Source organism: Spirosoma montaniterrae, assembly GCF_001988955.1.
GTDB classification, from domain to species: Bacteria; Bacteroidota; Bacteroidia; order Cytophagales; family Spirosomataceae; genus Spirosoma; species Spirosoma montaniterrae.
On sequence record NZ_CP014263.1, the window covers coordinates 4,449,888 to 4,565,230 of the forward strand.

The 115,343-nt window shown below is 51.4% G+C and carries 99 protein-coding genes and 1 tRNA gene (1 of these 100 only partly in view); 54 read left to right on the top strand and 46 right to left on the bottom strand.

Going from position 1 to position 115,343, the window contains the following annotated elements:
- Positions 1-194 precede the first annotated feature (194 nt).
- The 4 genes from AWR27_RS19145 (at position 195) to AWR27_RS19160 (ending at position 3,980) form a co-directional block, all read left to right on the top strand.
- Entirely contained in the window at positions 195-1,514 is a 1,320-nt protein-coding gene (locus AWR27_RS19145; protein WP_198045034.1) for a hypothetical protein, read from the top strand.
- 24 nt (positions 1,515-1,538) lie between these two features.
- Positions 1,539-2,150, top strand: a complete 612-nt coding sequence (locus tag AWR27_RS19150) for an SGNH/GDSL hydrolase family protein (RefSeq protein ID WP_077134084.1) — start codon at positions 1,539-1,541, stop codon at positions 2,148-2,150.
- A gap of 60 nt (positions 2,151-2,210) precedes the next feature.
- Positions 2,211-3,122, top strand: a complete 912-nt coding sequence (locus tag AWR27_RS19155) for a helix-turn-helix domain-containing protein (protein WP_077132679.1) — start codon at positions 2,211-2,213, stop codon at positions 3,120-3,122.
- Between the two features lie 96 nt (positions 3,123-3,218).
- Positions 3,219-3,980 (top strand): SDR family NAD(P)-dependent oxidoreductase, encoded by a 762-nt coding sequence (locus AWR27_RS19160; protein ID WP_077132680.1) that lies wholly within the window; start codon positions 3,219-3,221, stop codon positions 3,978-3,980.
- 83 nt (positions 3,981-4,063) lie between these two features.
- Here the strand turns inward: AWR27_RS19160 and malQ are convergent, their stop codons facing one another.
- The 5 genes from malQ to AWR27_RS19180 form a co-directional block, all read right to left on the bottom strand.
- Positions 4,064-5,647 carry a 4-alpha-glucanotransferase gene (gene malQ / locus AWR27_RS19165; protein WP_077132681.1) on the bottom strand — a complete coding sequence of 528 codons (1,584 nt, stop codon included), beginning with the start codon at positions 5,645-5,647 and terminating at the stop codon, positions 4,064-4,066.
- Between the two features lie 91 nt (positions 5,648-5,738).
- Complete coding sequence (locus AWR27_RS25570) at positions 5,739-6,167, bottom strand: RNA-guided endonuclease InsQ/TnpB family protein (RefSeq protein WP_198045154.1); 429 nt, start codon at positions 6,165-6,167, stop codon at positions 5,739-5,741.
- The gene (locus AWR27_RS19170) at positions 6,104-6,871 is read right to left on the bottom strand and encodes a transposase (protein ID WP_198045035.1); all 768 of its coding nucleotides are present in this window, start codon (positions 6,869-6,871) and stop codon (positions 6,104-6,106) included. Before AWR27_RS19170 ends, AWR27_RS25570 begins: the two co-directional genes overlap by 64 nt.
- 41 nt (positions 6,872-6,912) lie before the next feature.
- The gene (locus AWR27_RS19175) at positions 6,913-7,413 is read right to left on the bottom strand and encodes a putative toxin-antitoxin system toxin component, PIN family (RefSeq protein ID WP_077132682.1); all 501 of its coding nucleotides are present in this window, start codon (positions 7,411-7,413) and stop codon (positions 6,913-6,915) included.
- A 99-nt stretch (positions 7,414-7,512) separates the two neighbouring features.
- Positions 7,513-7,743 (bottom strand): hypothetical protein, encoded by a 231-nt coding sequence (locus AWR27_RS19180; protein ID WP_077132683.1) that lies wholly within the window; start codon positions 7,741-7,743, stop codon positions 7,513-7,515.
- Between the two features lie 252 nt (positions 7,744-7,995).
- On the opposite strand from AWR27_RS19180, the gene atpD reads away from it, so the two are divergent.
- The 3 genes from atpD to atpC all read left to right on the top strand — a co-directional run bounded on the left by atpD (position 7,996) and on the right by atpC (position 10,544).
- Positions 7,996-9,522 (top strand): F0F1 ATP synthase subunit beta, encoded by a 1,527-nt coding sequence (gene atpD / locus AWR27_RS19185; protein WP_077132684.1) that lies wholly within the window; start codon positions 7,996-7,998, stop codon positions 9,520-9,522.
- A gap of 82 nt (positions 9,523-9,604) precedes the next feature.
- A complete protein-coding gene (locus AWR27_RS19190; protein WP_198045036.1) occupies positions 9,605-10,297 on the top strand; it encodes a hypothetical protein in 693 nt (230 codons plus the stop codon).
- A gap of 1 nt (position 10,298) precedes the next feature.
- Positions 10,299-10,544, top strand: a complete 246-nt coding sequence (atpC, locus tag AWR27_RS19195; RefSeq protein WP_077132685.1) for an ATP synthase F1 subunit epsilon — start codon at positions 10,299-10,301, stop codon at positions 10,542-10,544.
- A 78-nt stretch (positions 10,545-10,622) separates the two neighbouring features.
- Here atpC and AWR27_RS19200 read toward each other — a convergent pair whose 3' ends face one another.
- Positions 10,623-12,794: an alpha-amylase family glycosyl hydrolase gene (locus AWR27_RS19200; RefSeq protein ID WP_077132686.1), complete on the bottom strand. Its 2,172-nt coding sequence runs from the start codon at positions 12,792-12,794 to the stop codon at positions 10,623-10,625.
- A gap of 100 nt (positions 12,795-12,894) precedes the next feature.
- On the opposite strand from AWR27_RS19200, the gene udk reads away from it, so the two are divergent.
- From udk to AWR27_RS19290, 18 genes are all read left to right on the top strand, one after another.
- Entirely contained in the window at positions 12,895-13,518 is a 624-nt protein-coding gene (gene udk / locus AWR27_RS19205; RefSeq protein ID WP_077132687.1) for a uridine kinase, read from the top strand.
- 73 nt (positions 13,519-13,591) lie between these two features.
- A complete protein-coding gene (gene nadA / locus AWR27_RS19210) occupies positions 13,592-14,587 on the top strand; it encodes a quinolinate synthase NadA (protein WP_077132688.1) in 996 nt (331 codons plus the stop codon).
- Between the two features lie 13 nt (positions 14,588-14,600).
- Entirely contained in the window at positions 14,601-14,828 is a 228-nt protein-coding gene (locus AWR27_RS19215) for a hypothetical protein (RefSeq protein WP_077132689.1), read from the top strand.
- Positions 14,829-14,914: 86 nt separating this feature from the next.
- The gene (locus tag AWR27_RS19220; RefSeq protein WP_083732910.1) at positions 14,915-16,219 is read left to right on the top strand and encodes an AAA family ATPase; all 1,305 of its coding nucleotides are present in this window, start codon (positions 14,915-14,917) and stop codon (positions 16,217-16,219) included.
- The gene (locus tag AWR27_RS19225) at positions 16,216-16,968 is read left to right on the top strand and encodes an HNH endonuclease family protein (protein WP_077132690.1); all 753 of its coding nucleotides are present in this window, start codon (positions 16,216-16,218) and stop codon (positions 16,966-16,968) included. The genes AWR27_RS19220 and AWR27_RS19225 overlap by 4 nt, the downstream gene beginning before the upstream one ends.
- Positions 16,969-16,970: 2 nt before the next feature.
- A complete protein-coding gene (gene nadB, locus AWR27_RS19230) occupies positions 16,971-18,566 on the top strand; it encodes an L-aspartate oxidase (protein WP_077132691.1) in 1,596 nt (531 codons plus the stop codon).
- A 45-nt stretch (positions 18,567-18,611) separates the two neighbouring features.
- A complete protein-coding gene (locus AWR27_RS19235) occupies positions 18,612-19,208 on the top strand; it encodes a TIGR04255 family protein (protein ID WP_077132692.1) in 597 nt (198 codons plus the stop codon).
- Between the two features lie 208 nt (positions 19,209-19,416).
- On the top strand, positions 19,417-19,866 hold the full coding sequence (locus AWR27_RS25390; protein ID WP_157579269.1) for a hypothetical protein: 450 nt from the start codon (positions 19,417-19,419) through the stop codon (positions 19,864-19,866).
- Position 19,867: 1 nt separating this feature from the next.
- Positions 19,868-20,398, top strand: coding sequence for a hypothetical protein (locus AWR27_RS19240; RefSeq protein ID WP_157579270.1), 531 nt, complete (start codon positions 19,868-19,870; stop codon positions 20,396-20,398).
- Positions 20,399-20,412: 14 nt separating this feature from the next.
- Positions 20,413-21,771, top strand: a complete 1,359-nt coding sequence (locus AWR27_RS19245; RefSeq protein WP_077132694.1) for a glutamine synthetase family protein — start codon at positions 20,413-20,415, stop codon at positions 21,769-21,771.
- Between the two features lie 31 nt (positions 21,772-21,802).
- Positions 21,803-22,843, top strand: a complete 1,041-nt coding sequence (locus tag AWR27_RS19250) for an aminoglycoside phosphotransferase/kinase family protein (protein WP_077132695.1) — start codon at positions 21,803-21,805, stop codon at positions 22,841-22,843.
- A 116-nt stretch (positions 22,844-22,959) separates the two neighbouring features.
- Positions 22,960-24,315, top strand: coding sequence for an FAD-binding protein (locus AWR27_RS19255; RefSeq protein ID WP_077132696.1), 1,356 nt, complete (start codon positions 22,960-22,962; stop codon positions 24,313-24,315).
- A 23-nt stretch (positions 24,316-24,338) separates the two neighbouring features.
- Entirely contained in the window at positions 24,339-25,187 is an 849-nt protein-coding gene (locus AWR27_RS19260; protein WP_077132697.1) for a TIGR01459 family HAD-type hydrolase, read from the top strand.
- 223 nt (positions 25,188-25,410) lie between these two features.
- On the top strand, positions 25,411-25,650 hold the full coding sequence (locus AWR27_RS19265) for an acyl carrier protein (protein WP_077132698.1): 240 nt from the start codon (positions 25,411-25,413) through the stop codon (positions 25,648-25,650).
- A 166-nt stretch (positions 25,651-25,816) separates the two neighbouring features.
- Positions 25,817-27,067, top strand: coding sequence for a beta-ketoacyl-ACP synthase II (fabF, locus tag AWR27_RS19270; protein ID WP_077132699.1), 1,251 nt, complete (start codon positions 25,817-25,819; stop codon positions 27,065-27,067).
- Positions 27,068-27,070: 3 nt separating this feature from the next.
- The gene (rnc, locus tag AWR27_RS19275; RefSeq protein WP_083732911.1) at positions 27,071-27,835 is read left to right on the top strand and encodes a ribonuclease III; all 765 of its coding nucleotides are present in this window, start codon (positions 27,071-27,073) and stop codon (positions 27,833-27,835) included.
- Positions 27,836-28,038: 203 nt separating this feature from the next.
- Entirely contained in the window at positions 28,039-28,482 is a 444-nt protein-coding gene (locus tag AWR27_RS19280; RefSeq protein WP_077132700.1) for an Hsp20/alpha crystallin family protein, read from the top strand.
- Positions 28,483-28,729: 247 nt separating this feature from the next.
- Positions 28,730-30,250, top strand: a complete 1,521-nt coding sequence (locus tag AWR27_RS19290; protein WP_077132702.1) for a Do family serine endopeptidase — start codon at positions 28,730-28,732, stop codon at positions 30,248-30,250.
- An 83-nt stretch (positions 30,251-30,333) separates the two neighbouring features.
- Here the strand turns inward: AWR27_RS19290 and gmd are convergent, their stop codons facing one another.
- Positions 30,334-31,446 (bottom strand): GDP-mannose 4,6-dehydratase, encoded by a 1,113-nt coding sequence (gmd, locus tag AWR27_RS19295; RefSeq protein WP_077132703.1) that lies wholly within the window; start codon positions 31,444-31,446, stop codon positions 30,334-30,336.
- Positions 31,447-31,526: 80 nt separating this feature from the next.
- Entirely contained in the window at positions 31,527-32,120 is a 594-nt protein-coding gene (locus AWR27_RS19300) for an SPOR domain-containing protein (protein WP_232325874.1), read from the bottom strand.
- A gap of 62 nt (positions 32,121-32,182) precedes the next feature.
- Between AWR27_RS19300 and murB the strand changes: the two genes are divergently transcribed.
- Entirely contained in the window at positions 32,183-33,211 is a 1,029-nt protein-coding gene (murB, locus tag AWR27_RS19305) for a UDP-N-acetylmuramate dehydrogenase (RefSeq protein WP_077132704.1), read from the top strand.
- Positions 33,212-33,252: 41 nt separating this feature from the next.
- On the top strand, positions 33,253-34,878 hold the full coding sequence (locus tag AWR27_RS19310; protein ID WP_157579271.1) for a carboxylesterase/lipase family protein: 1,626 nt from the start codon (positions 33,253-33,255) through the stop codon (positions 34,876-34,878).
- A 116-nt stretch (positions 34,879-34,994) separates the two neighbouring features.
- Here AWR27_RS19310 and AWR27_RS19315 read toward each other — a convergent pair whose 3' ends face one another.
- Positions 34,995-35,909, bottom strand: coding sequence for an ROK family protein (locus AWR27_RS19315; RefSeq protein ID WP_077132706.1), 915 nt, complete (start codon positions 35,907-35,909; stop codon positions 34,995-34,997).
- A 187-nt stretch (positions 35,910-36,096) separates the two neighbouring features.
- On the bottom strand, positions 36,097-36,771 hold the full coding sequence (locus tag AWR27_RS19320; protein WP_077132707.1) for an SDR family oxidoreductase: 675 nt from the start codon (positions 36,769-36,771) through the stop codon (positions 36,097-36,099).
- Positions 36,772-36,850: 79 nt separating this feature from the next.
- On the opposite strand from AWR27_RS19320, the gene AWR27_RS19325 reads away from it, so the two are divergent.
- Together AWR27_RS19325 and AWR27_RS19330 are read left to right on the top strand one after the other, a co-directional pair.
- Positions 36,851-37,582, top strand: coding sequence for an MlaE family ABC transporter permease (locus AWR27_RS19325; RefSeq protein WP_077134089.1), 732 nt, complete (start codon positions 36,851-36,853; stop codon positions 37,580-37,582).
- A gap of 84 nt (positions 37,583-37,666) precedes the next feature.
- A complete protein-coding gene (locus AWR27_RS19330; protein ID WP_077132708.1) occupies positions 37,667-38,413 on the top strand; it encodes an ABC transporter ATP-binding protein in 747 nt (248 codons plus the stop codon).
- A 26-nt stretch (positions 38,414-38,439) separates the two neighbouring features.
- Here AWR27_RS19330 and AWR27_RS19335 read toward each other — a convergent pair whose 3' ends face one another.
- Both AWR27_RS19335 and mce read right to left on the bottom strand, forming a co-directional pair.
- Positions 38,440-40,116 (bottom strand): M1 family metallopeptidase, encoded by a 1,677-nt coding sequence (locus AWR27_RS19335; protein WP_077132709.1) that lies wholly within the window; start codon positions 40,114-40,116, stop codon positions 38,440-38,442.
- Between the two features lie 10 nt (positions 40,117-40,126).
- On the bottom strand, positions 40,127-40,534 hold the full coding sequence (gene mce, locus AWR27_RS19340; RefSeq protein WP_077132710.1) for a methylmalonyl-CoA epimerase: 408 nt from the start codon (positions 40,532-40,534) through the stop codon (positions 40,127-40,129).
- A 78-nt stretch (positions 40,535-40,612) separates the two neighbouring features.
- Here mce and AWR27_RS19345 point away from each other — a divergent pair, with 78 nt between their 5' ends.
- Both AWR27_RS19345 and AWR27_RS19350 read left to right on the top strand, forming a co-directional pair.
- Complete coding sequence (locus AWR27_RS19345; protein WP_077132711.1) at positions 40,613-40,939, top strand: HesB/IscA family protein; 327 nt, start codon at positions 40,613-40,615, stop codon at positions 40,937-40,939.
- A 160-nt stretch (positions 40,940-41,099) separates the two neighbouring features.
- Complete coding sequence (locus tag AWR27_RS19350; protein ID WP_077132712.1) at positions 41,100-41,684, top strand: acyl-CoA thioesterase; 585 nt, start codon at positions 41,100-41,102, stop codon at positions 41,682-41,684.
- A 93-nt stretch (positions 41,685-41,777) separates the two neighbouring features.
- On the opposite strand, the gene AWR27_RS19355 is transcribed toward AWR27_RS19350, so the two are convergent.
- The 9 genes from AWR27_RS19355 to rsmH all read right to left on the bottom strand — a co-directional run bounded on the left by AWR27_RS19355 (position 41,778) and on the right by rsmH (position 49,835).
- On the bottom strand, positions 41,778-42,806 hold the full coding sequence (locus AWR27_RS19355; protein ID WP_077132713.1) for a hypothetical protein: 1,029 nt from the start codon (positions 42,804-42,806) through the stop codon (positions 41,778-41,780).
- 7 nt (positions 42,807-42,813) lie between these two features.
- Positions 42,814-43,182, bottom strand: coding sequence for a nuclear transport factor 2 family protein (locus tag AWR27_RS19360; RefSeq protein ID WP_077132714.1), 369 nt, complete (start codon positions 43,180-43,182; stop codon positions 42,814-42,816).
- 51 nt (positions 43,183-43,233) lie between these two features.
- Positions 43,234-44,196: a phytanoyl-CoA dioxygenase family protein gene (locus AWR27_RS19365; RefSeq protein ID WP_077132715.1), complete on the bottom strand. Its 963-nt coding sequence runs from the start codon at positions 44,194-44,196 to the stop codon at positions 43,234-43,236.
- A 35-nt stretch (positions 44,197-44,231) separates the two neighbouring features.
- The gene (locus tag AWR27_RS19370) at positions 44,232-45,659 is read right to left on the bottom strand and encodes a Gfo/Idh/MocA family protein (RefSeq protein ID WP_077132716.1); all 1,428 of its coding nucleotides are present in this window, start codon (positions 45,657-45,659) and stop codon (positions 44,232-44,234) included.
- Between the two features lie 130 nt (positions 45,660-45,789).
- Entirely contained in the window at positions 45,790-46,296 is a 507-nt protein-coding gene (locus tag AWR27_RS19375) for a GNAT family N-acetyltransferase (RefSeq protein WP_077132717.1), read from the bottom strand.
- Positions 46,293-47,087: a sugar isomerase domain-containing protein gene (locus AWR27_RS19380; RefSeq protein WP_077132718.1), complete on the bottom strand. Its 795-nt coding sequence runs from the start codon at positions 47,085-47,087 to the stop codon at positions 46,293-46,295. The genes AWR27_RS19375 and AWR27_RS19380 overlap by 4 nt, the downstream gene beginning before the upstream one ends.
- A gap of 149 nt (positions 47,088-47,236) precedes the next feature.
- Positions 47,237-48,118: an ROK family protein gene (locus tag AWR27_RS19385; protein ID WP_077132719.1), complete on the bottom strand. Its 882-nt coding sequence runs from the start codon at positions 48,116-48,118 to the stop codon at positions 47,237-47,239.
- A complete protein-coding gene (locus AWR27_RS19390; protein ID WP_077132720.1) occupies positions 48,115-48,897 on the bottom strand; it encodes an SDR family NAD(P)-dependent oxidoreductase in 783 nt (260 codons plus the stop codon). The genes AWR27_RS19385 and AWR27_RS19390 overlap by 4 nt, the downstream gene beginning before the upstream one ends.
- 5 nt (positions 48,898-48,902) lie before the next feature.
- A complete protein-coding gene (gene rsmH / locus AWR27_RS19395) occupies positions 48,903-49,835 on the bottom strand; it encodes a 16S rRNA (cytosine(1402)-N(4))-methyltransferase RsmH (RefSeq protein ID WP_077132721.1) in 933 nt (310 codons plus the stop codon).
- A gap of 55 nt (positions 49,836-49,890) precedes the next feature.
- Between rsmH and AWR27_RS19400 the strand changes: the two genes are divergently transcribed.
- The 5 genes from AWR27_RS19400 (at position 49,891) to AWR27_RS19420 (ending at position 56,270) form a co-directional block, all read left to right on the top strand.
- Complete coding sequence (locus AWR27_RS19400; RefSeq protein ID WP_077132722.1) at positions 49,891-51,180, top strand: peroxiredoxin family protein; 1,290 nt, start codon at positions 49,891-49,893, stop codon at positions 51,178-51,180.
- A 56-nt stretch (positions 51,181-51,236) separates the two neighbouring features.
- Positions 51,237-52,508, top strand: a complete 1,272-nt coding sequence (locus AWR27_RS19405) for an MFS transporter (protein ID WP_077132723.1) — start codon at positions 51,237-51,239, stop codon at positions 52,506-52,508.
- A gap of 153 nt (positions 52,509-52,661) precedes the next feature.
- Complete coding sequence (locus AWR27_RS19410) at positions 52,662-53,132, top strand: MarR family winged helix-turn-helix transcriptional regulator (RefSeq protein ID WP_077132724.1); 471 nt, start codon at positions 52,662-52,664, stop codon at positions 53,130-53,132.
- 13 nt (positions 53,133-53,145) lie between these two features.
- Positions 53,146-53,754, top strand: coding sequence for a DUF6036 family nucleotidyltransferase (locus tag AWR27_RS19415; RefSeq protein ID WP_232325875.1), 609 nt, complete (start codon positions 53,146-53,148; stop codon positions 53,752-53,754).
- Between the two features lie 65 nt (positions 53,755-53,819).
- Positions 53,820-56,270: a 3-hydroxyacyl-CoA dehydrogenase/enoyl-CoA hydratase family protein gene (locus tag AWR27_RS19420; protein ID WP_077132725.1), complete on the top strand. Its 2,451-nt coding sequence runs from the start codon at positions 53,820-53,822 to the stop codon at positions 56,268-56,270.
- Positions 56,271-56,387: 117 nt separating this feature from the next.
- Here AWR27_RS19420 and AWR27_RS19425 read toward each other — a convergent pair whose 3' ends face one another.
- Positions 56,388-57,746: a Gfo/Idh/MocA family protein gene (locus AWR27_RS19425; RefSeq protein ID WP_077132726.1), complete on the bottom strand. Its 1,359-nt coding sequence runs from the start codon at positions 57,744-57,746 to the stop codon at positions 56,388-56,390.
- Between the two features lie 340 nt (positions 57,747-58,086).
- Here AWR27_RS19425 and AWR27_RS19430 point away from each other — a divergent pair, with 340 nt between their 5' ends.
- Entirely contained in the window at positions 58,087-61,110 is a 3,024-nt protein-coding gene (locus tag AWR27_RS19430; protein ID WP_077132727.1) for a TonB-dependent receptor, read from the top strand.
- On the opposite strand, the gene AWR27_RS19435 is transcribed toward AWR27_RS19430, so the two are convergent.
- The gene (locus tag AWR27_RS19435) at positions 61,107-61,721 is read right to left on the bottom strand and encodes a hypothetical protein (RefSeq protein WP_157579272.1); all 615 of its coding nucleotides are present in this window, start codon (positions 61,719-61,721) and stop codon (positions 61,107-61,109) included. The two genes, AWR27_RS19430 and AWR27_RS19435, sit on opposite strands and share 4 nt — an antisense overlap.
- A 176-nt stretch (positions 61,722-61,897) precedes the next feature.
- Here AWR27_RS19435 and AWR27_RS19440 point away from each other — a divergent pair, with 176 nt between their 5' ends.
- Positions 61,898-63,271, top strand: a complete 1,374-nt coding sequence (locus tag AWR27_RS19440; RefSeq protein WP_077132729.1) for an APC family permease — start codon at positions 61,898-61,900, stop codon at positions 63,269-63,271.
- 62 nt (positions 63,272-63,333) lie between these two features.
- Here AWR27_RS19440 and AWR27_RS19445 read toward each other — a convergent pair whose 3' ends face one another.
- A complete protein-coding gene (locus AWR27_RS19445) occupies positions 63,334-66,300 on the bottom strand; it encodes an FAD-binding and (Fe-S)-binding domain-containing protein (protein ID WP_077132730.1) in 2,967 nt (988 codons plus the stop codon).
- Between the two features lie 457 nt (positions 66,301-66,757).
- Here AWR27_RS19445 and AWR27_RS19450 point away from each other — a divergent pair, with 457 nt between their 5' ends.
- The 6 genes from AWR27_RS19450 to AWR27_RS19475 all read left to right on the top strand — a co-directional run bounded on the left by AWR27_RS19450 (position 66,758) and on the right by AWR27_RS19475 (position 82,282).
- Positions 66,758-69,970 (top strand): SusC/RagA family TonB-linked outer membrane protein, encoded by a 3,213-nt coding sequence (locus AWR27_RS19450; RefSeq protein WP_077132731.1) that lies wholly within the window; start codon positions 66,758-66,760, stop codon positions 69,968-69,970.
- Between the two features lie 131 nt (positions 69,971-70,101).
- Positions 70,102-71,583 carry a RagB/SusD family nutrient uptake outer membrane protein gene (locus AWR27_RS19455; RefSeq protein WP_077132732.1) on the top strand — a complete coding sequence of 494 codons (1,482 nt, stop codon included), beginning with the start codon at positions 70,102-70,104 and terminating at the stop codon, positions 71,581-71,583.
- A gap of 219 nt (positions 71,584-71,802) precedes the next feature.
- Positions 71,803-75,189 (top strand): VCBS repeat-containing protein, encoded by a 3,387-nt coding sequence (locus tag AWR27_RS19460; RefSeq protein WP_077132733.1) that lies wholly within the window; start codon positions 71,803-71,805, stop codon positions 75,187-75,189.
- Positions 75,186-78,533 (top strand): VCBS repeat-containing protein, encoded by a 3,348-nt coding sequence (locus AWR27_RS19465; protein ID WP_077132734.1) that lies wholly within the window; start codon positions 75,186-75,188, stop codon positions 78,531-78,533. The genes AWR27_RS19460 and AWR27_RS19465 overlap by 4 nt, the downstream gene beginning before the upstream one ends.
- A gap of 124 nt (positions 78,534-78,657) precedes the next feature.
- Complete coding sequence (locus AWR27_RS19470) at positions 78,658-80,013, top strand: vanadium-dependent haloperoxidase (protein ID WP_083732912.1); 1,356 nt, start codon at positions 78,658-78,660, stop codon at positions 80,011-80,013.
- A gap of 229 nt (positions 80,014-80,242) precedes the next feature.
- The gene (locus tag AWR27_RS19475) at positions 80,243-82,282 is read left to right on the top strand and encodes a glycoside hydrolase family 65 protein (RefSeq protein WP_077132735.1); all 2,040 of its coding nucleotides are present in this window, start codon (positions 80,243-80,245) and stop codon (positions 82,280-82,282) included.
- A gap of 78 nt (positions 82,283-82,360) precedes the next feature.
- Here the strand turns inward: AWR27_RS19475 and AWR27_RS19480 are convergent, their stop codons facing one another.
- The 3 genes from AWR27_RS19480 to fabD form a co-directional block, all read right to left on the bottom strand.
- Positions 82,361-83,053: a TetR/AcrR family transcriptional regulator gene (locus AWR27_RS19480; RefSeq protein ID WP_077132736.1), complete on the bottom strand. Its 693-nt coding sequence runs from the start codon at positions 83,051-83,053 to the stop codon at positions 82,361-82,363.
- Between the two features lie 353 nt (positions 83,054-83,406).
- Positions 83,407-83,480 (bottom strand) — tRNA-Gln (locus tag AWR27_RS19485).
- A 125-nt stretch (positions 83,481-83,605) separates the two neighbouring features.
- Positions 83,606-84,481 (bottom strand): ACP S-malonyltransferase, encoded by an 876-nt coding sequence (gene fabD / locus AWR27_RS19490; protein WP_077134092.1) that lies wholly within the window; start codon positions 84,479-84,481, stop codon positions 83,606-83,608.
- Between the two features lie 252 nt (positions 84,482-84,733).
- Between fabD and AWR27_RS19495 the strand changes: the two genes are divergently transcribed.
- The 3 genes from AWR27_RS19495 (at position 84,734) to AWR27_RS19505 (ending at position 88,314) form a co-directional block, all read left to right on the top strand.
- A complete protein-coding gene (locus AWR27_RS19495) occupies positions 84,734-85,429 on the top strand; it encodes a succinate dehydrogenase cytochrome b subunit (RefSeq protein ID WP_077132737.1) in 696 nt (231 codons plus the stop codon).
- A 101-nt stretch (positions 85,430-85,530) separates the two neighbouring features.
- A complete protein-coding gene (locus AWR27_RS19500; RefSeq protein WP_077132738.1) occupies positions 85,531-87,468 on the top strand; it encodes a fumarate reductase/succinate dehydrogenase flavoprotein subunit in 1,938 nt (645 codons plus the stop codon).
- Between the two features lie 93 nt (positions 87,469-87,561).
- Positions 87,562-88,314 (top strand): succinate dehydrogenase/fumarate reductase iron-sulfur subunit, encoded by a 753-nt coding sequence (locus AWR27_RS19505; RefSeq protein ID WP_077132739.1) that lies wholly within the window; start codon positions 87,562-87,564, stop codon positions 88,312-88,314.
- Between the two features lie 101 nt (positions 88,315-88,415).
- Here AWR27_RS19505 and AWR27_RS19510 read toward each other — a convergent pair whose 3' ends face one another.
- Positions 88,416-89,063, bottom strand: a complete 648-nt coding sequence (locus tag AWR27_RS19510) for a DedA family protein (protein WP_077132740.1) — start codon at positions 89,061-89,063, stop codon at positions 88,416-88,418.
- A 71-nt stretch (positions 89,064-89,134) separates the two neighbouring features.
- Positions 89,135-91,027: an ABC-F family ATP-binding cassette domain-containing protein gene (locus AWR27_RS19515; RefSeq protein WP_077132741.1), complete on the bottom strand. Its 1,893-nt coding sequence runs from the start codon at positions 91,025-91,027 to the stop codon at positions 89,135-89,137.
- A gap of 119 nt (positions 91,028-91,146) precedes the next feature.
- On the opposite strand from AWR27_RS19515, the gene AWR27_RS19520 reads away from it, so the two are divergent.
- The gene (locus AWR27_RS19520) at positions 91,147-92,148 is read left to right on the top strand and encodes a formylglycine-generating enzyme family protein (RefSeq protein ID WP_077132742.1); all 1,002 of its coding nucleotides are present in this window, start codon (positions 91,147-91,149) and stop codon (positions 92,146-92,148) included.
- Positions 92,149-92,266: 118 nt separating this feature from the next.
- On the top strand, positions 92,267-92,749 hold the full coding sequence (folK, locus tag AWR27_RS19525) for a 2-amino-4-hydroxy-6-hydroxymethyldihydropteridine diphosphokinase (protein WP_077132743.1): 483 nt from the start codon (positions 92,267-92,269) through the stop codon (positions 92,747-92,749).
- Between the two features lies 1 nt (position 92,750).
- Here folK and AWR27_RS19530 read toward each other — a convergent pair whose 3' ends face one another.
- Together AWR27_RS19530 and AWR27_RS19535 are read right to left on the bottom strand one after the other, a co-directional pair.
- Positions 92,751-93,107: a helix-turn-helix domain-containing protein gene (locus AWR27_RS19530; protein ID WP_077132744.1), complete on the bottom strand. Its 357-nt coding sequence runs from the start codon at positions 93,105-93,107 to the stop codon at positions 92,751-92,753.
- On the bottom strand, positions 93,104-93,415 hold the full coding sequence (locus tag AWR27_RS19535) for a type II toxin-antitoxin system HigB family toxin (protein ID WP_077132745.1): 312 nt from the start codon (positions 93,413-93,415) through the stop codon (positions 93,104-93,106). The genes AWR27_RS19530 and AWR27_RS19535 overlap by 4 nt, the downstream gene beginning before the upstream one ends.
- Positions 93,416-93,553: 138 nt before the next feature.
- Here AWR27_RS19535 and AWR27_RS19540 point away from each other — a divergent pair, with 138 nt between their 5' ends.
- A complete protein-coding gene (locus AWR27_RS19540) occupies positions 93,554-94,771 on the top strand; it encodes a pyridoxal phosphate-dependent aminotransferase (protein WP_077132746.1) in 1,218 nt (405 codons plus the stop codon).
- 93 nt (positions 94,772-94,864) lie between these two features.
- On the opposite strand, the gene AWR27_RS19545 is transcribed toward AWR27_RS19540, so the two are convergent.
- Complete coding sequence (locus AWR27_RS19545) at positions 94,865-97,279, bottom strand: TonB-dependent receptor (protein ID WP_077132747.1); 2,415 nt, start codon at positions 97,277-97,279, stop codon at positions 94,865-94,867.
- A 33-nt stretch (positions 97,280-97,312) separates the two neighbouring features.
- Positions 97,313-97,684, bottom strand: a complete 372-nt coding sequence (locus tag AWR27_RS19550; RefSeq protein WP_077132748.1) for a hypothetical protein — start codon at positions 97,682-97,684, stop codon at positions 97,313-97,315.
- Positions 97,685-98,017: 333 nt separating this feature from the next.
- Between AWR27_RS19550 and AWR27_RS25395 the strand changes: the two genes are divergently transcribed.
- Positions 98,018-98,194: a hypothetical protein gene (locus tag AWR27_RS25395; RefSeq protein WP_157579273.1), complete on the top strand. Its 177-nt coding sequence runs from the start codon at positions 98,018-98,020 to the stop codon at positions 98,192-98,194.
- Between the two features lie 89 nt (positions 98,195-98,283).
- Here AWR27_RS25395 and AWR27_RS19555 read toward each other — a convergent pair whose 3' ends face one another.
- The 5 genes from AWR27_RS19555 to AWR27_RS19575 form a co-directional block, all read right to left on the bottom strand.
- Positions 98,284-99,030, bottom strand: coding sequence for an RluA family pseudouridine synthase (locus tag AWR27_RS19555; protein ID WP_077132749.1), 747 nt, complete (start codon positions 99,028-99,030; stop codon positions 98,284-98,286).
- Between the two features lie 12 nt (positions 99,031-99,042).
- Positions 99,043-99,861 (bottom strand): 3-methyl-2-oxobutanoate hydroxymethyltransferase, encoded by an 819-nt coding sequence (gene panB, locus AWR27_RS19560; RefSeq protein WP_077132750.1) that lies wholly within the window; start codon positions 99,859-99,861, stop codon positions 99,043-99,045.
- A 106-nt stretch (positions 99,862-99,967) separates the two neighbouring features.
- Positions 99,968-101,380, bottom strand: a complete 1,413-nt coding sequence (locus tag AWR27_RS19565) for a murein hydrolase activator EnvC family protein (RefSeq protein WP_077134093.1) — start codon at positions 101,378-101,380, stop codon at positions 99,968-99,970.
- A 23-nt stretch (positions 101,381-101,403) separates the two neighbouring features.
- Positions 101,404-102,279, bottom strand: a complete 876-nt coding sequence (gene lolB1 / locus AWR27_RS19570; protein WP_077132751.1) for a lipoprotein insertase outer membrane protein LolB1 — start codon at positions 102,277-102,279, stop codon at positions 101,404-101,406.
- Complete coding sequence (locus AWR27_RS19575) at positions 102,280-104,046, bottom strand: tetratricopeptide repeat protein (protein ID WP_077132752.1); 1,767 nt, start codon at positions 104,044-104,046, stop codon at positions 102,280-102,282.
- 232 nt (positions 104,047-104,278) lie between these two features.
- Here AWR27_RS19575 and AWR27_RS19580 point away from each other — a divergent pair, with 232 nt between their 5' ends.
- On the top strand, positions 104,279-104,692 hold the full coding sequence (locus AWR27_RS19580; RefSeq protein ID WP_077132753.1) for an Ohr family peroxiredoxin: 414 nt from the start codon (positions 104,279-104,281) through the stop codon (positions 104,690-104,692).
- A gap of 54 nt (positions 104,693-104,746) precedes the next feature.
- On the opposite strand, the gene AWR27_RS19585 is transcribed toward AWR27_RS19580, so the two are convergent.
- The 3 genes from AWR27_RS19585 to AWR27_RS19595 form a co-directional block, all read right to left on the bottom strand.
- Positions 104,747-105,469, bottom strand: coding sequence for an RluA family pseudouridine synthase (locus AWR27_RS19585; protein WP_077132754.1), 723 nt, complete (start codon positions 105,467-105,469; stop codon positions 104,747-104,749).
- Between the two features lie 61 nt (positions 105,470-105,530).
- A complete protein-coding gene (rpmB, locus tag AWR27_RS19590) occupies positions 105,531-105,770 on the bottom strand; it encodes a 50S ribosomal protein L28 (RefSeq protein ID WP_077132755.1) in 240 nt (79 codons plus the stop codon).
- A gap of 45 nt (positions 105,771-105,815) precedes the next feature.
- The gene (locus AWR27_RS19595; protein ID WP_077132756.1) at positions 105,816-106,004 is read right to left on the bottom strand and encodes a DUF5522 domain-containing protein; all 189 of its coding nucleotides are present in this window, start codon (positions 106,002-106,004) and stop codon (positions 105,816-105,818) included.
- A 122-nt stretch (positions 106,005-106,126) separates the two neighbouring features.
- On the opposite strand from AWR27_RS19595, the gene rocD reads away from it, so the two are divergent.
- Positions 106,127-107,374, top strand: coding sequence for an ornithine--oxo-acid transaminase (rocD, locus tag AWR27_RS19600; RefSeq protein ID WP_077132757.1), 1,248 nt, complete (start codon positions 106,127-106,129; stop codon positions 107,372-107,374).
- Between the two features lie 11 nt (positions 107,375-107,385).
- On the opposite strand, the gene AWR27_RS19605 is transcribed toward rocD, so the two are convergent.
- From AWR27_RS19605 to AWR27_RS19615, 3 genes are read right to left on the bottom strand one after another with little or no spacing between them, the layout of a single operon-like run.
- Complete coding sequence (locus AWR27_RS19605; RefSeq protein ID WP_232325876.1) at positions 107,386-108,462, bottom strand: M48 family metalloprotease; 1,077 nt, start codon at positions 108,460-108,462, stop codon at positions 107,386-107,388.
- Between the two features lie 59 nt (positions 108,463-108,521).
- Positions 108,522-109,541, bottom strand: a complete 1,020-nt coding sequence (locus tag AWR27_RS19610) for a WD40/YVTN/BNR-like repeat-containing protein (RefSeq protein ID WP_077132759.1) — start codon at positions 109,539-109,541, stop codon at positions 108,522-108,524.
- Between the two features lie 20 nt (positions 109,542-109,561).
- A complete protein-coding gene (locus AWR27_RS19615) occupies positions 109,562-110,362 on the bottom strand; it encodes a Rossmann-like and DUF2520 domain-containing protein (protein WP_077132760.1) in 801 nt (266 codons plus the stop codon).
- A 125-nt stretch (positions 110,363-110,487) separates the two neighbouring features.
- Here AWR27_RS19615 and AWR27_RS19620 point away from each other — a divergent pair, with 125 nt between their 5' ends.
- Positions 110,488-111,972, top strand: a complete 1,485-nt coding sequence (locus AWR27_RS19620; RefSeq protein ID WP_077132761.1) for a cellulose synthase family protein — start codon at positions 110,488-110,490, stop codon at positions 111,970-111,972.
- Here AWR27_RS19620 and AWR27_RS19625 read toward each other — a convergent pair whose 3' ends face one another.
- Both AWR27_RS19625 and AWR27_RS19630 read right to left on the bottom strand, forming a co-directional pair.
- Entirely contained in the window at positions 111,973-113,634 is a 1,662-nt protein-coding gene (locus tag AWR27_RS19625) for a complex I subunit 4 family protein (RefSeq protein ID WP_077132762.1), read from the bottom strand.
- Positions 113,635-113,691: 57 nt separating this feature from the next.
- Positions 113,692-115,343: the 3' portion of an NADH-quinone oxidoreductase subunit 5 family protein gene (locus AWR27_RS19630; RefSeq protein WP_232325877.1), read on the bottom strand. The gene runs 226 nt beyond the window's last position; the window shows 1,652 of its 1,878 coding nt (coding positions 227-1,878); the start codon falls outside the window, past its right edge; it ends in the stop codon at positions 113,692-113,694.

Below are 115,343 nucleotides of genomic sequence, written 5' to 3' on the forward strand. Positions count from 1 at the left end.
GAAAACGCAATTACGATTCGGTTAGTGCCTAAGCACCGGTTTTGACAAACGTCGTTAGCCTGTCCGAATCGACAGAATACTAATGGGAACATCGAAAAAAAAATTTGCAAAAGCGTCTGTATCGCCAAATAAACACTTGAACAAATCGACTTATAATCGTATTTTCGCTGTAAATTTTAGTATTCTCCCCTAACATGACTGTACCCCCGCCATCCGGCCTGGCAAAGCCGAATCAGATGGACTGTGCCCTCTTTTTTCCTACCTGTTACCCAACATTACAAGCTGAATACGCTAACCAACAGTTCGACAATGCTGTCAGGCAATACCTGCGTTGTTGGGTTATTGAACACCCTGCTCTGGGTGCTGAATATGGTTCAGCCAGCGAAAACGCGTTGACGGCCTTTATTGAGCAGGATGCGCTGCGTCATTTTTTTGGACAGTATCCCGACGCCCTCGAACGGCTCCTTGAGCAGGACGACCTCTCCCGACACCTGCTGCGGCCCAGCCATGAGGTTTACTTTCAGCCCGATGCCTACGAACCGCTGCTGGCAACGTTCGAAAAACGGATTTATAACCTGTCGGCGCACCACAAACACCATGCCATCTCGTTTCGCTATAGCCCCGTCAGTCGGCAAAATGCCTGTGGCGACTCGATTGCGCTGGCCGATATGCCCGCCGGTCAGGCCAGAGAAGACATTGGCGTGTATTTTGGCACCCGCCGATCCGACGAAACAGCCCTGAACCTGTTGGGGCGTCAACTTCGGCGCGAAGCCCTCTTTTCGCCAGTGCTGCCAATTCATGTAGTCACGGAAGGGTACATGGTCGATTCACTGCGGACTGTTCGGAAAATCACCGAGCAACTAACCAACGAAGCGGGTCAGCCGCTGCATTGCTTTGTCATTCAACGACGGCACGCTGCCGACGACCGCCACCTCGGCGCGGCCCTGCTGCTAATGAACCTTCGGCAACCCAACCAGCCTCGGCGGATTATTTTTTGCGATACGCTGAACCCGCATGGCACGCCCCCCTGGTGGAATAAATTTAAACAGTATGTCGATGAGGTATTTCCGCAACCGACCGGCCACGCGCCTGTTTCGGAGCGACTCGAAGACGGGGGCGTAAATCTTCAGCGGCTCCACGATGGCGTACCGATCCGGCATCAGGATATCGACTGTGCGTTTTACTCGGCGTCGATGGCCCGCGCTTTGATTCAGCTTGCCAAACTTTCGCCCGACCTGCTAATCAACGGCTCTATCCATGCACTGGTTAGTGCCATGACCGAACGAATGCCGGAGTATTTCGCGGAGCCCAATAAACCTAAAAATCCTGAGTGGGTGCGGGAAGTCAATATTCTGCGCCGATGGGAGACAGGGCAGGCTGTTTTAGCAGACCTCCGGTCGGCCCGTATGCTGGAGTTGACCGCCACACCGGCAACTTTGTCTGACCTAAGCAGTTTACATTGGAATGGGACCGACTCAGCCGACCCGTGCAGCGATTTATCGGTAGCGGCCTGAGTGGCTGTTTTTTGCTTTTTGCAGATGGAATTGATTGACAACGAAATTAAGCAGTTAGTGCAGCGTGTACGTGTGGAGCCACCCGGCAGCATCGTTTTTTACGGAAGTTCAACCATCCGGCTCTGGGAAACGCTCGAACAGGATTTTTCACAGTTGCACCTGCTAAACCTCGGCTTTGGGGGTTCGACACTGGCAGCCTGTGCCTGGCATTTTGAACGGCTTGTTGTGCCTGCTCAACCGCGCGCCGTTATTCTGTACGCTGGCGACAACGACCTCGGCGAAAACCGACAGCCCGAAGAAGTATACCTGTTTTTTTGTGCACTGGCCGAGAAAATGCAGCGGTATCTGCCCGGTGTGCCGGTGTGGTTCATTAGTATCAAACCCAGCCCGGCCCGCTGGTCTATAATCGAACATATACAAAAAGCCAACACACTCATAGCCAGTGAAATTGCCCGATTACCAAACGCGGAGTTTCTTGATTTGTCGGCGATGATGCTGACCGGGCAGGGCCAGCCACGAACAGAGTTGTATCAACCCGACGGTCTCCACCTGAACGCCAATGGATATGCTCTCTGGCGCGATCAACTAATGCAACGCTGCGATGCGCTGAGAACCATTCAGGTAGAAATGGCATAACAGGTGTGAACACGTTGCCCGTTATGCGTACATTTGATTTTTACAAATCAACTGTCTTTTATGGGGCCTGTATCACTAACCGAATTCTACCAGGAAACTGCCTTGCTGATTCCCGAAGGCATCAATAAAGAGATTGGTCATTTCAACGTGTTTGAGATTAGCGAGGTGCGGGCGAATCTGAAACGTCGGCCCGGCGGTATGCCCTATAACCGGCGGGCATATTATAAAATCAGCCTGATCAATGGCCGCAATCGGGCCGAATATGCCGATAAAGTTATCGACATCGAGAAGAACGCGCTGCTATTCGCCACGCCCCACGTGCCCTATCACTATCTGCCGCAGGACGATGACCAATCGGGCTACTTCTGCATTTTCACCGCCGATTTTCTGGCTCAGGCTAAAACGGGCGTTGTAGTCGATGAACTGCCGCTTTTCCGACCGGGGGGTTATCCTATCTTTCAGCTTGACGATCAACAGGTTAATGAACTGGCGTATATCTATCGGAAAATGCAGCAGGAACTCAATTCGAGTTATGCCTACAAATATGATTTGTTGCGAACGTATGTACTGGAGCTGATTCACTACGGTCAGAAACTACAACCTGCCACGGCTTTATACCCCTCGCATACGGCCTCGGCGCGGGTGTCTTCCCTGTTTATCGAACTGCTCGAACGGCAATTCCCGATTGAGTCGCCCCAGCAGACGCTGAAACTACGCACGGCCAACCACTACGCCGACCGCCTGGCCGTCCATGTCAATCATCTGAACAAAGTTTTGAAAGAAAGCACTGGCAAAACCACCACCGAACTCATCAGCAGCCGGGTGGTACAGGAAGCCAAAGTATTGCTTAAACAAACCGACTGGAGCATTTCGGATGTGGCCTATAGTTTAGGGTTTGATGAAGTAGCGCATTTTTCCAACTTCTTCAAGAAGCAGACGACGCTGGCTCCGGTTGCGTTCCGGGCGGGATAGCTCCATTTGAATTTTGCAACAAACAGATTGATGTTTGCAACCGCCCGACCCGACTGCCCCGCTACTTTTGTGCTGTACATTTAATCATCAAAACCAATGAACAACAGCAAGATCGCCCTCGTAACGGGCGGAAGTCGGGGGCTGGGCCGCGATATGGCCCTTAGTTTGGCCCGCAAAGGCATGGACGTGATTGTGACCTACCGCAGTCAGCAACAGGAAGCCGAAGAGGTTGTTAATGCTATTCAGGAAATTGGACAAAAGGCCGTTGCCCTGCCCTTAGATATGAACAACCTCGCCAGCTACGACACCTTCGTAGAGGCCGTTTCTGAGCAACTAAGCAGCCAGTGGAACGTGACAGGCTTCGATTTTCTCGTTAACAACGCCGGTATGGGCGGCACAGTGCCTTTTGTGGATGTCACAGAAGCGTTTTTCGATGAATTCCTGAACGTGCATTACAAGGGTATTTTTTTTCTGACGCAAAAGTTATTACCATATATGAACGAAGGCGGTGGCATCGTCAATATCAGCACCGGCACCACGCGATTCGTGAATCCGGGCTACTCGGTTTATGCGTCGATGAAAGGGGCAATGGAAGTGCTGACCCGCTACTGGGCTAAAGAACTCGGCGCCAAAGGCATTCGCTGCAACATTGTAGCACCCGGCCCCGTCGAAACCGACTTCAATAATGCAGCCATCCGCAGCAATCCGCAACTGAAAGAACGGCTGGCATCGCTGTCGCCCCTGAATCGCGTTGGCAATGCCGACGACATCGGCGGGGTGGTCGCCTTCCTATGCACCGACGAAGCCCGCTGGATCAACGCCCAGCGAATTGAAGTGTCGGGCGGGATTAATGCCTGACCCCAACCTCATTGGGAGATTATGAAACCCGGATGATTTAGTCCCTCCCCTGAAAAGCAGGGGAGGGGTTGGGGTGGGGTGAATCACCCCCGCCCGGTCAGCCTTGTCAGCTTCAGCAGCCGCTCGGCTACTTCGACGGTCAGTTGGTCGGGCTGAAGCCGCCATTGCCAGCTACGACCACCGGCACCGGGCGTATTCATGCGGTGCGTTTCGTCTAAGTCCAGCACGTCCTGAATGGGCAGAATTGCCAGCCGCGCCACCGACCGCATCGTGAGCCGAATCATCTGATCGACTACGTTTTCTTCCGTGACCGTAAAGCCAAGGTAGTCGTTCAGCCGCTCGCGGAGATCGGCGTCGGCTTCGCGGAACCAGCCGAGGGTCGTGTTATTGTCGTGCGTACCCGAGTACACTACCATGTTTTCGGTATGATTGTGCGGGGCGTAGCTCGACGTTGGCTGGTCATCGCCAAAACCGAACTGCACCACGCGCATACCCGGAATAGCATAATGGCGGAGTTGCGGCTGAATATCGGCGGCTTTGGCACCCAGGTCTTCGGCAATGATCGGCAACTGAACAAACTGCCGATACATCGCCCGCATAAACGACTCGAAAGGAGCCTTTACCCACTCGCCTATTTTGGCCGTTGGCTCACTCGCTGGAATCTCCCAGTATTCGTAAAAGCCCAGAAAATGGTCGAGCCGGGTTAGGCCGTAGAGTGATTGCTGGTGCCGAATCCGGCGCAGCCACCACGAAAAGCCCGTGCGCTCGTGTTCGGCCCAATCGTAAATCGGGTTGCCCCAGCGTTGGCCGTATTCGCTGAAATAGTCGGGCGGGGCACCTGCCACGTAGAGCGGCTGAAAATTTTCGTCCAGCTTAAATAGTGTCGGATTCGACCACACGTCGGCACTGTTCAGTTGAACGTAAATCGGGATATCGCCGATGAGATGAATGCGTTTGTTATAGCAATACGCAATCAGTTCGTTCCACTGCCGCAGGAAGAAATACTGCTGCACTTTAATCACCTCCAGATCGTGCCGTAATAGTTCGGTCTGCTGAGCCAGCACAGCCGGGTCGCGTCGCATCAGTTCATCGGGCCAGCGGAGCCAGAACGGTTCGCCCGTCGAATCCTGCAAGGCTGTAAACAGGGCGTATTCGTCTAACCAGTGCGACTGCCACGCACAAAACCGCTCGTAATCATTGCGTTGGGCGGCTGAGGCATCGCGCAGAAAGGTTTCGGCAGCCTGTTTCAGCAAAGGCCGTTTTTTTATCCAGGCTGCGTGCAGTGTTGAGGGTGCCAGCGTCAGCGGGCCAGCCAGCACAGCCGGTTCTGACTCGCCGGTATTCGATGGCAGCTCCGTTATAGTTACATCCTGCACGGGCTGTTCGTTAAAAACGGCCAGATCGTCGGCGGTCAGCAGCCCCTCTTCAGCGAGTTTCTCCAAACTGATTAGCAGCACATTTCCCGCAAACGCCGACGGACTACTGTAGGGTGAAAACCCCGAACCGGGGTCGAGCGGTGTAAGCGGCAGAATCTGCCAGAACGTTTGCCCGGCGGCTTCGAGGAAATCGGCAAACTGGTAGGCTTCAGGGCCGAGGTCGCCCACGCCATGCGCTGAGGGTAATGAGGTTATATGGAGCAGCAAGCCGCTCGAACGAGTTTGAAGCATTTTCGGAGACGTTGAGTTGTCAATGCTTCTAACTGCAAAGCCAAAGCGGGTGTTTGGATTGAAGCTTGTTAATCACGTCAGCTACCCCCGGCTAAAGCGCGGGGGCTTGTGCCTGAGTGGTTAGACTACGCGTCCCGGACTCGACACCATAGGCTATCTGACCAAGCCCACTGTTTTTAATGTTTTGCGACGCATTGTAATCCGCATTAGCCGAATGACCACACGACCGACATACAAACTCCGATTGCGACTTTCGGTTTGCCTTCTCGCAGTGTCCGCACTGGCTACACATGCGGGACGTGTTGCGCGGGTCAATCAGCAGTACGGCCACACCCGACAAGGTAGCCTTATAGCCAATGAAGCGACGAAGCTGGTAGAAAGCCCAATTGGCATGTTTAGCCCGTTGCCATTGGCGCAACCGTTTCTCATCCTTTCTAACGTTTTTGGAAATCCCTGTCAGGTCTTCCAGAACGATAGCCCGGTTAGATGCCTTAGCCTTCGATACAAGGGACTTGGAAATGCAATGATTCGTGTCGGACTGAAACCGACGTTGTTTCCTGGAGAGTTTTTAAGTCTACATTTAGCCGACTTAGTACCGACGCTTTGCAGGGTAGCGCGTCGTTTGGCGTACCATTGGCGGGTAGCTTCTACATTGGCCCCGCTAAAGGTTTGCCCGTCCGAATCCGTAGCCAGCGTTACGATGCCCAAATCAACGCCGAGTGCATCAACGATTTCGCCCCCTTCTTCATCGGGTACGTCACAGGTTGCCAACAGATACCACTTTCCCTTTATGAAAGCAAGGTCAGATTCGCCCTGTTGATAGTGCAAGAGTTTTTCGTGGTGCTGACCAACGGTGTAGGTAATGGTTTTGCGCCCTTCGACCGTCCAGATCGACACCGTTTTGCGGTCGGTACGGTAAGACAGAATCCGACTATCGAACGCAATGGCTCCCGTTGGGCGGTAAGTACGCTGAATCTTTTTGTCCAACTTGTAGGAGTCAGCTACCTTGCGGATACAGTGCAAAGCAAACTGAGCCGACAAACCAAACTTGCTCCTTATCCACTTATAGTATCGGGGTTGGAGTTTAGCCGACGCAAAGACTTTATTTTCAAACGCATAACGGCTCAGTTCGTTACAGGCTTCATTGCCCCGTTCCAGCGTCAGCCGCAAAGCAGTGGCTTGTTCAGGGGTGGGTAAAAGCCGTATCTGTGCCGTTAGTTTCATCACCCAAATATACAAAACTTCTCACACTTGTGAAAGATAATTCAGGTTTTTTTTGCGTCAACATACTTTGCCCTGCCGGGCGGTTCAATTCCTCCCCGGCCTAAAGGCAACGGGGATTCCTTGAACCTCTTTCTTGAAGAAGGCGTATCTAAAAACTCTTGCAAACGAACGACTTGTATGCCTTTATAAGGATTCAGAGCTAATAAATCAACTTTATTTCCGGTGATTAAATAGTCAGCTTGCGCATCAATCGCTAATGCCAGCAAGTAATTGTCATCAGGGTCTGGACTGTCTGAAATAATTGACGTGGTTTTGATAATTGTCAAACGTGCTTTGATAACGTCCAGAAATAAATCAACTTCTTCGATTGAAACGTATTTACGAAATTTCTCACGGTGGGCTACTTCTGTCAGCTCATTTAAGAGAGTATCGTCGCCAAACAATTCAATAGCTGGGTTAGCCAATACCACTCCCAGTTTTTCACGATGTTTTTTGCCAATCAATGCGCTGATAAAATCTGTTGTATCGATGACTATTTTCATTTCTACGAATGGCTTTCTCCTTCCTTCTTTGTTGTTTTGGTGGTCTGATTTGGGTAAAGACCCACAATTGGGGTGATAATTGTCAAGAAGCTATACTACTTACAAGCCCATATGTCGCGCCCGTTTCTCAGCCCGATACGCTTTGATTTCATCTAAAATATCCTGTTCGCTCATATCCGGTTCTGTTTGGGGGAGTTGTTTGTCTAATTTATCCCACAAATCGCCCCAGGCAGGCTGTTCCGTTCGTAAGGAAATGATTCCCAGGTCTACCAAATCATCAATTAGTTTTCGGGCTTTAGGTGAATTTAGTTCAATGAGCAGCGTTTCCATAAATTCATATAAATAACGGTTCGTTTGCTAAACTTAATCGTTCTGTTGTTCAGTTCCTACAAAACTCAGGACGTTCTTTATGATTCCTTTACTACCTCACGCTTGCTTATCAGATTAATCCAATTGGCTGCAAACGGATAAACTGATTAACAGCAACATTACAAACCCACACCTTTACTTTGCGCGGTTTTTCTGCTACTTTTGCAGTCCCAAACAACGGGCAACTTTTCAATCAGCTTTTTTCATATACAAATGATTACGGAAACGGCAGTCAATACGGGTAAGATTACGCAGATAATCGGGCCGGTCGTGGACGTGAGTTTCGAGGGCGAAGGCTCGCGGATTCCCGCCATCTTGGACGCCCTCAAAGTAACCAAAGCCAACGGGCAGGCGGTCATTCTCGAAGTGCAGCAGCACCTCGGCGAAGATCGGGTTCGGGCTATCGCTATGGACTCGACCGACGGGCTATATCGCGGTCTCGCCGTACAAGACCTGGGCCACCAAATCACCATGCCAACCGGCGAAGGCATTCGCGGGCGGCTCTTTAACGTGGTAGGCGAAGCCATCGATGGCATTCCTCAGCCTAAAACTACCGGCACGGGCCTTCCCATTCACCGCTCGGCACCTCGCTTTGAAGACCTGGCTACTTCAACCGAAGTACTTTTTACCGGCATTAAAGTTATTGACCTGCTCGAACCGTATGCAAAAGGTGGTAAAATCGGTCTCTTCGGCGGTGCGGGCGTAGGTAAAACCGTACTGATTCAGGAACTGATCAACAATATCGCAAAGGCTTATGCCGGTCTGTCGGTATTTGCTGGTGTGGGCGAACGTACCCGCGAAGGAAACGACCTGCTCCGCGAAATGATCGAAGCCGGTATCATCAAATACGGCGACGATTTTAAGCATTCGATGGAAGAAGGTGGCTGGGACCTGACCAAAGTCGACATGAACGAGATGGTTAAAAGTCAGGCAACGTTCGTGTTTGGTCAGATGAACGAACCGCCGGGAGCACGCGCCCGCGTAGCCCTGTCGGGTCTGACCATTGCCGAACACTTTCGCGATGGCGACGGCGAAGGTGCCGGACGCGACATTCTGTTCTTCGTTGACAATATTTTCCGCTTTACGCAGGCGGGTTCTGAGGTATCGGCACTGTTGGGCCGGATGCCATCGGCGGTAGGATATCAGCCTACGCTGGCAACCGAAATGGGCGTGATGCAGGAGCGCATTACCTCAACCAAGCGCGGTTCGATTACATCGGTACAGGCCGTTTACGTACCTGCCGATGACTTGACCGACCCCGCTCCGGCAACCACTTTTGCCCACTTGGATGCAACCACCGTATTGAGCCGGAAAATTGCCGAATTGGGTATCTACCCTGCCGTTGACCCATTAGATTCGACCTCGCGGATTCTGAGTGCCGAAGTTCTGGGTGACGAACACTATAACACGGCACAGCGCGTGAAGCAGATTCTGCAACGCTATAAAGAATTGCAGGATATCATTGCTATTCTGGGTCTGGAAGAACTCTCGGAGGAAGATAAACTCGTGGTAAGCCGCGCTCGTCGCGTACAACGCTTCCTGTCGCAGCCGTTCTTTGTGGCCGAGCAGTTCACGGGTCTGAAAGGTGTACTGGTTCCGATTGAAGACACCATCAAGGGTTTCAACGAAATTATCGACGGTAAATACGATCACCTGCCCGAAGCTGCTTTTAACCTCGTTGGCACCATTGAAGACGCCGTAGCGAAGGGCGAGCGTATGCTGAAAGAAGCAGGTCAGTAGTTGCTATTTTTGTTATCCCGGCTGGAATGACAAAAGCCGCTCAATTCCGTCTTATGAATCGTACTAAAAACAAACTGTTTTTATGAAGACAATTCGAGTTGAGTGGAACGCGTTGCTGTTAGCTTCGGCCCTGCTGACAAGCGTGGCTGTTCAGGCACAAACCGAAACCCCGGCGAGTACGCCAACTGTGCCCAGAGTAATCGGCACGATCAACGATACGCCAGCGACAACCGTCGGTTCGCAAACCGGAGCAACGGCATCAGCCGACAGTCTGCCCGACGCACAGTTGGACCGGGCGGTTGCAGCACTCGAAAAGGGTGATAAAGCCGCATCGGCACAGGCGTTGCAATCGGGAATAGCGGCTGTTGAGGCCGAAGCGAAGGCTAAACCAAGCTCGTTCAAAGATAAAATTCTGGGGCAGGTTGGTAAGTTGAAAACGCTGCTGCCGCTTATTACGGGCGGTGGTCTTGGGTCTGGCGTGCTGGGCAATGCCGTTGGTCTGACCAAACTCGCATCGGGAGCCGGACGATTGGAAAACCTGATGTCGGCGGGTTCGCTGATTGGCAAAGCCAGTCAGTTGACAAGTGGCCTCAACGGGCTGAGTAGTGCTATGTCGGTGCTGGGTGGCGGAGCTTCAGCGGGTCAATCGCTGGTGTCGACGGCACTGGCGGGCGTAGGTAAGCTCAATCAGGGCGGTATGGTTGCCAAAGCTGCCGAACCCGCCGTGAAAAACCAGATTGGCAGCGTATTGAATTTTGTTAAAGGAGCTTTATAAAATGACGTTAGACATTATCACTCCAGACCGAAAGGTTTTCTCAGGCGAAGTCAGCGCGGTTACGTTTCCGGGTAGTCAGGGTCAGTTTCAGGTGCTGAACGATCACGCAGCATTAGTAAGTACGCTTGCCAAAGGTCCGATTGTGGTGCAGAGTGCCGCCGGTCAGCAAACGTTTACCGTAGATGGTGGCGTGGTAGAAGTACTGCAAAACAAAGTGCTGGTACTGGCCGAAGCCGTTGTTGCTTAAGCACAGGTTATATAGTTTGAAGCCCGGCCAACGCGCGTTGGCCGGGCTTTTTTGTGTGGGTTGCCTACCATCATTGGTCTACAACCGTCCGACTAAAACCTGAAACGGTTTCAGAGTCAGAGAAAAATGGCCCTCCGTATCGGGAGTAAGTTTAACGCTCTGCCCCGAATGTACGTCCGTCAAAACACCCGCTTTAATCGCCTGTCCATCTATCGAAATCGTGGTCGTTTCAGACTTGTCGCCAAACGAAACCAGCACCAGCGACGCTTGTCCATTTAGCTTTCGGATGCCACTAAACACCTGTGGATTCGTGCTTTGGACTTCGTTCAGCAACACCGCCCCCCGCGTGAGTTCGGGCCACCGTTGACGCGTTGTGAACAGACGCCTGTAGTGTGCATAGGTTTGCGGATCATCATCGGGGTTGAACGGGTGGTCGGGGTCGCCGGCGAAGGCTTCGGGAATACCGAAGAAGGCATGAACGGCCTCGAATGCCATAAATCGGGGGGTGTAGCCGTCGAATTTGTCAAACCAACTGGTGTCGTGATTACGGGCATAGAACACGCGGTTTGCTCCCTTAGGCATGGCTCCGAAAACGGAAGCAAGGTGTTTTTTGTAATCGTCGGCGGTATACGTTCCGGACTGCATCCGGCGCAGTAGCAATGGAACAGCCTCAGTTTGATTATCGTGAACGAAATTACAGACATTATAAAATACTGGCCCAAACACCTCGCTCAACAGCACGGCATCGGGTTTGTTTTTGCGCAGGGCAGTCAGCATAGCCCGCATTAGTTCGGGAGCCGCCGAACCATCGCGGTAGGCCGGATAGGGCACGTTCGGATTCCAGCCCGCACCTTTATAGGTAGCCGCATCGACCCGGTAGCCGTCGTTGTCGTATTCCCGCTGATCGTGCAGCACCAGATCGACCATATACTGCTGATACCCCGCATTGGCCCAATCGGGCGTAATACTGCCCCAGGTCGGGTGATTCGCCAATTTGCCTGTCTCGTTGCGCACGAACAGATCGGGCCGTTGCTGCGGCACCAGCGACGTTTGGTGGAAGCCATGAATTACCATATCGAAAATGACCTTTAGGCCCAACCCGTGCGCCGTTTTGATGAGTGTTTTCAGGTCGGCCTTCGTACCAAATTTCGGGTCGAGTTCATAGAGATCGATGGGGCTGTAGCCACCAGTCCAGTGCGGCATCAGATAAATCATGGTGAATCCGATGCTCTTGTAGAAGGGCAGTTTGGCCGTAATATCTTTCAGGCCACCTTTAAAGTATTTGGGATAAACTTCCAGAATCACCTGATTACGCACCCAAGCAGGCGTTGTTGCATCGAGCGGCATCGTAGCTGTCACCTCCTTCTGATACGCCAGCAGGGCTTCGGCCCGGCTCGGAGTTAAAACCAGATGCTGCACGTCTGACTCAACGGCCTGACCGGGCGCGAGGTAGTACGCCCGTTTGTCGTCGTGCCGGAGGGTAATGGTTTGGCCGTTGCCGTCGATAGCCGTGTAATAAGCCACTTCCCCGCCCGTACTCATGAAACTTGCCAGCGTTGTTTTTCTGGTCTTATTTTCGAGCAGCAGTAAGCCAAATCCAGCATCGGGTGCGCTGTGAAACCGAATCGTTTTTGCCTTCAGCGAATCATAGGGCGTTTCGGGCCGCACGAACGTATTCGTAAAAAAAGGCCCCGGCACGGTCAGAACACAGTCGGTCGGTTTGCCAACGACCGCACCCGGCACCTGAAACCGGAAGCCGTCGACATGTTCACGGTCTCCGGGCCTGGTACGTAGTAAGCGGGCAGATCGTTCGAGCCGTTTTTCGAGAGGAAACAGCGTATAAATAGTCGTTAACTCATACTGATACACAGTTTGCCCATCCGTTTTTTTGTCCGGCAAAATACCGACTGTAACGGCGAGCGATGCGCCCCGCCGGTTTTTGTCGATGTGGTAGTCGTGTCGCAACACGGTTGCCCCATGCTTAGCAATCATGTACTCGCCATTGATACTAAAATCGAGCGCGGGTTGCTTGGCCGTAACCGTTACCAAATTCTCTTTAACGCCTTGGGCCGTCCATGACTGCCACTCGCCGGTTTGCTTGTTGATTTTCAATTCTGTGCGCTGATTTCCAAACACCCACTGATCGGTGGTATCGGTCAGGTAGACGTCGTTGAAAATTGGCGTTGCAGCCGGGACGAAAGCGAGCAGCGCGGATACGGTTATACAGAGGTAAGCAGGTAGGCGAGACATACAGACGGAGCGTTTCTTTCAAAGGCAGAAAGGAAAAAAATCGCTGATTTTCACCGCCCGAGCATTAACTCGCACCAATTAGCCTGCTTATCTTTGCCGAATGACCACTAAACCATTTATCGTCGGCATCACCGGCGGGAGTGCTTCGGGCAAAACATCGTTTCTAAAAGGGGTTCTGAGTGCGTTCACGGACGAGCAAATCTGCCTCATATCGCAGGACAACTACTATAGAAAACGCAATGAGATTCCGGTCGATGATCAGGGTATTCACAACTTCGACCTGCCCGAAACCATCGACCATCACCTATACGCACAGCATATCGAACAGCTCAGGGATGGTCGTGCTGTGCATCAGATGGAGTATACCTTCAACAACCCGAACGTGGTGCCGCGTTTGCTGACGTTTCAGCCCGCACCTATCATCATTGTGGAAGGTATTTTCGTGTTTCATTTCCGCGAACTGGCCGATCAGATGGATTTAAAAATTTTCATCGACGCCAAGAACAGTATCAAACTCGAACGGCGCGTAAAACGCGATGCTGAAGAACGCGGCTACGACCTCGACGATGTAATGTACCGGTGGAAATATCACGTCAAACCCACTTACAAGCAGTTTATTAAACCCTACCGCGCCGAGGCCGATATTGTGATTCCGAATAACGTGCAGTATCAAAAAGGGTTAGATGTGGTCATCGCATTTCTGAAAACGAAAGTGAGCGAGTGAGGGGAGGTGCTTCAGATCAGACAAACGATTCATTCATTGCCATTGTTATACCCTCAAACCGCCATCCAACCACATGGAAGCACTGCTCGAAGAAGTACAGCGCGTGGGTTACGTAAATAAGCCCGTTGCCGAAGACATAGATTTAGTGGCCGAAATCAAGCGGCTCAAAAAAGAGAAGAATGCCGTTATTCTGGCTCACTACTATGTCGATGGAGCTATTCAGGATTTGGCCGATTACATTGGCGATAGCCTGGGTTTGAGTCAGCAGGCAGCCGCCACACCCGCCGATATGATTGTATTCTGCGGAGTGCATTTTATGGGCGAAACAGCTAAAATTCTCTCGCCCGAAAAGAAAGTCGTGATTCCCGACCTCAACGCGGGCTGCTCACTGGCCGATTCGGCCCCTGCCGATAAGTTTGCGGCTTTTAAGGCACAGTACCCCGATCACATGGTGCTGTCGTATATCAACTGCTCGGCAGAAATCAAGGCACTGTCCGACATCATTGTGACGTCCTCGAACGCGCTGAAAATTGTGCAGAGCCTACCCGCCGATCAGAAAATCATCTTCGCGCCCGACGCCAACTTGGGTCGTTACGTAGCGAAGAAAACGGGCCGCGACATGGTGCTGTGGGACGGTGCCTGCATCGTTCACATCGACATTTCGCTTGAGAAGCTGCAAAAACTCCGCGCCGAACATCCCGACGCCAAATTCATTGCCCACCCCGAATGCCAGGAACATATTCTGATGCATGCCGACTATATCGGCTCCACCACGGCATTGCTGAAATACGTAGTCGATAGCCCGGAACAGACGTTCATCGTGGGCACGGAAGCGGGCATTTTGCACAAGATGCGGCAGTCGGCTCCGCACAAGAAAATCATTCCGGCCCCGGCCAGTCAAAATAACACCTGTGCCTGCTCGGAGTGCCCGTACATGAAGATGAATACGCTCGAAAAGCTCTATAACTGCATGTTGTACGAGCAACCCGAAATCATCGTACCCGAAGACGTGCGCGTAAAGGCCGAAGCGTCGGTGTTGCGGATGCTGGAATTGAGTAAGAACCTATAAGACGTAAGGTATTATGCAGAACATTCTGATACAGCCGCGTAATCAGGAGGAGTTGCAATTAGTAACTCAACTGATGAAACGAATGAAGATAAAAGCCGAGGTTGTTGAGCCAAAGATGGCGAAAGTCAAGCGCAAAGAGGAAATTTTGGACAGTATTGAACGGGGAGCCAGAGAGGTTGCTGCCGCCCTGCGTGGTGAAGTTCAGTTAAAATCAGCTCGGCAATTGCTCGATGAACTTTAACGTTGAGGTAGCTTTAGAAGCCGAATCGGAAGCGTCGGTGCTGTGAGTGTTGAAAATGAGTGAGAGCTTATAATTTTCGTCTCAGAATGAAAGATTATAAAGAGACTTTTGCCTTAGAAAGTATTTGTTTACAGAATGTAAAATGCTTTAAGGGGAAGCATCAAATTGACTTTGTTGATCAGGAAGGTAAACCTGCCTTGTGGACGGTCATTTTAGGTAACAACAATACCGGAAAGACTACTTTATTAAGGTTATTGGCGAAAAAGAATATTCTGTTGATCTCTGATAAACCAAGGGATGATTCAACTTTATGGGAAGATCATGCTGAGATAGAAGAGCTCATGAAAGTTGCGGGTGATAACCACAATATATCATGTTTTGCATTGAATGGCTTTAAAGGAGAGGTGGGTAGCATAGAATCTTTCGTGCCAATTGGACTTATTACATTCTATATGTCCAGCTCTAATTTTATTGATAAATACACAAGCCCAAGAAGCGATGAAGATAACAATGTTAATTCCAATCAAATAACTAAAAGATATATAGATGCTTACGGAGTTAGTCGATTAACTTCTGAAACTACATTGTCAGATTATTCTAAATATGACGACACGACTAAAACACTTTTTTTCAATAATCAAGAGTTGACGAATGTTGAAGAGTGGCTCTTGCAATTAGATTATGCAAAAAAAAGTGAAGTGATAGGTGCTGATAAAAGACTTGAGCAATTGGTTAATACGCTAACCAGTAAAATTTTACCCGACATAGAGTCAGTTAAGTTCGAGACTTCGAAGGATTTTAAATCTTTTGCATTATTCAAGACACCATACGGATGGATTCCATTAGAAGGTTTAAGTCATGGGTATCGGACAACTATGACTTGGGTGGTTGACCTCGCTAAGCGTATGTTCGACCGTTACCCGGAACTTGACAATCCGCTTCACGGCCCGGCTATTGTTCTGGTGGATGAAATTGATTTGCATCTTCACCCGGAGTGGCAACGTAAGATTATTAAGTACCTCAGCGATCTGTTTCCTAACACGCAGTTTATCGTTACTGCACATAGTCCGTTGATTGTGCAGTCAGCAGAGAATGTGAACTTGATTATGCTGGAGAAGGATGATGAGACAGGCAGTATTAACGTCCGCCAGCAGTTTGGGTCATTTCAGGGCTGGACGGTTGAAGAGATTCTGCGCGAGTTAATGGATATGGGCGAGAAAACGCGCTCAGACCGCTTCCTGAAACTTTTAGAACAGTTTGAGCAGGGGCTAAATGAAGAGAATTATGAGAAAGCTAAAGCCGCGTATGATGAGTTAGACAGCATTCTACACCCAGCAAGCAGCCAACGTAAGTTGTTGAGTATTCAACTATCTTCTTTAGTACCCGCATGATTAAACTTCAGCCCGCTCCCATCCCGGCTGAATTAACGAAAGAAGTTATTCAAGCCCTTACTGATGAGTACAAGCGAACTGATAAAGCTGTCTGGCAGAAGGAGTACATCGGTAAAGCATTACTCAACTCTTCATACAATAAATGCTGTTTTTCAGAATGCAAACTAAACGAAGAAGGGAAGTATGACGAAATAGAGCATTATCACCCAAAGAGCTTGTACCCCGATGAAGTGGTTTCCTGGAGCAATCTTTTGCCAATAAATAAAGCTTGTAATACAGCTAAGGGGAACCATGACACAAAACTTGAGCCAATCATCAATCCCTATCTTGATGACCCCAAAGATCATTTTTACTTCAAGGGCTATCGTTTCTACGGTAAAACTGACGTAGGGCGACGCACAATCGATGTTGTAAATCTGAATGACTGGGAGACTTGGGTAGTCCCTCGTTTTGAAGTTGGTAAAGGAGTTCACGAAATATTAGAGGCTGTTTTAGAATTAGCCCGTAACTATGACACTGGACGTAGTAACTCTACCAGATCACGTAATAATTTGCTTTCTCGTCTGCGAGGTATTATGATTGAGGGCACGGAGAAGTATGTTTACAGTGCTACGGTTGCTACGTTACTACTCAACGAAGAAATGTACCAGGAAATAAAAATAATCTTGATAAGAAACGGCCTTTGGAATGAGAACTTTTCATCTATTGAGAAGCAAATGCGTTATTGCGCTTTAGACACCAAACCCTGAACATGCCCCACCAATATGATTTTCTGGTAATTGGCTCCGGTATTGCCGGGCTTAGCTATGCCACCAAGCTCGCTTTACATTACGAACAGGCCCAAATACCGGTCCGCATCGCTGTGATTACGAAAGTGCAGGCCGACGAAACCAATACAAAATACGCGCAGGGGGGAATTGCTGCCGTGTGGTCAGAAGATGATTCCTTCGAGAAGCACATCGAAGACACAATGGTAGCGGGCGATTTTCTGAGCGACCGCGACGTGGTTGAAATCGTAGTGCGCGAGGCACCTGGACGTATTCAGGAACTGATCGACTACGGCACTCGCTTCGACCGCGAACACGGCGGCACCGATTACGATCTTGCCAAAGAAGGCGGTCATTCAGATTACCGAATACTGCACTTTAAAGACATTACAGGGGCCGAAATTGAACGGGCACTGCTCGAAAAAGCGCACTCGCTACCCAGTATCGAGGTGTTTACGCATTTCTATGCCGTTGAACTCATCACACGCCACCATCTTGGCGAAACCGTGCATCGGTATGATACTGATAACGTGTGCTACGGTGCCTACGTGCTGAATACCCGAACGGGGCAGGTCGAGAAGTTTTTGGCGAAAACCACACTATTGGCAACGGGCGGCATTGGCAATGTGTATCAGAACACCACTAACCCGAAAATTGCCACCGGCGATGGCATTGCGATGGCTTATCGAGCCAAAGCGATTGCTAAAGACATGGAGTTTATCCAGTTTCATCCAACAGCCCTCTACGAGCCGGATAAGAAACCGAATTTCCTCATTTCGGAGGCCGTGCGCGGCTTTGGCGGCATTCTGAAAAATATGAAGGGCGAAACCTTCATGGAACACTACGATTCGCGCCTGTCGCTGGCCCCGCGCGACATTGTGGCCCGTGCTATCGACTCCGAAATGAAGAAATCGGGTGATCCGCACGTGTATATCGATGTAACGCACGTAGATTTTGACCGCTTCGTGGAACACTTTCCGAACATTACGGCCTATTGCCGCGAACATTACGGGCTGGATTTGCGAAAAGATTACATCCCGGTGGTGCCAGCGCAGCATTATATGTGTGGGGGCGTTCGGGTGAACGAGTGGGGGCAAACCAACATCAACTACCTTTACGCTGTGGGCGAATGCGCTTGTACCGGCCTGCACGGAGCCAACCGGCTCGCCAGCAATTCGCTGCTCGAGGCCGTTGTCTTCGGTCACCGGGCGTACCTGAAATCCGTTGACCTCTTCGACCGGGCTGCCCTGCCCGATAACCTGCCCGACTGGAACGACGCAGGAACCACACACCCTGAAGAGCAGATATTGGTAACCGAAATTCAGCGCGAACTCGAAGGCATTATGTCGAACTACGTCGGCATTGTGCGCTCAAATCGGCGACTGAAACGGGCTATGGACCGACTCGAATTGCTGTATCTGGAGCATGAAGAACTCTACCGGCAGTCGAAAGTATCGGTCAACATCTGCGAACTACGCAATATGATTGAGGTAGCATACTTAGTAATCAAAGCCGCCATGAGCCGACGCGACAACCGGGGGCTGCATTATAATCTGGATAATTTACTCAAAAATATTTAAGCTATGTATGAACTACGTAGTTTTGTTGATAGAAAACTAAATTAAATGGATGCGGTAGATATTAGCCATTTGCGCCCTGTAGGTAAGAATCACTCTATAAAAGAAGTGGTATTGACGCTATTTGTTCAGCAAAGTCTGCAAGAATTAGATAAATTCAATAATTTATGCGATTCAGAACTTGGCTTCCATGAATATGAATGGCTTGTGAAGAAAATCGTAGAGTTTAGAGAGCCAGATATTGACTCTACAGATGTTACAGTGAAAACAGAACAGCCTGGTCGCCGAGTAATACGCTATCAAAAGGGTATTCCTGCCGAGATAATACAAGCAGTCAATGAGGATGATCGCTACTTCATTTCATATCACTCTCTGGCTTACAGTAGATGGAAACCTTTCAAAGAGAGATTTTTTGAAGTAATGCGGTATGTTACGCAAATTGAGCCAAAAGCAGATGTGGTGGCATTAAGTTTGCACTATGTCGATGAGTTTGAGTGGAGGTCTGATCTTCCAGTGCCTTTAGAAGCTGTGTTCTTAACTAATGGCCTACTAAACAACGATTTTTTTAAGAGTCAGAACTCTGATTTCTCATTAGCATTAGAGAAAAAAATAGACGAACTTTCTTTTTTGATCGTGTTAATGTAAAAATCAGTAAAAATCGGGTTGGCAGATCTATTAGGATTAGTCACAATCTAACTGCTCCGCTTGAGAAGGCAGTCCAATTAGAGCGATTAGTGGGCAATGAGTCTACCGCTTACGAACAAATGTTGCAGGTAATTCACGATTATAATAAGTTGACACTTAAAAAAATGCTCACGGAGAAAGTGTTGAATTTAATCAAGTTAACCTGACCATGATATATTCACCAGAAATGGAGCATTCGTTCCGAGTACCGACAATAGACACGTTCAGTCGCTATACAAAGCCTGTTAGCGTTAGTTTTGATGAAGAGGTGACAGCGACTATCTGGAATCTGCGTCAGTTGACATCCAATTGGGACGGTTATGGAGCTGATGTCATTAAATCGCAGGTTATTGATAATACTGTCAGTATCTTCGAAGCATTATCATACAGTCATCGCTACTCCATAGATAAAGAAGATATTATACCTTCGTCACACGGCACAATTTCATTAGAGTGGTCTAATGATCGGGGAGATACTTTTGCGGTTGAAGTTGGTAAAACAACAGTATCTTACTTCTCTCCAGCTTACCCTGAATTATCATCTAATCCGCTGCCTATCACATCTATGTGGCAAAGAATTGATGAAATTAATAGTGCTCTTGACTTGCTCTTTGCATAGGATGGCTGAACAAATTGCCAGGGTTATAGATGACACTGAATCAATCATACGTTTCGTCTATTCACCTTTTCACGTCAAGAAGGATAAGCTAAGGCGCGAAGCCTTTTTACCTCCAAAGTTTCGTACAGACGTTTCAGTCCAGCGACTGCGTTACAGTGATGAAGATATTTGCCGTCAGATTGGAATGAGTCAGCAGCGTTATGAAATCCCTACAAAAGAGTGGAAAGGCATGGCTGGCTTTAAGGCTGATACAGTTCTCGCTAAGGCAAAAAATAATGAGCCTATACAATTAGTGAGCTCACCAATAGATTCGGCTGGGGAGTATCGTAAAATTGAAGAGATTATTTTTAGCGACGATCCTGGCTTACCTGCTCACGCCGACATACTGTATGATTACCACCCTGTTGAAGGTGAAGCCTTGCCAGTGTTTGTTAAAGAGTACGCTCAATATATCTGCGAGAAGTCGCGTTATTTCGCTGATCCAAATCCCTCCTCAGCCAAATGGGAGGGAAATCCAGTGGTGTTGATTTAATTAACGCGACAACCATGACACCGCAAGCCCTGACCGACTTCTTCGATAAACACCACATCAAAAAAATCAAATATGCCTTCGCCGACATCGACGGGGTGCTGCGCGGCAAAGTAATTAGCCGCAACAAATTCATGGCGGGCATAAACGACGGCTATGGCTTTTGCGACGTGGTCTGGGGCTGGGACATGACCGACGCGCCCTACGACAACGGCCAAACCACTGGCTGGCATTCGGGCTACCCCGACGCGCCCGTGCGCATCGATCTCGATTCGTTCCGGCGGATTCCGTGGGAAGATGACCTCCCATTTTTTCTGGCCGATTTTGGTCGGACTGATGGCAACGATCTGCCTGCCTGCCCACGTAGCCTGCTCAAACGAATAGCCGCGCAGTGCTACGATATGGGCTTCGTGGCCCGAATGGCGCAGGAATTCGAGTGGTTTAACTTTCGCGAAACACCCCAATCATTGCAACAAAAGGGGTTTCAAAAGCCCGAACCGCTTACGCCAGGTATGTTTGGGTATTCTATTCTGCGTCCTTCGCTCGAAAGCGATTTCTACCACGACCTGTTCGATCTGCTTACGCGCTTCGACGTGCCTATCGAGGGTATCCACACCGAAACCGGGCCGGGCGTGTATGAAGCGGCCATTCACCACGACGAAGCGGTGCGGGCAGCCGACAAAGCCGTGCTATTCAAAACCGCCGTTAAAGAAATTGCGTACCGGCACGGGCTGATGGCTACGTTTATGGCGAAATGGAACGCAGACCTGCCCGGTTGTAGCGGCCATATTCACCAGAGTCTCTGGAACATCGACCAAACGCAAAATCTATTTTTCGACGCCGACAAACCCGACCGTATGAGCGATCTGATGCGGCAGTTCGTGGCCGGGCAGTTGCATTGCCTGCCCCACATCACGCCCATGTTTGCGCCAACCGTGAACAGTTATAAACGCCTGGTCGAAGGCGCGTGGGCACCTACTACCGTAACGTGGTCAATTGACAATCGCACAACGGCCTTGCGGGTATTGAACCACAAAGAAGCCTACTGCCGCGTCGAACATCGGGTTTCGGGAGCAGATACAAACCCGTATCTGGCTTTAGCGGCTGCGCTGGCGTCGGGGCTATATGGCATCCGACACGGTCTTTCGCTCGACATACCGGCCACAACGGGGAACGGCTATGCCGACAAACAGCACGGCGTTCTGCCCGCCAGTCTCGCCGATGCCACCCGCCACATGGCCGACTCGCCCATTGCCACCGAACTCTTCGGAGCCGGGTTTGTCGATCATTTCTGCCGCACCCGCGACTGGGAAGCCCGCCAATATGCCCGTCATGTCAGCGACTGGGAGCTGAAACGGTATTTCGAGATTGTGTAGCGTGTACCTTTGCGGCCACGACAAAACTCCGATGCGCTTAATTGATTACCCAACCATAATCCGAAGGGCCTGGGCGGCTTTCGACCCGTCGCAGACGGTGCAGTCTATTGAGGACATCAGTGCCCGCGTTTCAACCAACCACGTCTTTAGGCTTACGCTCGACTCGGGCGACCGAGTCATCGCCAAACTGTCGTATTTCGGCAAGTTCGATCACTTTCGCGACGACCACCGCATTATTCATACGCTGGCGAACAACTTACTTTATCCGTTCGAGAATGTGCTGGCGAAGTCGCTCATGAAAAATGGGCAGGTGTTCACCTATCGGCATCAGGAAGGTTTGGTTGATGCATGGGTCGTGTTCTACAACCCAATTCGGGCAAAGAACCGCCTGCCCCGTCGGCTCGATGAGTGGCACATCCGGCGGCTTGGGGGCGAGATTGCCCGCTTTCATCTGGCCTGCAACCGGGCGAGTGGCGTATTGCCCAAATATGCCAAAACACTGCGGTCCGACATTCAGGGACTGCTCGATTTGCTCGATACCGATGCCGGACAATACGAACATCGGCAAAACGAAAACGCCATCCGGCAACAGTGTAATCTGTTTCTGGAAAACCGCCAAAAGCTTGTGGCTAAGGTAGTGGAAACCATGCCCGTGTTTGTAGACTGGAACATCGGCAACTTTTCCGTAACCGAAGGGCTGCACCTCTATTCGCGCTGGGATTACGACTGGTTCCGCATCAGTTACCGGGTCATGGATTTTTACTTTTTCAGCCGCGTTTGCTCCGATGTAGGCGACCGTACCGTATTCAGCTACGTCATTGGCCCGCTCATGGAAGAGCGTTTTGGCTGGTTCTTAGACGAGTACCACAAAGTGTATCCGCTCACTGAGCGTGAAATTCGGTTCCTGCCCGAAGCGTACCGATTTTTTATTCTCAACTACGTCATCAAATACGGACGCTATTTCTTTCATCGAACCTACGCCAGCAAGTTGCAACGCGAAGCCTTCGAGACCTATTTCCCATCTATCGAAACCTTCGACGCCGATAAGATTTTACGTCGGCTGGACATTTGATTTTTCACTGTACGGTCAACCGTCTGGCTTCATTTCACGGTACAAATGGTGCCGGTTTAGGCAACAAAAACCCGCATATTTCGCTAAGTTGCATCTAATCAGCCCGTAGCCGAATCATGGATAAGCGCACCTTTCTGAAAACATCGTCGGTTTTGCTCAGTAGTAGTTTGCTACCACGCCTGACGGCCTGCCAATCGCAAGCCGAACCACGCACGAACTGGGCGGGCAACCTAACCTACAGCACCGATAACCTATACACCCCCAAAACGGTAGCTGAGGTGCAGGAAGTGGTGAAGAAATGCGATAAGTTGCGTCCACTTGGCACCCGGCATTCGTTTAATCAGATTGCCGATAGCGTTGATAATCAGCTATCCCTACAAAATCTAAATAAAATAGTATCACTCGACCGCCAGGCTAATACGGTAACGGTAGAGGGCGGAATGCGCTACGGCGAACTCTGCCAGTATCTGCATCAGAATGGCTATGCCTTGCACAATCTGGCCTCATTGCCGCACATCTCGGTAGCAGGAGCCTGCGCCACGGCTACGCACGGGTCGGGCCTTACAAACGGCAACTTAGCCACTGCCGTTACGGCCATTGAGTTTGTAGATGCGGCTGGCAACACAGTCAATCTGTCGCAGCAGAAAGACGGCGACACTTTTCGGGGCGCAGTAGTCGGGCTGGGCAGTCTGGGCGTTGTTACAAAGGTGACGCTGCGGCTGCAACCGACGTTCATGGCAAAACAGGCCGTGTACCGCAACATGCCCATGAGCGCGCTGGCCGATAGCTTCGAGACGATTATGGGCAGCGGCTACAGCGTTAGTTTGTTTACAACGTGGCAAAACGACATTATTAATCAGGTCTGGATAAAAAGCGTAGTAGAAGATTCGCAAAAACCCGGAACCCTGGCTCCTGAGTTCTACGGAGCCAAACTTGCCGACCGAAACATGCACCCGCTTGACGACCACTCGGCAGAAAACTGCACCGAGCAGATGGGCGTACCCGGCCCGTGGTTCGAGCGATTGCCCCACTTTAAAATGGGTTTTACGCCCAGCAGCGGTAAAGAACTTCAGTCAGAGTATTTCGTGCCGGTCGAGAATGCCTACAAAGCCCTGCTGGCAATCAACAGTCTGGGCGCGAAAATAACACCCCTGCTGTTCGTATCCGAAGTGCGGACCATTGCCGCCGATACACTCTGGATGAGTCCGTGTTATGGGCAAACCTGCGTGGCGTTTCATTTTACCTGGAAGCCCGACTGGGCCTCGGTACAAAAGGTGTTGCCACAGATTGAAGCACAATTGGCCCCATTCAACGCCCGGCCCCACTGGGGTAAATTATTCACCATGCCGCCATCTGTATTGCAGGGGCGCATTCAGAAATTAGTTGAGTTCAAACGCATGATGCGGCAGTATGATCCCGACGAAAAATTTCGGAATGCATTCATTAACAATGCGTTATTTAGCAACACATAACACCCGTTGATTCCAACCGTCTAATGCAACTACACGATTTCAAAACCCTTGCCGACTCGTATACTGTTTTCTTTTTCGACGCCTTCGGGGTTTTGAAAAATTATAAAGGTTTAATCGATGGCGTGGTCGACACGTTTGCGTATCTGCGCGACCGGCAGAAACCCGTCTACATTCTGACCAATGATGCCAGCCGAAGCCCGCAGCAGTTGGCCGAATCGTACTGGCGGCTCGGCCTGACCGACATTACGCCCGACATGATTATTTCGTCGGGGATGCTGGCCCGCGAGTATCTGCAACTAAAAGTCGACCACGGTACGGTAGCTTATCTGGGCACTGAAAGCTCAGCGCATTATATTGAATCGGCAGACTTGCACACAATTTCAATCGGCGAACTTACCCTGGAAAACATCAGTGAAGTAAACGCCCTCGTACTGCTCGACGACGAAGGCTTCGACTGGAACACCGACATCAACAAGGCGGTGAATTTACTTCGTCGGCGCAATATTCCCGTCATTGTAGCCAACACCGATGTTACGTACCCTGTTTCGAAAAACCGGCTGGCTATTGCCATCGGTAGTATTGCCGACATGCTCGAATCTATCGTTGGCAAGCAATTCATTCGTTTTGGTAAACCTGATGCTCAACTGTTTATGTTTGCCTACGAACGCGTTCAGGAAGTGTTGCCCGGCATTAGCAAACGCAACATTCTGATGGTCGGTGATACGCTCCGTTCTGACATTGCAGGTGGCAACAAATTCGGTTTAGATACGGCTTTAGTACTAACCGGTAACACAGCGGCCCACGAGGCAGAACTCCGTATTCAGGCCACCGGTATTATTCCAACTTACGTTTGTGAATCGATTCAGTTGTAGATTTAGGGCTAAATTGGAACAAATTACGTGATTAGCTTATCTCTAAAGCTACGGCTTACCAGCTTGCTGGAGCCAAGCCTTTCACAGGTAACTATCTGATTTACAAGGAATACGTTTCTTTTTCAGGGATGACTGGAACGTTTCCTACTCTAAAAAATTGTTTGATAATCCAAAGGTAAATCCCTTTATTTGCGCAGATTTTTAACCCCAACGGACTACGGAAATGTCAGAAATTGCAGAAAAGGTTAAGAGTATTATCGTTGAGAAATTAGGTGTTGAAGAGTCTGAGGTGACGCCCGAAGCAAGTTTCACCAATGACCTCGGTGCTGACTCGCTCGACACGGTTGAGCTGATTATGGAATTTGAGAAGGAATTTAACCTGCCCATCCCCGACGACGAGGCTGAGAAAATCGCCACGGTTGGTCTGGCTATTGAATACCTCGAAAAACATATCGGTAAGTAAACCGTAATCCCAACGGGCTACTCCTAAACCCTCATCTTCATGCTCATTGGGGTTTGGTCGGCCAGTTTATTACGGCCCACACCAAAACCTGCAATGCCATCATGTATTTGGAAGTCAACGCCATTTTGGCGTTGCTTCTGTTTTTTTTATCACGCAGTAAGCCTGTATGACATTCAAGCGAGTAGTAGTAACTGGTCTGGGGGCCCTGACGCCAATTGGTAATGACGTATCTACGTACTGGGACAATTTGGCCACTGGCAAAAGCGGAGCAGGACCGATTACCAAGTTTGACGCAGAAAAATTTCGTACGCGCTTTGCCTGTGAGGTGAAGGGTCTCGACGTTACGCAATTTATTCCCCGGCAGGAGGCTCGTAAAATGGACGCCTTCACGCACTACGCACTTATCGCTACCGACGAAGCCATTCGTGATTCGGGCGTTGACGTAGAAAAAATTGACCGCAACAAGGTCGGAGTTATCTGGGGTTCGGGTATTGGTGGGCTAAAGTCGTTCGAAGACGAAATGATCGACTATGCCAAAGGTGACGGTACTCCACGCATCAACCCATTTTTTATCGTTCGCATGATCGCCGACAGCGCGTCGGGGCAGATTTCTATGCGTTACGGATTTCGTGGTACCAACTACGTTACGGTGTCTGCCTGTGCATCGACCAACAATGCCATTATCGACGCCCTGAATTACATCCGGCTCGGTCGGCTGTCGATGTGCGTGGTAGGTGGTTCAGAAGCGGCAGTTACGAAAGCTGGCATTGGTGGTTTCAATGCCAATCGAGCCCTGTCGGAGCGGAACGATTCGCCCGAAACGGCGTCGCGGCCTTATGATAAAGACCGGGATGGGTTTGTGATGGGCGAAGGGTCGGGCGCACTGATTCTGGAAGAACTGGAACATGCGCAGGCACGCGGAGCTAAAATCTACGCTGAACTGATTGGTGGTGGCATGTCGTCGGATGCTTACCATATTACAGCCCCCCACCCCGACGGATTAGGTGCTTTCCTCGGTATGCAGGACGCCCTGAACGACGCTGGCATTGCTCCCGAAGATGTCGATTATATCAACACACACGGCACCTCGACGCCCATTGGCGACCCGCAGGAACTGAAGGCAATTTATCAGCTTTTTGGCGACCATGCCTTCAAGATGAATATCAGTTCTACCAAATCGATGACGGGTCATTTGCTCGGTGCGGCTGGTGCTGTAGAGGCTATTGCCTGCGTGAAAGCTATTGAGAAACAGATTGTTCCGCCTACAATCAATCTGTATACTGTTGACAACGAGATCGATTCCCGTTTTAATCTGACCCCGTTAACGGCGCAGGCCCGACCGCTTACCACGGTTATGAGCAATGCTTTTGGCTTCGGAGGTCACAATGCGATTATCATTTTCCGTAAACTAAGCTGAGTCGTGCAACTCGCGCTGCCCCGTAGTTGGTATAACCCGTTTGACTGGTTCAGGTCTCGCCCGACCGATCCGCGCAATAATCTGCGCCAGTCTATCGCGCACATTATTGGCCGCTCTCCGTCAAATCTCGGGTTATATCAACTGGCACTGCGCCATACATCGGCCTCGAAAGCAACGGCTATTGAAGGGTTTCGGGAATCGAACGAGCGGTTGGAGTACCTCGGCGATGCGGTATTGGGCATGGTGATTGCTGAGTTTTTATTCAAAAAATATCCGTATAAAGATGAGGGATTTCTGACCGAAATCCGTTCGCGAATCGTGAACCGGGAAACGCTGAATGGCATTGCCCGAAAAATCGGTCTCGATCAGTTGATTGAGTACGATGGCAGTCGTACCCGCAGTTTGCCCGCCCGCACGTCGATGTACGGCGATGCGCTCGAGGCCCTGGTGGGGGCCATTTATTTAGACAAAGGGTTTGGCTTCACACGCCGGTTTATCCTAAAAAGTCTGCTCTCGCATTATGATATTGAGTCAGTAGTACAGAATAATGTTAATTTTAAAAGCCGCCTGATCGAGTGGGCACAGCGGGAAGGCAAAGAGCTGCGTTTTGACATTATTTCCGAAAAAGGCAATAGCCATTTTCGCGAATTCATTGCGCAGGTACTGGTTAGCGACGAGCCGTTTGCAACCGGTAGTGGCTACTCCAAGAAAAAAGCTGAACAGGCTGCCGCCGAAAAAGCACTCGACTTGCTAACTGAAAAACAGTAGCCCATTCTCCACCTTTCCGGTAATATAGATTCCCGTTTCCTGAGTGTCTCTGTACGACAAAATGTCGTGAAATACCAAAAAACACACAGTTTATTTACGTCAATTCGTCCGATTTTCTGTCTGTTTTCAGACTGGTACAAGATTTGAAAATGGTCTGTCAGAATTTGATTAGTCATCTTCTAACGTTAAAACAACAGACTGTTATGAACCCGTTAATGCGCACTGGCAATAATTTGCCCTCGCTGATTGAGAACTTTTTCGGTCGTGACATGAACGACTTTTTCAACTCAAACATGCCTGCTTTAAGCAATGTACCGGCAGTGAATGTGGTTGAACATCAGGATGGTTTTCGCATTGAAGTGGCGGCCCCTGGCTTGAAGAAAGAAGATTTCAAGCTTAACCTAAATCACAACAACCTCACAATTTCAGCCTACCAGGAATCGAAAAAGGAGGAAACAGATCAGGCAGGTGAGAAATACACACGCCGGGAGTTCAGCTACTCATCGTTTCAACGGACATTTACGCTTCCAACGTCGGTAGATGCCGAGAACATTCAGGCTTCCTATACCGACGGTGTGTTGAAAATTGAGCTGCCCAAGCGTGAAGAAGCGAAGGTGAAGCCACCTCGTCAGATCGAAATCGGCTAATCTGGGATGGAACACGGATAGAACGGATTAGACGGGTTTACAGGGATTTTATGTCAACTATTTATCCGCGTAAGCCCGTCTAATCCGTTCTATCCGTGTTCCATCATTTCCCACAAACAACCCCTTGTTAAATTTTGTTAAGCCCTTAGTAGGCTGGATTTTTCGGGCGTGACTTTCCGTTATCTTAACAAACGCACAAAGGTGTGCTTTTACACAAAAAGGCAGCAATTCGATTTCCCATTTAACCATGAAAAGCAACTGGAAAGTTTTAGCGTTGATAGCCATTCTGTCGAGTGCTGTTACGCTGGCCGCTTATAACCTGCTGGGGTTCAATAAGCGGGATGTAGTATTCAACGAGTCGTCATCGATTCCGGCCATTACGGGCCGGTTGGCGTCGCTGAACGGTCCCACAGCCGCGCCGGGTGATTTCTCGACGGCTGCCGAAGCAGTTACCCCCACCGTTGTACACATTCGTACAACTATCTCGCGCACGGTTCGTCAGCAACAGGTTCCCGACATTTTCCGGGAGTTCTTTGGCGATGAATTTGGTGGTGGCGGTCGTCCCCGTCGTCAGCAGGGCCAAGCCTCAGGTTCAGGGGTAATTATCAGTAAAGACGGCTATATCGTGACCAACAATCACGTGGTGCAGGATGCCGACGTTGTTGAGGTTATCATGACTGATAAGCGTAGCTTCAAGGCGAAAGTTATTGGTACCGACCCGCTAACCGACCTTGCCGTTATTAAAGTAGACGCTACTAATCTACCTGCCATTACACTGGGCGACTCTGACGCGCTGAAGCTGGGCGAATGGGTATTGGCCGTTGGCTACCCGCTTGACCTTGAATCGACCGTAACGGCGGGTATTGTGAGCGCGAAAGGCCGGGGTATCGGTATCCTGAGCCGTCAGCAACAAGGCGAACAACCCGATCCTAAAGCTGATACGCCCATCGAATCGTTTATTCAGACTGATGCTGCCATTAATCCTGGTAACTCAGGTGGTGCGCTCGTAAACCTGCGTGGTGAATTAGTTGGCATCAACTCAGCTATTGCATCGGCAACGGGCTATTACAGTGGCTATGGCTTCGCTGTTCCGGTGTCGCTCGTTCGGAAAGTATCGGCTGATTTACTCAAATATGGTAATGTACAGCGCGGTTATCTCGGTATCATGCCTATCGAACTGAACAGCACGATTGCCAAGGAGAAAAACGCGAAAGTAGGTCGCGGCATCTATGTCGAAAAAGTTGTGGAGAACGGTGCGGCTCAGGCTGCCGGTTTGAAACAGGGCGACGTAATCGTGAAAATGGAAGGTCAGCCACTGGACTCCGACGCTCAGATGCGCGAAATCATTGGCCGTCGTCGTCCGGGCGATGCTGTTACGGTAACGATTAATCGGGATGGTTCGGAACGTGATGTGAAGATCGAGTTGCGCAATCGGAACGGTGGCCGCGATATCATCAAGAAGTCGGAGGTAACGGCAGCAAACACCGCTCTGAGTTCGCTGGGAGCTGAATTAACCGAGCTATCGGCGCAGGAGGCTCGTCAGTTGGGTGTGAGTGGCGGTGTTCGGGTAAAGTCGATCCGCGATGGCAAACTGGCCGAAACCGACATTGAAGAAGGTTTTATTATCGTGAAAGCCAACGGTAAAAACGTGAAAACCGTAAAAGACCTTCAGGCTATTATGAACACCGTTCAGGAAGGCGAAGGATTGATGCTCATTGGCATGTACCCCAACAGTTCGCGTATGTATTACTACGCGGTGCCTGTTTAAGGGGTAAGGCGTAAGGTATAAATGTAATAAGGGGCTGACGCAGGATAAATCCTGTCAGCCCCTTATTACATTTATGCGAACTGTTACTCGAAATAATTGAGAACGGCGTGACCGCTTTGTGCCAGGAATTGGTCGCGACGGAACAGTTCGATGTCAGCAGTCATCATGTCTTTTACCAGCGCAGGCAAGTCGTACTTGGGTTTCCAGCCCAGCTTAGTCATAGCTTTGGTTGGGTCGCCAAGAAGCAGGTCAACTTCGGTCGGGCGGAAGTAGCGCGGGTCGATGCACAGCACTTCTTTACCTACCGGTACCGGGAAATCAGGATTCGATGCGCTTACAACAACGGCGGTTTCATTCACGCCTTCGCCTTTGAATTCCAGTTCAACGCCAATTTCGGAGAAGGACATTCTCACGAAGTCGCGAACGCTGGTTGTTACACCGGTAGCAATTACGAAATCTTCGGCTTTGTCCTGTTGCAGAATCAGCCACATAGCCTCAACATAGTCTTTGGCATGGCCCCAGTCGCGTAGTGAGTCGAGGTTGCCGAGATAAACTTTATCCTGCAAACCCAGTCCGATACGGGATACGGCGCGGGTAATTTTGCGCGTCACGAAGGTTTCTCCCCGCAATGGCGACTCATGGTTGAACAGAATTCCGTTGCAGGCATACATGTTGTACGCTTCGCGGTAATTGACTGTAATCCAGTAACCGTAGAGCTTAGCTACAGCATAAGGCGAACGCGGATAGAACGGTGTTGTTTCCGATTGAGCATGGCCCTGAACGCCCCCATATAGTTCTGAGGTCGATGCCTGATAGATGCGGGTTGTTTCGGTCAGGCCGAGCAGCCGAACAGCTTCCAGAATCCGGAGCGTACCAATCCCGTCGACCTGAGCGGTATATTCCGGCTCATCGAAACTTACGCGCACGTGCGACATAGCGCCGAGGTTATAAATCTCGTCGGGTTGTACTTCCTGAATAATGCGCGTGATATTGGCCGTATCCGACAAATCGCCATAGTGCATCTTGAAGCGCACATTTCGCTCGTGCGGGTCTTCGTAGATATGGTCGATCCGTTGGGTATTAAACAGCGAACTCCGCCGTTTGATACCGTGAACTTCATACCCCTTATCAAGAAGTAACTCGGCCAGATAGGCCCCATCCTGACCGGTGATACCGGTAACTAATGCTTTTTTCATACTGTGCAAGTCAACGTGAGTCGTCGCTCAAATTGTACAAAACTCATCAAAGGTACTGCTTTACAGCAAAAACGTAGTATTTATTTTATTGAAAGGCTGCGCCGAACATCTACCTTATCGGGTTGAAGCTGCGCTGACGTAACCAACCGTTTTATAGACGAAAAATAACGCTCCGCATCTATTCGACGCATGAAATCGCCTACTTTTAGTTTATACGTTGGCTGATTATAGGTCAAATATGGGCTTAATTCCGGAAAATTCTGATAAATAAGTAATTTTATCGATTCAACTTCCTGTCGCTGGTTACCGACATAGACCTGAACCCGGAAACCCGGTGCGTATCGAACCGACCGGTTTTGAGTTGCAATGGTATCCATTACATAATCGAGCTGGCGGTTAATGTGCAATGCTTCAACGGGTGCATTTGGTTTATTCGCATCAGGCTTACGAGTTGTAGTGGCAGGTGTGGGCGTAGCTGTGTTTGTTGGACTCACCGGCTTGTTTGTTGCCGGTGAAGCCGATGCCGTTGGCTTGTATACGGGCCGAACTGTCGATAAGTCTTCGTTATAACTACCATAGTCTACCGATGAACGGCCACTGGTTGCCCGGCTACTGGCGCAGCCCATTGCCAGTACGAGGAGATAGAAAATCAATAACAGTGAACCGTAGCGCATAAGGTAAGCCTGAATCTAACCGTAAAAGTAGCTATTTTTGAGCATCGAATGCTACCAACCGAATGGTGAACATACAAAGTCACGTGTGCCTGAAGCCGTATAATACGTTCGGGATTGACGTACGCGCCCGGTATTGGGTCGAAGTAAACCATGAAGACGACCTGCCCGCTCTGCTGCATCTTACAGAATTTCTCGACACACCCAAGTTGATTTTAGGTGGGGGCAGTAATGTGCTGCTCTGCCACGATTTCGACGGGTTAGTGGTAAAAATGAGTATTCAGGGTATCGATGTTGTTCGTGAAGATGATGAACATATCTACCTCAAAGCGGGCGCGGGCATAGTCTGGCATGAATTGGTCATGTATTGCGTTGAGCGGGGCTATGCCGGTATGGAGAACCTGTCGCTCATACCCGGCACGGTGGGAGCTGCACCTATGCAGAACATCGGGGCCTACGGCGTTGAACTGGAGCAAATTTTTGACTCACTGACTGCCGTTCACATCAAAACGGGCGACATACAGACGTTCAATCATGCCGACTGTGCATTTGGCTACCGGGAGAGCGTTTTCAAGCATAACCTGAAGGGGCAGTACATAATTACCAGCGTAACGTTCCGGTTAGCTAAACAGCCCACGTTTCATACCCGGTACGGAGCCATCCGCGAAACGCTGGCCGATATGGGCGTGTCTGATGAGAACCTCACGATTCGGGCCATTAGCGATGCGGTCATGCATATCCGGCGCAGCAAACTGCCCGACCCCGCCGACATTGGCAACGCAGGTAGTTTTTTCAAGAATCCTGAAATTCCGCAAACGCAGTTCGAAGCCCTGAAAGCGCAACACGACGACCTGCCCGGCTACCCGCTCGCCGACACAGACCGGGTAAAAGTTCCGGCGGGCTGGCTCATCGAACGGGCGGGCTGGAAAGGTTATCGGTCGGGCGATGCGGGCGTTCACGCCAAACAGGCCCTCGTTCTGGTTAACTACGGAAAAGCCACAGGCGACGAAATTCTGAACCTCGCCAGACAAGTGCAATCGTCTGTGCAGGAAAGGTTTGGCATTTCGATTTCGCCGGAGGTGAATGTTATTTAGCCGCAACAAGTAAGAAGGTCGGCATGGTGCGTTTTACCGCTATGAAAACGTACCTAACCTCTATTCTGTTAGCTTTGGGCTTTTCGTCTGTAACACTTGCCCAAACAACACCAACCCGTGTTCAGGTTGCCAACGGCACACTCGAAGGCCGGGTCGAAGCTACTGGCATCCGCTCATTTAAGGGTATTCCATTTGCCCAGCCGCCCGTTGGCGACCTGCGCTGGCGTGAGCCACAACCGCCTAAAAACTGGCAGGGTGTGCGCCAGGCCGACAAGTTTGGTCCCCGCGCCATGCAGCGTCCTATTTTTGGCGATATGAACTTTCGCTCGAACGGCGTCAGCGAAGATTGCCTGTATCTGAACGTCTGGACACCCGCCAAATCAGGCAATGAAAAACTGCCCGTACTTGTCTATTTCTATGGTGGCGGTTTTATGGCAGGCGATGGCTCCGAACCGCGTTACGATGGCGAAAGCATGGCGAAACGCGGCATCGTGGCCCTGACCGTTAATTACCGGCTCAACGTTTTCGGCTTCATGGCACATCCTGAACTCACTAAAGAATCGCCAAACAAGGCATCGGGCAACTACGGCCTGCTCGATCAAAGTGCGGCTTTGCGGTGGGTGCAACAAAACATTGCGGCCTTTGGTGGCGACCCCAAACGCGTGACCATTGCGGGCGAATCGGCGGGGTCGGCATCGGTAAGCGCACAGATGGTGTCGCCATTATCGAAAAATCTGATTGCCGGGGCTATTGGCGAGAGCGGCTCCATCATGGGTACACTAACACCAGTATCGCTGGCCGAAGCCGAAAAAGCTGGCGTTGCCTTTGCCGAAAGTTTAGGAGCTACCTCGCTGGCAGCTCTGCGGGCTTTGTCTGCCGAGCAGGTTCTGGAAGCAACGGCCAAGCCTAACGTGGGGCGGTTTGGTCTGGTTGTCGATGGGTATTTTTTGCCCAAACCAGCGCACGAAATTATGGCGGCTGGCGAACAGGCCCGCGTACCGTTGCTGGCGGGCTGGAACTCCGAAGAAATGAATTACCGCTTTATGCTGGGAGCCGAGCCGATAACGCCGGAGAGCTATAAAAAAGCAGTGGAAAAAGCCTACGGCCCACAAGCCAATGAGGTGCTAAAACTTTACCCTGGGGCGACCGCAGAAGAAGCCATGCAGTCGGCCACCGACCTGTCGGGCGACCGGTTTATTGGCTTCAGCACCTGGAAATGGACCGACATGCACGCCCGAACTGGTGGTGGCAAACCAGTATATCGCTACTACTACGCCCGTCCGCGCCCGGCCATGACCGCCGAAATGGGTAATGCAACGCCCGGCCTGGCTGGTGGCGTTATCCGCAACACCGACACATCGGCCCCGAAAGCACCACCGGCCAAAGGTGCCGTTCACTCCGCCGAAATCGAATATGCGATGGGTAACTTAGCCACTAACAAAGTTTACGCCTGGACACCCGACGACCATAAAGTATCGGAAACGATGCAGGCGTATTTCGCCAATTTCATCAAAACCGGCAATCCCAACGGTTCTGGTCTACCAAAGTGGTCGGCAGTGAAACCGGCTGGCCCCGCCGAAATAATGGTGATCGATGTAAACACCCGCCCAGAAACCGAGAAAAATCGCGAAAGGTATTTGTTTTTAGACAGGTTTATGGTGAGGTAGAGACGCAAGATTTTGCGTCTCTGTGCAGTAAATGCATCGCTGTGCGTGTAAATGCGTCTCTGTGCGTGTAAATGCATCTCGGTGCGTGTAAAACAGAGACGCAAAATCTTGCGTCTCTACTCAAAACACAGCGAAGCCGCGCCGAGTAGTCCAGCGTCGTTGCCGAGCGTGGCTTTTTTGATCGACAGGCCGTTTTTGTAGTACGGATTGAGCCAATAGTCGAGCATTCGGTTTACGGCGGGCATGATGTAGTCGAACGAAGCCGATAGCCCGCCACCGATAAGCACCTGCTTAATATCCAGCACTTTAATTAGTGAAGCCAATGCTTCACCAAGCATTTCGCCCACTTCATCCCAGATTTGCTGCGCCAGTTCGTCGCCTTCAGCGGCTGCGGCTACCAGCCCGGTGGTCGAAATGTCGCCATCGCCCGGTAGCTGGGTTTCGCCTTTAAACTCCTGCCGACGCTGATTTGCCAATTGCAGTAGTTCTACTTTACCGATGTTGCGCTCCAGCACGCGACCATTGCGCGACGGAATATGGCCCGGTTCCATAGCATTACCATCGCCACCCGTAAAAATTTTCTTGTTGATAATGGCTGCTCCGCCCACGCCCGTGCCGAGCGTAATAAAAATATAATTCTCCGTAATTTTTTCCTCAGCGAAGTAGTACTCCCCCAATGCTGCCGCGTTGGCATCATTTGCCAGAAAAAACTGAACTCCCGCAAACCGCCTGGTCAGAATATCAACGATGGGCGTATTGTTGATTTCGGGAATGGCCGTAATCTCAATAGCTACGGTCCGGTCGGCACTGAGCATACCGGGCAGACCGATACCCACGCGTTTCACATCTTTGTTCGCCAGCAGTTGCAGGGCAACGGCATCGCCGAAGCGGTCCATAAAATGGCCTGATTTACGCCAGCTAATGGTATCGTGGCTGTAGAAGTTTGAGATTTTGCCCGTGTCGGCTTCAACGATTCCCATTTTGACGTTTGTGCCGCCAACGTCGATACCTAAGTATTCAGCAGAAGACATATTTTAATTGACAATGTTTGATTCACAATATGTAATTCCAGGGCGGATGAAGTGGAGCGCAATTTACGGTATTACAGCGAACAGCCAACAGGGAGCAACTAACAGCGAACAACCAACAGCCAACAGTGTTGCCAATTTCTTGTATCTGGTTATTCACTGTTGGCTGTTGGTTGTTCGCAGTTGGCTGTCAAATGTCGCCCAACTGCGGTCTGATCAAAATCTCTTCGACAACGGCACTTTTCGATAGCGTGTAGGCAGCCCACGTGCTGTCGGCTACGTCGTCGGGCTTCATGAAGCGGTCTTCGGGCAGGTCGGTGCCTTCCCAACTGGTCGTAAGGGTTGCACCGGGCAGAATGGCCGTTACTTTTACGCCATGCGGTTTCAGTTCTTCGCGCAGTACGCGGCTCATACCCAGCAGCGCAAATTTAGAAATGCAGTATGACCCCCCATTGGTGTAGGCCGTGATGCTGGCCGTTGAACACATCATGAAGATATGCCCCTGACGCCGGGCCATCATCTCGCCTACCAGCCCGCGCGTGAGGTGATACGCACTGGCCACGTTGGTATTCATCAATTGCTCGAACGTACCCTCGGCTTCGTTATGAATCTGACCAGGCTGAAATGTACCCGTATTGTTCACCAGCACGTCGACCGGACGCCCCAGCGATTTTACATAATTAACCAGTTGATTGACGCCCTCGCGGGTCGAGAGGTCGGCAGCAAACGGCAGCATATTCGGCCCGGCCACGCCATCTACTGAGCGGGCGCAAACGATAGCATCGAAACCGTTGGCCGTAAATTTATCGACAATGGCGCGGCCAATGCCTTTGGTGCCGCCCGTTACTACAATGAGTGGATTCATAGCGCAAGTTACGTCAGAAACCATTCTACCTTTGCGGGGGTTCTGACCAATGAGCGATTTGCTCCTTCCTTTTGCTCCCATGTCACGATTAGGTAGCTATTTCATTTTCTTAGGCACACTCTTCCGAAACCGCGAGAAACTCCGGGTATATCTGGGCCTTATTCTCAACGAATGCGTCTCCATCGGCGTCGGGTCAATTTTTATCGTTGCCCTTGTCAATACGTTTATCGGGGCCGTCACCTGCGTGCAAACGGCCTACAACCTGACTAATCCGTTCGTTCCCAAGAACATTATCGCGCTTATCGTGCGCGACAGTACCATTCTCGAACTGGCCCCTACCCTGTCGTGCATTGTACTGGCTGGTAAAGTCGGCTCTAATATTGCAGGCGAATTGGGTACAATGCGCATTACCGAGCAGATCGACGCCCTTGAGGTAATGGGCATTAACTCAAGTTCGTACTTGGTTTTGCCGAAGGTAATTGCCTCTATATTGATGTTTCCGCTGCTGGTGATTATGGCAGCTTTTCTCTCGATTCTGGGCGGTTACATTGCCGGAACGCTGGCAGGCGTGATTTCGCCCGAAGATTACGTGTCGGGGCTGCGGTTCGAGTATAAGCCGTTTGGCGTTACGTTTGCGCTGATCAAAACGGTAGTGTTCGCCTTTCTAATTTCAACGATTTCGGCATATCAGGGCTACAACGTGCGTGGAGGTGCACTCGAAGTGGGCAGCGCATCAACCTCCGCCGTTACCAATAGTTGTATCGCCGTGGTAGCCGCCGACTTTATCCTGACGCAACTCCTGTTGACTTAACGACTGATTGACTGGTTGAGTGACTGAATGGAGCGCAATGGTCTCAATTCAATCAATCAACCACTCAATTAGTCAATCATTCTGATGATTGAGATCAAAAATATAACCAAAACCTTCGGCGACCGGCAGGTGCTGGCTGGTATCGATGGCACATTTCGGCCCGGCGACACAAGCCTGATTATCGGCGGTAGTGGTACGGGTAAAAGTGTGTTGCTCAAGTGCATGATCGGGCTGATAAAACCCGACTCCGGCGAGGTGCTGTATGATGGGCGTAACTTTCTGACCAGCAACATCGACGAGCAGAAAGCCATCCGGCGCGAAATGGGCGTACTATTTCAAGGCTCAGCACTGTTCGACTCGAAGACGGTGCTCGAAAACGTTCGGTTTCCGCTCGATATGCTGACCGAGAAACCCGAAGATGAAAAAGTAGCCCGCGCACACGAATGCCTTCAACGCGTTGGGCTGGAAGGTGCTGCCGACCGGATGCCGTCGGAAATTAGCGGTGGCATGAAAAAGCGCGTCGGCATTGCCCGCTCTATTGTGCTGAATCCCAAGTATTTATTCTGCGACGAACCTAACTCCGGCCTCGATCCGCTTACCTCGATTAAGATTGACCAGCTTATCAAGGAGATCACCGACGAATACAAAATCACGACCATCGTGATTACGCACGATATGAACTCGATGATGGAGATTGGCGAAAAAATTATGTTTCTCTACCAGGGCAACAAGCTTTGGGAAGGCGACAGCGACACCATCACGCACTCGACCGTACCCGAACTGAATGAGTTCATCTATGCCAATAAGTTGCTGCGCGAAATTGAAAAGTGAAATCCGCGTTCATCCGCGCAATCCGTTCAATCGGTATTCCCCTGCATGGCCCGCATCAGCACGGTGTTTTCCGGGTCGATCACAACGGAAGCGGGTTTCGTATTCAGTGGCACAGTAAACGTTTGGGTGGGCTGATCCATGACAAGCCGGGCCGTCCGCTGAATTTCGCGACCATTCGCGTCCCGAATGCTGAACGTAAGCGGCACTGTAAAATACGCCCCCGACCGCTGTGCCTGCCGCACGTCGACTGTTAACGCTCGTTTTTTGTCATCGTATTTAGTATTCCAGACCAATTCAGGGTAGCCCGGCTGCGTAAGCCATTGTCGGAAAAACCAGGCTAATTTCTTTCCCGAAACCTGCTCCATAACAGCTTGAAAATCGGCGGTTTGCGCGTTGGCATTGCGATAGCGGGCGTAATATTCACGGATGCCACGCCAGAATGTATCGGTGCCGAGTTCGTGCCGAAGCATGTGTAGCACCCAGCCACCTTTCTGGTATGAATTAGGATTCAACAGATCATTTAAATTGGTGGCCGTTGAGTCGATGATTGTACCTTTGGGCTTAAGGGCGGCAAATCGAAAAATCTGGCCTTTATTCTGGTTCAAGACCGCGTTGAGCGTATCACGTCCGTAGGCATGTTCGAGATACAGGGCCGAGAAATACGTTGCAAAACCCTCGCTCAGCCAAAACTGCGACCAATCGGCTTCGGTAGCCGAATTGCCAAACCACTGATGTGCAATTTCGTGGGCCAGCAAAGCTTCCATGTCCGAATCCTTTCGACCGATGATGGCTTTCTCGTTATAGAAGATACAACTGGCATTCTCCATCCCGCCAAACACTGTGGTTGACTGCACGTTAGCAAGTTTTTCGTAAGAATACGGCCCTACGCGGTCGATGAAAAATTGCAGGATGGCAGCCGCCGGGCGATAGTCAATAAATCCTTTCTGACTGTCATTGGGGTAGAGCCAGCTTTGCACCGGCACCCCGCTTACCGCGCCTACTTCCTCAACTGCAAACCGGGCCGCGCCAATCACCATCACTTTGGTTGGAATGGGCGTATTTTCCTGCCAGCGCGTTCGTTTGCGGGGCGTTGGGCCGGGCAGCGGTTCTTCGGCCAAAAATTTACCGTTGGCAATAACGCGGTATGTCGCGGGCGCATTTACCGTAAAGGCGCAGGTGGCTTTGTCGGACGGATGATCGACTACGGGCAGCCAATGACGGGCGTTGTTGGGCCAGTTATCGCCGAAAAATGTACGTTCGCCAAACTTATTCTGGCTGATAATCAGGCCCTGCGCGGGTGTTCCGTCGTAGCGAATTACAATGTCGGTAGATTGACCCGGTGCGGCAGGAAGATTAACGAATACCCGGTCGTTGCGATGACTGAACGGCAGCGGTTTACCATCGGCGGTCGTTACGCCCCGAACGCGCATTCCGGTAGCATTCGTTTGAGCGGTGTCGGCTTTTATCAAATCGAACCAAACGCTTTGGCGGTCGTCGGCGCGGGTAAACCGAATAGCGGCTTCTCCCTGAATTTGATTGGTTGAGTCGCTGATTGTCAGCGAGAAACTATAATTCAGTACATCAACGCCGGGCTGTGTGTAGCGGGCTGCGTAACCAAGCGGTGGCTGCGCCTGAACACTATTGCAGAACAGTATTAAACTTAAAAAAACGTTGAGCCAGTGTGTGTTTTTTCTTTTCTTCATGCTGTTTTCTTCACTCGTTTATTTCCTGACACAGCTCTATCAGTACGCCGTTGGTGCCTTTCGGATGCAGGAAACACACCAATTTATTATCGGCCCCGCGCTTAGGTATCTCGTTCAGTAACGTAAATCCTTCATCTTTTAGCCGCGCCATCTCCGTCACGATATTATCGACCTCAAACGCCAGATGGTGAATGCCTTCGCCTTTTTTCTCGATGAATTTAGCAATCGGACTATCGGGGCTTGTGGCTTCGAGCAGTTCTATTTTTGTCTGATTCACCCGAAAAAATGACGTTGAAACGCCCTCCGATTCAACCTTCTCTGTTTTGTAGGGCAAAGCGTTCAGCAGCTTACCGAACAGTTCGTTCGACGCGGCTATGTCTCGAACGGCAATACCAATGTGTTCAACGTTAGTGAGCATGGAGTACAGAACTTTTCTGTTTTGCCGAAAGTTAGTAGGTTAGCATGGAAATGCGTCAACATTGACTTTCTTACAACTATGGTTACGGTATCGGAAATCGCCAAAAATAAAATCAACGAACTGCGGCAGAAAGATGGCCTGAACGACAATTACGCCATTCGCGTAGGCGTGCAGGGCGGTGGTTGTTCGGGGTTGATGTACGATTTGCAGTTTGATGCCCAGCAACAACCCACCGACCATGTCGTTGAAGACAAAGGCGTTAAAATTCTGGTCGACCGCAAAAGTCTGCTTTATCTGGCCGGTACGGAACTTGATTTCTCCGATGGTCTGAATGGTAAAGGCTTCCAGTTCAAAAATCCCAATGCCAGCCGTACCTGCGGCTGCGGTGAAAGTTTTGCCGTTTAGTCTGAACCAGGACGCTGGCCCGGCAGGATTAGCCGGGATTTTCCAGATTAAAACAAGATTTAAGGCCGCAATTGCGGCCTTTTTTGTCTTTGAGCCGGTATTTTCCAGATTAAGCAGGATTTTTGCAGCGTCAGCATCAATCTTGTTTAATCCTAAAATCATGGCTAATCCTGGTTCAGACGATTCAGACGGTTCAGACCCCAAACCTGTCAGCTATTCGCGTACTACGCTCACCGAACTGATGATTCCGTCGTATGCCAATTTTGGCGGGCGCGTACACGGCGGTATTCTGCTTTCGCTCATGGACAAGGTTGCCTACGCCTGCGCGGCCAAGCACGCGGGTACGTATTGCGTCACGGTGTCGGTCGATGGCGTCAACTTTCGGCAACCGGTTGAGGTGGGCGAATTGGTGTCGCTGATGGCATCGGTCAATTATGTGGGCCGAACGTCGCTTGTAGTAGGCATTAAGGTGATTGCCGAAAACGTAAAAACGGGCGTGGTGAAGCACACCAACACCAGTTATTTTACGATGGTTGCCAAAGACGATAACGAAAACCCGACCGAAGTGCCGCCCCTCCTGCTCGAAACTCCTGAAGATGCCCGACGTTTTCTCGAAACCATGAAACGCAGAGAACTGCGTGCCAGCTACGCCGAACATTTCGACAATGCCAAAACGCGGATGCTCCTAAGCGAAAACCTAAGCCTGCTGGCAGGCGAGCGGTGTGTTGTTCTGAACCAGGATTAGCCAGGATTTCCAAGATTAAAACAAGATTCTACGCTGCGCTTAGCCGGTATTATCAATCTTGCAGTAATCTTGGAAATCCTGGTTAATCCTGGTTCAAAGTTCTTCCCGCACCTTCTTTGCGCCTGCTACCATGTTTGCCAATTTTTGTTTGGCGGCCCAGCGGGCGGTTTGGCTCAAACCACAGTCGGGAGCCACGGCCAATTTTTCGGCGGGTACGTAGGGCAGGCATTTACGGATACGCTCGGCCACGTCGTCGGGGGTTTCAATGTAGTAGCTTTTTACGTCGATAACGCCCACCGCCACATCGAACTTCTCGGCGAAGCGTTCGAGCAGGTTTACTTCCGAAAAATTCAGAATCGTCATTTCTGAATGCAATTCATCGACGGTCATGTCTAAGAAATCGGGGAGCATGGGCGCAATAGTCTTTTTCCCTACCGACCGGCCTTTGTAATTACCAAAACACAGATGCATCGACAGCCGGGTTTTGCCCACGCCGGGAGCCACCGTCCGGTTAAAAATATCGACAAATCGCTTCGTGTCTTCGCGGTAGGCGTAACAACTCATCGATGGTTCATCGACACAGATTTCAGGCACGCCCAACGCTACCAGGTCCTCAATTTCTTTCCGAACCAGCGGCAACAGAGCTTCGGTTACTTCCCAGCGATCTTTATAGAATGCGCCGGGCAACAGCCGACCACTGAGCGTGTAGGGGCCGGGAATCGACACTTTCAGGCCCTGCCCGGCGGGGGCCAGTCGTTTCAGGCGTTGGTATTCGTCTACTACGCCTAACCCGCGCGGGGCTGTCAGCGGTTCAACAATCGTATGCTTCCCGCGCTGATCGTGGGCAGGGGGGCCGTATTTCCGCAGTTCGGCGTCGTTGTTTTGAATACCATTGATATAGCCATAGAACGACAAATTGAAATCGAAGCGGGTTTGTTCGCCATCGGTAATTACGTCTAAGCCAGCGGCAACCTGGTCATGGATCGACGCTACAACGGCGTCTTCGATCATTTCATTGATGTCGGCGGGGCCAAACTGATAAAGGTTTTGGCTGGAAAATTCGAGCCAGCCCGGAAACGGCATTGAGCCGACAACGGTGGTTTTGATAGGAACAGGTTGCATAGTTCTTTTAACTATAATCACTGATGCGGGCAATTTTACCGTCGGAGAACGCAAAAATTGTTACGCCCCGCAACGAAATGACGTCGCCTGCTTTTTTACCGTTCGGCAAATCAATGGCTAAAATAGCGTTGTAATCAATTTCAGCGGCTGCCGTGCGCTCGCCCAATGTCAGCGAACGAATGGTTTGCTGGCGCATCGTAAACACGCCCAGCGACTGCCGGGCCAGAGCCTCGAACTCGGCTTTTCCGCTGGTAGCCGTGATACCGCTGGTGTTCGATACGTTCTCAAAAACGATAACGTCGTGCAGCAGAGCCAGCATCCCCGGCACGTCCATCCGGTTGTAGGCGGCAATGTACTGGTCAATTTGGTCTTTCATGACAGGCAACAGTACTGCGCCACACCTCGCTGATGTGGCGCAGGGTAAATATCAAAACGGTTTTTTACCAATCAGTTTTTTAACAACCTCCTTCAGCAGAACAGGTAGCGTGAAATGATGGCTAACGGCATACCGAAACTTGCCGGTATTAATGGTTTCAATGGGTTTGCCGTTTTCGCTGTGTTGCACTACTTTTCCCGTGGCGATGTTGATAACGTGCCGCAGGTTGAGGTTGCTGGCAAACATATCCGAAAAGCGGGGCGAGTAGTACATGCATCCCTCAAAATAATAATGCGTCACCTGCGACCAGCGCGTTACATTACCGCCTTTTATGGGCATACCGCCGTGAACCAAGTTCGATGACCAGATCAGCACATCGCCCTTCTTCATGTGTACCTCCTTCCGCTCGTATCCCTGCGATTCCATGAACTCTTCCATAAAATCTTCGTAATGATGATACTCGGCGTAGTTCTCCTCGGCTTCGATGCCGATGTTGAAGTAGTTGAACTCTTCCTGCCGGTGCGAACGCGGATAGTAGAACAGCGGGCCGTTGTCGACATGGGTGTCTTCGAGCGCAACCCATACACCACACATAAATCGGGCGGGCGTACTGCTAAAGTGGATGGTGTCAGAATGGGCGCGCTGCTGGGTGCCGAACTTGAAGTTCAGCGTCTGAAACGGGATGGGTTCGCGGTCGTAGAGCATCCGTAGCACATCGAAAATAGCGGGCTGACTGGCTATTTCGCGGACAGTAGCGTATTTCTTCCAGATATCCTGATGTCGGTTAGGCTCTTCACCCACGCGGGCAGGGAATTCTGGTTCGAGGTCGCGAACGGCGCGGTTGATCAGGTCATGGCTAACCTGCTGTCGGAGCAACAAAAATCCTTCGTGGTGGTAATGAACCGCCTGCTCGTGCTGCTCAGGCGTAAGCTGTTTTTCAGCCAGCAGGTCGGCAAAAAAAGGCGATTCGACCCAGGGCAGATTCATGCGCTGGGCCACGGCAACGTTTTTCATTGGGTATGGGTTTAGAGAGATGTTTCATCTGTTTATCAAGTAGTTGCTTTTGCTAATTTCATGCCAATTGGATCCCAGTGGATAACTTTCCGCTGATCGGCACTTAAGTTAGCCGCCAGTGAGGGCGCGGCTGCACGCAAACCAAATTCAGCATCTTCGCGTACCAGCGAAGGCTTATTCTCGCGAATGGCATTAAAAAACACAATCATGTGATCGAACCGGTCGTCGTAGCCTTCGGGAGCTGCATAGGTTTCGACCGGCTCATTCTTTACATCCCGCGTGAACTGGTCAGACGGGTATTTCTGGCCGTATTGCTGAACAAACTGCTCCTGCATGGCTTTCGGGTAAGTGAACAGCGCGTCGTAGCCAGTGCTGTACATAGGAGCGTTGGGCCGCTTGAGCCGGTTCATCGTAAACTCGTTCCAGCCAATGTCGATTACCCCCTCTGTGCCAACCAATCGGGTATGGATACTCCCCCCCGATCCAGCAGCTAAATTGACGCGGGTTGTAAACTGAAACGACTCGTGTTTATCGGTTTTCGGGTAATCCATGATGGCCGTAACAAGATCGTAGGCATCGCGGCCATCTTTCCAGAAATTCAGGTCGCCGAGGGCAAAAATGCGGGTCGGTCCTTTCGACTCGGTAATGGTATGTACGCCCGTAATGAGATGAACGAATAAATCGCCGGCTACGCCCGTGCCGTAGTCTTTGTAGTTGCGCCACCGAAAAAATCGCTCGGGCTGAAACGGTCGTTTGGGCGCATCGCCGAGGTAGCGGTCCCAGTCAACGTCTTTGGGGTCGAGGTTAGGCGGCATGGTATACTGCCACGCGCCCAGCGCATCGGTGCGGTCGAGAAACGTTTCAACCGACGTCAGTTCGCCAATGGCACCAGCTTCGTAGCGTTTTTTGGCTTCCAGCACCGCCGATGCACTTGCCCGCTGACTACCAACCTGAAACACTTTACCCGATTTTTTATGCGCTGCAATCACAGCCGCTCCCTCTGCAATGTGGTGTACCATTGGCTTCTCGCAGTACACGTGTTTCCCCGCGTTGAGTGCATCGATGCTGATGCGGTCGTGCCAATGGTCGGGAACGCAGATCAGCACGGCGTCGACGTCGGAGCGGGCCAGAATTTCGCGGTAGTCGCGGGTGGTAAACAAATCGTTGCCCCAAACTTCTTTGGCCCGTTCGAGCCGGGGGGCATATAGGTCGGCAACGGCAACAACTTTAGTACCGGGTACACGCAGGGCGCAGTTGAGATCGAAATGACCAATAATGCCTGCACCAATCAGTGCCAGATTTACGTTGTCGGCGGCTGAACGCGGCTGAACAATCTCAATGAGGTTTTTGGGTGCGTATTGAGGATTAGACCTACCCGTTGCAGCATTGACGAACGGCGTGCCAGCGGCCAGCATCGCCGATGTACCGCCAAGTTGACGAAGAAATTTTCTGCGCGAATTCATTTTAAAAATTCTTTATGCCTACCATTATTTGTACCAAATAACGGAAAATACTTAAACTTCTCAATTTTATTAATTTCTCGCACCGATAAATACTTAAGGATATGGTCTATTATCTGAACTACCTAACTACCTATTCAACTATGTACTCCCACCACAGCATCTCCTCTATCCGGGCAAACAGCCGAAAACCGTTTTTCTCAAGTACGCGCTGCGAACCAATATTTTCGGCGTTGGTGTCGGCTATTACGCGCCTGACGCCCGGTTGCTGACCGGCCCAATTGAGCAAGCCACCTACCATCTCAGTCATATAACCCTGCCGCCGAAATGCGGGATAGGTGCCGTATCCAATTTCTACAGTGCCGGTTTCGTCGGGTTCGCCTTTGAATTTGGCGTCGGCCACAATCTGCCGTTTTTCGTTGTCGATTGCAATCCAGATGGTCTGATAAAACGGATCGAGGGCCGAGTCCTCCAGGCGGGGTATAACAAAATGCGTAATGATACTTAATAGTGGTTCGGCCACTTCCCGATGGCCCTTCAACAAACCCAGCGTCTGTTCCAGTCGATCATTATCGACAATGTGTAGCCGTAACTGTTCGAGCGACAGGGGCTGTACTCTCAGACGGGGCGTAGTAATCATTTTTCGATCACGTAACTCGGCGTACCAACCCTGGCATACAGCTTTGCTAAGCGGTGCGCGTGTTCGTCGTAAGCGCTCTCGAACAAATCAACGGCCCGTTCAGCACCGACCAAAACGCCCGCACTCAATACCTTTGGCGGGTGCCCGGCTTCGGTCAGCAGTCGGGCAACTTCGGCTTTGATGCTGTTTACAAGCACAGCCCCGCCCACAGTGCTGCCCGGTGCCACGGGTGTATCCAGCCCCGGCACAGTCAGCATGGCGTCGCCGATGGGCGCGCCCGTATCTAAAATCAAATCGGCAAAGTCGCTGAGTTTTTTGCCGTCGGCACGTTTGCTGGTGCTGGCTTCGGAGTGTTCTTTTGTGATGAGTGCCACCACTTTTACGCCCCGTTGCTGAAACAGTTCGGCCATTTCGATAGGCACTACGTTGCAGCCGCTCGACGAAATAACCAGTGCGGCATCCTGTTCACTCAGGTCGTAGTTACGCAGAATACGGTCGGCTAAACCCGGTACGTTTTCCAGAAACATAGCCTGCCGCTGCCCATTGGCCCCAACTACGAGGTTATGAAACGTAAGCGACAGTTCGACAATTGGATTGAAGCCGGGAAATGAACCGTAGCGCGGCCACATTTCTTCGACCATAATGCGGCTGTGCCCCGACCCGAACACGTGTACCATCCGACCCGCCAGAATGGTATCTGCAAACCACCGGGCTGTTTGTTGAATCTGCTCCGTTTGCGCTTCGACCGTGTCGAGTATAGCGCGGCATTTTTGAAGATATTCTTGAACCATTTCTGAACCAGGATTAGTCAGGATTTACAAGATTACTACAAGATTCTACACTTCGCTTATTCACGTATCTGAATCTTGTCTGGCAAGATGATAAATCTTGTTCAATCCTGATAATCCAGGCTAATCCTGGTTCAGATGATTCAGATGGATTAGATTTCGTTTTGAATGGCAAAGCTGGCGGCTCCGATGGCTCCGGCCATATCGCCAAAGTGAGCGATTTTAATAGGCGTGGCCCGGCCACCGGGTCGCCACTCGTGGAGATTCATGAATTCGGCCAGCGGCAGCATCAGGTCGTCTTCGGCCTGCGTAATGCCGCCCCCCAGCACAACCAAATCGGGCGAGAAAGCATTGGTCAGGGCGCAAATACCGATGGCAAGATGCCGCACCGAGGTGAGCCAGATCCACTGCGCAAAGTAGTCGCCCTGTTTGTACGCTTCCAGAAGCTGATAGGTGCTGGTGAACCGGCCCAATGACCGTTTCTCGATGGTAGCGTTGCCAATGGCGTTTTCTAAACTGCCGGGCTGGCCCGTAATGCTCAGCTCGTCGGCCACATTGACGGTGATATGCCCCAGCGAACCGGCTTTCTGGTGGTTGCCCTGATACAGTTTTCCCTCAATCAAGACCCCACCGCCAACGCCCGTGCCGAGGGTGAGCATGACCACGTTTTTATGGCCTTTGGCAATACCGAAACGAGCTTCGGCCATCAGAGCCGCGTGGGCATCGTTCACGACATACACGCGGTCGTTCAGGAAATGGCCCCAATGGAACCCTTCCAGCCCGTCGAGCCGACCGGGCATAAACGCAATGTACTGATTCGACTCGTTCGGCAAACCCGGTGCCGATAAACCAACCGCTTTTACCGGGCTGGTGCTTTGCTGGCGCAGATCGGCTACCGTTTCCAGTACGGCCTGCTGCCACGCTTTCTCCCCGTTGGTTGGATGATAAAGTTGTTTGACGATTTCACCCGTGTGAATATCCATCAGTACGCCCTTTATCCAGGTGCCGCCGAGGTCAATACCAATTGCGTTCATATTTGCCCTTCGCTTACACTCCAGCCGCCATCAACAGTCAGCACCTGACCGGTAGTGAAAACGGAATAGTCTGACATAAAATACACGGCTGCCCCGTCGAGATCAGCAGGCTGACCGATTCGTCCGCCGTCGAGGGGTTGCTTGGTTTTGGTGAACGACACAATGGTATGGTCGTTGGCAGCCCGTTGCGCCATTGGCGTTTCGACCAATGCCGGTGCCAGCACGTTGATGCGGATATTGTTGCTGGCGTAGTAGGCTGCGGTCGATTTGGTGAAGCCTATTACCGCCGATTTCATGGCTGCGTAGGCGTGGGTCGCAAAATACATTGGCGACGGACTCGACCCCAGCACCGACCCCATGTTCAGAATGGTGCCGCCGGTCTGCTGCGCCCGAAACGCCCGCACAGCCGCCTGATTCGACAGCATGAGCGATGTCAGGTTCAGGTTCACAGTGTAGTTCCAGCCCTCCAGCGTCAGTTCGTGCAAAGGCCCATCGCCAAACCGCCGACCAGAGCCGCCCGCTACGTGATAGAGTCCATCGAAACCACCAAAAATCTGCTGACAAAGGGCAATGGCTTTGGGAGCCGTTTGCGGGTCCGATGCGTCGCCCGACATGGCTAAACCGTTGCCTTCTAACTGGTTTTCGGCGGCTGTACAACTTTCGGGGTTTCGCCCCACCACAACCACCTGCGCTCCTTCGCGGACAAATGCTAAAGCTGCCGACAAGCCCATGCCAGTTGTGCCGCCAATCACTACGATTCGTTTAGACTCTAACCACATAAAGTTCAAGTTAAATCAATTTTCTCGGCAATCCGCAGTTTCGCGCTGCGGGCGCGGGGGTTACGGGCAATTTCGTCGGGGGTGGCTTCAATGGGCTTTCGCGTAATGCTGCGCAGCGGTTTTATTTCGTTGCCATACAAATCTTTATCGACCTCCCCCTGAAATTTGCCTTTATTAATAAAATTCTTCACCAACCGATCTTCGAGCGAGTGATATGCCATCACCACCAGCCGCCCACCGGGCTTCAACACCTCCGGCACCTGCGTCAAAAACTCTTCGAGCGCGGTCAGCTCTTCGTTCACCTCGATACGCAACGCCTGAAAAACCTGCGCGAAATATTTGTTTTCCTTTCCACGTGGGGCGAAGCGTTGCAGGGCACCTTTCAAGTCGCTAATAGTATTGATTGGGCGGTTCGAACGGGCCGAGACAAGTGCCCCGGCAGCCGTGCGGGCGTTGGTAATTTCGCCATACATACCCAGAATCCGGTGTAAGTCGGCTTCGCTGTACTCGTTTACCACTTCGCGGGCGGTGCGGTCGGCCTGCTGATTCATCCGCATGTCGAGGTCAGCGTCGAAGCGGGTCGAAAAACCGCGTTCGGGTGTATCGATCTGGTGCGATGAAATGCCGAGATCAGCCAGAATGCCATCAACCTGATCGGTTTTATACAGCCGTAGATACCGTTTCAAATGGCGAAAATTAGCCGGAACAAACGTCAGGCGTGAGTCATCGATAGCCTGCGCATTAACACGGGCGTCGGCATCCTGATCGAACCCAAACAGTTTTCCGGGCGCATGGTCTGAAGGTTCGAGTTGCCGTAGCATTTCCCGGCTGTGTCCCCCGCCCCCGAACGTAACGTCAACATAAGTGCCGCCCGGTTGCAGATTCAGCCCGTCGATGCAGGCGTGCAGCATAACGGGTTCGTGGTAATTCGTAGTCATTCAGAAACTAAGCGGGTTATTGTTTTGTCTTTCAGACGAAGCCCAATACAAAATTATGAAGAAACTGCTCTCCTTTGCGGCCCTCCTCCTCCCTATCTCACTATTAGCCTGTTCCGACTCGTCAAAACCTGCCGACGTTCAGCCGGGACAATACCGCGCCGTACTACAAACACGCGGTGGTGCGTTACCCTTCGGTCTCGACATTCAGCCTATTCCGACGAAACCGGGGCAATATCGTGTTTTCGCACTGAACGGCAACGAACGCCTGCCAATGGATACGGCCTCGGTACAGGGCGATTCGCTGCGGATTCCGATGGCGTTGTTCGAGTCCGAACTAATTGCGAAAGTCAACGGCGACCAGTTGCAGGGTGTATGGCGTCGGCAGCGAACAAAAACACAGGTGCAAACCCTGCCCTTCTCCGCCCAACGCGGCCTGACACAGCGATTTGTGGCCGACCAGCCAACGGCATCTATTAACCTTAGCGGTAACTGGGCAACGGATTTTGGCAGCAAAACGGGCAAAGTCGACACGGTAAATGCTGTGGGGGTATTCACGCAAAAAGGCAATCGCGTGTCGGGCACGTTTCTGACACCAACGGGCGATTACCGCTATCTGGATGGCAACGTAGTAGGCGACAGCCTGTTTCTGTCCTGCTTCGACGGTTCACACCTGTTTTTGTTCAAGGCCCGGCACAATCCTGTTGCCAAAACGTTGACGGGCGGCTTCTGGTCGGGCGTATCGGGCTACGAACCGTGGGTGGCCCGCTTCGAGCCGAAGGCCGAACTGCCCGACCCGGCCAGACTAACGTTTCTGAAACCCGGCAGCAAAACGCTAACCATCTCGTTTCCCGAACCTAACGGAAACACTGTGTCGCTGACAGATGCGCGATTTAAAAATAAAGTAACGATAGTACAGATTCTGGGGTCGTGGTGTCCTAATTGTATGGATGAAACCAACTTTCTCAGTCCGTGGTACAAGCGTAATCGCAGCCGGGGCGTCGAAATTCTGGGGTTAGCCTTCGAGCGGTCGGCAAATATGGCCGATTCAGGGCCAAAAATTGAACGAATGAAACAGCGATTCAGCATCGACTATCCGGTGGTACTGGCGGGCACGAACGACAAAGTACAGGCCAGCCGTGCCTTGCCCGACCTGAACGCCGTGGTAGCCTTTCCGACAACAATTTTCATCGACAAAAAAGGGCAGGTACGACATATTCACACGGGCTTCAGCGGACCCGGCACGGGCGTTTATTATGATCGGTACGTCGAAGAGTTTAACCGGCTGGTCGATAAATTATTGTCTGAACCAGGATTAGTTGAGATTAACAGGATGAAACAGGATTGATAATCCGGCTTGTCCAACGATTAAAGGTAAACGAAGCGTAGCATCTTGTGGTACTCATGAAAATCAAGGTCAATCCTGGTTCAGATAATTTTTTGCTGTTTGTGCTGGCGTGCCTGAACTTCACGCACATCATGGATTTTATGATTATGATGCCGATGGGACCGCAGTTGATGCGCCACTTCGGCATTGGGCCACAGGCGTTTAGTTTTCTGGTTTCGGCCTATAGCCTGAGCGCGGGCGTGTCGGGCTTTACGGCGGCTTTTTTCGTAGATCGATTTCCGCGTAAGCATGTGCTGGTAACGGCCTACGCCGGTTTTTTAGTAGGGACGGTAGCGTGTGGCGTGGCCCCGACCTACGAGTGGCTGGCTGTAGCGCGGCTGTTGGCCGGGTTGTTTGGCGGAGTGTTGGGCGCACAGGTGCTATCGATTGTGGGCGACACGTTTCCCTACGAACGCCGGGCGCAGGCCATGTCGATTGTAATGACGGCCTTTTCGGTGGCTTCGGTAGTGGGCGTTCCGTTCGGACTTTGGCTGGCTACTACACTTAGCTGGCACGCGCCGTTTCTGGTTGTGGCCGGGCTGGGCATAGTAGTATTATTCCTGCTGTGGCGGTTCGTACCCCGGCTCGACGGGCACCTTATCAAAGGCGAAAAGCGGCCCCATCCGCTGGCGGTGCTAACCAACATTTTAAAAACGCCCAATCAACTCCGTGCGCTCTGGCTTACCACAACCATCATGCTGGGCCATTTTAGCATTATTCCGTTCATTGCGCCCTATCTGGTTGCTAATGCTGGTTTTGGTGAAAACCACCTGTACCTGATTTATCTGGTGGGGGGATTACTCACTATTTTCACGGCACCGGTTGTGGGCAAACTGGCCGATCAGCGCGGGAAGTACCCCATTTTTGTCATTTTCGCGTTGCTTTCACTTATACCTATCTACCTGATTACCAACCTCACCTCTGGCTCGTTGGTTGTAGTTCTTTTTGTATCGGGTCTGTTTTTCATCTTCTCCAACGGGCGGCTTATTCCAACACAGGCCATGACGGCCTCGGTGGTGCTGGCACAGCAACGGGGTGGGTTTATGAGCATCAACTCATCGGTACAACTACTGGCGCAGGCCATTGCTACCTACGGAGCCGGGCTGATTATCCAGAAAACCCCAACCGGCCAACTGCTCCATTACTCTACCGTTGGCTATTTAGCGATGATCGCCATCTTCGCCAGTGTGTTCATCGCCAGAACGGTGAAGCCCGTTTCTGAAGCAGCAGAGCCATCTGAACCGTCTGAACCGGGATTAGCCGGAATTGTCGGGATTAAACAAGATTGATTTCAGCAACGCGCAGCGTAGCATCCTGTTTAATCCTGACAATCCCGGCTAATCCTGGTTCAGACGGTTCAGACAGTATGCTTGCATACTATCTTCCTAAGACGTAGTTTTGTATGTCCACCAGCCCGACATCGACTGGCCTGTGGCACAGCTATGAAAAAAGAGAAAACTGTTGATTTTCACATAAAATGGGGTTGGCACGCCATTTCGCGTATGTACAACGCTTACGCGGCCCGCTTCGACATTACGATGGCGATTGGGTACGTGCTGCTCAACATCGATCTTGAAGAAGGGACTCCAGCCACAAAAATTGGTCCGCTGCTGGGCATGGAACCCCGTTCATTAGTGCGGATGCTGAAGAGCCTGGAAGAACGCGGCCTGATTCGACGCGAAGTTGATGGGAGCGACAAACGCTTTGTCCGTATCTACCTGACCGATGAAGGCAGAGCCAAGCGCGAAATGGCCCGCGAAGGCGTGATTCAATTCAATAACATGATCCGCGAACGTATTCCTCTCGATAAACTGGTAACGTTTTTTGAGGTTATGAAAGACATCAACCGGATTGTTGAAGAAGAAAATAACAAACTGAAAGCCAGTGAACCTGAAGAATTAACCTTAGAATAACCCCCCGCCAACCGTGACTGCGCCCACCCTGCTATCGGCTGATGACCAACTGACCCGCTTTGTCGGGTTGATGGACGTAGTGGCGACGTTCTACCGGGCAAATCTGAATAACCCAAAGAAACCAATGGACATAAGCCGCGAAGACGTGACTGAACTATTCCGCAGTCTCAACCAGCACCATGTTCAGTATCTGCTGGTAGGTGGTATGGCAACGGCCCTCCACGGCTACGTTCGGGCAACAGAAGACTTAGACCTCTGGATTCGGGTTGGCAACGAGAACAAAGCCGGGCTGATTACTGCGCTCGAAGAAAACGACGTAGCTGGTGCTATTTATTTAAAAGATGTGCCGCTCCTCTTCGGCTGGACGAGCGTAGTGGCTGGCAAACGCGGTTTTACCCTCGATATGGGACACGCGCTGAAAGCGTTTTCCGAACTCGATTTTGATGCCTGCTACGAACGAGCCGTTGATGCCTCGTTCGACGGTGTGCCATTTAAAGTGATTCATCTTAACGACCTGATTACCGAGAAACGGGCCACTGGTCGCCCGAAAGACCAGATTGATGTCGACGAATTAACAAAACTGACAAAGAGGAACACGGATAGTACGGATGAAACGGATTAACACAAAAGAAAGATGTCTGTGAGAACCCGTCCCATCTGTAAAATCCGTGTTCCATCAACAACCACATGGAAGCTACTTTAGAAAAACCCAAAACAACTGTAAAGAACCGGACCATTCGGCGCGTGGCCGTGCTGGGATCGGGCATCATGGGGTCTCGCATTGCGGCCCACTTCGCCAATATCGGCGTCGATGTATTACTGCTCGACATTGTGCCGAAAGAGCCAAACGATGCTGAAAAAGCGAAAGGACTGACCACCGACAGCCCCGCCGTGCGCAACCGCATCGTAAACGACGCGTTTCAGACCATGCTCAAGGCATCGCCCGCGTCGCTCTACAGCCCCAAATTTGCCGACCGTATCAAGCTTGGCAACTTCGATGATAACCTCAAAGAAATTGGTAGTTATGACTGGGTGATTGAGGTAGTTGTTGAACGGCTCGACATCAAACGGTCTGTTTATGAACGCGTTGAGCAGTTTCGCAAGCCCGGTACGCTGATCACGTCGAATACGTCGGGCATTCCGATGCATTTGCTCTCGGAAGGCCGCTCCGATGATTTCCGACGTAATTTTTGCGGTACGCACTTCTTCAACCCGCCCCGCTACCTGCGCCTGCTCGAAATTATTCCCGGCCCCGATACCGACCCGGCTGTGATTGATTTCCTGATGAACTACGGCGATCTGTATCTGGGCAAAACTACGGTGCTCTGCAAAGACACGCCCGGCTTCATTGCCAACCGGCTCGGTATTCAGTCCCTGATTCAAACGATTCGGGTGGCCGAAGACATGGGCCTGACGGTTGAAGAAGTCGATAAACTGACCGGGCCGGTAGTAGGTCGGCCCAAGTCGGGTACGTTCCGGCTGTCGGACGTGGTGGGCTTGGACACAACCGTGAACGTAGCCTCCAACCTCGTTAAGCTGGAGCACGACGAGTCGCGGGCGAGTTTTGAGTTGCCGGCGTCGGTGCAGAAGCTGATGGAGAACAAGTGGCTCGGCGACAAAACCGGACAGGGCTATTACAAGAAAACGAAAGACGCTAACGGGCAAACGCAGATTCTGGCTCTCGACCTGAAAACATTCGGGTACAAGCCGTCGGAGAAAGTCAAATTTGCCACGCTCGAAAGCACAAAAGCAATTGATAGTCTGAAGAAACGCTTCCCCGTACTGCTGGCGGGCACCGACAAAGCGGGCGAATTTTACCGCCGAACCTTTGCCGACGGATTTGCCTATGCCACGCATCGCATCCCCGAAATTTCAGACGAACTCTACCGCATCGACGCGGCCATTACAACCGGCTTCGGCTGGCAGTTGGGCCTGTTCGAGACCTGGGACGCGCTTGGCGTTCAGAAGGGCGTAGATATGATGGAAGCACAGGGCAAAAAACCCGCGCAATGGGTGTATGAGATGCTCGACGCCGGTTTTGAGAGCTTCTACAAGATTGAAGGGGGCAAGCGGATGTATTACGACATTCCAGCGAGAGACTACAAGGCTATTCCCGGCACGGAAGCGTTTATTATTCTCGAAAACCTCCGGGGAGACGGTCCCAGTAACAATATTGTCTGGAAAAACAACGGAGCCAATATCATCGACCTCGGCGACGGCATTCTGAACGTAGAGTTCCGCTCGAAGATGAACACCTTCGGGCCGGAGGTTTCGGAAGCTCTGATGAAAGGTATTACGCTGGCCGAGAAAGACTTCCGGGGTCTGGTTGTCGGCAACGACTCGACCGAAGCGTTCTCGGCAGGTGCCAACCTCGGTACGCTGTTCATGTACGCTGTTGAGCAGGAGTTCGATGAGGTGAACCTGATGATTGCCCAGTTTCAGAAACTCATCACGCGGTTGCGCTACTCAGCTATTCCGGTAGTGGTGGCCCCGCACACGCTTACGCTGGGGGGCGGCTGCGAAGCCTCGCTTCACGCCGACCGCGTAGTGGCCCATTCAGAAACGTACATGGGTCTGGTAGAAGTAGGCGTTGGTCTGATTCCGGCAGGTGGCGGCACCAAAGAAATGGCCGCCCGTGCGTCAGATTTGATTCAGACCGGCGACCCGGAGCTGAACATTGTGCAAAACATGTTCATGAACATTGCCACCGCAAAAGTTTCGACCTCGGCGCAGGAAGCCCGCGAAATGAATTACCTGCGGCCTACAGACCAGATTGTGCTGAATCGCAGCCGTCTGATTGCCGAAGCCAAACAAGCGGCTATTGAACTGGCCGAAAATGGCTATACACAGCCCAAACCCCGCACCGACATTCGGGTACAGGGCAAAACGGGTATCGCACTTTTTAAAGCCGGTATTACGGCCATGCGCATGGGTCGCTATATTTCAGATCACGACCTGAAAATTGCCGACAAACTGGCTTATGTTATCTGCGGTGGCGACCTCAGCACCCCGCAAAACGTATCGGAGCAATACCTGCTCGATCTGGAGCGCGAAGCCTTCCTGTCGCTGACTGGCGAGAAGAAAACCCTGGAGCGGATTCAAAGCCTGCTCACGGGCGGCAAACCGCTGCGAAATTAAACGAGTCATTCTGTTGTGTGGCTGGCGCATTGTAGAGACGCAACCCTTTGCGTCTCACCCGCGTCAGCCACACAACAGAATGACTCGTATTATTTATCTCCGGCGAATATATGCCTCTTACACCGCTACCGTTTTGCCGGGTACGGCAATAGCGTAGTTACCCTCTTTATCGGGTAGGCTTTTTGGCTGAGCATCCCAGGCGAGTTTGGCAGGGAACAGATCGATTTGCGAGTTGAGGGCATCGTCCCATTTCACCACATTGCCCGAGTACGTTGCCATCCGGCCCATAACGGCGGTCATGGTGCTTTTTGCGCCGTTTTCAGCATCGGCAAATTTATACTGCCCTTTCGCAATAGCGTCGAACAATTCGTCGTGTTCAATCTGATACGGGTTGCCATCGGCCTTACCGTTATGCACGTAGATCGGTGCGCCCTTGTAGGCCAGCAGCGCACTTTTCTGCCCAAACGTATCGACCTTGCCTTTCGTACCCACAAACTTCTCGTCAACAATGCTGTAGGTGCCTTCATAATGGCGGCACTGACTGTTGATAACCGTGCCATCGGCGTAGGTAAAATCAACGATGTGGTGATCAAAAATTTCGCCATAATCTTTGCCCGTGCGAACCTGCCGCCCGCCCGTTCCCTGGCACGACACCGGGTAGCCACGTTTCACCCAGTTGGCAACGTCGATGTTGTGAATGTGCTGTTCATTGATGTGATCGCCACAAAGCCAGTTGAAATAATACCAGTTGCGCATCTGGTAGTCCATCTCGGTCTGATCGGGTTTGCGAGGCTTTTGCCACACCCCTCCGCTAATCCAGTACACCTGCCCGCCCACAATGTCGCCCAATGCCCCGTCGTGAATACGCTTGACCATTTCGCGGTAATTAGGTTGGTAATGGCGTTGCAGGCCCACCACCACATTCAATTTCTTCTTTTTAGCTTCTTCGGCAGCGGCCAGCACTTTGCGAACGCCCGGTGCATCGGTAGCTACGGGCTTTTCCATGAACACGTGCTTACCCTGGCGAACGGCTTCCTCAAAATGGCTGGGCCGAAAGCCGGGTGGCGTTGCCAGAATCACCACGTCGGCCAGTGCAATAGCCTGTTTGTACGCGTCGAATCCAACGAACTTACGGTCTTCCGGTACGTCAACTTTGGGTGAGCCATCGGCAGCTTTCAGCGACCGGCCCATCAATGATTTATACGCGTCATCGACCCGGTCGCGGTAGGCGTCGGCGAGTGCTACAATTTTTACGTTTTGTTTAGTATTCAGGGCTTGCTGGGCCGCGCCCGTACCGCGCCCGCCACAACCAATCAGAGCGACCTTAATCGTGTCGTTAACAGAAAAGTGGTAGCCGGGGCCGCCTGCGCTAAAGGGTAATGCTAAACCGGGTAGGCTGCTCAACACGGCACCACTTGTAAGCAGACCCGCACTTTTCAGGAAATCGCGCCGATCCTGATTCGATTCGTTCGTCATTGTTCGTAAAAGATTGCGGTTGAGAATACGATTCTTAGAGAAAGCGGGCAACTGAGTCGATTTACTATTTCTCTCTTATTGGAAATGAGCAGTGCGTCTGAATTTCCCAGATTCATCGGCGGCAAACGTATAGATGTGGGCGGCAGAAAATCGCCGGCATATGTCACTGTAGAGTTACTTTTCTTTTATATACAGGGTTAGTAGGGAATGAAAAGTCAAAAAAACACAGAAAAATATCATTACAGGCAAGAAATTTTTGTACTAAAAACAGACTTATACGTAGTTTTATCGTCAAAAGGGAGAGTCTCCTAATTATAACCCACATTTTATCATCGTTTGTATGCGTAAAATCAGTACTTATTCATCACTGCTAACGGCCATGCTTTGCTTGTTGAGTTTGGCGACGTTCGCTCAGACCCGTATTGCCGGTAAAGTTACCGACGAAGCTAAACGCGACGAACTGGCGGGTATCAGCATTGCCGTAAAAGGGAAAGTTGCCGGCACAATTACCGACACCAAAGGCCGGTTTTCTCTAACGACCAATACGCCCACGCCATTTACCATTGCGGTGTCGGGGGTGGGTTTTCAAACGCAGGAATTCACCATTACCGGCAACCGTACCGATTTCGACATTACGCTGAAAGAGCAGGTGATGTTGGGGCAGGAGGTCGTTGTATCGGCGTCACGCGTTGAAGAGAGCGTACTCCAGTCGCCCGTATCAGTTGAGAAAATGGACATTCGGGCCATTCAATCAACGCCATCGGCTACGTTCTACGACGCCCTGCAAAACATCAAAGGCGTCGACATGAGCACCCAAAGCCTCACGTTCCGGTCGGTTAACGTGCGCGGATTTGGAGCCAATGGCAATACGCGGGTAGTGCAGCTTGCCGATGGCATGGACAATCAGGCACCGGGGCTGAATTTCTCGGTAGGCAATCTGGCCGGCATTTCGGAACTTGATCTCGAAAGTGTTGAATTGCTGCCTGGTGCAGCGTCGGCCCTATACGGCCCTAATGCAATAAATGGCTTGCTGTTGCTGAATTCAAAAAGCCCGTTTCTGTATCAGGGCCTGAGCGCCCAGGCGAAAGTAGGCGTCATGAACGCCAGCAACCGAACCACGGCCACAACGCCGTATTATGACATGGCATTCCGCTATGCGAAAGCGTTCAACAACAAATTCGCTTTTAAAGTCAACGTATCGTATTTAAAAGCCAACGACTGGCAGGCTACCGACTACCGCGATCAGAGCTTTGCCAATGGCTTCAACCTACAAACCGGTACGCGCCAGACCAATCAGGGCTATGACGGCATCAATGTTTATGGCGACGCCAGCGCGAACATTTACACCAGCCTGTTTGGTAATGGTCAGCCTGGCACAGGTGCCAATGGTACGTCGCAGATTCTTGGCCTGATTGCCACCACGCAGATTCCGCAGGCAGGCAACCGAACACTGCCTCAACTGACGGGCCAGACACCACAGCAGATTTTCAACAGCCTTATTCCAAACCAGTTGATTTCACGGACGGGCTATAATGAAAATGAGCTGGTCGACTATAATGTCAATAACCTGAAGTTGAGTGGTGCTCTTCATTACCGCCTAAACGAAAACCTCGAACTGATTGGGCAGGTCAACGCTGGTACCGGAACCACTGTGTATACAGGTGCCGACCGCTATTATATCAAAGGTTTTTACTTGGGGCAGTACAAACTCGAACTGAAAGGTTCAAATTTCTTTGTGCGTGCTTATACCACACAGGAGCGTTCGGGCGATGCCTATGCAACCGGAACGCTTGGTCAGGGTATCAACGAAGCTTGGAAACCCAGTGCATCAGCATGGTTTCCGCAATTTTTCGGCACCTATGCCCAAACAGCATTTCAGGGCTATGCAGGTGCTTTGCTAACGGCACTCGGTTCGGGGCAATCTCAGGCAGCCGCTGTTGCAGCCGCTCAGAGTTTTGTTAATAGCCAACAGGGCGTTTGGTTAAGTACTGCGCGGGGATTAGCCGACCAGGGTAGGCTTGTACCGGGAACGCCCGGCTTCCAGCAAGCGTTCGATGCCGTTTCTACCCGCCCGCTACCCGGCAACTTTGCCGTAAATCCGCCCCAGGTTGGTGCCAGGTTCTTAGATAAAACGAATCTGTATCATGCCGAATTTATGTATAACTTCAACAAACTGATCGATCCAAAGTTGGTTGAAGTGATTGTAGGCGGTAATTTCCGGCAGTATGCGCTGAACTCCGGTGGTACGCTTTTCCTGCAAAAAGAAGACGGCAGCGAATACTCGATCAGCGAATATGGTGGATACGTACAGGCTCAGAAAACCGTTGCCGACATACTGAAGCTGACTGGCTCGATTCGCTACGATAAAAACCAGAATTTTAAAGCACAGATCAGCCCGCGTCTGTCGGCAGTACTAACGCTCGACAAAACGCACAACATCCGGGCGTCGTTTCAGCGCGGGTTCCGTATCCCAACTACGCAATCACAGTATATTGACCTGAACACACCGAGCGCACGGCTGATTGGTGGCTTGCCCGTATTCGCTCAGAAATACAATTTTGCGGGTAATCCGGTATATACGCTGGCATCGGTGCGTGCGTTTGGCGCAGCGTTGCAACAGGGAACCCCCTTACCGCAGGCGACACAGTTGCTCCAGCAGTTTCAGAATCCCGGTTACGACCCGGAGCGGGTAGAAACGTATGAGGTAGGTTATAAAGGCTTGATTAAAAACAGGCTGTTTATCGATGCGTACTACTACTACAACCGCTTCCTGAATTTTGAAGGTGGCTCGCAGGTTATTCAGGGCATTAATCCGGTGAACCTGTCGAACCCGGTAACAGCCCTGCAACTCTTGAGCGGTACCACGCGCACCGTGTATAGCCTGCCCACCAACGCACCCGTGCAGTTACGTAATGCAGGCTGGGCTATTAGTGCCGATTACCAACTGCCGGGTAACTTTGCTATTGGCGGTAACGTATCCTCGAACTATCTCGTACAACAGGACAAAATTCCGGCTGATTTCGTAACGTTCTTCAATACGCCGAAGTATCGCTACAATCTGTCGTTCGGAAATCGGAATATTCGTGGTAGCAACTTCGGCTTCAATATTGTGTGGCGTTATCAGGATTCGTTCTTGTGGGAAACAACCATTGCAAACACCGAGGCTACAAACCGCAAACAAACCATTATTCCGGCCTATAGTACGCTCGATGCACAGGTAACGAAGAAATTGCCGGGTATCAAATCAATCATAAAAGTGGGTGGCACCAACCTGCTGGGTAACTTGTACCAGCAGTCTTGGGCCAACCCACTTATTGGCTCAATGTACTACGTAAGCCTAACGTTCGATGAGTTACTGAATTAATTTTTGCCGGTTTGCGGGTAACTATTACCACCCGCTTTCTGGCCCGAAGGTGTGCCGGGTTTGCCCGCGCCAGTTGGCTGTGGACCGTTTGTAGAAACGTTCCGGTCGCTGGTGCGGGCTTCCTTTTGCACGGCTGCGTTGTTTGTAGGACGTTTTGAACCGCCCGTTGAGCCAGAGGTAGAGCTTTCGCTTACCTTCTTGCCCCCATATGTGGGCGTTCCATTGCTGGTCAGGCCACCGTCTGACGCGGTGCCGTTTTTGGTACTTTTCGGCTGGCTACCTGTTTTCGGGCGTGTTTCGGCTACGCGTGTACCTTTGGCTCCGCCCGCCGACGGTACGCTGGCCGAACCTTGCGAAGTGCTACCCTGCGTGTTAGTAGGGCCAGTAGGCGAATAATAGCTATTGCCATTGCGCGTCATCCCCGACTCCATTTTACCCGTTCCCCGGCGTTTCATGCCTTCAACCGAACTTTTGTTAGTATTGGTTGTGCTGCTTTGCTGCGACACCACGCCATTAACCTTTGTATTGGCCCCCTGCACCTGCTTCTGAGCGTGCGACTCTGTTAGACATGCGGTGACTATAGCCAGACTAAAAACAACTGCCTTCTTCATAACGTCTTGTATTTACATAAGTATGCTATCATTTCCAACCTAAGTCTATAGAATTTGTTTAGAAAAAGATTTTACCCCTAAGCAGCCTTATAAGGTAGAACTTTTCTGGTCTGCCAAACCGTTCGGAAGGAAGTCTGTTTGCCTCTTTATTCGCCACTTTTAGCTCATCTCGCTCTTTGGTAAATTCTACGTCTCCTGATTTTTCGGCAAATACTGAAGCTACAGCCTCCCAACTGCCCCGTCGGTTAAATTTATTGCAGGGAACGGCCCTGAACATGATCGACATGGTGGGTATTGGGCCATTTGTGGTACTGCCCTTCGTTATTAAAACAATGGGTGGTCCACTGTTTTTATGGGCCTGGGTGCTGGGGGCCGTAGTTGCACTAATCGATGCATTTGTGTGGGCCGAATTGGGAGCTGCTTTTCCGCAGGCAGGAGGTAGCTATAATTTCCTCAAAATCGCGTATGGCGAACGGCGTTGGGGGCGGCTGCTGTCATTTCTCTATGTCTGGCAAACGCTCATTCAGGCTCCGCTCGTGGTGGCGTCGGGGGCAATTGGCTTCGCTCAGTACAGTTCATACCTTGTACCGCTGACCGATTGGCAGCTAAAACTTGTTTCGGGGGCGGTTGTGCTGCTGATAATTGGCCTGTTGTATCGAAAAATTGATTCGATTGGCAAAATCGGCTTAGTGATGTGGAGTGCGGTGCTACTAACCCTCGGTCTCATTATCGTAGGTGGTTTGAGCAACATCCGAATTCCCGTTGGGCAAACGCTTTCGGCAATGACCGATCTGAGCGGGGGTTTGCTGGCCGCTGGGCTGGGGCAGGCGTCGGTCAAAACAATCTACTGTTACTTAGGCTATTACAATGTTTGCCATTTAGGGGGCGAAATGAAACGGCCCGAACGAACTATTCCGGCGAGTATGTTTATTTCGATTGCCGGCATAGCCATTCTCTACTTACTGATGAATCTGAGCGTGGTGAGCGTGGTGCCGTGGCAACAGGCACAACATAGCGAGTTCATTGTCAGCACGTTTGTCGAGACGCTATACGGTCCTGGTGCGGCTCGAATCGCTACCGTTTTAGTGCTGGTCGTTGCGTTTTCGTCGCTGTTTGCGGTCTTGCTGGGCTACTCGCGGGTGCCGTATGCCGCTGCTGTCGATGGGCAGTTTTTTCGCGTGTTTGCCCGGCTGCACCCAACCCGGCAGTTTCCGTATGTGTCGCTGCTCTTTTTGGGTGGTCTGGGGTTTGTATTCAGCCTATTGTTTCGGCTGAGCGACGTTATCACGGCCATTCTGGCAATGCGGATTATGATTCAGTTTGTAGGGCAGGCTGTGGGCTTGTTGTTGCTCCATCATCGACGCAAACGGTCGGAGTTTCCGTTCCGTATGCCGCTGTTTCCACTGCCCGTTTTGCTGGCTATCGGCGTTTGGCTATGGATTTTTTATGCTACTGGCTGGCCGTTTATGCGGTCGGGTCTGGTCGTAACCGGGTTGGGCGTTGTTGCTTTTTTAGTGTCGGCGCGCTTGCAAAAGCAGTGGCCCGGGTAACGCGGCTGGGAAGCCGCTCGCTCTGCAACAGTGACTAAATACAAAGCGGCTTTCCAGCCGCGTTACACTAACGCATCAAATAAAATCTCTGCCGGGTGTTGAGCGGTTCGACCTGTGCCGTCGTGAATCTGGTGGCGGCAACTGGTGCCAGGGGCAGCAATCAACACGTCGGCAGGCTGCTCCCGAACGGTTGGAAACAGCACCAGTTCGCCAATTTTCATTGACACGTCGTAGTGCTCGGCTTCATAACCAAACGAGCCCGCCATGCCGCAACACCCCGATGGAATCAACTGTACCGTATAATTTTTCGGCAACGATAAGGCTTTCTTGCCCGGCACCAGCGATGAAACAGCCTTCTGCTGGCAATGCCCGTGTAGCTTGATTACCCGTTTTTCTTCGGTAAACTGCTCCGGTCGGATACGGCCCGCATCAAGTTCACGGGCAACAAATTCTTCAAAGGTTAGTGTATACTGAGCAATACGTTTGGCATCGTCAACGAGTTCGGCACTAACCAGGTCAGGATATTCGTCGCGAAAGGTCAGAATAGCCGACGGTTCCAAGCCGACTAAGGGCGTTTCTTCGCTCAGTATGTCTTTCAATGCCAGCACGTTCCGGTCGGCCAGCGTTTTGGCGTACTTCAGCATTCCTTTCGATAAGGCCGCCCGACCGCTTTCGCCGTGTTCGGGAATAACTACCGCATAGCCTAATCGCTCAAATAACTGAATGGCTTTCTGCCCAACCAATACGTCGTTGTAGTCGGTAAATTCGTCGCAGAATAGAAATAGCGAAGGCGTTTGGTTTTTTTGTCCTGCGGAAACCTTAGCCGTTGATTTTTGTCCCTTGAACCAACTTTTCACCGTCGTCTTTCCCAGCAGCGGCATCGTCCGGTCGGGGTGGAAACCAACGATGCGGTTGGCGATACGCCGGAGCGCGGGCGTTCCCAATATGCCATTCCAGGCCCAGGGTACGTAACTCGCCAGCCCCACCAGCCGCGTAAAGTTGGCAATCAGCCGCGACCGCAACGGAACACCGTTAGCATCGTAATAGTGTTGCAGAAACTCAGCTTTCAGCTTTGCTACGTCAACATTTGACGGACACTCGTTTTTACACCCCTTGCAGGACAAACACAGGTCGTAAACCTCTTTAATCTCCTCGTGATCGAAACGGTTGTCTTTGGGTGAGTGGGTCAGCATCTCGCGCAGGATGTTGGCCCGCGCCCGCGTAGTGTCTTTTTCGTTGCGGGTAGCCATATAGCTGGGGCACATCGTTCCGCCCGAAAGCTGCGTTTTCCGGCAATCGCCCGATCCGTTGCATTGCTCGGCGTGTTGCAGCACGGTTTGGTTTTCGTACCGGAAATACGTTTTGACATCAGGCGTTTGCTGCCCGGCCTCGTAGCGCAGAAACGTATCCATCGGCGGTGTTTCCACAATTTTGCCGGGATTAAAAATGCCTTCCGGGTCCCATGTGTGCTTAATTTGGCGCATCAGCTCGTAGTTATGCGGCCCCACCATCTGCGGAATAAACTCGCCCCGCAGCCGCCCGTCGCCGTGTTCGCCCGACAGCGAGCCGTCGTATTTTTTAACGAGCGTAGCAATTTCTTCGGCTATCAACCGGTATTGTCGGTGGCCTTCGGCGGTTTTCAGGTTAATAATTGGCCGCAGGTGCAACTCGCCTGAACCGGCATGAGCATAGTGTACCGACGTCATGTTGTGTTTCCGCAGAATCTCGTTGAACTCGCGGATGTAATCGGGCAGGTCGCGGACATCAACAGCGGTGTCTTCAATCACGGCCACGGCTTTTTCATCGCCGGGAAGATTGCCCAACAGGCCCAGCCCAGCTTTGCGCAGGGTCCAGATTTTCTTCGTATCGTCGCCAAAGAGCAGCGGGAAGTGGTAGCCCATGCCAACGGCACGCATCTCAGCTTCCATTTGCGCAGCCAACTGCTCAATTTCAGCGCGGGTATCGCGCGATAGATCGACTACGAGAATAATCGGAAAACGGTCGTCGGGGGTTTTCTGAACGAAAAAGCTGTTTTTGCGCTGCTCGGCGTTTTCGTTCGCACATTCCAGAATAATATCGTCGATGAGTTCTACGGCATAGGGGCTGTAGTTCAGCGCAATGAGCGTGGCCCGCAACGCTTCGTCAATCGAGCGGCAGTGCACGCACACCAGACCGTTTTCTTTCGGCGGCAACGGCACCACGTTCAGCTTGATTTCAGTCAAGAAACAAAGCGTACCTTCTGACCCGGCAATAAACTTAGCCAAATTGAACGGCTGCCCAGTAGGCGTAAACGGCTCCATTTCAAGTACTTCATCGAGTGCATAGCCCGTGTTGCGCCGTTCAATGGTTCGTTTCGGGAAGTTGCGCCGGATTTCTTCCTGATTAGCTGGGTTTGCCAGTATCTCATTGGTTTTCAACACAATTTTATCAACCAATGTGGCAGAGCCATTTCTACGGCTGGCCTCGGCAACTTTTTTAGTGAAATCCCAGCCACTCATGGGGCCAAATTCTGCTTCGGTGCCATCGGCCAGCAACGCTTTCACCGACAGCGTATGGTTGCGCGTGTCGCGGTATACTACCGAGTTGGAGCCGCAGGAGTTATTGCCTACCATGCCGCCAATCATGGCCCGATTGGCCGTGCTGGTTTCCGGCCCGAAATACAGGCCATAGGGTCGTAAAAATTGATTGAGTTCATCGCGCACAACACCCGGCTGCACACGCACCCAGCGTTCGTCGGGGTTGATTTCCAGAATCTTCGTGAAGTGCTTCGATACATCGACAACGATGCCACTACCAACCACCTGACCTGCCAGCGACGTACCGGCGGTACGCGGAATAAGCGATGTTTTATACTGCCGGGCAAACGAAATCAGCACTTTCAAATCATCGACTGTTTCTGGTATGGCAACGGCTGCGGGCATCTCACGATAAGCCGAGGCATCGGTAGCATAAAGTGTTCGATGAGTAGAATCGGTGTGTAGTTTTCCTTTCAGTTGGACAGCTAATAAACTCAGATCATTTGTGGTCATGGGACTGAATGGCCGTGTGGTCGTGTGTCGGCACTAAAAATTTTAAGCAAAATTAACTGTATTTACCACATATTTTTAGTTCTGCCAGCGGTCTGCAAACCAGCGGTAGTTATTAATAAAGTTATAAAAAATTGTCAATTACAGAGACAAATCCGTTGATAGCCAGTATGGTTACATAACTTACTTTTTAGAATAGTACAATATAGGCGAGAGTTACTTACACTATTGATGATACAATTTTGACTTTGAATAAACCGATTTTAACCCGTCGGCATTTGTATTTTAAGCATTAGCCTGTTTTTTTTGCTAACTGGTTCAGGTTTATGTTCTATTATTTCTCTTCTATCTGCTACAATCAAATGCAGAATTTATTAGTCAAATCAGGTAACTACTTAATAGATGCGTAAGCCTGAATCAGCGAGTTCACTCAAAAATTTTCAACTTTTATTGTAAACCTATGATGGACAAATCCTACTCACAAAACCGTACTGTCGGTTGCGTAGGTCAGGTTGAGGCAACTCAACTTCAGTCATCCAGCCGGAAGACTTTATTTAGCTTCCTGACCATGCTGGTGATGGTGCTGCTTCTGGGAAGCCAGAACGCCTGGGCGCAGGGACGCACCGTGACGGGTACGGTTACTGACCCAACCGGATCAGGGTTGCCGGGTGTAAGTGTGCAGATCAAAGGCACACAGCGCGGTACGAACACGGATGCCGATGGCAAGTATAGCCTTGCCAACGTGCCTGATAATGCAACGCTGGTGCTGAGCTTCATTGGTTACACTACGCAGGAAGTAGCTGTAGGCAACCGTTCGACACTTGATGTGAAGCTGGCCGATGACACAAAAGCACTCGAAGAGGTTGTTGTTGTGGGCTATGGTACGTCGAAAAAGAAAGACCTGACGGGTTCGGTAGCGCAGGTAAGTTCGAAAGACTTTAACCCCGGTATCAACCCAAACCCCCTGCAAGCCATTCAGGGTAAGGTAGCTGGTCTGGTTATCACAACCCCTTCGGGTGATCCTAACTCGCAGCCAACCGTTCGTCTGCGTGGATATACTTCGCTGGGTGGTGGTTCGGAGCCGCTGTATGTGGTTGATGGTATGATCGGCGTACCCATCAGCCAGGTAAACCCGAATGACATCGAAACGATGGACGTACTGAAAGATGCGTCGGCGGCTGCTATCTACGGTTCGCGTGCTGCCAATGGCGTTATCATCGTAACGACCAAGCGCGGTAAAGCGGGACAAACGCAGGTGTCGTTTAACAATTACGTAGGTATCGAAACCATCGCACGTCGGCTCGATCTGCTCGATGGCCCCGGCTACGTGGCGGCTGTAACGCAAATTCAGGGGGCTGCGGCTCTAAACGATGGTCTGCGCTTCCCCAAAGATGCCAACGGTAACTACTACAACACCAACTGGATCGATCAGATTACGCGCACGGCTGTTACCAACAATCATAACCTTGCCGTATCGGGTGGTTCGCAGAACTTCAGCTACCGGGGTTCGCTTGACTATATCAAGCAGGATGGTATTGTGAAAAATACGGGCTTCAACCGGATTATCGGTCGGATGAACCTCGATCAGAAAGCACTCGACAATCGCCTGAATGTGCAGTACAACCTGCAATTCACGCAAACCAACCAGAAGTTTGCTGATAACAACATTGTACGCCGGGCGGCTCAGTTTCTGCCGACCCTGCCCGTAAGCTACCCGACGAGTTCGACCCAGAACATTGGCGGTTATGCTGAGGTGCCTGGTGCGTTTGATTTGTTCAACCCGGTTGCGGGTCTGGAGAAGGCAATTAACAACGGTGTTCGCAACACAGCTATTGTGGGGGCTAACCTGCGTTATGACATTCTCGATGGGCTGGCTTTCGGCGTAAACGCGCAGTTGCAGAACGACCAAACAAACAACAACTACGCAACTGACCCAAGCGTAAAGTTCTATCAGGGGAACAACGGTCGGGCTGAGCGTCGTCAGTACAACTCGCTGAACCGATTGGTTGAGACGACGTTGAATTACAACCGCACGTTTGGTGGTAACAGTAACTACTCGTTGTTAGGCGGTTACTCTTTCCAGCAATTAGACAACGACGGCTTTTCAGCGGCTAACAACCAGTTTGTAACGACCGTTACAGGCTTCGACAACCTCGGTTTGGGTGCTGGTACACTGCTGAATCCCAGCAACACTTATGCAAACTCGTACCGAAATCAGTCGCGTCTGATCTCGTTCTTTGGCCGGGCCACGGTTAACCTGACCGATAAGTACAACGTAACGGCAACGATTCGGCGGGACGGTAGCTCGAAGTTTGGTGCTAACAACAAGTGGGGTATCTTCCCATCGGTAGCGGCAGGCTGGAACATCTCGAACGAACCGTTCTTCCCCAAATCAACCGTTATCAACTTCCTGAAACTGCGGGCAGGCTGGGGCCAAACGGGTAACTCAGAAGGTATCAACGCCTACAATTCGATTCAGTTGTACGGTCAGAGAGGCACTTACTTCGACGGCACCATTGGCGACTTTCTGCCGGGTTATGGTATCACGCAGAACGCTAACCCCAACCTGAAGTGGGAGGTTGTTGGTCAAACCAACGTGGGGCTGGACTTCCAGATGTTTAACAGCCGCTTCTCGGGTTCTATTGAATACTACAGCAAGCTCACCAGCGATATGTTGTATAACATCAACGTACCAGCCGATGGCGTAAACTATTTTGCTAACAGCATTCTGGCAAACATTGGTAGTATGCGTAACAATGGTGTTGAACTGTCGTTTGGTGGTGATATCGTCAAGAAAGGTGATTTCATCTGGAACGCCCGCATTGTAGGTTCGTACAACAAAAACACCATTGTATCGCTGTCTAACGATCAGTTCAACATCGGTCAGGTACGTTTCAACCCCTTCGGTGGTCGCGGTCTGTCAGACGTATTTGCTTCATTCCTGGTTGTAGGCCGTCCGTTGGGTGAGTTCAACAACGTACCAACGTTCACGGGGCAGTATAGTGCAGACGGAGCACCCTTGCTGCGGCCTGCAACGGGCGACACGCCGGTAACGAGCGTTGCCCAGGCTGATGCAGCCGCTGCCATTGCTGCGGGCAACCCTATCAATCAGGGCAATCCACAACCGTTCCTGAATGCGTCGTTCATTAACTCGTTCCGGTATAAGAACTTCGACATGAATTTCATGCTGCGCGGTGTGTTCGGCAACACCATTCTGAACAATACCCGCTCGAACTACATGATTCCGGGTTCGCTTCTGGAAACCAACATGCTACGCGATGTTACGACGCTGCCTGCCAACTACGGGACCAACGTACTCTCGACCAACTGGCTCGAAAGCGGCACGTTTGTTCGGCTGAACAACTGGCAGATTGGCTACACGCTTCCTGTTAAGCCAAATAAATATTTCTCAGGAGCGCGGGCCTACATAGGTGGCAACAACCTGTTTATTCTGACAGCCTATAAAGGCATTGATCCTGAATTGCAGGCTGCCGGTAGCTTAGAAGTGAACAACGACCAGAATGGTCAGGTGTTGGCACCAGCAACAGGTAGCGTCCCAACGGGTAACCGCCCAGTTCGTCAGACTCCATCGCCGGTTGGTCTTGATGACGCTGGTGCCGGTTTCTATCCCCGTACCCGGTCGTTCCAGTTGGGTCTGAATCTGACATTCTAAGTGAGTTGTTTTCACAAACTGGGTATAACCCAAAAAAATATTCAGTTTGTGAAAACCGTTTTTGTAAACACGTCGTTAGTATCGCATTCAGCAGTCCTAACACTGTAACTCATTAATTTTCAAAAACTTCTATGAAACGAGTAAACATAAAAGTACTACTGGGTTGCACGGCTCTCATGCTGGCAGGTCAGTCCTGTACCGACCTTACGGAAAAGACGTTCGACGTTATTCCAACATCGAGTAACTTCGGTTCGACACCCGGACAGCAGGCCGCTCTGATTGGCCCGCTGTATGGTAGCTTAGGCGATTACTTCGGTAATATGAACGAACTAAACGCCACTACCGACGAGCAGATGGTGCCAACGCGGGGTGGCGACTGGAAGGATGGCGATAACTGGAAGCGTCTGTACATGCACGAGTGGGACCCTGTTACCGATAACGGTCAGTTCAACGGACGCTGGACCTGGTGCTACAACGCTATCACCTCGATCAATCAGCAGATAGGGACATTAACAGATCCATCTCTGATTGCCGAGTTGAAAGTGCTTCGGGCTTTCTTCCACTATCAGGCAATGGATTTGTTCGGTAACGTGATCATTGCTGATAAAGTGGGAGGTGGGCCTTCTACTCAATCGACTCGGGCACAAGTATTCGCATTTGTTGAGAAGGAAATTCTTGACAACTATGCAGCTCTGAAGCCAGACGTAGGTGGTGCTTTTTACGGTCGTATGAATAAGCCGGTAGCTGACATGATTCTGGCTAAGCTGTACCTGAATGCACAAGTGTATACCGGTACCGCTCGCTGGGCCGATGCTATTACACGTTGCAATAACATCATTAGCTCGGGTAAATTCTCGCTGGCTGGCGACTTCTTCGCCAACTTCGTGACGCAGAACCAAAATTCGCCTGAAATCATTCTGGCAACGCCGTTCAGCAGCACCAAGCGTGGTGGTATGAACATTCAGATGCGGACATTGCACTACAACAGTCAGTTGACCTACAACCTCGGTGCACAACCCTGGAATGGCTATTGTACTGTGACGGAATTCTACAACTCGTTTGCCGATCAGGACGTTCGGAAGCGGATGTGGATTGTTGGGCAGCAGTTCCGGGCCAATGGAACGCCCCTCAGTGATGACAACGTACCAATGGTGTTCACGCCCGAGATTCCTGCGTTCGCGATGCCTGCCGGTCCGGCTGGCCGTTTGGCTGGTGCGCGTAGCCAGAAGTACCAGATTCAGCGTAACAACCCCTTCAACGATCAGGACAACGATTTCGTGGTCTACCGTTTGGGCGATGTGTACCTGATGCGGGCTGAGGCTAACCTGCGTTTGGGCAATGCGGCTGCCGCGCTGACCGATGCCAACGTTATTCGGGCACGGGCTGGCTTGCCAGCTTATACGGCTGCTCAACTGACGCTTGATGAATTGCTGGCTGAACGCGGTCGCGAACTGGCGTGGGAATACCACCGTCGTCAGGATCTGATCCGTTTCGGTCAGTACACGAAAGCATGGCGTTTTAAAGCGGCTTCGGGCGCATTCCGCAACCTGTTCCCGATTCCGAACGATCAGCTTGTTCTGAATCCGAGCTTGAAGCAAAATCCTGGTTATTAAGTTAATTTTATTCTATGAAAAAAGCAGCCTCTTACGGGGGGCTGCTTTTTTGTTTTGACTGACCAAGACTTATCTCCATAAATCCCAATTATCTCAAAGAAAATGGCTAATTCTCAGCCGGTTTTCGTTATCTTTGCGGTCCCTTTTCTGCGTGCTTTCCTGAACCGCTTCCTGCTCCTTCCGTAACGGTATAACTTTGTTATTCACGCACTTGTAGAAATGCGTACTCTCTTTGCTTTATTGATAACTGCGCTGCTGGCAGGTTGTCGTTCCGGGTCCGATGCTCCCACCGAGCCGCTCTTTAAAAAACTTTCGCCCGACGAGTCGCACATCAATTTCACGAATACCGTCACCGACGATAAGGATTTTAACGTATTCAACTACCGCAACTTTTATAACGGTGGGGGCGTAGCGATTGGCGACGTGAATAACGACGGGCTTTCAGACGTACTGCTGATTGCCAACATGGGCGATAACAAACTGTATCTGAACCGTACAAAGCCCGGCGAAACAATGCAGTTCGATGATGTAACGGCTAAGGCGGGCGTGGCGGGCAAACGGGCCTGGAGCACCGGCGCCACTTTTGCCGACGTGAACGCCGACGGTCGGTTAGACATTTACATCTGCAACGCAGGCATTCGCGAAGGCGACGACCGCGCCAACGAACTCTACATCAACAACGGTAATGACGCCAACGGCGTACCGACCTTTACCGAGCAGGCAGCAAACTACGGCTTAGACGACCGGGGATATAGCACACACGCGGCTTTCTTCGACTACGACCGCGACGGTGACCTCGATATGTACCTGCTCAACAACAGCTTCATGCCCGTTGGTCGGCTGCAATACGCCAACCTACGCGCCCAACGCGACTCGCTGGGGGGAGATAAGCTATTTCGGAACGATGGGCAACGATTTACCGATGTCTCAGAAAAAGCGGGTATTTACGGCTCCTTGATTGGGTTTGGGCTGGGCATTACCATCGGCGATGTAAACGACGATAACTGGCCCGATATTTACATTTCCAACGATTTCTACGAACGCGATTACCTGTATATCAACAACCATAACGGTACGTTTCGCGAAACCATAAAGGAATCGATGCCGCACACGAGTCATTCCTCGATGGGTGCGGACGTGGCCGATGTGAACAACGACGGTCGGCTTGACATTTTCATCACCGACATGCTGCCCGGTAATGACCGGCGATTGAAAAAGACATCGACGTTTGAGGGGCACGATCTGGAAGCTATCAAAGTAAGCCGTGATTTCCATTACCAGTACATGCAGAATATGCTGCATCTGAATCAGGGAAATCAGCCTGGTAACAGTAACCTGCCCACGTTTAGCGACGTAGCCCGATTCTCGGGCGTGGCTGCTACCGACTGGAGTTGGGGGGCGTTGATTTTCGACATGGATAACGACGGTCTGAAAGACGTATTTGTTGCAAACGGCATTGCCCGCGACGTAACCGATCAGGATTTCGTGAACTTTCTGGCAGACCGCGAAAACATGGCGCAGGTAGCCCGGCAAGGCGCATTCGATTTCAAGAAATTTCTGGACTTAGCTCCCTCAGAACCAGTACCGAATTATGCGTTTCGGAACGATGGTAATTTGCAGTTCACAAATCAGGCCGTAGCGTGGGGATTGTCGGAGCCAGATTTCTCGAACGGTGCGGCTTATGGTGATCTCGACAACGACGGCGATCTGGATCTGATTGTCAACAATGTAAACTCACCCGTATCCGTTTATCAAAATCAGGCTGTCGAGAAGAAAAAAACCAACTACCTGAAAGTGAAACTGGAGGGTAGTGGCGCAAACCGCAATGCCATTGGTACACGGGTGTTTGTGCATCAGGGTAAACAAATGCAGGTGTTGCAACAAATGCCGAACCGGGGTTTCCAGTCGTCGGTGGACTTGAATCTTGTGTTTGGTCTTGGCGCGAACCCAGCTATCGATTCGGTCGTGGTTGTGTGGCCCGATGATAAGCAGCAAACCTTGCGGCAACCGAAAGCCAACCAATTGCTCACGCTGCGGCAGTCTGACGCCAGGCAGGTGTGGAAGCCGGCTACAACCACCGCGATGCCTTTTTTCAACGACAACACGGTTGCATCGAGGTTGAGTTACACCCATGTCGAAAGCCCGTTTGTTGATTACAACCGTGATCCATTACTGAAACATCAGTTTTCGACACAAGGCCCGGCAATGGCAACCGGCGACGTGAACGGCGACGGGTTAGATGATCTGTTTTTTGGCGGAGCCAACAAGCAGGGCGGGCGGCTGTATGTGCAACAGGCGGGGGGGCGGTTTGTCGATAAAACCCCGGCTGTGATACGGCAGGACGTAGCCGCCGAAGCCGTTGATGCCGTGCTATTCGATGCCGACAACGATAACGACCTCGATCTGTATGTTGTAACGGGCAGTAATGAATATGAAGCAGAAGCGGACGAACTGCTCGACCGGCTGTATCTGAACGACGGTAAAGGCAACTTTGCGCTGTCGATAGCAAACCTGCCCAATCTGAAAGCCAGCGGAGCGTGTGTATCGGCAGCCGATTTTGACCGCGACGGAGATATCGACCTGTTCGTTGGCTCGCGGCTTTTGCCTGGCAATTACGGTAAAAATCCACCCAGTTATCTGCTAACCAACGATGGTAGCGGTATTTTCAAAAACTACACGAAGCGGTCGTTACCCGAAGTCGATCAGCTTGGCATGGTAACAGGGGCTACCTGGGCCGATCTGAACGGCGATCAATACCCTGAACTTATTGTGGTAGGCGATTGGGAGCCGATACGCGTGTTTGAAAACAAACGCGGCAAACTAAGCCTGAATCCGGCTCTTTCCATTACTGACGAAAAAGGTGAGCCAATGAAAACCAATGGCTGGTGGAACTGCGTTCGGGCGGGCGATGCCGATGGCGATGGTGATCTGGATTTGGTAGTCGGCAATCTCGGCCTGAATTCGCGCATCCGGGCTACACAGACGACCCCCGCAGAACTCTACGTGGGCGACTTCGACCAGAACGGCAACACCGAGCAGATCATTAACTGTGCCGACGAAACCGGCGAGTTGTACCCGATGGTGCTGAAGCAGGATTTGCAGAAGCAAATGCCCAGCATCAAAAAACGATACGTCAAATTTATCGACTACGCCGGTAAGAAAATCAACGAGATTCTGACTGAGGATCAGCTAAAAGGGGCATTGGTAAAGCAATCGTTCACGGGCGTAACGGCCCTGTTGCGTAACGATGGAAAAGGCCGATTAACCTTCCAGCCGTTACCTGCCGACGTGCAGTTTTCGCCGGTTTGCGGAGCTATTTTTACCGACTACGACCGCGATGGACGTACCGACCTGGTGATGGCGGGTAATTTCTTGGACGTGCTGCCCGAAATTGGTCGGTACGATGCGTCTTATGGCGTTGTGCTGCGTAATACAGGCAATGCTGCTAATGGAGTTGTAAACTATGTATCGGTCAGTTCGGCGGTGTCGGGTTTCTTCGTGCGGGGGCAGGTTCGGCGTATGTCGCAGTTGAAACAGGGCCAACTCGTGCTGGCTAAAAACAACGATAAAGCGCAGGTTTTTTTGATTAGTAATAAAAAATTATGAAACGCATATTTTTTGCTGTCTTTGCTTTAACTCTTTCGTTATCAGGCTGTAACTCGTTCAAATCGGAAAAGGCTCTGTTTCAGTCGCTCGATTCAACACAGACGGGTATTGGCTTCATAAACAAGTTGGTATCAACCGAAAAACTGAATCTGCTCGATTACCTGTATTTCTATAACGGCGGGGGCGTGTCGGCAGGCGATATCAACAACGATGGTTTAACTGATCTGTATTTCGTTTCTAATCAGGGGCCAAACAAACTGTATCTCAATAAAGGCGGTTTCAAGTTTGAAGACATTACCGAAAAAGCGGGCGTAGCTGGCTTCTCCGACTGGCAAAGTGGTTCGACTATGGCCGATGTAAACGGCGACGGTTTCTTAGATATTTACGTCTGCGCCGTTGGGAACTTCCGGGGTCTGGAAGGTGCCAACGAACTCTACATCAACAATGGCGATGGTACGTTTACGGAGAAAGCCGCCGATTATGGTTTGGATTTTACCGGCTTTTCGACCCAGGCTGCTTTCTTCGATTACGACCATGACGGCGACCTCGACTGTTACCTGCTCAATCATGCCGTACATACGTCGCGCAGCTACGACCGCGTATCGGCCCGCAATCTGCGTAACAATGAATCGGGCGATTATCTATATGAAAATCAGATAGTATCAAAAGCCGGAAACGCGCCAAGTGGCAAGGCAGTGAAGTTTCAGAATGTTTCGGAAAAAGCGGGCATTTATGGAGCGGCAATGGGTTATGGACTGGGGATTTCAGTAGCCGACATCAACAACGATGGTTGGGAGGATTTGTACATTTCCAACGACTTCCACGAAGACGACTACTATTACATCAACAACCGCAACGGCACATTTACCGAAAGTATAAAGCAGGCATTTCAGCATACGAGCCGCTTCTCGATGGGCAATGACGTAGCCGACGTAAACAACGATGGCTTTGCCGACGTGGTAACGCTCGACATGTATCCCGAAGACGAAACAATTGAAAAATCCTCGCTTGGCGAAGACGCGCTCGATATTTACCAGTATAAGCTGGCATACGGCTACATGAATCAGTATAGCCGTAACTGCCTGCAAATGAGCCTGTCGGGCAAGAAGTTCATGGACGTGGGCGCAATGGCGGGCGTGGCCGCTACCGACTGGAGTTGGGCACCGCTGCTGGCCGATTATGACAATGATGGCGTGAAAGATCTGTTCATCACCAACGGCATTGTTCACCGACCCAATAACCTCGACTACGTAAAATTTGCCTCCGACGATTCGCTGCGGTATGCGATAGAAACATCGAACTCGCTCGATGAACGGGCTATCAAAATGATGCCGGCAGGTAAAGTACATAACTACCTGTATCGGGGTACACCCAGCCTTCGTTTCGAGGACAAATCAGAGGTTTGGGGATTTGAAACGCCTACCTACTCGAACGGGGCGGCCTACGCCGATCTTGACAACGACGGCGATTTAGACCTGATTACCAACAATATCGACGACCCTGCCGGGCTATATCGCAACAACGCCAACGACCTTTTTCCCGATAATCAGCACCTGACTGTCCGGTTGAAGGGCGATGCTCCCAACACGTTCGGGGTGGGTGCAAAGGTGGTTCTGAAATACGCCGATTCTATACAGGTACAGCAACTCATGCCCACACGCGGTTTTCAGTCGTCGGTGGCTCCCGAACTGCTGTTTGGTCTGGGCAAACGCCCTGTTATCGACTCGCTGATTGTGATCTGGCCGAACCAGAAAATGGAGGTACGCACACAGGTAAAAGCCGGGCAATTGCTGACGCTGAAACAGTCCGACGCCCGTTTAGATGGGTCAGGCTATCGATACACAGCCACGGCCATACAACCATTGTTCACGCAGGTCGACTCGCTGCCGTATACACACAAGGAGAATAAAAAGTTTTTCGATTTTGTACGCGAGCCGCTCATGCCCTTTCAGCTATCGAGCGAAGGGCCACGTTTGGCCGTGGGTGATGTAAACGGCGACGGTTTGATGGACGTTTATGCGGGCGGGCCGAAGTGGATAGCCGGTAGCTTATTGCTGCAACAGTCAACTGGAAGTTTCAAGCGAAGCACACAAGCTGTTTTTGAGAAAGATTCTGTATACGAAGATGTGGATGCGGTTTTCTTCGATGCAGATGGCGATAAAGACCTCGATCTGTATGTGGTATCGGGCGGGAATGAGTTTTACGACAAAATGGTCGAGCAGTTCGACCGGCTGTACCTGAACGATGGCAAGGGAAATTTCAGCCGTTCGGCCAATGCCCTGCCCCCCATGTACGACAATAAAAGCTGCGTTCGGCCCTGCGATATTGACCGCGATGGCGATCTGGATTTGTTCGTGGGTGGGCGCGTGGTGGGCTTCGCGTATGGTAAATCGCCCAATTCATACCTGCTTATCAACGATGGTAAAGGCCACTTCTCTGACCAGACCGACAAACTATCGCCAAAGTTGCGCAAAGTGGGCCTTATTGCCGACGCCGTTTGGGCAGATACCGACGGCGATAAAGACCTCGATCTGGTGCTGGCGGGCGATTGGATGCCGGTACGCATTTTTACGAACAACGGCGGTAAATTTGACGAAACGTCGCCCATCACGACCACCGACGAAACACCGCTCAACGGCTTCTGGCAACGCGTCGTAGCTGCCGATTTCGATGGCGACGGTGACACCGACCTGATGGCTGGCAACCTCGGCACCAACAGTAAATTCTACAAAACGCCCGATTCGCAGCTTCGGATGTGGATAAAAGACGTTGATAATAACCAGAGTATTGAACAAATTATTGCTTACAACCGTGGGGAAGAATGGTATCCGCTGGCGTTCAAAGACGAACTTGGCAAGCAAATGCCCGGTATTGTAAACAAGCGGTTTACAGACTATGCTTCATTTGCCGGTAAACCATTAGATGAGGTGCTAAACGGCGATGAACTAAAAGATGCCGACGAGTTTACGGTCAATCAGTTTGCGTCGCTCTATTTAGAAAATCAGGGTGGTAAATTCGTTGTGCATCAACTACCGATGCTGGCGCAGGTCTCAAAATTATACGCCATGCTGCCTATCGACATCGATGGCGACGGCGACCTCGACTTGCTGGGGGGCGGCAACTGCTACGGCGTCAGCACGTATCAGGGTCGTTACGATGCCAGTTACGGATTAGTGCTACGGAATGAAGGCAAAGGGAATTTTGTAGCCCTGTCGCCGGTCGATGCCGGGTTTGTACTGAACGGAGAAATCCGGGACATCAGGTCAGTACCAACGTCTGGCGGGCCGTTGTTACTGGTAGCCCGCAACGGCGCGGGTATGCAGGTGTTTAAGCCTCTGAAGTAACTGACTGTCGTGCTATGCTTTGCTTGACGTTCGTCATGGTTTTGTCCGAAAGATTCCGTTAATTTTGTAAGTACATATCCGTCCATATATGCGCTGATATGTGGGTTTAACTTGTCTTTACCTCATGAATACCATGCTTCGTTTCGGTTTTCTGTTTGCCACCCTGCTCGTTGTTGTGTCGGGCTGTCAGAAGCCCGCAACACCTGCCGAGTATAACGCCAAAGCCGCTAATCCTGAACGGTACAATGATGCGTTGAACAAACTGACGCAGGTTGTAATCCACGATATTTTCTCGCCCCCGGTCGCCAGCCGCATTTATGGGTACGCCAATCTGGCTGGCTACGAAGCGTTAGTGCCATTCGATGCACAGTATGAATCGCTTGGCGGCAAACTAAAGCAGTTTCAGGCCGGGCCGAAGCCACAGGCCGGGCAGGAGTACTGCTTTCCACTCGCCAGTGTTCGGGCGTTTATGACCGTAGCCCGCGCCCTGACGTTCTCGGTCGAGTTCTACGATGAATTTGAAACTGCCTTTTACGAGCAATACAAAAAAGATGGCGTTCCCGACGACGTGTATGAGCGGTCGATGGCGTATGGCGAGGCCGTTGCCAAGCATGTACTGGATTACGCGGCTAAAGATTCGTATAAGCAAACACGGGGCTTCAAGCACACCGTTACAAACGAAGAAGGTACGTGGGTACCAACGCCCCCGGCCTACATGGATGCCGCCGAACCACAGTGGAACAAAATCCGCTGCTGGGTGATGGATACGTGCAATCAGTTTATGCCGCCCCGCCCCCATCCGTTCAGTCTGAACAAAAATACGCCTTACTGGAAAGAAGTAGACGAAGTTTATCAGATTGGCAAACGCATGGACAAAAACGAACAGGCCATTGCCTACTTCTGGGACGATAACGCTTTTGTGATGAACATTGCCGGACACGTTTCCTATGCGTCCAAAAAAATGACGCCCGGCGGTCACTGGCTGGCTATTGCCCAAACCGTGACCCGGCAGCGCAAGCTGAACATGATGCAAACCGTTGAAGCCTACGCACTAACCTCTTTCGCCCTTGCCGATGCCTTTATCGCCTGCTGGGACGAAAAGTATCGTAGCAAAACCGTTCGGCCCGAGACGGTTATCAACAAATCCATTGATCCAAAATGGACACCCTTTCTGCAAACGCCCCCGTTCCCGGAGTACCCCAGCGGACACAGTACCATTACTGCCGCTGCCGCTACCGTACTCACCAGCCTGATCGGCGATAACATTGCGTTTACCGACTCGACAGAATATAAATATGGGCACGGGGTACGGTCGTTTCAGTCGTTCAAACAAGCCGCCCGCGAAGCGTCGATTAGCCGCTTGTACGGCGGCATTCATTACCGTTCGGCGTTGGATAATGGTGCGATGATGGGGGAAAAAGTTGGCTTATGGGTACTGGAAAAAGCGAAAACCCGGAAGTCGGCGGTTGCCAACCGGTAATAAAGCGCATATTTTCAGAAGCCCCGCTGATTACGGCGGGGCTTTTTTATACATTTATGCTTCTTATACGAAATTGAGTCAGTTGTGGGGAGCGGGCTGTCGCAGGTGAGACGCAAAGGGTTGCGTCTCTACACCAGATGGTCAATGGTAGAGACGCAACCCTTTGCGTCTCCCTGGCGTCAGCCATGCATCAATTCAACGTCAAATTGATACTACTAAACCACTAATCATGATAAGACAAATTCTAATAGCTTCGCTTTTACTTTTTAGAATCGCGGCATTCGGACAAAACCAGCCTGCCAACGCCGACTGGCAGATTGTAGCGCAAACTATTAACCCCACGAACTACTTTGGCGTCACAGTTGCCAATGGTATGATCGGTCTGGTATCGTCGCCCGAACCGATGAAGGTGAAGGACGTTGTACTCAACGGCGCGTTTGACACCTACGGACGCGGGCGCGTTTCCAACATATTGAAAGTTTTCAACTTCGCCAATATGAATCTGAGCGTCGATGGTATAACGCTCGACGCGAAAAGCGCATCAAATTACCGTCAGACGCTCGACATGCAAAAGGCGTCATTGACCACCACGTTCGATTATCAGGATAAAGCCAGTGTTCGGCACACGGTAATGGCCCTGCGGCATCTGCCGTATTCAGCGTTGACGATGGTAGAAATTACGGCCCGGAAAGACTGCGAAATTAGTCCGATGAGCGTAATCGAAACACCGGAGAATCTCAAGGAAGTTAAGAATTTTTATTCTGAAGTCGACCGCCCGCACGTTACGCTCCGGCTGTTGACGTCGGTTGCCAAAAGCCCCACAGGACGGCACACGGTAGCGGCCTGTACCAGTTTTATTTTCGAGGAACCACACGGTCAGGAGCCAAACGTAATTCATGAGGAATGGGATTACAATATGCACCTCGCTAAGTTTAAAAAGCGGCTCAAAGCAGGGCAAACATATAGATTCAGCATAGTTGGTTCGGTATCTTCGAGCGTTCACGCGCCAGACCCGCACAATGAAGCCGAACGTCTTACCTTGTTTGCCGCCCTCGAACGTACTGACCGGCTGCTGATGCGCCACAATGCCGAATGGACCAAACTTTGGCAAAGCGACATCATTATCGACGGCGACCCCGATGCGCAGCGGGCTGTGCGTTCAGGTTTATACCACCTGTATTCGTTCGCCCGCGAGGGTCAGGCATATAGTTTATCGCCGATGGGCCTGTCAGGATTAGGCTACAACGGGCATGTCTTCTGGGATACGGAACTGTGGATGTACCCTCCCCTGCTGATGTTGAAACCCGATATGGCCCGCTCGCTGCTCGAATATCGGTTTGAGCGAATGAGCATAGCCCGGCAAAATGCCTTCAGTCATGGTTATGCGGGCGTAATGTTCCCGTGGGAATCTGATGCCGATGGTCAGGAAGCAACGCCCGTTTGGGCACTGACCGGCCCGTTCCAGCAGCATATTACGGCCTGTGTTGGATGGGCTTTCTGGCAATATTATTTAGTCACGAAAGATAAAGAGTGGCTTCGCACACGCGGGTATCCCATGCTACAGGAAGTGGCGGCATTCTGGGTAAGCCGGGTAGAGCGCGATGGTCCCGGCAATTACCACATTCGCAATGTAATTGGCGCGAATGAATGGCAGGAAAACATTGACGACAACGCATTCACGAATGGCATGGTAAAAACGGTGTTGCAGTATGCTGGTCAGGCCGCTCAGGAAGTGGGTCAAACGCCAAACCCCGACTGGAAATTAGTGGCTGATAACCTGCCGATTTTAAAATTTCCGGATGGCACCACGCGCGAAAACCGAACTTACAACGGTGAGATCATCAAACAGGCCGACGTAAACTTACTGGCTTATCCGCTTTCGGTTATTACGGACGATGCTACCATCCGCAAAGATTTAACGTATTACGCACCTCGATACGCCCCTGATGGTCCGGCTATGGGCTGGTCGGTATTATCGACACTATATGCCCGGCTGGGTGATACGGATAAGGCGTATGAATGGTTTGTCAAAAGCTACAAGCCGAATGAGGTGCCGCCTTTCGGCGTGCTGGCTGAAACAGCCGGAGGAACAAATCCGTATTTCGCCACTGGTGCGGGCGGAATGCTACAGGCCGTAATGAACGGATTTGGGGGGCTTCAGGTTTCGAATGACGGGATTACCCAGTTAAAGGCAAAGTTGCCTAAAAAGTGGAAATCGTTGACTATTAAGGGAGTCGGGCCGCAAATGAAGACAATAAAAATACAGTAAAGACTAACAGTCAGTAACCAATAGTTTTTCCGAATGGCAAAAGCTATAGGTTGCTGGCTGTTAATTCTTCACTGCAAATTACCATTGCGCTATCGGCAAATTAGCCGATTGCAATTCCAGTTCAACCTCTTTCGACTGAACGGCCATTTTGTTCAGCGCGATATAAATAGCTTTTACTGCGTTTTCAATTCGTTTCCAGCCTTCTTCGCTGCGCAGATCGATGCTAATCATCGTCCGGTCATTCTGAGCCATTATCGTCAAATAGGTCATTGCACCGAGAATTACTGCCGAAATAGCCTGTGTATCAGCTCCTTTTACAAAAGAGAGTTGACTAACAAGGCGGGTCAGTTCCTCATCCTGCGCTCTGGCAGTGGTTTCAGCAATGGAATCATTTTCGATAACACTGGCCTTGAGCACCTCACGAGCAGCCTTAAACGTCCGGAAATAACGATACGTCTGTATTACCTGACGATACCAGATACGGGCTACGTCGGAATCATGTAAAGGGCGGATCTGATCTAATACGGCGGGAGAAAATACCGGAAACAGTTTGCCCATTTTGACGTAATATTCGAGTAAGCCCTCCATACCGCCGAAGTAGCGATAGATCAGAACTTTGCTGACGTTTGCTTTCTCCGCTACACGGTTCACGCCAACGCCTTCGAGACCCCGCTCGGCAATTACCTCTTCTAACGCTTCAACGATGCGCTGGGTAGTTTTTGCCCGGTTACGTCTCACCTTTTCATCTTTCTCCATGATTACTGCATTCATATAGTTCAGAGAGTTACTCGTGTTTGACTATGATTATTTATTCGGGTCACATTTGTTTACCTTAATTTATTCATAAAAAATGTTTTCCCGAAATTTTCAGTAGCCACGTTGAGTAGTCAGCGGATGAATGAGCAGGGTTGGTTATTAAAAACTGACTTTGACTTAATTGTAATTGGACAAAGGCTTTTAAATCAACACTACATGTCACCTTAAATTCGACTTAGCAAAAGAAGTGATTTTATGTTGATAACCAAAGAAACAATTATAATTTGTGGTAAATAATGACCATTATCTTCCCAATTTTTATCAACAGGCAAAAAAAGAGCCGCTCACCAAGTTGGTAAGCGGCTTTGTGGTAGCCCGACCAGGATTCGAACCTAGACAAACAGAACCAAAATCTGTCGTACTACCCTTATACTATCGGGCTATCCTGCATTTGCGAGTGCAAAGGTACATATTTTTCGTTTTTCACCGCAAACTTATTCAGGAAAAAATCAGACATTTTTAGCTACAAATTAACTCGCCCCTGTTAATCAGTCCGCTATAAAAAATTTATAAGGCCGAGATAGCAGCAGCCGGACTGATTTTTTTGACTAATCCCTGCAATACCTTACCCGGCCCTGATTCGATAAATTCAGTAGCTCCATCAGCGTTCATCCGTTCGACCGACTGCGTCCACCGAACGGGCGACGTTAGCTGAGCTATCAGATTCGCTTTTAATTGCGCCGGGTTGGTAGTGGGTTTCGCGTCAACATTCTGATAAATCGGACAGCGGGGCGTATGGAACGACATACGCTCAACAGCTTCGGCAAACTCGGTTTGAGCCGGTTCCATAAACGGCGAGTGAAATGCCCCACTCACGGCCAGCGGCACAACGCGCTTGGCTCCGGCAGCCTTCAGCCGCTCTTCTGCCAATTGAACCCCCGCCACGCTACCCGAAATGACAACCTGACCGGGGCAGTTATAATTGGCAGGCACCACAATTTCTTCAGTAATTCCAGCGCAAACCGTTTCTATGACGTCGTCGGAGAGGCCCAGAACGGCGGCCATTGTCGAGGGCACCAGTTCGCAGGCGCGTTGCATAGCCGTAGCCCGCACCGACGCCAGTCGAAGTCCATCGTCGAACGATAAAGCTCCAGCGGCTGTCAGAGCAGCTAACTCGCCGAGCGAATGGCCCGCTACCATATCAGGCATGAAGCTTTCGGTAGTCATTGCCAGCACAACACCGTGAAGAAACACAGCCGGTTGCGTATAAATTGTTTGTTTAAGGTCTTCGTCGGTTCCCTCAAACATAATTTGTGTAAGGTTGTAGCCAAGAATCTGATTGGCCTGATCGAACAACCGCCGGGCGGCTTCGGATTGGAGATAAAGATCGTGGCCCATGCCGCGAAACTGCGACCCCTGACCCGGAAAAACATATGCTTTCATAGATGACTGAACCAGCATAAAGCTGTTTTCGGGTGGCAAAGTAAACGGGTTCGGGGCGCAAACAAAAACTTTGGACACGCGGTTACGAAAACGCATCGCCTGTGTAATTTTTATGGGCTATAAATTAGACACACAGGCGGTTGCAAGCGGCACAAATGTTGTTTCCGTCGTGTTTCTGATATAGTTTTGATGCGCCATTAAAATTGGCTATTTCTCACTTGTTTATAACTATTTTTTCGTGTCGTTCACCGTATGGCTTGGGTAACACAAACACTATCCAGCTCGCTTGGCCGAAAGGTCATCATGTCGCTGACAGGGCTGTTTTTAAGTACATTTTTAATCGTCCACATGGCGGGCAACCTCCAGTTGTTTAAAGCCGACGGCGGGCGGGCGTTCAATGAGTATACGTATTTCATGACGCATAATCCACTGATTCTGACGGTGTCGTATCTGCTCTACACGTCGATTCTGGTTCATGCATTGATGGCTCTGATTCTGACGCGCCACAATCAGGCGTCTCGCCCGGTCAAGTACGCTTACTCGAAACCGGAGGCCAACAGCCCCTGGTCGTCGCGCAACATGGGCATTCTGGGCACTGTCATTCTGGTGTTCATTATCATCCACATGCGTACATTCTGGTATGAAATGCACTTTGGCTCAGTGCCGATGGCCGAGTACGATGGTAAGCAGTACAAAGACCTGTATGCTGTTGTGAAGGAAGCGTTTTCGGAATGGTGGTACGTGCTGTTGTATGTAGTCAGCATGGTGGCCGTTGGCTATCACCTTGCGCACGGATTCCAGAGCGGCTTTCAGACGCTGGGCTGGCGGCACCCGAAATACACCCCGCTGATCGAGAATGTGGGCCGAATTTTCTTCGCCATCATTATTCCGGCTGCGTTTGCCGCCATGCCTATCTACATATTCTTGCAAGTTCACGGGATTATATAAATGGTTGAATGATTGAGTGGTCGAATGATTGAATGAGTAGCATGCAAACTCATTCGGTTGTTCAGGCATTCAATCATTCAAAATTCAATCATTCAAAACGTATGAAGCTGGATTCAAAGATTCCCGAAGGGCCATTAGCCGAAAAGTGGGCACGGCATAAGTTCGGCTTGAAGCTGGTAAACCCGGCGAACAAGCGTAAATACGACATCATTGTGGTAGGCACGGGGCTGGCTGGCGCGTCGGCGGCTGCGTCGCTGGCCGAACTGGGCTACAACGTGAAAGCACTCTGCTTTCAGGACAGCCCCCGCCGGGCACACTCGATTGCTGCACAGGGCGGTATCAACGCGGCCAAAAACTACCAGAATGATGGCGACTCAGTGTTTCGGTTATTCTATGACACTATAAAAGGGGGCGACTACCGCGCTCGTGAGGGCAACGTACATCGCTTAGCCGAAGTAAGCGTAAATATCATCGACCAGTGCGTGGCGCAGGGCGTTCCTTTTGCCCGCGAGTATGGTGGTCTGCTGGCGAACCGTTCGTTCGGCGGAGCACAGGTAAGCCGAACCTTCTACGCACGTGGTCAGACCGGACAACAGTTGTTGCTGGGTGCTTACTCGGCACTGAGTCGGCAGGTTGCCAATGGTAAAGTGAAGTTATTGACCCGCACCGAAATGCTCGACCTCGTTGTTGAGGGCGGCAAGGCGCGGGGCATTATTACCCGCAACCTCATCACGGGTAAAATAGAATCGCACTCGGCCCACGCGGTGTTGCTCTGCACGGGCGGCTACGGCAACGTGTTCTACTTATCGACCAACGCGATGGGGTCTAATGTAACGGCTGCGTGGCGGGCACACAAGAAGGGCGCGTTGTTCGGCAATCCCTGCTTTACGCAAATTCACCCAACCTGTATTCCAGTGAAAGGCGATTATCAGTCGAAGCTGACGCTGATGTCAGAGTCGCTGCGGAACGATGGTCGCGTGTGGGTGCCGAAACGGAAGGAAGATTCTGAAAAAATTCGGAAGGGTCAGATGAAACCGACTGACCTGAAAGAAGAAGACCGTGATTATTTCTTAGAACGCCGATACCCGTCTTTTGGCAACCTTGTGCCACGCGACGTTGCCTCACGCAATGCTAAATACGTATGCGACGAAGGTCGGGGCGTGAGCAAAACCGGACTGGCCGTATACCTCGACTTTGCCGATGCCATTAAGCGCGACGGTCGCAAAACCATCGAAGCCAAATACGGCAACCTGTTCGAGATGTACGAGAAAATCGTAGACGATAATCCGTATGAAACGCCGATGATGATATACCCCGCCGTTCACTACACAATGGGCGGTTTGTGGGTCGACTATAACCTGATGACTACCGTTCCGGGTCTATACGCCCTGGGTGAAGCCAACTTCTCCGACCACGGTGCCAACCGGCTGGGTGCATCGGCCCTGATGCAGGGACTGGCCGACGGTTATTTCGTGGTTCCATATACCGTTGGCGACTATTTGGCAACTATTGGTCCGGCAGACAAACTACCCGCCGATGCCCCGGCCTTTAAAGAAGCGGAGCAACGGGTAACGGCTCAGATTCAGAAGTTGCTGTCAATCAATGGTCAGAAGACAGTCGATGAGTTTCATCGGCAACTGGGCCTGATTATGTGGGATTACTGTGGTATGTCGCGCAGTGCGGAGGGTCTGACGAAAGCCAAAAAAATGATTCAGGACCTTCGGACCGAGTTCTGGACGAACGTGCGCGTGACGGGCGAGAACGAGGAGTTAAACCAATCGCTCGAAAACGCAGGTCGTGTGGCCGATTTCATCGAACTGGGCGAACTGATGGTCGACGATGCCCTGAACCGGAACGAATCGTGTGGTGGTCACTTCCGCGAAGAGTATCAAACCGAAGATGGCGAAGCACTCCGCGACGATGTCAACTACGCTTACGTAGCAGCCTGGGAATACACCGGAGAAAATCAGCCTGAGGTATTGCACAAAGAAGAATTGGTGTTCGAGAACGTAAAACTCACCCAGCGAAGCTATAAATAGGTTATAAAGTTGTAGGGTTGTATAGTTGAGGATTGCTGACGCATCCTCAACTATACAACCTCACGACTCTATAACTTTACAACTTGTAAAGCAATGAAAGTTAACCTGAAAGTCTGGAGACAGAAGAACAGTAATACGCCGGGTAAGTTAGTCGAATACGCGCTCGACAACATTTCGCCCGACATGTCTTTCCTGGAAATGATCGACGTATTGAACGGCGAATTAATCCACAAAGGCGAAGAACCCGTTGCGTTCGACCATGATTGCCGCGAAGGTATTTGCGGAATGTGTTCGATGTACATCAACGGTCGGGCACATGGCCCACAAACGGGTGCCACGACCTGCCAGTTGCACATGCGCTCGTTTAATGACGGCGATACGATTGTGGTCGAACCCTGGCGTGCGCGGGCCTTTCCAATTATCAAAGACCTGATGGTAGACCGTTCGGCTTTCGACCGGGTGGTGCAGGCAGGTGGCTACGTGTCGGTAAACACCGGTTCGGCTCCCGACGCCAATGAAATTCCGGTGCCGCGTAACATTGCCGACGAAGCGATGGACGCGGCTCAGTGCATTGGTTGCGGTGCCTGCGTAGCGGCCTGTAAAAATGCATCGGCCATGCTGTTTGTAGCGGCCAAAGTATCGCATCTGGCGGTTTTGCCACAAGGTCAGGCCGAGAAGCAGCAACGCGTTGAACGGATGGTAGCGCAGATGGATGCTGAGGGTTTTGGAGCCTGCTCATTTACAGGTGCCTGCTCGGTGGAGTGTCCGAAGTCTATTTCGCTCGATCATATTGCCCGCATGAACCGCGAATATCTTGGTGCCAAACTAACGTCAGCGAACGTATAGAGGTCGCCATATAGTTGGACTAAAACGAACCCGGTGCTTTCTACTATTTGTTGGTAGAAGGCACCGGGTTCGTTTACTTGTTGGCAGGGCCAACCGGCCTTTTAAACCTGCTCCTTTTCCGCCTGTCGCTCCCGGCGGGCATTCATAATACCCCGTACCAGCGTGTAGGTAGTGATACCGAGGAAGAAAATGATAATCCAGTGAACGTAATCAATAATCCACGGGAAGCGTTCGCCAAAGAAGTAGCCTCCACCCACCAGCGTACCAACCCAAATAACCGCGCCGATAATGTTGTACAACATGAAAAATCGAAAATTCATGTGAATTAAACCGGCCAGCAACGGAGCAAACGTGCGTACAACGGGCAGAAACCGGGCAACGATCAGCGCGCTCGTACCGTATTTCTCGAAAGCCGAGCGTGTGTCGTCAATATATTTCTTCTTGAAAAAAAGCGAGTCGGGCCGGTTTTGCAGCCGACCACCGAAAAAGTGCCCTGTGCCATACCCCAACAGTGAACCCAGCACTGCCGAGCTGAAAATGCAGGTAAGCAGCAGCCACAATGGCACATTCAGCAACTTCGTTCCGGCAAATACGCCCGATAAAAACAGCAAATAATCGCCCGGCAGAAAGAAGCCGAAGAAGATGCCGTTTTCAACGAAAATTATCAGCGTAATCAGCACCAGACCTCCTGTTCGGATAATCTCTTCCGAATTGAGTAAATACTGGAAAAACTCGATGATTTGGTTCATGAGGATCAGTGCCTGAATGAATGAGTTAGCTGTTTGTATAGTCAATCACTCAACTACTCATTCATTCAACATTACATATACTCCGCCAACTCTAACCAACGGTCTGATTTTTGGGCAATATCGGTTTCGATTTGGTCTATTTCTTTTGCCCAGGCAGTCAACTGTTCGTGATGTCCACCGCTATTGAGCAGACCCACAACCTCAGCTTTCCGTTGCTCCAGCGATTCGATTTCTTTTTCAAGCGTTTCGTATTCCCGAATCTCTTTAAACGACAATTTCTTTTTCGCACCGTTGGTCGTCGGCTGTGAAACCACCAGCGCGGGCGTTTGGTTCTTCTGCGCACTCAACTCAGTTTTACCGTTTTGTGAAGCCGCGCTTGTTTTCGGTTGTGCATCGCGCCATTCGCGGTAATCGGTGTAGTTGCCGGGGTAATCGCGGACCCTGCCTTCGCCTTCCAGCACAAATACGTGGTCAACGAGCCGATCCATGAAATAGCGGTCGTGCGTAACGATGAGCACGCAGCCCGAAAAACTTAGCAGAAATTCTTCCAGTACGTTCAGGGTAGTGATGTCGAGGTCGTTGGTTGGCTCGTCTAAGATTAGGAAGTTGGGATTTTGCACCAGCACCAGCAGCAGTTGCAACCGCCGTTTTTCGCCCCCGCTCAGTTTGGCAACGTAGTCGTACTGCTTCGCCCGGTCGAACAGAAAACGGTGCAGAAGTTGGGTAGCTGTAACAGTATCGCCAGTATCGAGTTTCATTACTTCGGCCACATCCTGTACCACGTCGATAACCCGCTGATTATCGGGCAAGTCCAGTTCATTTTGTGTGTAATAACCAAACTTCACCGTGCCGCCGGTGGTGATTTTGCCAGAGTCGGGCCGTAACAGTCCCGTAATCATGTTCATGAGTGTGGTTTTACCCATGCCGTTCTTGCCAATCAGGCCAACGCGGTCGAAACGTTTGAAAGTGTAGTTAAAGTGATCGAGAAGCACCTTCTCGCCGAAGCGTTTACTGACGTTTTCGAGTTCGAGAATCTTGCTGCCGAGCCGGGTGGTACGCAGGTTCAGGTCGAGTTCTCCATCACGTTTGCGGCCTTTTACCTTACCTTCCAAATCCTCGAACGCATCTTCGCGGTATTTAGCTTTGGTGCCCCGCGCTTTCGGTTGCCGACGCATCCAGTCGAGTTCGGTTCGGTAGGTGTTCAGGTTTTTTTCCAGCTCAGCCGCATCCTGTGCTTTGCGTTCGGCTTTCTTTTCGAGAAAATAGGCGTAGTTACCCCGATAGTTGTACAACTGCCCGCCATCGAGTTCGGCAATCTGATTGCAGACCCGATCCAGGAAATAGCGGTCGTGCGAGACCATCAGCAGCGTACCATTGTTGGTATTGAGGTAGTTTTCGAGGTATTCTATAGCCTCCAGATCGAGGTGGTTGGTTGGTTCATCGAGAATAATCAGGTCGGGGTTTTGAATCAGCACCCGTGCCAGAGCCACCCGCTTGCGCTGCCCACCCGATAGCATACTGACTGGCTGCGTTACGTCCTGAATACCCAGTTCGCCCAGCATTTGCCGAATCTGCGACTCATAATCCCATGCTTCGAGCTTTTCCATATCGGCCATCGCCCGTTCGAGCGCGGCCTGATTGCCCGTTGCCAGCGCGTGTTCGTAGGCCCGTAGTGCGTCGAGTTGAGCACTATCGCCCGCCAGCACCACCTCCATCACGGTCAGGGCGTTGTTTAGATCAGGCTGTTGATCGAGGTAGCCCACCGTGATGTCTTTGCGCTGACTGACAACGCCTGCGTCGGGCGGTATAGCCCCGGCCAAAACGCTCAGCAACGTGGTCTTACCCGACCCATTGGCTCCTACAATGGCAACCTTGTCGCCCCGGTTAAGCCCGAACGTCAGGTCACGAAACAGCATACGGTCACCGTAAGACTTAGTAATATTTTCGGCTGAAAGATAATTCATATACGGTTGATGGAAACTCAATGGTGTTCCATCCGATTTTCCACAAAGGTACAACAAGGAAATCGTTCGTACTTTTACCTGTCAATACAGTAGCAACCCCTTTGCTCTTACAACTGAAAATGCGCTTGAAACATTTCTTATTAGCTGTGGCTACGACAACCGCAACGGGCGTTGGTACGCTGGCTCAGACACCTACCGAATTTAAATCTTATACGCAGGTTATTTCCGGATCGAACCAGACTTACCCGATGGTTGCCATTCCGGGCGGGGCATTCAAAATGGGAAGCCCAGCCACCGAAAAAGGCCGTAAGCCCGATGAAGGCCCGCAACATAACCTAACCGTTGAGCCGTTCTGGATGGGGCAGTATGAAGTTGTATGGGATATTTACGACCTTTTTACGACCAAAAACATTGAAAAAGAAATGGCCACCCGCTACCCCGACGGAGCCGACCTGAGCAAAACCGACGCTACCACGCGGCCCAGCCCGTCGTATGTCGATATGTCGTTCGGCATGGGACGGGCTGGCTATCCGGCCATTAACATGACGCAGTACGCAGCTATTAAATTCTGCGCGTGGCTGTACGACAAAACCGGCATTTTTTACCGTCTGCCTACTGAAGCAGAATGGGAATATGCCTGCCGCGCCGGAACGCAAACGGCGTATTCGTTCGGCAACGACCCGAAGTTATTGGGTCAATACGCGGTTTTTAGTGGCAATAGCGATGGTGCTTACAAGAAAATCGGCACAAAAAAGCCAAACCCCTTCGGGTTGAACGACATGCACGGCAACGTGATGGAGTGGACGCAGGATCAGTACATCGAAGATTATTATAAACAGAAAGCCGCTGGAAAGGTAAAAGAACCTTATGCACCCACAACTACGCTCTACCCCAATGCCGTTCGGGGCGGCTCGTGGGACGACGGCCCGGAGGTGTTACGTTCTGCGGCCCGCACCCCCTCGGCCCCGGCCTGGAAAGTGCTGGACCCACAAAGCCCCAAATCAGACTGGTGGCTCACCTCGGCCTCATTCGTTGGCTTCCGCATCGTGCGGCCCCTGAAAACGCCCAGCCAGGAAGAGATCAAAGCGTATTACGGCATGAAGGCGATAAAGGACTATTGAATGATTGAATGATTGAATGATTGAATGATTGAATGATTGAATCAACCTCATTAAATCATTCTGCCACTCAGTCATTCTATCACTCAGTCATTCAATCACTCAGTCATTCAATCATTCAATGGTCACTCTCCTCCTCGGCGCGAACCTCGGCAACCGCGTGGCTACGCTACGCCGGGCGGCTGAGTTGTTGGCCGAACGCGTTGGGCCGGTGATGGCGCAATCGGGTTTGTACGAAACGGCACCGTGGGGTGTGCTGGACCAACCGGCGTTTCTGAATCAGGTACTGGTACTGGAAACGTCGCTGGAGCCTGAAGCCGTACTCGACCAGACGCAATACATTGAGCGCGAACTGGGTCGGGTTCGTCTGGAGAAATGGGGTGCGCGGACCATTGATATTGACCTACTCTACTACGGTCAGCAGGTTATTCAGACCGAACGACTAACAGTGCCGCATCCCTACTTGCACCAACGTCGATTTACGCTCGTGCCACTGGCCGAAGTTGCTCCCGCATTTGTGCATCCCGTATTGGGGAAGACAAATGCAGAGCTATTGGCAGAGTGTACGGATGCGGGGGAGGTTATGCCGTTCAACGAGTTATGAATTAGCCTAACAAAACACCTGCTGGAATGCCCAACTCTTTGTGAAAGAATTTAGCCATTTCGAGAGTTAATGGCCTGCGCCGATTTAAAACTGCCGATATATAACTTTTACTACCTAATCTTCCTACAAAATCTTTGTTACGAATACCTTGCTCTTCCATTTTCAGCCGAATAGCATCAATGGGGTCAGGGGCAGGTATTGGATAATGCTCGTCCTCATACACTTTAATTAATAGCAAAGCTATCTGTAATGTCTCTCCTTCCGGGCTATCCGGCAATGGCTTACGGTCGAACTGTTCATCTACCCAAGCCATCATTTCGTCGTATTGCTGCTCAGTTTTAAGAGGTTTGAGTTTCATGCTTTTTGATATTGTACGGTTGTTACGTCAATCTTATCATACTCTGAGTGGGTACCGAACCATTTAATTTGAATCATCTTGTAATCAAAAACCATTCGCACAACTAAACGATACTTATTACCCATAATATTGAAAACAGCGCGGTCATCAGCAACGATACTTGCATTGCCATAAACAGCTTTCACCTCATTAAAAGTAGCAAACTCCCGAACTTCCATTTCCGCATACCACTGCTTTAATGCATTAGCGGCTGATGGGTACTTCCTGCAATAGTCGAGTAAGGTTCGTCTTGCTATTATGTTGAACATGAAGTTTCTGCGAATGGTTTACAAATAGAGAACCAGTGCAAGTATAGTTTTTAATTCCCTAACAGCCACATCGTTCCACTGAAAATATCGTACCTTTGCGCCCGATTTGTTGTTAACTTGTCAAAAAACAATACCAATATGTCTGCCACGCTTGACGCCGTGAGTTTGTTAGCCGACCGCATCACTGCACTTGAGGAATCATCGACGCTGGGAATGACCAAGAAAGCCCGCGAATTAGCCGCACAGGGCCACAAAGTTATCAGCCTGAGCGTTGGCGAACCCGATTTCAAAACGCCTGCTCACATCTGCGAAGCCGCCAAAAAAGCCATCGACGACGGTTTTCACGGCTACTCGCCCGTGGCGGGCTACCCCGATCTGCGCAAAGCTATTGCCGATAAGTTCAAGCGTGACAACAACATCGACTGGAAACCCGAAAACATCGTGGTGTCGACCGGGGCCAAGCACTCGCTCGCCAACGTTATTCAAACGCTGATCAACCCCGGCGACGAAGTCATTATTTTCTCGCCTTATTGGGTTAGCTACTCCGAAATGGTGAAGTTGGCCGAAGGCAAAGCCGTGGTTGTTGATGGAGCGTTCGAGAACAATTTCAAAGTAACGCCCGAACAGTTTGAAGCGGCCATTACCGAGCGTACACGAATTGTGATGTATGCCTCGCCAAACAACCCAACCGGCTCCATTTATTCAGAAGCCGACCTGCGGGCCATTGCCAACGTGGTGGCGCGGCACGAAAACATTTTCATTTTGGCCGACGAGATTTACGAATACATCAACTTCACACCCGAAGGTCATTTCAGCATTGGCTCGATTCCTGAAATTGCTGAACGTGTCATTACTGTGAATGGCGTGGCGAAAGGTTATGCCATGACGGGCTGGCGCATTGGCTATATCGGCGCGGCCAAATGGATTGCTGAAGGCGTTGAAAAACTACAGGGGCAGGTAACGTCGGGCACGAACTCAATTGCCCAGAAAGCGGCTGTAGCGGCAATCAACGGCCCACTCGACGCATCGAAGGAAATGGCGAAAGCCTACGAACGTCGGCGCGATTTGGTGGTGAAACTGCTGCGCGAGGTGCCGGGCTTTCGCACCAACGTACCCGAAGGAGCTTTTTACGCTTTTCCTGACATCAGCTATTATTTCGGCAAGTCGGATGGCACAACCGATATCAATAATTCTGACGATTTCGCGATGTGGCTGCTCAATACGGCCTATGTAGCCACCGTTGCCGGATCAGGGTTTGGCGCACCGAACTGCCTGCGTATCAGCACGGCGGCATCAGACGAAAGCCTTGCCGAAGCGGTGCAGCGTATTAAAGACGCCGTTGCCACGTTGAAATAATAATAGGGTGCAGGGGGTAAAAAGGGTGTAGGGTGTAAGGTCGTGCGTCAGCCCCTTACACCCTACACCCTTTTTACCCCCTGCACCCTATAACTACTTCCCTATTGGCACCACCACTTTCAGGCTCACGTTCCGACCCATGTTGAAGACCCCCGCGCGGCCTGTGGCCTCATTGACGCCGAAGTATTTCAAACGGTTTTGGTGGCTTTGATAGGCTATGTCGAACAAATTTTGAAGAGTGACGTAAACAGAAAACAACGGTCGGCCTGCACTACTGACAATATCAGAGCCAGCACCGATGTTGATGAGCGTGTAAGCAGGGGTTTCGGTTTCAGTGCCGTAGGCCAGCAGAGCCTGATTTTGCCGCCAGTTGTGCTCTACCTCAAACATGGCATACAGGTTTCGCCAGTGAGTTCCGGCTTCGGCCCGCGTGAGTTTTACCTGATTAATCAGGCGCGGGGGTGGCAGAAACGGCAGATAGCGTGCGGAGTCGCTCTGTGCCGACAAATTCCGCGACCGAACCAGCGAGTATGAACTTAGAAAATGGAACCACCGTGCCGAACGCGGATTCACCATAACCTGCGCTTCGGCTCCATATAAAACGGCGTCTCCCTGTACATAACGATAGGTCAGAATCGGGCGGGTAGGGTCAACAATCGAGTCGCGGCCAAAACGGTCGAGAACCTTTTCTGAATACGTGTAATTGTTGATTCGATTGCGAAACAGGCTGGCTGTTACCGACACGTCGGGCGTTTCATAGCTGATGCCCAGATCGCCCTGCAACGATGTCTCGGAACGTAGGTTCGGATTACCGATTTCGTAGCGGAACGTTCCGGCATGTTCACCATTGGCCGAGAGTTCGGGAGTGGTAGGTGCCCGGAAACCACGGGCAATATTGGCCTTTACCGTCCAGCGATTCGACAGCAAATAGGTAGCTCCGAAACTGGCCGTTGGGTTCGAATAGGTGTTGTTCAGCCCCGCAAAACGCGTTTCGCCACCGGGTTGTTCAGTGAAGGCTCCCTCACTGTTCGCATAGAGCGGATTAACCGATATTCTACGAATATCCATGCGCAGGCCACCGTTCATTACAAATTTATCAGTTTTCTTCTGCACAAACGCCACCACGCCTGCGTCGAACGAGCAATAGCCCGGATAGAGAATCTCCAGCCCCCGGTTCTGATTTTTTTGCCACTGACCATTGCTACCAATAGTGAAATCCCAGCCATTGCGTCCGGCGAAATAATATTTCAGGTCATAAAACGCATTTTGTAGGTAGAAATAGAGGGCTGGCTGACCGGGCGTGAGCGTACTGGCAAACTCCTGTCGCCGGTTCTGGTTGTAACTCACAATGGCCGACAGGTGTCCACCGCCAAGTTTTATGTACGAATTCCACGAAAATTTCAGGTGGTTCAGATTCTGATAGTTTGCCGGTTCAATCATCCGACCGCGCAGATCGGCGTCTGTTACTGGTGCAAGCCCTTCCGAGTCAGCCGCTACGCGTACTAACTTCAGGAAACGCCCTGACGGATCGCGTTCGCCGGTTACGATGTTAATGTCCTGGTGCCAATTGGAGAAATATAGTTGCGAGTACCCCCAGCTACGCGTAACGCCCACCGTACCATTAACGTCATATTCACGATAAGCCGAGCCATATACGCGTCCATCGTAGCGATTCTGGTAGTTTCCGGCACTTTTACCGCTTACCCGCAGCCGACCAAACCAGCCGTCACGCCGGGTGCCTTCCACTACGCTCGATAGCCCTACCATCCCATTGTTGCTCTGGTAGTTGGTCAGCACCTGCCCACGCACTACACCTACTTCGGGCGGACGGGCCGAAATCAGGCTCATTACCCCACCCAATCCGTCGGAGCCATAGAGCAGACTACCTGCACCTTTGATAATCTCATAGCGGTCGATGCTGTACTCGTCTACCTGGAGGGCATGTTCTTCACCCCATTGGTTGTCTTCCTGCCGAACGCCGTCGTGAACGGTAATGACCCGGTTAAAACCCAACCCCCGAATCACAGGTTTCGACAGGCCCACGCCGGTAGTAATCTGCGACATACCGGGCAGCTTTACAATCGCATCGACCAAATTTGTCGACGACGTTTGCAACCATTGAAGTTTGTTGTACGTAATGATAGGAACGGGGCTTTCTTTTACGGTTTGCCCGGTTGTCAGGCCCGTTACCACCACTTCCTGAAGTTGAGCCGCATCCGTTTCCAGCGATAGGGTTATCAGGTTATCGCCTTCAGCCAGCCGCAGGGTGCGAGTCAGGGTCTTATAGCCTACCAAACGTAGTTCGATACGCTGGTTTCCGGTTGGTAAATCGATTAAGCGGAAGCGGCCCAGCGTATCGGTAGCCGCTCCTTTTTTAAGGGCAGGCAGATAAATGGTTGCACCCAAAAGCGGTTCGCGGGTGGCTTTATCGGTCAGTTGACCCGTAAGAATAGCTTGCGCCGATGCCAATCGCGGCATCAACGCGAGAATAAGAAGAAATCGAAGCATATTGATTGAGTTGAGTGGTAGAAAAAAAACAACCTACACACAACTCACAGGCGGGCCTCGGTGCCGAAAGGCGACGTGAACAGACGAGAAAGAACGTACCGTGCGTACAGTACGGGTAGTGGCAACCAGCCAGATAATCAGAACAAGGGGTGTCCAGTTAACCGGACCGTCCACCCCATACAGCGCATTCGCAAATGCATCGAGCCAGATGAACTGATCGTTTGTGTGCGTATGGTTAGGATACTGTGTACCGGGAGTTCCTTTGAATGGGTGAGCATGGCAGATGATGGTTCCATCAGCAAGCCGGTGGGCATGGCGAAACAGTACGCCGTTAATCAATACCAGCAGGTATAAACCAACCAGTATACGAGCAATGCCGAACCGATGCAACTCCCAATTGAACATCCTGAAAACGAGCCTTATGACCCTGTATAATGCAAAACTACGCAATCTCAATAACTGTTCACTCGGTCGGCCTCAATTGATTCGAAAGCAAATAGAATTGGCATACTAATTGATTGCTAACCTAAAAGAACTATTATTGATATAGACTATACATGAACATGTGTGTAGTATTATCATTTTACCGTCAAACTTTTTCAGAAAAGCTTTGTTTTTGTATTAAGACAAGGTTAATTTTGAATATGAAAAGGTTAACCAGCATTAACTTCAATTGACACCTTTGCAGATTGTTTAAAACCGTAAACTTAGTCTTAACAATTACCTTTCTTTGAGCCAATGAGAAATGTTCGTTTGCACATGATTTTTCAGTGGGTCTTTTTTCTGCCCATTATTTTGCCACTCTGCCTCACCTACGGTGCATTACGTGGTGCTGTACAGATGGCAGAACGGGTAATGGAGCAGATTTTGATTGATGTTGTTCCGCAGAACGAAACTCAGCCCACAGCCGAATAGGCTATTACTTGCTAGTGGTATATATCCAGAGCCGCGTCTTGTTCCTACGGGGGCAATACGCGGCTCCTGACTTTTTAACGCAACCGGCTTCACTCATACGTAATATCAATGTTTTTGTCGTTGTATATTTCGTCATCTAATTCCAGAAATTCTTCCCAGAACGGGTCGTTCGGAACCCCGGCGCGGCAAATTATTGCTCGGTCCGGCGTCCCGGCCTTTTTCACTGGATGGATGAAGTAGAGCCGACGTGCGTGCAGGTATATTTTCTTGTCAGCAACGGCCCGGTCGTATCCGTATTTTACATCGCCCCGAATTGGACACCCTATATGCGCCAACTGTGACCGAATCTGGTGCGGTCGGCCCGTTATCGGACTCACTTCTATCAAATAATGCTCGTTGATACGGCCCAGCAGCCGATACGATAATTCGGCTTTCTGCGAACCGGGTACTTCGTAATCATATACCGTTACCTGATTCTTCTGTTCGTCTTTCACAAGCCAGTTGACCAACTTATCAGCAGTTTTCGGTGGTTTCTGACGCACAACAGCCCAGTACGTCTTCTGTATCTGCCGCTTCCGAAACAGTTCTGTCATCCGTTCCAATGCCTTCGACGTTCGGGCAAACACCACCAGCCCACTTACCGGGCGGTCGAGCCGATGCACCAGACCCAGAAACACTTCACCGGGTTTATTGTATTTTTCTTTGACATAGTCTTTCAACACATCCAGCAGCGTAACGTCGCCAGTGCGGTCGCCCTGTACTAATATGCCGGGGTCTTTATTGACTATTAACAGGTGATTGTCTTCGTAGACGACCTGATATGGTTTTCGTTTCATTGTTCTTTTAACTCAATACGCTTCTTTCTCGTTCGGAAAATCGCGGACTTTCACGTCGTCAACGTAATGGGCAATAGCCTCAAGCATTACAGTGTGCAAGTCGGCATAACGGCGTAGAAAGCGAGGTTTGAATTCGTTTGTGATGCCGAGCAGGTCGTGTAAGACCAGAATCTGCCCATCGGCGTCAGGGCCAGCACCAATACCGATGGTGGGAATAGCCAGATTTTCAGAGACCCGTTTGGTGAGAACCGCCGGGATTTTTTCGAGCACTAAACTAAAACAACCAACATCCTGCAACATGCGGGCGTCGTCCATTAGCTTTTGCGCTTCGGCTTCTTCCTTAGCCCGCACGGCATATGTGCCAAATTTGTAAATAGATTGGGGCGTCAGGCCGAGGTGGCCCATTACAGGAACGCCCGCACTCAGCACCCGCACAATAGATTCGCGGATTTCCAGCCCACCTTCCATCTTTACAGCGTGTGCGCCAGACTCTTTCATGATCCGAATGGCCGAGCGCAGGGCTTCCGACGAATTGCCCTGATACGACCCGAATGGCAGATCGACCACCACAAGTGCCCGCTTCACGGCCCGCACCACCGAACAGGCATGGTAAATCATCTGATCGAGCGTAATGGGCAATGTTGTTTCATGACCCGCCATCACGTTTGAGGCCGAGTCGCCGACCAGAATCAGCTCAACCCCGGCCATGTCAACTACCCGCGCCATCGAGTAATCGTAGGCGGTCAGGGCCGATATTTTCTCGCCTTTATTTTTAAGTTCCTGGATGGTGTGCGTCGTAACGCGTTTAATATCAGGATTATGAACAGACATTACTGTAAGTTATAAAGTTATAGAGTCGTAAAGTTATAAAGTTGGCAATCGTTAATATGAAAAACTTCTCAACCCTATAACTTCACAACGCTACGACTTTAAAACTTCACCGTGGTGTTAGCCACGATTCGGGATTGAGTTTGGTGAATTCTTTCCAGATTTGGAATTGAATTTCAGAAACGCCGTTTTTATCAGTCGCCACAGTACCAATGGATTCGCGGGCTTTAACCCGCTGCCCGACACGCACCGATACACTCCGTAGTTTAGCGTAAATCGTAAAATAATCGCCGTGCTGAATGGCTACCACGTTATTCATGCCCGGCATACTCGTCACGTCCTGCACAATGCCATCATACACCGACCGAACGCCCTCACCCGCATTTGTCTGTATGTCAACACCTTGATTTTCAACATAAATACCTTTCAATACGGGATGCGCCTTGCGGCCAAACCGATCTGAAATAAACCCCTTAGAGACCGGCCACGGCAAACGCGACCGCGAAGCCATAAACGACGACGCCAGGGCTGTTTCTTCGTCGTTGAGGTTATTATTGCGCCGTTCGTCTGGCTTGCGGGGGGCAGGTTCGGGTTCGGCTGGTTTTTCGACTTTGGCAACGTCGGCGGGGTTCGGTTTTTCGCCCGCTTTTTCGGCGGCTGCCACGGCTTCTTCGGCGCGTTTGCGCTCAGCCGCTTTACGAGCCGCTTCGAGCCGGGCAACGCGCTCCAGCCGCTCGCGTTCGGCGCGTTCGCGAGCCTCACGGGCAGCCCGTTCGCGTGCTTCGCGAGCCACTAAGCGGGTAATCATGGCCTCTAACTGATTCACCGCCCGGCGACTTTCGGCCAACTCAGTTCGGAGTTCGGCTTCTTTCTGACCAAGCTGTTTTACAACCTGATTTTTTTCATTTTTCAGCGTCTCCAGCTTCTTCGTCTCACCAACTTTCACTACCAGCGTACCCTTTTGCTGTTGCCGCTTGCGTTGTGTGGCTACCTGCTTGGTATCGAGCATCGACTTCACGTTGTTTATTTGCCGAACCTGACTTTGCCGGGCATCGGAGTACTGGCGCAGGTAGCGGTAGCGGGCTACTAACTGGTTAAAGTTGTCGGCGGCAAACAAAAAACCCAGCGGGTTAATCTGCTGCCGTCGTTTTTCGGCTGCGTAAATCATCGACGCATACTCGTCTCTCAGGTTCTCCAAATCACGGGTAAGTGCCCCGCTGGCCTGGCGCAGTTCCCTGATCTCGGCTTCGGTTAGCTGAATGTCTTTGTTGAGCAGCCCTATTTGCTTCGATTGAGTTTGAATCTGCTGGTCGAGGGCTTTTAACTGGCCCAAACCAACCTGCTTCTCCGACGCTGTTTGTTTCAACACCGTCCGAATCTGATTCATTTTCTCTACATTTTGCTTTTTCTCTCGTTCCAGTGCCTGTCGGCTCCGTTGCGTTTGCTGCCCGGCAACCGGCGTTTGGCCTAAACCCAGCAACAGTAATCCAGCAAGCGTAACGTACAGAAATGGGAAACGCATAATTTTCTTGGTTGACTGACACGTCATGGCCGACGTTGATAGCCCGACGGAATCGTGAACGGAAATCCTGGACTTTTTTCGACCAGTTCTACTCTGTTATGTTTAATTCGCAACAAGGTCTGGTAAAACTGACCGTCGGTTTTCGACTGATAGTCCAATGTCACCAGGCTGGTATACGGAAACAGAAAGTTATTGAGCGACGTAAAATCTTCGTAATCGAGCCGCAATGTATTTTTGGTAGGCTGCTCCGTAACCAGCAGCTTTTTTAGTTTCCGGTCGTTCTCACCAATGTAATTTTCGACCATCACTTTGCCCTCACTTTGCCGCAACAGGAGCAAATCACGTTCATTTTTTATTTTCTGCGCGGGCTGCTTGGGCAACGGCAAATTGCCGACAATCAGAGCCTGAAGCAGTTCGAAATTCATCTCGAAGTTAAACTGCCGGCTCAGTGTCGGAAAATCATACACCGAATATTCGCGGTGAATTTTATCGACAATCGTAATGGAATCGTGGGTAATCTGGGCACGAACGGCTTCGAGGCCCAGTTTGGAAATCGACACCCAGATCAGGCTATCTTTACGAACCCGGATGTTCACACTGGCATTGTCGATATCCTGCCGTGGCCCTTTAAACGAAACCCTTGATTTGGCGATGAGATAGCTAAAATCGATTTCGGCTACGTTAGCGCGGGCTTCTTCGATACCAGGCCGGGTGGGGCGGATTGCTTTGACCGAATCGGGCGGGCGGTCAGGCGATACGGTCACGACCGAATCTTTTTTTACCGAATCGGGAGCGGCTACCGGGGCGGTGCCAACGGTACGCGACATAGCCCGACGCCGACAACCTTCTGTATGTAGAAAAATGCCCAGCAACAGGGCAAAAAACAAGTATTTATTCATTTATAACTTCCCGGTAGCAATCTTTTTGTCGAGGTCTGGCCCGGCCCCACCCTTTTGTTTGGCCCGTTTCCATTGCTCAGCGGCTTTGTCGCGCTCACCAAGTTCATATAACACATCGCCGTAATGTTCAAGGATGGTGCCGCTTACGTTGGTGGTATCGGCCAGGGCTTTTTCCAGATACTTCCGGGCATTGGCATAGTCTTTGGAGACATACAGCACCCACGCGTAGGTATCTAAATAGGTAGCATTGGTAGGGTGCCGCTCCACTAATTTGCTGGCTAACTGCCGGGCACGGTCAAGTTTGGCCTTGCGCAGCGACAGAAAATAGCTGTAGTTGTTCAGTACGTGATCGTTGAGCGGGTCGACTTTTAGCACGGCTTCGTAAGCTTCATCCGATTTCTCGTGTTCGCCCAGCCCGTTATAAGCGTCGCCCAACTGCGCGTCGATACCCCGTTTCAGTTCGGCACTACCCGACGATGCCAGCAGCTTTTTACTCTCTTCAAAGGCATCGACCGCCTGCTGATACCGCCGTTTAAATAGATTAGCCGAGCCGTTGGAATACCAGAACAGGCCCTGCGTTGGAAACACTTCCAGAGCTTGCTCGGAATGCACCAGCAAACTGTCGACCTGATTCAATTCGCCATCTAACTGCAACAATGCCCCCCACACTTCATATACCGACCCATCGAGCCGGGCAGCGCGGGCGTAGGCATCGCGGGCCTGTGCTTTCTGTCCCTGCTGCACCAGCAAATCGGCCAGCATCACCTGCGTTTTTGGGTCGTTCGGATTGGTTTTGGCTAAATCCTGCGCCATTTTGAGCGCGTCCTGCTTTGAGGCTTCGCCGTCGCCGGTCAGCCCGACATAGCTCGACAGAATGCGTGCCTTCAGGCCCGCTTCAAGGTTTGGGTTCGCAAAAACATGGTTCAGTTCCTGCTTTACGCGCTCCATGTCGCCTTTCTTCCGGTAAATATCGGCCAGCAGTACGTGCGCCTGCGGTAAGTCGGCGTTGAGTTTAAGAGCGCGTTCGACCCAGCCAATAGCCTGATCGTGCCGGTCGTTGGCAATGAGCAGTTCGGCTCCTTCGAGCAGGTAATCGGGATCGCCCGGTTCAGATGCGGCTAACTTTTCGGCCTCTTCGATGGCCTTATCAATCTTATTCTGTTTCAGATAGATACGTTGCTTCTGCCGGGTAATTTCTTCGTTCAGCCCCAACTCACGCTCTACGGCGTTATACGTTGCCAACGCTTTATCGGGCTTTTCATCGAACAGATAGATAGCGGCCAGTTCGACGCCATATTCGGCGTTTTCGGGGCCTTTCTTCAACAATGTTTCGTAGAGATCTTCGGCCTCGCCGTAACGCTTCTGTTTCACATACAGCTCAGCCAGCAGCAGGTTGTAAAACTTGTTGCTGGCATCGAGACTATAAGCTTTGGCCGCATAAGGAATAGCTTCTGCGGTTTTCCCGGTCTTCATCAACGCATTGGCCGTAGCGTACTGGGCGGCTGCGTTGTTAGGCGATTTTTGTAGTAATTTGGTAAACTGCGTAATGGCTTTGGCCGGCTCATCGGCCATCAGGGAGCGCATCCCTTCCACAAACATCGTTTCTTCTTCGATACGAGCCGTGGTTGTCGAAGCTTGTTTTGCCAGCGACGTATCGGCCTGCGCCCGTTTGCGCTGAGCCTCGGCAGGATAAATTCCTACCCATACCATCAGCCCCAGCCAGAGCAGGTTTTGCCGGTTTGTACCGAACGGTCTGAGAATACGCATGCTGGTCACTGTTGACAGAATATGTTTACCAAAAACGAGGCCGCGCTTTGTTCTATTGCGGCCCTGTATTGAATAAAGTCCTAACACAAAGGTAGTTCAAAACAACGGATAACCGATTGTTCACCCTGTAAACCCCCATTTCAGAACAGTTGCGCCAAAGACGGGTTATTTGTTCAGCAGCCAAGTACTCAACAAATCACAGGCTGCGTGAATAAACAGAATTTTATTATTTATGGAAACGGTATATACAACCACTGTCAGCAACATTGGCGGGCGTGATGGCGATGTAAAATCACTGGATGGTATTCTGGAGTTGAACCTGCGCCGACCTGTTGAGATGCGGGGCGAGGGCGGTGCCGCCAACCCGGAGATGCTTTTTGCGGCTGCCTATAGCTCGTGCTACAACGGTGCGCTGATGGCCGTGGCCGAACGCAGGAAACTTATCTTGCCCGAACATGCCGTAGAAGTCAGTATTTCACTCAATAAAGATGGAAATCATATGTCTTTATCGGGAAAGATCACGGTGAAAGCACCCGGTATGGACCCCGATCAACTGCAACAGTTGGCCGAAACAGCCCATGCCGTTTGCCCCTACTCCAAAGCCGTAAAAGGCAATATGGACATGAAAATCGAGGTGCTGACTTAGCCTATAGCGCGAGGTAATACGTATGCTCGACGACAGGTTGGTAGGCGAATTCGTCTAATTAAACTTCTCCAACTGCTTTACCAACACGCCGAAATCTTTCGGATACGGAGCCACAAACGTCTGTTCATCGCCATTGAGCAGGCTGAACGTAAGCGAATGGGCGTGCAGCGCTACGCGTTGAATGAGCGGCAATTCGTCGGTTCCCTGTTTCAGGTTGAACTTCCGCTTCACGTCTGACAGAAACACGGGCTTTCCGCCATACGTTGGATCATTCACAATGGGGGCCTTCAGGCACATCAGATGAACGCGAATCTGGTGCATCCGGCCCGTAATGGGCATACACTCCACAAGCGTAGTGGTTCGGTATGCCTGGAGAGTATTGAAAATAGTTTCGGCCACCTTACCTTTTTCGCGGTCGATTCGCACCGCCGTACCGTCTTTGACAGGCGAAATGGGCAGGTAAACAGATATACCCTCGAAACTGTGAACACCGTTCACCACTGCATGGTAGCGTTTTGTGACTTCGCGATGCTCGAACTGCATGGCTAAATGTCGGTACGCATCGCTGTGTTTCGCGATTGCCAGAATACCCGACGTTTCTTTGTCAAGGCGATGCCCAAGCTGTGCGTCACGGCTATATGCTTTTGCCAGACGCAAAATGCTCTGCCCACTACGGTCAGCCGACCGCTCATCGAGCGAGGCTACGTGTGGTGGCTTATTAATCAATATGTAGTCATCGTTCTCAAAAACGATGAGGTCTTCAAAGTTTAGTTTCATACGTAAACACAAAAAGCCTCCTCCGGCTGGAAGAGGCTGAATGTCTTATTTTTTCTGCGCCTTAGAGCGACAGCGTACCGCGCTGATGTGCCTTTTGCAGCGTCAGTTCGAGACCGTTTTTATTGATGGTTTTAATTGCCGAGGTCGATACCTTCAACGTAACCCATTCGCCGGTCGATTCTACGAAGAACCGCTTTTTTTGCAGGTTCGGGTAGAACTTCCGTTTCGTTTTATTGTTGGCGTGCGATACGTTGTTACCCGACCGCGTGCGTTTTCCTGTGATTTGACAAACTCTTGCCATGACCGTGCTACTCGTTTTCCTTAATGAGGGCGCAAAAATCGCTAATTAATTCATAATCTGCAACTCAATCCTTCTTTTTTTGAATCCGTAGGGACAATGGCGGCATCCGTTCTTGCAACAATAGCCGCGTTTAAGATGGTAAGCTGCGGTAAATACGACAAAGCCTTCGGGTGTATAGTAATAATCCTCGTCGTCTAAACCAGGTATTTTTTTCGACTGCGCAGGGGTTGGCATCGGTATTTGGGCGTCCGGTGGATAAGCTGTAATTTTGAGGGAAAACGACCCGTTTGGGACAATAGTTACCAAAACAGGTGAATTTCTTTTTATCAGCCTTTTTGATTCTCCTTCAGTTATCTATGCAAACTACCTTACCAACCTCGGCAGCCGAACAGGCAATGGCCTTAGAATGGCAGTACGGTGCCCACAACTACCATCCGGTTCCGGTGGTGCTGTCGCGGGGCGAGGGCGTGTTTGTCTGGGACGTAGAAGAGAAACGTTACTTCGATTTTTTATCAGCCTATAGTGCTGTTAGTCAGGGCCATTGCCACCCGCGTATTATCAATGCGCTGACCGAACAGGCCCGTCGGCTGACGCTGACCTCGCGGGCGTTTTATAACGAGCAGTTGGGGCAGTGCGAAAAATTTCTGTGTGAGTACTTCGGCTACGATAAAGTGTTGATGATGAACTCAGGGGCCGAGGCTGGCGAAACGGCCCTGAAACTGACCCGCAAATGGGCCTACAAAGTGAAGGGTATCGCGCAGAATCAGGCTAAAACCGTATATGCCACCGGAAACTTCTGGGGCCGCACGCTGGCCGCTATTTCATCATCGACCGACCCCAGTAGTACCAATGATTTCGGGCCGCTGCTTCCCGGTTACGTCATTGTACCCTACAACGATCTCAACGCGCTGGAAGAAGCGTTCAAAAGCGATCCGAACATTGCCGGGTTCATGGTCGAGCCGATTCAGGGCGAAGCGGGCGTGCTGGTTCCCGATGAAGGCTACCTGCGCGGTGTGCGCGACCTCTGCACTACCTATAATGTACTGTTCATTGCCGACGAAGTGCAGACCGGAATTGGCCGCACTGGCAAGCGCATCTGCTGCGACCATGAAGGCGTAAAACCCGACCTGCTTGTGCTGGGTAAAGCACTGTCGGGCGGCACCATGCCCGTGTCGGCAGTGTTATCGTCGGACGAAATAATGCTGACCATCAAACCGGGCGAACATGGCAGTACCTACGGCGGCAACCCGCTGGCCTGCGCCGTGACGGTGGCGGCCCTGCAAGTGGTAGAAGACGAGAATCTGACCGAGAACGCAGCCGCGATGGGCGACATTTTCCGCGCCCGCATGGCCGACCTCGCCCGGCGTTCCGACCTGGTTCAGACCGTGCGCGGCAAGGGGCTGCTAAACGCTATCGTTATTGGCGAACGTCCGCAGTTTGGCGAAGAAACCGCCTGGGAGTTGTGTATGGCTCTGAAAGACAACGGCCTACTCTGCAAACCCACGCACGGCGACAAAATCCGCTTCGCGCCCCCCCTTGTCATCACCGACGAGCAGATGCACGAAGCCTGCGATATCATTGAGCAGACGGTGCTGGCGTTTTAGCATTACAAATCTCATTCCACTGGTTGCCCGTTTCTGAACTGCCCGGCAATTTTTTCGCCATCGGCGAAGGTATAGGTGCCTTTGCCGTTGGGTAGGTTATTTTTAAACCAGCCTTCAAACTTGTCGCCGTTGCGGTAATAGTACACACCGTAATCGGCCCGCAAATTGTCGCGGAAATTACCCTTGTATTTCGGCTTGCCATCGGCATAGTATTCGATACCGACGCCGTGTTTGTCGCCTTCTTCAAACTCGCCCACGTAACGTTCGCGGGTGGGGTATACAAACACGCCTTTGCCATCCTGACAATCGCCTGATACGCAGCCGGGCCGCGTTAAGCCGACAGCCACACGCACGGGTGCCGACGGTGCCTTCGCTACTACTGGAGGACGCATTACAGGCGAACTGACAGGGGTGGTGTTGATTGGTTTGGGAGCCATTGCCACGGGCGATTTGCTTCCGCTACGGGAACGCGGGTACATGGCTTCGGCTTCGAGCCAGCCTTTCCGAATGGCTTCCATCCGGGCAAATTTGGCGGGGTGCGTTGTCGTAGCATGGTCGTTACCCAATGCCCGCACGGCTACCACCGACTCATCGAGCGAGGCACCTAACTGATGTAGTACAAAGCCCGAAAACTTGTCGGCTTCGATTTCTTTTTGTGGTTGCCCGCCCGTGCCGTCGATAGTGTGGCCCTGCAAATGGTGCCCGATTTCGTGGGCCATGATACTGATTGCCGACCAGTCGGTTTCGGTTTGTTCTTCAATGTTTTGCATAAATGCTGCATCGTACACGATAAACCGTTGCCCTTTCAATACTGTGGCAAAGCAATTGTCGGTATTCGAGCATTCTACTACTTTGAAATTCCGCATCAGACCAATGGGCCGTAAAATTCGGTCGACCACACGTTCGGCATGGCCGTTCGATGGCGTTGTCTGGTTACAAACTACGTTGCCGGTTCCGGGTCGGCCTGTGTAATTGCAGATGAATGTGCCGGGAACTGCCGGGCCAAAGGCGCGGGTGGTTTGCGCATAGAGCGGAGCCGATAAGGCCGCGCTCAGCGAGAGAATAGAGAGGGATAAAGCCGCTTTCACAGGATAACCGGGTGGGGTTAATCGTTCAACACGGCTGAATAACGAACAAAGAAGCCAGATTATTTAGTAACGCGCTTGCCAACTTTTCCTTTCGCGCCAACGGCATAGCAGGTGCCTTTCACGCAGCCAACCGAATGAAAACCGTCGGTATCGAGCCGTTGCCAGGTCTGGCCCTGATCGGCAGACAGGCTTGTACCCGACGGACCGACCACGAGCAGCAAATCGCCGGGGAGCAGCGTAACGGCTTCTTTGAGGCCGGGCGGGTTGGTTTCGCTGAGCAACTGCCACGACTGCCCACCGTCGCGGGTGAGGGCGGCATTAGAGCCAGTTTGTTTTTCCTGTTTGTAGTTGCCGCCTACTACAACACCGGTTTTACTACTAAAGAATCGCATGCCGAACAGCCCCGTAGCGTCACCGCCTGGCAGGGGCGTTACGAACACGTCCCACGTTTGCCCCCGGTCGGTAGAGCGAAACACGCGCCCGGCCTTGCCCCCACCCGATGCAATCCAGACGTTGCGCTTGCCTTCGACTACTAAGCTCGTACCACTGGCCGCAAAAGCTGCTTCGCCGGGTGGCATTGGCGGCAGAACCGATTCGGGTATTTGCTGCCACGACTGCCCACCATCGCGGGTTGTCAGAATAAACCACCGGCCATTCACCGGGTCGCCGAACACGATACCGTTTTGTTTGTCCCAGAAATCCAGCCCATCGAAAAACACGCCTGTCTGCTGCGTCTGATAGCTAATCGACCACGTTTGGCCCCCGTCGGTAGTTTTGTAGATACGCGCCTGCCCCTGCTCGGCGGGTCCGGCACTCATCAAAAAGGCGGTTTTAGCATCTACGCCGTGTACGTCGCGGAAGTCGCACGATTGGGCGTCGGGTACGGTGCCGGTCTGCCACGTTTGCCCGCCATCGGTTGTGTGTACAAACGTGCCTTTCGAGCCACCAATCCAAACCACACTGGCATTAACGACGCTCACGGCCCGAAAATTAGCGTCGGTTCCCACGGCTTGCGGTTGCCACTGTGCCAGCGCGGGCAGGGTGAGCAGAAACAGAAATGCGTTGAATACTTTTTTCATAATTTTGAAGACATTGCGTATCACCGGCTATATTTCCGCTTGATACTCTCGGTCAGTACCTGATAGATTTCAGCCAGGCGGGGTTCATTTGTCAGCAGGTCGAGGTGGCGGCTGATGGTGGTCAAATCATGCCGGCGGGCGGGGCCGGTTTGCACGTCGGCGGGATTATCGGCGGCTAAGCCTTTGCGGAAAGTTTCGGCAATGAGCGGTCGCAGCAGATCGAACTCCAGATCGTGCGACAGGGCGAGGTCGTGGGCCAGCGCGAGCAAATGATTGGTGAAATTGCTCGCAAATACGGCGGCTGTGTGCAGCGTTAGCCGTTCGCCAGACGTAATCAGGTAAACCGTATCGCTGATTTCCTGCCCAATCTCGACCAATTTATCCTCAGTTTCTTTGTCTGACGCTTCGATGCAAAGCGGAATGGTATCGAACGCCATGAACGACTGTCCGTGCGTAAACGTTTGCAGGGCATAGAACACGCCGGTTCTGACGGGTACATCGCTATAAACGGCCATCCAGCGTTCGAGCGAGGCCAGCGGCTGACTTCCCGACGTATGTACGAGCATAGCGTTTTCGGGCAGCACCAACCGTGAGCATACATCGTCGAGCGCATCGTCTGGAACGGCCAGTACAAACAATTTCGACGGGCTGTCGGCAAAGTTTAGATCCGAGTGTGTTTGTGTATCGTACAGATTATGAATTAACTGACGGGCGTGCTGAAGCTGTCGGCTGTAGACCTCGTTGATGTGATGACCAGCATTTTCGAGGGCCGGAGCAAGATGCCAGGCCAGATTACCCGCGCCGATAAATGAAATTTCCATCACCAAGTATAGCCTATTTTTGCGTTAATCAGATTCGGCAACAAAAAGCAGGTGACATAGTTCTTCTTTCGGGTCGTGCCCGGAAAGCCGATTCTGCTCAACGTTGATAGTTCATTGACAAACCTATGGAAGTTTTGGTACTTATATTATACGGGCTGGCCCTGCTGCTGCTGTTTCTCTATAACTGCGGTCAGTTAAGCCTAATTATCATTTATTTACGGTCGAAACAGAAACGGCGGTCAGCTATACGCATCGCCGATGTGGCCCGGCCCGACACGCTGCCCCGCGTTACGGTTCAGTTGCCCATTTACAACGAGTTGTATGTAGTAGAACGACTTGTCGATGCTGTAGTAAAGCTGAACTACCCGAAAGACAAGCTCGATATTCAGGTATTGGACGACTCGACCGATGAAACGGCAGCCATTTTAGCGGCCAAAGTAGCTGAGTACCAGCAGCAGGGCTTCGCCATCGAACACGTCCGGCGACCCGAACGCAACGGGTTTAAAGCGGGCGCGCTGGGCTACGGGCTGACCTTTGCCAAAGGTGAGTTCATTGCCATTTTCGACGCCGACTTCGTGCCTGACCCGCAGTTTTTGCTGAACACCATTCCGCACTTCAGCGACCCGAAAGTGGCTATCGTTCAAACGCGCTGGGAGCACCTGAACGAAGATTTTTCGCTGCTGACTCAGTTGCAGGCATTTGGCCTGAATGCTCACTTCACCATCGAGCAGAGTGGGCGGTACGCGGCTGATTTTCTGGCGAATTTCAATGGAACGGGCGGTGTATGGCGAAAAACGGCCATTGCCGACGCCGGTGGCTGGCAGAGCGACACGCTCACCGAAGACCTTGACCTTAGCTATCGGGCGCAGCTTCGCGGCTGGAAGTTCGTATACCGCGAAGACGTTGGCTCTCCCGCCGAACTACCCGTTGCGATGAACGCGCTCAAATCGCAGCAATATCGCTGGATGAAAGGCGCGGCAGAATGTGCTCGCAAGCTATTTGTGAAGGTGCTGAAAACGCCCGGCGTGTCGCCTGCGATAAAACTTCATGCCTTTTTTCACCTCTTCAGCAGTGCCACGTTTATTTTAGTGCTGATTCTGGGCGTGATGAGCGTACCGCTGATTTACATTCGCAGCCGCCATCCCGAATGGGAATGGGCCTTTTACGTTATCAATCTGTTTCAGTTTAACCTGTTGATTCTCATTTCGTTCTACGGCATTCCATTCTGGCTGCTGAAACGCGAAAGTCCTGCCAAGTTAGCCTGGTATTTTCCGATGTATTCGTCGCTGATGATGGGGCTATCGCTGCATAACACCATTGCTGTTATCGAGGGATACGTAGGCCGCAAAACGCCTTTTGTGCGAACGCCGAAATTCAACGTAACAACAGCGAAAGACAGTTGGGCCGCCAACAAGTACATCAGCCGTCGGGTTAGCTGGCTGACCATCGTTGAAGCGGGGCTGGCGTTGTATTTCCTGGGTGGGCTGGCACTGGCGTTCTATGTTCACGACTTCCGCATGTTTTTCCTGCACATCATGCTCATGGTTGGCTTCGGCATGGTGGCAGGGTATTCGCTCATTCACGCGGCCCGGCGTCCGGCAGTGGCGTAATCACTCCACCGAGAATTTTACTAACCACTGCGCTACGGTGGCACCGGTCAGGTTGAAAATCAGGTTGGGGAACAGGCCCAGCGCAAGGGTCATCGCAGCCAGCGGAACGAGCATCAGCTTTTCGCGCAGGCTCAGATCGGTCAGTGTCGATAGGTCGTGACGGCTCCAGAGGGGGCCAAAAAACATCCGTTGGAGCGTCCAGAGAAAATACGCAGCCGCCAGCAATATGCCCGACGTAGCCAGCACCGTTAGCCAGCCCGGCAACCACTCTGACTGGAAGCTCCCCATGAGCGTAAATAGTTCGCCCACAAAACCCGAAAAACCGGGCAGACCCAGCGAGCCGAAAAAAGCCACTGCCGTAAGCGTGGCAAAGAGCGGCATCGGCTGCATCAGCCCCCGGTATGAATCGATGCGCCGGTCGTGGGTGCGGTCGTAGAGTACGCCCGTCAGAAGAAACAACATAGCCGACAGCACACCGTGGCTAACCATCTGATAAACGGCTCCATTGATACCCTCCGCCGTGAGCGAAGCCACGCCCAGCAACACAAATCCCATGTGCGACACCGACGAGTAGGCAATCATTTTCTTGATGTCGGTCTGTGCCAATGCGTTTAGCCCGCCATAGGCTATCGACAGCACGCCCAGCAGGGCTAACGATTGGGCGTATTCGGCGGCTCCGTCGGGGAAGAAATTCCAGGCAATTCGCAGGAAGCCGTAGCCACCGATTTTGAGCAACACCCCGGCCAGCACTACCGACACGGGCGTAGGGGCTTCAACGTGTGCGTCGGGCAACCACGTATGCAGCGGTACGATGGGCAGTTTGATGGCAAAACCGATAAACACTACCCAGAACGCCAGCATTCGGGCGGGTAAACCGAGCACTATCGGTTCGGCAGCGGGGTTTAGAAAAGCGTTCGGCAGGTAGTTCCGGCCATCGGCCAGAAAACGCATATCGAACGTATGTACCACCTGCGCCGGATTGATTTGTCCGCTCTGGACGTGGTTCTGTACCAATAGCAGTATTTCGTCTGTTACGGCCAGCGGGTCGTTTACGAAGCCCAGCGTAACCGCCGTGCCAACCGGGTCCATCACAGACAGATATAACCCGATCATAACCAGCAGAATCAGTAACGAACCCGCCAGCGTATAGAGAAAAAACTTGATGGATGCATACTCCCGGCGCGGCCCACCCCACAGGCCGATCAGGAAATACATCGGCAGGAGCATGAACTCGAAAAACAGGAAAAACAGGAAGAAATCGAGTGCCACGAAACAGCCCATGATCGTACCAGTCAGCAGCAGATAGAGCGAGAAATACGCTTTCAGGCGGTGCGTCAGGTTCCACGACGACACGACGCCCACCAGCATCACCACCGCCGACAGCACCACCAACGGCAGGCTGATGCCATCGACCCCCACAATATAGTCAATCGACGCCGTGCCGAGGCTTCCCAGCGAGAGCGTGATCCAGTCGGTTTGCCGAAGCAGTTGATAGCCCGAAAAAGTAGGGTCGAATGCGGCCCAGGCCAGCCCGGCCAGCACCAGTTCGGCCACTGTCACGGCCAGCGCAACCGCTCGAAACAAGTTGGCCTGATTATCGGGCAAAAGTGCAATCAACAACGAACCCGCCAGCGGCAGAAAGATAAGTAACGAAAGCAGCATACGTAACACGGCTGAAAAGCCGCCTTGTCGTTATCAAAAAGCGGGTTTTCACCCACGTTACAAAATCCACCACAACACAATCAGCAAGCCAACCACAGCCGCCGTAATATACGACTGTACCCGGCCATTCTGTACCGAGCGCGTTAGCCGGCCAAGCCAACCCGCCAGCCACGCGGCACCGTTCACCACGCCATCGACGCCGTAGCGGTCAAAAGCATGAGCCATGTGCGCCAGCACAACGCCCGAAATACCCAGGCCGTTTACAGCCCCATCGACCACGCGCTGATCCGTGCGGTTTAACCACGCGGCTAAACGAAAAACAGGCTTGATGAATACCCGTTGATAGACCTGATCCAAAAAGCCATAGTGCACTGAAAACTGTACAAATAACCTTGTATACGCCGGTTCGCGTAGTCGGAAGCCGAGCCAGCCACTTACCAGAACTAATCCAACGGATACCGGAGCCAGCCAGACAACGTGGGCTTCAGACCATTCAGGAAGCCAGTTTATAGCCCAGCTACCGGCTGCCGAAAACGGATTCAGCGAAAACCAGAACGCTATCGACAGCACGGCGAGCACCACCACCGGCCCGCGCATCGGCCAGCCGGGTTCGTGTACCTGGGTTGGCAATACGGTTTCATTACGGTATTCACCAAAAAAAATCAACCGCCACTGCCGGGTCATATACAGGGCTGTTAGCCCCGAAGATAGCAAAAGCAGAACCGGTACTACCAATGCTGCGCCCGATAAACCGGCCCGCACAGGCCACAAAAACGCCCCGGCCAGAATAACTTCTTTCGATAAAAACCCAGATAGTAAGGGAACACCCGCCAGCGCAGCCGCGCAGACAGTGTAGCACACGAACGTAACAGGCATAAGCCGACGCAGCCCGCCCATATGACGCATGTTTTGCGTATGTACCGCATGAATGACCGACCCTGCACCCAGAAATAGACCAGCTTTGAAAAACGCGTGAGTAAGCAGGTGAAACATAGCCCCGCCTACATTACCCGTACCAACAGCCGCTACCATCAGGCCCAGTTGCGATACAGTCGAAAAAGCCAGCACTCTTTTTATATCGGTCTGAAATAAAGCCGAGTAACCGCCCCACAGCGTTGTTATCGTTCCTACAGCGGTAACAACCAGCAGCGCAGTGGGTGAGAGCAGCGGGAAAATTCGGGCGAGCAGGAAAATACCGGCAGCCACCATCGTGGCTGCGTGCAGCAGAGCCGACACAGGCGTAGGGCCTTCCATCGCATCCGGGAGCCACGTCAGCAGCGGAAACTGCGCTGATTTGCCTACGCAGCCCATAAACAGGCACAACCCCACGGCGGTTGGCGGCACAGCGTAGATTCCGGTGTCGGAGAGGGTCGTCAGGTCGAGGGTGTCATAGTAGTAATAGGTCAGGAAAATGCCCATGAGGAAACCCATGTCACCCACCCGGTTCATCAGAAATGCTTTGGTAGCGGCCTGATTCGCTGCGGGACGTTCGGTATAATAGCCAATCAGTAAATACGACGCCAGCCCAACCAGTTCCCAGAAAGCATACAGAACCAGCAGATTACCAGCTACTACAATGCCCAGCATCGCGCCCACGAACAGGTGTAGATGGCTAAAGTAACGCGAACGACTGTCGGTTTTTTCTACATACGACAGTGAATAAATCTGAACCAGCAACGCCACGAAATGCACCAGCACGAGCATCAGCC

Excerpts from the sequence above, each read along its gene's own strand:
- AWR27_RS19455 (WP_077132732.1), top strand. The coding sequence starts at position 70,102 with ATGAAACGAGTAAACATAAAAGTACTACTGGGTTGCACGGCTCTCATG.
- AWR27_RS19500 (WP_077132738.1), top strand. The coding sequence starts at position 85,531 with ATGAAGCTGGATTCAAAGATTCCCGAAGGGCCATTAGCCGAAAAGTGG.
- lolB1 (WP_077132751.1), bottom strand. The coding sequence starts at position 102,279 with ATGAATAAATACTTGTTTTTTGCCCTGTTGCTGGGCATTTTTCTACAT.
- AWR27_RS19260 (WP_077132697.1), top strand. The coding sequence starts at position 24,339 with ATGCAACTACACGATTTCAAAACCCTTGCCGACTCGTATACTGTTTTC.
- AWR27_RS19585 (WP_077132754.1), bottom strand. The coding sequence starts at position 105,469 with ATGAAACTAAACTTTGAAGACCTCATCGTTTTTGAGAACGATGACTAC.
- AWR27_RS19380 (WP_077132718.1), bottom strand. The coding sequence starts at position 47,087 with ATGGTTCAAGAATATCTTCAAAAATGCCGCGCTATACTCGACACGGTC.
- AWR27_RS19320 (WP_077132707.1), bottom strand. The coding sequence starts at position 36,771 with ATGAATCCACTCATTGTAGTAACGGGCGGCACCAAAGGCATTGGCCGC.
- AWR27_RS19495 (WP_077132737.1), top strand. The coding sequence starts at position 84,734 with ATGGCTTGGGTAACACAAACACTATCCAGCTCGCTTGGCCGAAAGGTC.
- AWR27_RS19445 (WP_077132730.1), bottom strand. The coding sequence starts at position 66,300 with ATGACCACAAATGATCTGAGTTTATTAGCTGTCCAACTGAAAGGAAAA.
- AWR27_RS19625 (WP_077132762.1), bottom strand. The coding sequence starts at position 113,634 with ATGCTGCTTTCGTTACTTATCTTTCTGCCGCTGGCGGGTTCGTTGTTG.
- AWR27_RS19265 (WP_077132698.1), top strand. The coding sequence starts at position 25,411 with ATGTCAGAAATTGCAGAAAAGGTTAAGAGTATTATCGTTGAGAAATTA.
- AWR27_RS19520 (WP_077132742.1), top strand. The coding sequence starts at position 91,147 with ATGCGCTTGAAACATTTCTTATTAGCTGTGGCTACGACAACCGCAACG.
- AWR27_RS19400 (WP_077132722.1), top strand. The coding sequence starts at position 49,891 with ATGAAGAAACTGCTCTCCTTTGCGGCCCTCCTCCTCCCTATCTCACTA.
- AWR27_RS19180 (WP_077132683.1), bottom strand. The coding sequence starts at position 7,743 with ATGGAAACGCTGCTCATTGAACTAAATTCACCTAAAGCCCGAAAACTA.
- AWR27_RS19450 (WP_077132731.1), top strand. The coding sequence starts at position 66,758 with ATGATGGACAAATCCTACTCACAAAACCGTACTGTCGGTTGCGTAGGT.
- AWR27_RS19155 (WP_077132679.1), top strand. The coding sequence starts at position 2,211 with ATGGGGCCTGTATCACTAACCGAATTCTACCAGGAAACTGCCTTGCTG.
- AWR27_RS19325 (WP_077134089.1), top strand. The coding sequence starts at position 36,851 with ATGTCACGATTAGGTAGCTATTTCATTTTCTTAGGCACACTCTTCCGA.
- atpD (WP_077132684.1), top strand. The coding sequence starts at position 7,996 with ATGATTACGGAAACGGCAGTCAATACGGGTAAGATTACGCAGATAATC.
- gmd (WP_077132703.1), bottom strand. The coding sequence starts at position 31,446 with ATGAAAAAAGCATTAGTTACCGGTATCACCGGTCAGGATGGGGCCTAT.
- AWR27_RS19505 (WP_077132739.1), top strand. The coding sequence starts at position 87,562 with ATGAAAGTTAACCTGAAAGTCTGGAGACAGAAGAACAGTAATACGCCG.
- rsmH (WP_077132721.1), bottom strand. The coding sequence starts at position 49,835 with ATGACTACGAATTACCACGAACCCGTTATGCTGCACGCCTGCATCGAC.
- AWR27_RS19245 (WP_077132694.1), top strand. The coding sequence starts at position 20,413 with ATGACACCGCAAGCCCTGACCGACTTCTTCGATAAACACCACATCAAA.
- rocD (WP_077132757.1), top strand. The coding sequence starts at position 106,127 with ATGCAAACTACCTTACCAACCTCGGCAGCCGAACAGGCAATGGCCTTA.
- AWR27_RS19370 (WP_077132716.1), bottom strand. The coding sequence starts at position 45,659 with ATGAATTCGCGCAGAAAATTTCTTCGTCAACTTGGCGGTACATCGGCG.
- AWR27_RS19360 (WP_077132714.1), bottom strand. The coding sequence starts at position 43,182 with ATGAAAGACCAAATTGACCAGTACATTGCCGCCTACAACCGGATGGAC.
- AWR27_RS19555 (WP_077132749.1), bottom strand. The coding sequence starts at position 99,030 with ATGAAACGAAAACCATATCAGGTCGTCTACGAAGACAATCACCTGTTA.
- AWR27_RS19335 (WP_077132709.1), bottom strand. The coding sequence starts at position 40,116 with ATGAAGAAAAGAAAAAACACACACTGGCTCAACGTTTTTTTAAGTTTA.
- AWR27_RS19480 (WP_077132736.1), bottom strand. The coding sequence starts at position 83,053 with ATGAATGCAGTAATCATGGAGAAAGATGAAAAGGTGAGACGTAACCGG.
- malQ (WP_077132681.1), bottom strand. The coding sequence starts at position 5,647 with ATGCTTCAAACTCGTTCGAGCGGCTTGCTGCTCCATATAACCTCATTA.
- AWR27_RS19280 (WP_077132700.1), top strand. The coding sequence starts at position 28,039 with ATGAACCCGTTAATGCGCACTGGCAATAATTTGCCCTCGCTGATTGAG.
- AWR27_RS19620 (WP_077132761.1), top strand. The coding sequence starts at position 110,488 with ATGGAAGTTTTGGTACTTATATTATACGGGCTGGCCCTGCTGCTGCTG.
- AWR27_RS19255 (WP_077132696.1), top strand. The coding sequence starts at position 22,960 with ATGGATAAGCGCACCTTTCTGAAAACATCGTCGGTTTTGCTCAGTAGT.
- AWR27_RS19535 (WP_077132745.1), bottom strand. The coding sequence starts at position 93,415 with ATGTTCAACATAATAGCAAGACGAACCTTACTCGACTATTGCAGGAAG.
- AWR27_RS19430 (WP_077132727.1), top strand. The coding sequence starts at position 58,087 with ATGCGTAAAATCAGTACTTATTCATCACTGCTAACGGCCATGCTTTGC.
- AWR27_RS19240 (WP_157579270.1), top strand. The coding sequence starts at position 19,868 with ATGGCTGAACAAATTGCCAGGGTTATAGATGACACTGAATCAATCATA.
- AWR27_RS19405 (WP_077132723.1), top strand. The coding sequence starts at position 51,237 with ATGAAAATCAAGGTCAATCCTGGTTCAGATAATTTTTTGCTGTTTGTG.
- udk (WP_077132687.1), top strand. The coding sequence starts at position 12,895 with ATGACCACTAAACCATTTATCGTCGGCATCACCGGCGGGAGTGCTTCG.
- atpC (WP_077132685.1), top strand. The coding sequence starts at position 10,299 with ATGACGTTAGACATTATCACTCCAGACCGAAAGGTTTTCTCAGGCGAA.
- mce (WP_077132710.1), bottom strand. The coding sequence starts at position 40,534 with ATGCTCACTAACGTTGAACACATTGGTATTGCCGTTCGAGACATAGCC.
- murB (WP_077132704.1), top strand. The coding sequence starts at position 32,183 with ATGGTGAACATACAAAGTCACGTGTGCCTGAAGCCGTATAATACGTTC.
- AWR27_RS19355 (WP_077132713.1), bottom strand. The coding sequence starts at position 42,806 with ATGCAACCTGTTCCTATCAAAACCACCGTTGTCGGCTCAATGCCGTTT.
- panB (WP_077132750.1), bottom strand. The coding sequence starts at position 99,861 with ATGTCTGTTCATAATCCTGATATTAAACGCGTTACGACGCACACCATC.
- AWR27_RS19565 (WP_077134093.1), bottom strand. The coding sequence starts at position 101,380 with ATGCGTTTCCCATTTCTGTACGTTACGCTTGCTGGATTACTGTTGCTG.
- fabD (WP_077134092.1), bottom strand. The coding sequence starts at position 84,481 with ATGAAAGCATATGTTTTTCCGGGTCAGGGGTCGCAGTTTCGCGGCATG.
- AWR27_RS19365 (WP_077132715.1), bottom strand. The coding sequence starts at position 44,196 with ATGAAAAACGTTGCCGTGGCCCAGCGCATGAATCTGCCCTGGGTCGAA.
- nadB (WP_077132691.1), top strand. The coding sequence starts at position 16,971 with ATGCCCCACCAATATGATTTTCTGGTAATTGGCTCCGGTATTGCCGGG.
- AWR27_RS19250 (WP_077132695.1), top strand. The coding sequence starts at position 21,803 with ATGCGCTTAATTGATTACCCAACCATAATCCGAAGGGCCTGGGCGGCT.
- fabF (WP_077132699.1), top strand. The coding sequence starts at position 25,817 with ATGACATTCAAGCGAGTAGTAGTAACTGGTCTGGGGGCCCTGACGCCA.
- AWR27_RS19465 (WP_077132734.1), top strand. The coding sequence starts at position 75,186 with ATGAAACGCATATTTTTTGCTGTCTTTGCTTTAACTCTTTCGTTATCA.
- AWR27_RS19310 (WP_157579271.1), top strand. The coding sequence starts at position 33,253 with ATGAAAACGTACCTAACCTCTATTCTGTTAGCTTTGGGCTTTTCGTCT.
- AWR27_RS19385 (WP_077132719.1), bottom strand. The coding sequence starts at position 48,118 with ATGAACGCAATTGGTATTGACCTCGGCGGCACCTGGATAAAGGGCGTA.
- AWR27_RS19315 (WP_077132706.1), bottom strand. The coding sequence starts at position 35,909 with ATGTCTTCTGCTGAATACTTAGGTATCGACGTTGGCGGCACAAACGTC.
- rpmB (WP_077132755.1), bottom strand. The coding sequence starts at position 105,770 with ATGGCAAGAGTTTGTCAAATCACAGGAAAACGCACGCGGTCGGGTAAC.
- AWR27_RS19595 (WP_077132756.1), bottom strand. The coding sequence starts at position 106,004 with ATGCCAACCCCTGCGCAGTCGAAAAAAATACCTGGTTTAGACGACGAG.
- AWR27_RS19235 (WP_077132692.1), top strand. The coding sequence starts at position 18,612 with ATGGATGCGGTAGATATTAGCCATTTGCGCCCTGTAGGTAAGAATCAC.
- folK (WP_077132743.1), top strand. The coding sequence starts at position 92,267 with ATGGTCACTCTCCTCCTCGGCGCGAACCTCGGCAACCGCGTGGCTACG.
- AWR27_RS19545 (WP_077132747.1), bottom strand. The coding sequence starts at position 97,279 with ATGCTTCGATTTCTTCTTATTCTCGCGTTGATGCCGCGATTGGCATCG.
- AWR27_RS19215 (WP_077132689.1), top strand. The coding sequence starts at position 14,601 with ATGCAGAACATTCTGATACAGCCGCGTAATCAGGAGGAGTTGCAATTA.
- AWR27_RS19550 (WP_077132748.1), bottom strand. The coding sequence starts at position 97,684 with ATGTTCAATTGGGAGTTGCATCGGTTCGGCATTGCTCGTATACTGGTT.
- AWR27_RS19460 (WP_077132733.1), top strand. The coding sequence starts at position 71,803 with ATGCGTACTCTCTTTGCTTTATTGATAACTGCGCTGCTGGCAGGTTGT.
- AWR27_RS19470 (WP_083732912.1), top strand. The coding sequence starts at position 78,658 with ATGAATACCATGCTTCGTTTCGGTTTTCTGTTTGCCACCCTGCTCGTT.
- AWR27_RS19225 (WP_077132690.1), top strand. The coding sequence starts at position 16,216 with ATGATTAAACTTCAGCCCGCTCCCATCCCGGCTGAATTAACGAAAGAA.
- AWR27_RS19510 (WP_077132740.1), bottom strand. The coding sequence starts at position 89,063 with ATGAACCAAATCATCGAGTTTTTCCAGTATTTACTCAATTCGGAAGAG.
- AWR27_RS19540 (WP_077132746.1), top strand. The coding sequence starts at position 93,554 with ATGTCTGCCACGCTTGACGCCGTGAGTTTGTTAGCCGACCGCATCACT.
- AWR27_RS19615 (WP_077132760.1), bottom strand. The coding sequence starts at position 110,362 with ATGGAAATTTCATTTATCGGCGCGGGTAATCTGGCCTGGCATCTTGCT.
- AWR27_RS19220 (WP_083732910.1), top strand. The coding sequence starts at position 14,915 with ATGAAAGATTATAAAGAGACTTTTGCCTTAGAAAGTATTTGTTTACAG.
- AWR27_RS19330 (WP_077132708.1), top strand. The coding sequence starts at position 37,667 with ATGATTGAGATCAAAAATATAACCAAAACCTTCGGCGACCGGCAGGTG.
- AWR27_RS19420 (WP_077132725.1), top strand. The coding sequence starts at position 53,820 with ATGGAAGCTACTTTAGAAAAACCCAAAACAACTGTAAAGAACCGGACC.
- AWR27_RS19175 (WP_077132682.1), bottom strand. The coding sequence starts at position 7,413 with ATGAAAATAGTCATCGATACAACAGATTTTATCAGCGCATTGATTGGC.
- nadA (WP_077132688.1), top strand. The coding sequence starts at position 13,592 with ATGGAAGCACTGCTCGAAGAAGTACAGCGCGTGGGTTACGTAAATAAG.
- AWR27_RS25395 (WP_157579273.1), top strand. The coding sequence starts at position 98,018 with ATGAGAAATGTTCGTTTGCACATGATTTTTCAGTGGGTCTTTTTTCTG.
- AWR27_RS19300 (WP_232325874.1), bottom strand. The coding sequence starts at position 32,120 with ATGCGCTACGGTTCACTGTTATTGATTTTCTATCTCCTCGTACTGGCA.
- AWR27_RS19530 (WP_077132744.1), bottom strand. The coding sequence starts at position 93,107 with ATGAAACTCAAACCTCTTAAAACTGAGCAGCAATACGACGAAATGATG.
- AWR27_RS19190 (WP_198045036.1), top strand. The coding sequence starts at position 9,605 with ATGAAGACAATTCGAGTTGAGTGGAACGCGTTGCTGTTAGCTTCGGCC.
- AWR27_RS19435 (WP_157579272.1), bottom strand. The coding sequence starts at position 61,721 with ATGAAGAAGGCAGTTGTTTTTAGTCTGGCTATAGTCACCGCATGTCTA.
- AWR27_RS19610 (WP_077132759.1), bottom strand. The coding sequence starts at position 109,541 with ATGAAAAAAGTATTCAACGCATTTCTGTTTCTGCTCACCCTGCCCGCG.
- AWR27_RS19580 (WP_077132753.1), top strand. The coding sequence starts at position 104,279 with ATGGAAACGGTATATACAACCACTGTCAGCAACATTGGCGGGCGTGAT.
- AWR27_RS19425 (WP_077132726.1), bottom strand. The coding sequence starts at position 57,746 with ATGACGAACGAATCGAATCAGGATCGGCGCGATTTCCTGAAAAGTGCG.
- AWR27_RS19475 (WP_077132735.1), top strand. The coding sequence starts at position 80,243 with ATGATAAGACAAATTCTAATAGCTTCGCTTTTACTTTTTAGAATCGCG.
- AWR27_RS19410 (WP_077132724.1), top strand. The coding sequence starts at position 52,662 with ATGAAAAAAGAGAAAACTGTTGATTTTCACATAAAATGGGGTTGGCAC.
- AWR27_RS19160 (WP_077132680.1), top strand. The coding sequence starts at position 3,219 with ATGAACAACAGCAAGATCGCCCTCGTAACGGGCGGAAGTCGGGGGCTG.
- AWR27_RS19390 (WP_077132720.1), bottom strand. The coding sequence starts at position 48,897 with ATGTGGTTAGAGTCTAAACGAATCGTAGTGATTGGCGGCACAACTGGC.
- AWR27_RS19515 (WP_077132741.1), bottom strand. The coding sequence starts at position 91,027 with ATGAATTATCTTTCAGCCGAAAATATTACTAAGTCTTACGGTGACCGT.
- AWR27_RS19575 (WP_077132752.1), bottom strand. The coding sequence starts at position 104,046 with ATGCGTATTCTCAGACCGTTCGGTACAAACCGGCAAAACCTGCTCTGG.
- AWR27_RS19290 (WP_077132702.1), top strand. The coding sequence starts at position 28,730 with ATGAAAAGCAACTGGAAAGTTTTAGCGTTGATAGCCATTCTGTCGAGT.
- AWR27_RS25390 (WP_157579269.1), top strand. The coding sequence starts at position 19,417 with ATGATATATTCACCAGAAATGGAGCATTCGTTCCGAGTACCGACAATA.
- AWR27_RS19170 (WP_198045035.1), bottom strand. The coding sequence starts at position 6,871 with ATGAAACTAACGGCACAGATACGGCTTTTACCCACCCCTGAACAAGCC.
- AWR27_RS19345 (WP_077132711.1), top strand. The coding sequence starts at position 40,613 with ATGGTTACGGTATCGGAAATCGCCAAAAATAAAATCAACGAACTGCGG.
- AWR27_RS19350 (WP_077132712.1), top strand. The coding sequence starts at position 41,100 with ATGGCTAATCCTGGTTCAGACGATTCAGACGGTTCAGACCCCAAACCT.
- AWR27_RS19375 (WP_077132717.1), bottom strand. The coding sequence starts at position 46,296 with ATGATTACTACGCCCCGTCTGAGAGTACAGCCCCTGTCGCTCGAACAG.
- AWR27_RS19150 (WP_077134084.1), top strand. The coding sequence starts at position 1,539 with ATGGAATTGATTGACAACGAAATTAAGCAGTTAGTGCAGCGTGTACGT.
- AWR27_RS19200 (WP_077132686.1), bottom strand. The coding sequence starts at position 12,794 with ATGTCTCGCCTACCTGCTTACCTCTGTATAACCGTATCCGCGCTGCTC.
- AWR27_RS19145 (WP_198045034.1), top strand. The coding sequence starts at position 195 with ATGACTGTACCCCCGCCATCCGGCCTGGCAAAGCCGAATCAGATGGAC.